This is a genomic window from Microbacterium sp. NPDC055665, assembly GCF_053618035.1.
Window position 1 is genome coordinate 113,001 of sequence record NZ_JBSHGY010000004.1, and the last position, 113,817, is coordinate 226,817.

Below are 113,817 nucleotides of genomic sequence, written 5' to 3' on the forward strand. Positions count from 1 at the left end.
AGTCCCAGCGGCTCCAGCAGGGTCTCCCGCACCACGTCCTCGACAGCGCGTCCGGTGACGGCCTCGACCGCCGCGCCGACCAGCGACTGCCCGAGATTGGAGTACTGGTACGTGGTTCCGGGCGCGGCGGCGAGCAGCATCCCCTCGGAGAACAGCGCCGCGATCTCTGCGCGGGAGTCCCCCAGGTGGCGGTCGACCCAGGCGTTGTCCTCGCCGAGCCCCGACCTGTTGGAGAGCAGCAGGTCTCCGGTGAGCACGGCATCAGAGCCCCGGTGCCTGGCGCGCACGGCGGGGAGATACTCGGTGATCGGGGCATGCAGATCGAGGGCACCGCTGTCGCGCAGCGCGAGTGCTGTCGCGGCGAGGAAGCTCTTCGACATCGAGGCGATCCGGAACACGGTGTCCCGACTCGTCGTCGCATCGTCGGCGCGCGGGTGTCCGTGGGTGCGGACGCCTCGCACCTCCCCGCGCTCGCACAGGGCGACGATCGATGCCGGGGCGGTCCGACGGGCCCGCTCGTCCAGCCCGCGCCGGAGGGCACGATCCACCGCCGGTGTGGTCATCGTCGGTGTCTCGAGCGGAGCGGCCGCCGCGTTCACCCGCGACCTCCGACCAGGATCCCGTCCGCGAACGCCTCGACGAGAGCACGGCTGACCTCGGTGTTGCGCGCGTCGACCTCCTCGGCGGCGGCGATGAGTCGCGCCAAGGACCGGCCTTCTCCCCGCAGGGCGGCGTCGTCCCACCGGGCGAGATCGGCAGCCGAGGCCTCGGGGTGGAACTGCACGCCGCGCACGTGCCGCCCCAGCCGGAAGGCCTGGATCTCGATCGCGTCGCTGGATGCGAGCAGCACCGCCCGCGGAGGCAGACGGGTGATCATGTCCTGGTGGTTCTCGATCATCGGGGCGCCGTCGCCGAGCGTCGCGATCACCGCGTCCTCCCGGCCGGACGGGGTCGGATGGATGGGCGTCGCCCCGCGCTCGACGGGACCGGTCTTCGCCTTCACCTCTCCACCAGCGACGTGCGCGAGCACCTGCGCACCCAGGCAGATGCCGAGTGTCGGGAGGTCGCGCTCGATGGCCTCGGCGGCGAGCGCGCGCTCGGCCACGAGCCAGGGTGCACGGTCGTCCTCGTCCGGCATCAGTCCCCCTCCGAGGAGCACCAGCCCGGAATAGCCGTCGAGAGTGACGGGAAGCTCCTCCTCCGCGCCCACCACGGGGGCGACCGCGATGCCGCGATCGGCGAGCCAGGTCCCGAGGCGTCGTGGTCCGGAGCTCGCCGAGTTGACGACGACGAGCACGCGCGGGCTCACAGCGCTCCCTCCCGCGTCGACACATCCACGGCGGGCACCAGCGCGGCGGTCGCGGGAGGTGCGGCCCGCCCTGCCAGGAAGGACTCGTGATCGCGATCGGAAGCCTCGAGGACCCGGAGCACGTTCTCGTGCGCGAGGCCGGCGAGGTCGGCCTCCGACCATCCCCGCGCTCGCAGCTCGGCGAACAGCGCCGGGTAGCCGGAGACGTCGGCGAGACCGTCCGGCATCACGTCGGTGCCGTCGTAGTCCGCGCCGATGCCGACGGCGTGCGGTCCCGCGACCCGCCGGATGTGGTCGAGGTGATCGGCCACGTCGCCGACGCCCACCACCGGCGCCTCGCCCTCGCCGCCGGCCTCCCACCAGTCGCGGCGGGCCTGCGAGACGAACGTGGGCACGAAAGCGACCATCACCACTCCGCCCTGGGCACCGATCGCGGCGAGCACGTCGTCGGGGACGTTGCGCGGGTGATCGCAGAGGGCGAGCGCACCGGAGTGGCTCACCATCACGGGGCGGGTGGTCTCCTCGAGGGCATGACGCATGGTGGTCGGGGCCACGTGGGAGAGATCGATGAGGACACCGATGCGGTTCATCTCACGCACCACCTCGCGGCCCCATGCACTGAGACCGCCGTGATGCGCGTCGTCGGTCGCGGAGTCGGCCCAGGCGGTCGTCCGCGACCAGGTGAGCGTCATGTACCTCGCGCCCAGACGCGCGTACTGGCGCAGCACCGCGAGCGACCCGCCGAGCTGGCCGCCGCCTTCGATGCCGATGAGCGAGGCGATCCGCCCCTCCGCCATCGCCTCACGCACATCCGCAGCGGTCCGCGCGAAGGCGAGGCGCTCGGGATGCGCGTCGACCAGGCGGTGCACGAAGTCGATCTGCTCCAGCGTTCCAACGACCTGTTCTGCGCCCTGCAGCACCGGATCGACCCACACCGACCAGAACTGTCCGGCCACCCCGCCGATCGCGAGACGGGGAAGGTCGGTCTGCGTCGACGGCACGCCGTCCGCGAGTTCCTCCACCCCGTACCCGAGCAGGGTCCTGCTCGCCCAGGCCAGGTCGTTGTGTCCGTCGATCACACTGTCGAGCATCCGCCGTGCACCTCTCTCAGTCCTCGCGCGCATCCAGCGCTGCGTTCATCCGCGCGGTCAGGTCATGGTCGATGACCCGCTCCACGCCGTCGAGCTGCGCCACCGGCACCGCACCGCGCGTGCTGGAGCACAGCCACAGCGCATCCGCCCGATCCAGATCGTCGCGCATGAGCACCCCGATCCTCGTCGGGACGCCGGTGATTCCCGAGAATGCGTCGGCCTGGGTCGTTCCGGGGAGGACGCCGAGCTCGGCGGGTGGTGTGACGAGCTCGCCGTCGATCCGGGCGATCAACGTCGAGCGGGGTCCTTCGAGCACGAAGCCGTCTCCGCTCACGAAGATCACGTCATCGGCGCCGCGACGGGCCGCCTCCCGGAGAGCGGCCTGATTCACTGCGTAGGCGAGCGACTTCGCTCCCTGCAGCAGCCAGGGGGCGGTCTGCATCACATCGTGCCGGTAGCCGCGATCCAGCACGACGGCGCGGACGCCGCGGGCACGGACGCCGGAGGGGTCGCTGCCGGCGAACCCGAGCACCCATCCGGTCGGCCCTGCCGGGTCGAATTCATCGCCCCGGGTCATGACGAACTTGATGGAGGCGATCTCCCCCTCTTCCAGCGCTCCGGGAAGGGACACCTCCGCGGCCGCCCGGAGCACCGCGGCTCGCCACAGGTCGCGTCGGGGCGCGGGCAGCTCCATCAACGCCGCCGAACGTTCGAGGCGCGTCAGATGGGCCTCGAGCGCCTGCGGCCTGCCGCCGCGGACCACGGCGGTCTCGAACACGCCGTCGCCGCGATTGACGCCGAGGTCGGTCGCCCTGACGATCGGCTCACGCGGGTCGATCGGGTGGATGCTCTCCTCGACGGCGGACGTGCCCGACAGGTCGAGGCGATACAGCAGCAGCGCACGCATGATGGTCCTCTCCGGAACGGCCGTCTCACCCGTGCGTGAGCGCGGGGTCACGCACGGCGGAGTCGGAGGAATCCCAGGTGCGGAAAGCGGCCCGCTCGATCCGCTCCACGAGGACGTCGTGGCCGATGCCCGCTCCGCGAGGAACCTGCACCCGGCCCTCGACCGCGGTGACGGGTGGGGCGATGATGTCGTCGACGTAGTACTTGTCGGAGCCGGAGACATCCGACGGGAGCAGGAACCCGGGCAGTGCCGAGATCGCGACATTCGCCGCCCGGCCGATCCCGAACTCGTGCATGCCCCCGCACCAGACGGGGATGCCGGCGTCGACGGCGAGGTCGTGCGCCGCCTTCGCGACGGTGAGTCCCCCCATCCGCGACACCTTGATGTTGAGGATGCGCGCGGCGGAGAGCCTGATCATCGTGCGCAGATCGCCGAGCCCGACGACGGACTCGTCCAGACACACCGCCGTCCCGATGCGCGCCTGGAGCGTCGCGTGCGCCACCATCTCCCGCGGGGCGAACGGCTGCTCGATCATCGTCAGCCCCAGTGCGTCGAGCTGGGTGAACACGGCAGCGGAGTCATCGTCGTCGGGATACGCGCCGTTCGCGTCGACGTGGAGGTCGAGGTCGGGGTGTGCGTCGCGCACCGCTCGCACCGGCTCCACGTCCCACCCGGGGGCGATCTTGAGCTTCACGCGCGGATATCCCGCGGCGCGCTGCAGCTCCACCTGGCCCAGGAGCTCGTCGATCGATGGTTCGATGCCGAGCGAGACTCCCGCCACGACCTCGTCGCGGGTGCCGCCCAGCGCCGCCGCGAGGGCGATCCCCCGGCGGCGGGCGAAGAGGTCCCACACCGCGCCGGAGAAGCCGGCCCTGGCGAACTCGTTGCCGCGCACCCGCGCCCACGTCGTCTCCAGGTCGGCAGGCTCCTCGCCCTCTGCGCCGACCAGGGCCGGCACGAGGTAGCGGGTGGCGATCTCCCATGCGGTCGTGGTCGTCTCCGCGCCGAAGTACGGGTCGCTGGGCGCGGCGATCTCTCCCCAGCCGCGACGGCCTTCCTCGTCGGTGGCCTCGACGAGGATGTGCTCGATGCCCGACTTGCGATGCGAGCTGGTCTCGAAGCTGTGCCGCAGTTCCTGACGCAGCGCGAACAGCCGGATGCGGGTGATCCTCACGTCTCCGCCTCCTCGTCGACTTCGGGCCGCGAGGGATCCGAGCTGTAGAGCCCCAGTCGCGCGACGAGCCGATCGCGCTCGGCCAGGCGGCGGCGGGCTCCCTTCGCGCTCGCCGTCGTCAGCGCACTCAGCAGGTGGCAGACGGCCGCGACCGGCGTCGGCGAGTCCGCATAGGACGCCGACCCCGTGCGCACGCGGATGAGCGACGTCGCGAGCGGGGCCAGCGGGGCGTCCTCGCTGTCGGTGATCACCACGAGCTGCCCGCCCGCCTCCCGGAACAGCTGCCCGAGCCGCACGGTCTCCTCCCGGTAGCGCCGGAGGGAGAAGGCGATGAGCACGTCCGAGGCCCGCACATCCGTCAGCACGGTCAGCGGCTGCAGCGCGTGCCCGTCGACGAGGAAGACGTTGGACAGCGTCGCGGACAGGTCGGCGTTGAGCAGCTGCGCGTAGGCCGCCGCCTTTCCCTCACCCGCGACATAGCGTCGTCGCGCGCCCAGCAGCAGCGCCGCGGCCTGCGGCACCTGGGCCGAGGTGCTCAGCTCCTCGAAGGTGCGCGCGAGCGTGCGCAGCTCGGTCTCGATGATGCGCGCCTGGATGCTCTCGGCGGAGAGATTCGTCCGGATGCGCTCGCCGAAGCGGTCTCGCGGCGAGACGAGCTCGCGATCCTCATGCTGCTGGTCGCTCATGCGATGGCCTCCCCTGATGTCGCGCGGTAGACCGCGGTGTGCTCATCGACGCGGGAGGCAGCGACGAGGACGTCGCCGCGTCGGAACACCTCCGTCATCGCACTCTCCAGCTGCCGCCGCAGCGCCGAGCGTTCGCCGGGAGAGAGCTCGTCCGCACGAGCGGGGATCGCGATCCAGTCGACGTCGTCAGCGTGCACCACGCGTCCCCAGTCCTCCCTGGTCAGCGTCACAGGAGCACCCGATCGCGGTGCCCGGGGCGCATCCCGGGTCAGGTTCCAGGAGACCACGAGCCGGTCGGTGTCCGGTCGGGCGTAGTAGTCGCGTTCGAACGCGATGCCGACCGCGCCGAGGGAGCTGAGGTTGAAGTGCGCGTTCCGCGCCAACAGCGGATCGAAGGTCCAGCGCATGGACTGCTGCCCCCACCGGAGCGCGACGTCGCGTTGGGCGAGCTTGAGCGCCTGACCGACCCCGCGGCCCTGCTGCGAGGCGTCGACCGCGGCCGCCTGCGAGTAGTGGAAGTGGGTCCCGCTCGCATCGCAGCCCGCGAAGCCGTACGCGAACCCGATGAGCCCGCCGTCGTCTGCGAAGGCCCCCACCGCGGATCCTCCGTTGCGGGCGAGCGCGGTGAGCAGATTGGCGTTGAGCGCGTACTCCTGCTCGGTGTACGCGAAGACACGTGCATAGAGTGCCGCCGCCTCACGGAACTCGGAGTACTGGGTCAGTTCGCGGCAGTCGTAACCGACGCCCGCGTCGGCGGCCACCGAAGAGTGAGGCACGATACGTTTCCTAAGATCGAACGAGTGATGCGGCTGGGAGCGATGTTATCGGCGGGTTGCACGTCAATCAAGAGGCAGATACGGTTCGTAACTGTGACCACTTTCCCGGCAGCTCCCGGAGCGGACCACCCTTCAGACGACATCATCGCACTCGTGCGTGAACTTGTGACGCGAGAGTCGCCCACCCGAGATGTCGAGGCGAGCCGCACCATCGCCGATCTCCTCACCGGATGGTTCGAGGGTGTCGGCGGGGAGGTCCGTCAGGAGACGACCGCCGCGGGAACGGATCTCGTCATCGACGTCGCCGGCGCCGGCGATCCGTACCTCCTGATCGGTCACACCGACACCGTGTGGCCGGCGGGCGCCCTCGACGGCGTGCTGCCCTGGTCTGAGCAGGGCGACGTCGTGCGCGGGCCCGGCCCCTACGACATGAAGGCCGGAATCGTGGTCATGCTCGAGGCCTTGCGACGACTCCAGCCGCTCCCGCGCGAACGCCGCCGGGCCGTGCGCATCGTCCTGGTTGCCGACGAAGAGGTCGGCTCGCCCGAGTCCGGCCCCCTGCTCGCCGAACGCGCACGCGGAGCCGTCGCCGCCATCGGATTCGAGTCGCCGCATCCGGACGGCGCGCTCAAGGTCGGCAGGCGCGGGAGCGCACGGGTCAGGATCGCGGTCACCGGGCGCGCCGCACACGCCGCCCTCGACCCCGAGCACGGCATCTCCGCTGTGGACGAGCTCGTCGATCAGTTGCTGCGCGTGCGGGAGATCGTCGCGGATCCCGCCCTGCCGGGACCGGTGCTCTGCAATGTCGGGACGATCTCCGGTGGTGCCCGCGCCAACGTCATCCCCGCGCAGGCGCAGGCGGAGATCGGTCTCCGCTTCACCGATCCGGTCACCGAGGAGCGCGTGATGCGGGCACTCACGTCGCTTGCGCCCGTCCGCGCCGGTGCGGAGATCGTCGTCGAGACCCTGAGCGCCCGCCCTGCCTGGGCTGCCTCCGCGCAGGACGCCGCGCTGGTGGCGACCATCGAACGGTCCGCCGCCGGCATCGGACAGCACGTCGAGGCACGTCCGGCGGCCGGCGCGGGCGACACCAATCTTCTCGGCGCCCTCGGGCTGCCCACGGTCGACGGATTCGGACCCCGCGGGGGCGGCGCGCATGCGGAGGACGAGCACTTCCTGCGCTCCTCCCTCGGCGAGCGCGTCGAACTCCTGCGTGCCGTGCTCACCCTTCCCGCGGAGTGAGGATACGATTCCCGTTTGCGCCCTGATCACGCTGATCCCAGGGATACGTTCCGGATCTCGGGACGGAAATACTGCATAGCTGAGCCCCCTTCGTGTGGGGCGCATCCTTGCATCCGCATGTTTCCGCGCTGTTACACCCGGAGAGCAACCTGCGCCGAGATGCCGACTTGCGAAAAATCTTCGACGATACGCAACGAATCCCTTGACCCCGGGGCAGACTTCCGCTTGCATGGTCTCCACCGACCCGGCTTCATCGTGGATCCGGGCGGCGCCCGAAGGGACTTCTTCTATGCGTCTTGCCCCCCGCTCCAGAACAGCACGAAGTCTGACCGCCGCTGCGATCGCCTCCGCGCTGCTCATCGCTGCTCCCGCCGGTGCCGCTCAGGCGCAGTCGGTGAGTGCCGCGACCGAATCCCCCGCCTCGGACACCACGCTGCGCATCGCGACGTCCGGCTTCGTCGACACGTTCAACCCGTTCATCTCGATCTACCTGACGCCGACGAACATCATCCGCTACGTGTACGAGTCGCTCGTGCAGAACGACGCCGAGGACGGTTCCCCCACCAAGGGCCTCGCCGATTCCTGGGAAGCCACCGACGGCGGTCAGACCTGGACCTTCACCCTGCAGGACGACCTGAAGTGGTCGGACGGCGAGCCCATCACCTCGGCCGACGTGAAGTACACCTACGACCAGATGATGACCGTGCCGGCGCTGGCGACGGCGAACGGCAACCTCGTCTCCAACTTCGACTCGGTCGAGACCCCCGACGACAAGACCGTCGTGATCTCCCTCAAGACGCCGCAGGCACCCAACCCCGGTTCCGAGATCCCGATCGTCCCGCAGCACATCTGGGAGGCGGTCGACGACCCGACCACGTTCGCGAACGACTCCGAGGTGGTCGGCTCCGGCCCCTTCGTCCTGGACAGCTACTCGGCCAACCAGTCGATCGTGCTCAAGGCCAACAAGAACTTCTGGCGTGGCGCCCCCAAGATCGACGCGATCCAGTACGTGTACTACACCAACTCGGACGCCCAGGTGCAGGCACTGAAGGCGGGTGACGTCGACCTCGTCTCGGGTCTCACCCCGACGCAGTTCGAGGCGCTCGACGGCGTCGAGGGCGTCACCACCCATTCCGGGATCGGCCGCCGCTATCACTCGATCAGCATCAACCTGGGCCAGCAGACCCGCGAGAACGTGCCCTACGGCACCGGTAACGCGGCGCTGAAGGATATCGAGGTCCGCCAGGCGATCCGCCTCGGCACCGACACGGAGACGCTGCTCGACAAGGTGCTCTCCGGCGAGGGCGTGCAGGCCACCAGCTTCATCCCCGCGTCCTTCCCGAAGTGGCACCTCGCAGACGACGACGAGGTGATCGTCGGGTTCGACCCGGAGGCGGCGAAGGCGAAGCTCGACGACGCAGGCTGGGCGCCCGCTGCCGATGGCATCAGGGAGAAGGACGGACAGCGTCTGAGCCTGCGCCTGCTGACGGACGCCGACGACTCGAACGAGCAGTCCATCGCCGAGTTCTTCGTCCCGTGGATGAAGGACATCGGGATCGAGATCGCCGTCGAGTCGACCGACTCGGACACCATCAGCGCGAAGGCCACGTCGGGCGACTACGACCTGTACTTCAGCGGATGGTCCGTCAACCCCGACCCCGACTACCAGCTCGGCATCAACACCTGCATGAACCTGCCCACGGCGACCGACGGCACCGGCGGCACCACGCAGGACGGCTACTGCAACCCCGAGTTCGACGAGCTGTACGCCCAGCAGCGCTCGGAGACCGACGAGGAGAAGCGCCAGGAGATCGTGCACGACATGCTGGCGCTGAACTACACCGACACGGCACAGGTCGCCACCTGGTACGCCAACTCGCTCGAGGCCTACCGCTCCGACCGCTTCACCGGCTTCACGCTGCAGCCCAAGGACGGCGGCATCATCGCGAACCAGGCCGGCTACTGGGGCTACCTCACGGTGGAGCCCGTCGAGGGCGCGACCGCCAGCGGCACCGGCACGAACACCGGACTCATCATCGGAGGCATCGTGGTGGGAGTGGTCCTCATCGGAGGACTCGTCTTCTTCCTGATCCGTCGTCGCAACATCGCCGACGTCGAATGAGTCCAGCGAGACGCCGCGGGCGGCGGACATCCGTCCCCGCGGCGTCTCCCGGTCCGCTGTAAGGAGACTTCATGTCGAACGCGGTTCCCCCCTCCACATCCGCCATCGCCACCAGCGCCGCCGCCGAGGAGCAGCCGAGAGGCCTCGGTGGCCTCCGCTACTTCCTGGTCAAGCTGGGCGGCGCAGCCATCAGCATGGCGATGGTCATCCTCCTCGGATTCTTCGCCTTCAAGATCCTGCCGGGCGACCCGGTCGCATCGATCGCGCGCGAGCGCGGCATGAGCGCCGAGCAGGTGGCGCAGCTGCGCGAGCAGCTCGGGCTGAACAAGCCCCTGTGGCAGCAGTTCTTCGACTACCTCGGCAACGTCTTCACCCTGAACTTCGGAACGAGCTACGTCTACCGCACCTCGGTCTCCGAACTCATCGGCATGTACTTCTGGAACACGATCCTCCTCACCGGCACCGCGGCGATCATCGCCATCGCCCTCGGCCTGTGGCTCGGCCAGAAGGCCGCGTGGAAGCACGGCTCCACCTTCGACCGCATCGTCTCCGGCACCTCGCTGGTGTTCTGGTCGGTCCCGACGTTCTGGCTCGCCCTGCTGCTGCTGATGATCTTCGGCGGCACGCTGCACTGGTTCCCCACCGGCGGGATGGTCTCCCCCAACCCGCCCACCGATCCCGTCGGCGCCGTCCTCGACGTGATCTCGCACATGGTCCTGCCGGTGATCACGATGGTCGCCGTCGTCTATGCGCAGTACCTGATGGTGATGCGCAGCTCGCTCCTGGAGGAGATGGGCGCCGACTACCTCACGACTGCGCGCGCGAAGGGGCTGCGGGAAGACCTCGTGCGTCGCCGCCATGCCGTCCCCAACGCCCTGCTCCCGACCGTCACGCTCGTCTTCATGCATATCGGCGGGCTGATCGCCGGGGCGGTGACGGTGGAGACCGTGTTCTCGTGGCCCGGTCTGGGCAAGCTCACCTTCGAGGCCATCTCCGGTCCCGACCTCCCGCTCCTGCAGGGCACCTTCGTGGTGTTCTCCACGATCATCATCGTGATGAACCTCGTCGCGGACCTCATCTACCGTCAGCTCGACCCGAGGGTGAGGCGCGCATGAGCACGGCATCCACTTCCATCCGCTCGCCCCGCGCGCTCGCCTGGCACCGTCGTGGTGCGGCATTCGCCGACTTCTGCCGCCAGTTCACGCACCACCGCGCGGGCATGGTCGGTCTGATCTTCCTGATCATCGTCGCGGCGGTGGCCATCCTGGCCCCGGTGATCGCGCCGTCGAGCATGCTCGACGTCACCAAGCTCGTCGACCCGGAGCGGTTCGCCCCACCCTCGTGGCAGCATCCGCTCGGCACTGACCAGCAGGGCCGCGAGATCTGGGTCCGCATGGTGTGGGGGGCGCGCGTCTCGCTTCTGGTCGGACTCGCGGCCACCGCCATGTCGATGGTCATCGGCACACTGGTCGGGCTCTCCGCCGGTCACTTCACCGGGTTCTTCGGCGGCCTGATGATGCGCATCATCGACTTCTTCCTCGTGCTGCCCTCGCTCATCCTCGCGATCGTGCTCTCCTCGGTGCTCAGCCGCGGTGTCTGGACGATCATCATCGCGATCGGACTCACCTCCTGGGCGGGCACGGCGCGCGTGGTCCGGGCGCAGACCCTGTCGATCGAATCGCGCGACTACATCGAGCGCTCTCGTGCCCTCGGCGCCGGTCACTGGCACATCATCATCAAGCACCTCCTCCCCGGCGTGCTGCCTCTTGTGCTCGCCAACACCACACTCACGGTGGGTTCGGCGATCATCTCCGAGTCCACGCTGGCGTTCCTCGGGCTCGGCGACACCACGCTGCAGTCCTGGGGCTCGATCCTGAAGAACGCGATGGACGTGTCCGCGGCGACCAGCGGCTACTGGTGGTACGTGCTCGTGCCCGGTATCGCGATCGTCCTGGTGGTGCTGTCGTTCACCCTGATGGGCCGCGCCGTCGAGAACATCACGAACCCGACGCTGAGGAGCCGATGACATGCCCGATCTGATCTTCGACGACGTCTCGATCACCTACCGCACCGCCGGGCGCGCCGGCCGAGACGAGGTCGCCGCTGTCCGCAACGTCTCGCTCACGCTGCCGACGGGCCAGACGCTCGGCATCGCCGGGGAGTCGGGTTCCGGCAAATCGACCCTGGCGATGAGCGTGCTGCGCCTGCTCCCCCACAACGCACGCCTGAGCGGCCGCGTGCTCCTGGGCGACCAGGACGTCGCCGAGCTCTCCTTCGGCCAGCTGCGCGCGGTGCGCTGGGCGCAGACCTCCATCGTGTTCCAGGGGGCGATGCACTCGCTCAACCCGGTGCGGACCGTGGGCTGGCAGCTGCTCGAGGCCCTGGAGCTGCACGCGTCGGATCGCTGGAAGACCGAGAAGGGCCGCAAGCAGCGCATGGCGGAGCTGCTGGAGGTCGTCGACCTCCCGCAGCAGAAGTCCGAGTCGTACCCGCACGAACTCTCCGGCGGCCAGAAGCAGCGGGTGATGATCGCGATGGCACTGGCGTGCGACCCCGAGGTCATCATCGCCGACGAGCCGACGACCGCTCTCGATGTCATCGTGCAGAAGCAGATCCTCGACATGATCTCGCGGCTCGTCTCCGAGCGCGGCATCTCGATGCTGATGATCAGCCACGACCTGTCGGTCCTCGCGACGGCGTGCCAGCGCATCGCCATCATGCGCGACGGCGAACTCGTCGAGGTCGGTGAGAGCTACGCCGTCTGCACACGTCCGACGCAGGACTACACCCGGCAGCTGGCCGATGCCTTCCCCACCATCGGCGATCCGGCCTCCCGCCTGGCGCCGGTCACCCGACACGGGCAGGGTGCCGAAGAGGTGCCGGACATCGCCCATGGCGACGAGGTGCTGCTGGAGGCCCGCGGGGTCAACGTCACCTATCGCTCGGGCAGCCGACCCGTGCACGCCGTGCGCGACGTCGACCTCACCGTGCGTCGAGGTGAGATCGTCGCCCTGGTCGGCCAATCCGGATCGGGCAAGTCGACGCTCGCCCGGGCGCTCATGGGTCTGCAGCCCGCCGACCCCGGCTCCCGGATCCTGTTCGACGGAGCCGAGATGCCGACGAAAGGCCGCGACCTCGCGCACTTCCGCTCCCAGGTGCAGCTCGTTCTCCAGGACCCATGGGCCGCGCTCAACCCGAAACACAGCGTGTACGAGTCGGTCGCCGAAGGTCTGCGGGTGCAGCGCTTCACGGGCGACGAACGCGCGCGCGTGGCCCAGAGCCTCACGGATGCGGAGATGACGCCGCCGGAGAGGTTCTTCAGCGCCATCCCGCAGGAACTCAGCGGCGGGCAGCGCCAGCGCGTGGTGATCGCCGGAGCCCTCGCCGTGCAACCGCAGATGCTCATCGCCGACGAACCCGTCGCTTCGCTCGACGCCTCGGTGCGGGGAGAGATCCTCGGACTGCTGCTCGACCTGCGCCGACGGCTCGGACTATCCGCGCTCGTCATCACGCACGACCTGGGCCTCGCCTGGAACATCGCCCACAGCGTCGCCGTGATGTACCGCGGGGAGATCGTCGAACGGGGCACGACCGAGGAGGTCCTGTTGAATCCGCAGCACGAGTACACCCGGCATCTGCTCTCCGCCGCACCGCGCATCGAGGAGCAGCCGGCGTGACGACCTCTCCCTACCTCGACTCCGCGCCGCTGCAGCCTGGAGACACGGTGGCGATCGTCTCGCCGTCGGGGCCCGGCAACGAGGAGAACACGCAGCGCGCCGTCGACTACTACGAGTCGTGGGGGCTGCGGGTGCGGGTGGGCGATCACGTGCTCACCCCGCACCCGCGCGCGTCGTACCTCGCCGGTCCCGACGATGTGCGCCGTTCGGATCTCGTCGATGCGTGGATGGACCCGGACGTGGACGCCGTCGTGGCCGCCCGGGGCGGGTACGGGGCACTGCGGCTGCTCGACGGCATCGACTGGGCGGAGATGCGCCGCGGAGCACTGCGGCGCGACGGTCGCCCGAAGCTCCTCACCGGCTCCTCCGACATCACCGCGCTGCACGAGACCGTGCGGGCGCACCTGGACCTGGCGACGCTGTTCTGCCCCATGGCGGGCAACAACGTCTTCCGCGACTCCGAACAGGTCCGCCACGACGTGCAGCGCTGGTTGTTCGAGCCCTGGCGCGGACGCGAGCTGATCGGCCCGAAGACCGAGGTGATGATGCCGGGCCGTGCGGTCGGACGCTTCACCGGCGGCAACCTGAGCCTTCTCGCCGCCGGACTCGGCGCCCCCGAGGCGGCCGTGCCCGCTCCCGGCATCCTGTTCCTCGAGGACATCACCGAGGAGCCCTACCGGCTCGACAGCTTCGTGACGCAGCTGCGGAGGGCGGGGCGGCTCGCGCAGGCGAACGCCATCGTGCTGGGCTCCTGGCACGAATGCGGCGACCTCGAGCTCGTGCACTCCCTCATGCGCGACGAGTTCCAGGATGCGGGTGTGCCCGTGCTGTGGGAGCAGGGCTTCGGACACGACCCGCACGCCCTGACGATCCCCCTCGGCGTCGACGGTGTCCTCGATGCCATGTCGGACGAACCGCGACTCACGGTGGGAGTGCCCGGATGATCGCCGTGCCGACGCTCGATCCCCGCGTCACCTGGTCGGTGCGGGTGATCGACGCCGAGAGCGGCGCCACCCTCGCCGAGCACGAACCGCACGTGCAGTGCGAGACCGCCAGCATCGGCAAGGTCTTCCTCCTGCTCGAAGTCGCGCGCCGACTCGAAGACGGCACACTCGATCCGGATCAGCCGGTCGCCATCCCGGAGGAGCACCGGGTGGAGGACTCCGGCCTGCTTTACCGGATGCGGGGCCAGCGCATCGGCGTGCACGACGCCGCCCTCCTCGTCGGCGCGGTGAGCGACAACCTCGCCACGAACGCCCTCATCCACCTGTGCGGGCTCGAGTCCGTGCGCGCCGTCGCGCCGACCCTCGGGTACACGCAGACCTCGCTGCACGACTACATCCGCAACGAGCGCACCCCCGATTTACCCTGGACACCGTCGTACGGCACCGCGGCGGAGCTGGCCGACCTGATGCGCCGACTCGGTGCCGGCGAAGCCTTCTCCCCCGCCGTGAGCGCACGCGTGCTCGACTGGCTGGCCGCCGACACCGACACGTCCATGGCCGCCGATGCCTTCCTGCTCGACCCGCTCGCCCACGTCGACGCCGAGTACCAGGGCATGGTCCTGCGGCACAAGACCGGCAGCGTCGCATTCGCCCGCGTCGACACCGGCCTGCTCCGCGGTCCCGTCGCCGCCGTCGCCTACGCGGTGGCCGCGAACTGGAAGCAGAGCCCGACCGATCTGCGAGCGCCCGTCATCGACTGCATGAGAGACATCGGAGAACGGATCCGGCTGCATGTCACCGGACTCGCGCGTGACGAGGCGCTCGCATGAGCGTCATCGACACGGAGCTGCCCGCCGACCACGGCGCGGTGTGGTCGGTGCTGGTGAAGGACATCGACTCCGGCGAGGTGCTGCTCGAGCATGCGCCCGAGACGGTGCTCGACACCGCGAGCGTCGGCAAGGTCTTCCTCCTGCATCGGCTGCTCACCGAGGTCGATGCCGGCACGCGGAGCCTGGAGGAGCGCGTGACGCGCCGCCCCGTGGAGTCCATCGACGACTCCGGGCTCTGGTACCTGCTGCAGGCGGCGGAGCTGTCGCTCTACGACGTTGCCGCACTCATCGGCGCGGTCAGCGACAACGCCGCGACGAACACCCTGGGGCGGGTGATCGGTATCCCCGTGGTCCAGGAGCACACGCGCGCCCTGGGCTACACGTCCTCCGCGCTGGACGACATCGTGCGGTGGCCGATCCCGCCCGGCGCGCCGACGACGCTGTCGCATGCGAGCGCCACCGAACTGGTGCGATTCATGACGCGTCTCGCCGACGGGACCGACCTCACCCCGGCATCGGCCGACACCCTCCGACGCTGGCTCGGCGCGGGGATGGACCTGTCGATGGTCGCGTCCGCCTTCGACCTCGACCCCCTCGCACACTGGGGCTTCGACCGCGGCATCTGGCTGCTCAACAAGACCGGCACGATCTCGCGGGTGCGCGCCGATACCGGCATCGTGATGTCGCCGGATCGCCGGATCGCCTATGCGGTGCTGGCGAACTGGGACCGCGGCGCAGACGGGCGGGGGCCGGTGCTGGCCGCGATGCGCAGGATCGGCGAGGGCATCCGCAGCGCGCTCGCCGGGTGAGTTCACAGCTCAGACGGCGCCGGCGCGGGCGAGTCTCTCCCGGACCCGGTCGATGGGCACCGCACGCGCGGTCCGCCCCTCGGGGCCGACGGTCGTCTCGGCGGCGAGCACGGAGTTGATCAGCGCCTCCTCCACGGCATCCATAGTGGCGGCGAACAGCGGGGACAGTACATCGTCGGCCACCGGCCCGCCGAGCGCCGGGTCGTGCACCGAGAACGCGATCGCGTAGTCGCCGCTGCCCTGCGCGTAGTCGGCGCCGACACCCCGCATCGCGAACACGGCGCGGCCTGCCACGCGACCGAGCTGGCGTCCGTCGACGGGCGCATCCGTGGCGACCACGATCATGCACGAGTTGCCGACGGGCTGAGCTGCCGCCTCGGCCAGCAGCTCCTCGGCGGGGAGCGGCACTCCCGCGATCCGTAGCGTCCCGCTGAAGTTGGTCTGCACCAGTGCACCGACCGTGCGCGTCTGTCCCGTGACGTCGACGAGCCGGGATGACGTGCCGATGCCGCCCTTGTAGCCGAGAGCGACCGTCCCCGCACCGGCGCCGACACACCCCTCCGCGACGGGACCGGCGGCCGCCGCCTCCAACGCCTGGACCACCTGCTCCTCGCCGACGGCCCGGCGCCGGATGTCGGAGAGGAAGCCGTCGTTCGTCTCCCCGACGACCGGGTTCAGCGTCGTCGTCCGCGCGTGCTCCGGGGTCGCCAGCAGGTGTCCGAGCAGCGCATCGGCGACGCGGAAGACCGACAGGGTCGATGTGAGGAGGATCGGGGTCTCCAGGGCGGCGAGCTCACGGAGCTGCGTGGCGCCGACGAGCTTGCCGTAGCCGTTGCCGACCGAGAGGTTCGCGGGGAGGCTGCGGCGCTCCCCGGTCAGGGCATCGGGCACGATCGCGGTGACCCCGGTGTGGAGACCGTCGCCGTGCAGCGTGGCGTGCCCGACCCGGACTCCGCCGACATCGGTGATGGCGTTCTGCGCACCGCGCGCGAACGCCCCCGACGAGACACCGAGGTCGGCGAGGCGGGGACGGGCGGAGGCGGTCGACAGCGGTGTCATGCTCCGATTCTTCCAGGGGCGGAGCAGCGGACATCCGCACCGCGCCGGACGACTCCACCGTGTCCAGCCGGCCTTCGGATCGCTCGGTAGACTGGGCGGAACACCCACACTCAGGCACGCTCACACAGTGCCGCATACATCGCTCGAGGAGACCTCCATGCCTGCTTCCGAATCAACTCCCACCGGGATTCCCGACAAGCCCGCACTCGAAGGTCTCGAAGCGAAGTGGGACGCCGCCTGGGCGGAGCAGGGTACCTACCTGTTCGACCGTCTGCGCGCGGCACAGGCCGGCCGTGAGGGCGTGTACTCGATCGACACCCCGCCGCCGACGGCATCCGGCAGCCTGCACATCGGACACGTGTTCTCGTACACGCACACCGACGTCAAGGCGCGGTACGAGCGCATGCGCGGCAAGACCGTGTTCTACCCGATGGGCTGGGACGACAACGGCCTTCCCACCGAGCGCCGGGTGCAGAACTACTACGGCGTGCGGTGCGACCCCTCGCTCCCCTACGACGCCGACTTCACGCCCCCGTTCGAGGGCGGCGACAACAAGTCCAGCCGTGCTGCCGACCAGCAGCCCATCAGCCGCCGCAACTTCATCGAGCTGTGCGAGCGCCTCACGATCGAGGACGAGAAGCAGTTCGAGGCGCTGTTCCGTCAGCTCGGACTGAGCGTGGACTGGACCCAGACCTACCGCACGATCTCGGACGACACGATCCGCCAGAGCCAGCTCGCATTCCTGCGCAACATCGAGCGCGGCGAGGCCTACCAGGCTCTCGCGCCGACCCTGTGGGACATCGACTTCCGCTCCGCCATCGCGCAGGCCGAGCTCGAGGACCGCGACCAGCAGGCCGCGTACCACACCATCGAATTTCCCTTCGCGGACGGGTCCGGATCGATCGCGATCGACACCACGCGTCCCGAGCTGCTGCCGGCGTGCATCGCCCTCGTCACGCACCCCGAGGGGCCGCACAAGCACCTCATCGGGACGAAGGTGAAGACGCCGTTCTTCGGCGCCGAGATCGAGATCCACGGACACCACCTCGCCCAGCCCGACAAGGGCACGGGAGCGGCGATGGTCTGCACCTTCGGTGACGTCACCGACATCGTGTGGTGGCGCGAGCTGCGCACCACCGAGAACGAGCCGCTGCCGAACATGACCACGATCGGCCTCGACGGACGCTTCCTCCCCGAGGCGCCCTCGTCCGTCGAGAACCCGGATGCGATCTCCTGGTACACCGACGAGCTCGCGGGCAAGACCGTCTTCAGCGCGCGCAAGGCCATCGTCGAGAAGCTGCAGGAGACCGGCGACATGACGGCGGTCGGCAAGCCGTTCAATCACGCGGTGAAGTTCTTCGAGAAGGGTGACCGCCCGCTCGAGATCGTGTCGACCCGCCAGTGGTACATCCGCAACGGCGCCCGCGACGGCGAGCTGCGCGACACGCTCATCGCACACGGACAGGAACTTGCCTGGCACCCGGAGTTCATGCGCGTGCGCTACGAGAACTGGGTCGGCGGCCTCACCGGCGACTGGCTGGTGTCGCGCCAGCGGTTCTTCGGAGTGCCGATCCCGCTCTGGTACGCCCTCGACGAGAACGGCGAGCGGGACTACGACCGCGTGCTCACCCCCGACGCGGCGACGCTCCCGATCGACCCGACCACCGATGTTCCCGCCGGATACACCGAAGACCAGCGCGGCGTGGCCGGCGGCTTCGACGCCGAGGCCGACATCCTCGACACCTGGGCGACGTCGTCGCTCACGCCGCAGCTGGCCGGCGGCTGGCAGCGCGACGAGGAGCTCTGGAACCTCACCGCGCCGTTCGACCTGCGCCCGCAGGGCCAGGACATCATCCGCACCTGGCTGTTCTCGACCATGCTGCGCTCGACGCTCGAAGACGACCGGACGCCGTGGCGCAACGCCGCGATCTCCGGCTTCATCGTCGACCCCGACCGCAAGAAGATGTCGAAGTCCAAGGGCAACGTGGTCACCCCGGCCGATGTGCTCGAGGCCCACGGCTCCGACGCGGTGCGCTACTGGGCCGCCTCGAGTCGCCTCGGTATGGATGCCGCGTTCGACCCGCAGAACCCGACGCAGGTGAAGATCGGTCGACGCCTCGCGATCAAGGTGCTCAATGCGGCCAAGTTCGTGCTGTCCTTCCCCGTGCCCGAGGGCGCACAGGTCACGCATGCCCTGGACGCATCGATGCTGACCGCGCTCGACGGAGTGGTGACCGAGGCCACCAAGGCATTCGACCGGTACGACGCGGCGCGCGCGCTGGAGCTGACCGAGGCGTTCTTCTGGACCTTCTGCGACGACTACCTCGAGCTCGTGAAGGAGCGCGCCTACAACCAGGCCGATGTCGGGCAGGCGTCCGCAGCGCTCTCGCTGCGACTGGCCCTGTCGACACTCCTCCGCCTTCTCGCCCCCGTGCTGTCGTTCGCGGCCGAAGAGTCCTGGTCCTGGTTCGAGGAAGGGTCCGTGCACACGGCGGAGTGGCCCACGCCGCTCGGCATCGACGGCGACCCGGCCGTGCTCGCCGCCGCGAGTGAGGCGCTGATCGGCATCCGCCGTGCGAAGACCGAGGCGAAGGCGTCGCAGAAGACTCCGGTCTCACGCGCCGCGATCGCCGCTCCGGCTGCGAAGCTCGAGGCGCTCCGCGCCGCCGCCGACGACCTCCGCGCCGTCGGCCGTATCGCCGAGCTCGAGTTCAGCGAGGCCGAGGAGTTCGCGGTCACCGCGATCGAGCTCGCGCCGGTCGAGGGTTCCTGATGCAGCTCGGCACACGTTGGGCCGCGGGATCCGAGGCACCCGCCTCTGTTCCCGCATCCCTGCGCCCGGCGATCGCCGAGGTGGAAGCGAAGGGTCTCACCGGCCACTGGACCCTCACCTGGCTCGAGGGTCGCGCCATCGCCGAGCTCGACGCCGGCTGGGAGGTCTTCCAGGCCGCCTCGGGCGAGATCGTCGCTCGCCCCTTCGCCGACTGAGTCGGCCCGCGCAGGTCATCTGCTCCGGTCGATGACGAGACCCCCGTGACTCCGCTTCCGCGGATACACGGGGGTCTCTGCGTCTCACCGAGTCCGGTCTCCCATTCCTTCAGAACCGCGGGATGTCGAGTTGCGCGAGCGCGCGGGTCAACGACCGCGGGTCCTGTGTCGGAGTCTGCTGCTGCCGCAACCTGTCGAGAACCTGCCCGCGCCGCTCGGCACGGCGGGCGACGCGGCGCTCCACCCACACGGTGAGCGTGTCGGCCAACCGGAGCAGGCGAACTTCGGTGTGGGTCGGAGCCATCAGCTGAAGCGTGGCGCTGGTCATGATTCCTCCTCCATGTCGGCAGCGGGTGCGGATGTCGGGGTCGACGCGTTCCCCAGGTCGAAGAGCTCGGTCCGCAGCGACACGCGGCGGACGTCGGGGCCGGTCTGACCCCGGTAGCGCTCGATCGAGCGCTCGACGATCGCCTCGAGCTCATCGCGCAGCGCTGATGCCTGCTCCGGAGTGAGGTCGAGGTGTGTGGTCATGATGATGCCGGCGTCGCGCCACGCCTCGGGCACGTCCGCCTGAGAGCGGTTGACGTACGCCATCAGAGTCTCGTGACGCAGGCGGAAGAACTCCGAGTTGACGATCTGCGCGGCGGCGCGGTTGGCGGGCGAGGTCATGTCGTCGGGGCCGGGCACATCGATCCGCCCCTTCGGGCGATCCCACCACCGCTCGCGTGCGGTGCCTCGGCCCTCGACCTCCTCGATGAGATCATGCGCGGCGAGAGCGCGAAGGTGGTAGCTGGTCGATCCGGAAGTCTCCCCCACCAGTGCCGCCAGCGAGCTGGCGGTCTGCGGGCCATGCGCGGCGAGCAGGTCGAAGATCTTCACCCGCAGCGGGTGCGCCAGCGCCTTCAGCGCCCCGGCGTCGAGCGTCCGTACCTGCGTCTCGTTCGTCATGTATGCAAAGATACCGTTGCAAAGGGTTCTTTGCAAGTGTTTGTTTGCAAAGAAATCTTTGCGGCCGCATCGGACGGTGACGCGCCTGCGGGGCGAAGGTTGCTGAGCACAGACCGTCTCGTGGATAGGCTCGGAGGATGACCGACGCCACGAATCCGCTGCTGCAGCCGTCGACCCTCCCCTTCGGACTCCCCGACTACTCCGCGATCCGACCCGAGCACTATCTCCCGGCGTTCCAGGCCGGATTCGAGGAGCAGCTCCGCGAGGTCGCCCGGATCACGATGGTGCGATCGATGCCGACCTTCGAGAACACGATCGAGGCGCTCGAACGCTCGGGCGAACTGCTCGACCGCGTCGCCCACGCCTTCTACACGGTCAGTTCCGCGGATGCGACACCCGAGATCCAGGAGATCGACGAGCAGCTCGCACCCCTCATGGCCGCCCACCAGGACGCGATCACCCTGGACGCCCAGCTGTATTGGCGAGTGCAGCAGGTGTTCGAGCAACGGGACGCTCTCGGCCTCGATGCCGAGCAGCGCTATCTCGTGGAGCGCCACCACCGCGAGATGACGCACGCGGGTGCCGGTCTCGACGACAGCGCCAAGGAACGGCTGACCGCGCTGAATCAGAAGCTGTCGACGCTGACCAACACCTTCGAGCGCAACCTGCTGAACGACACGAACGACCTCGCCGTCGTGTTCGACTCCCCCGCCGAACTCGATGGACTAAGCGCCGGCGAGCTGTCGGCCGCAGCACGTGCGGCGGCGGACCGGGGGCTCGAGGGCAAGCTCCTCATCACGCTGCCGCTGTTCACCGGGCACCCAGCCCTGGCTCAGTTGCGCGTCCGGGAGTCGCGGCGGCGCATCATGGCCGCGTCCCTCGCGCGCGGATCCCGCGACAACGCGAATGACAACCGCCCTGTGCTGCTCGAGATCGCGCGGTTGCGGGCGGAGCGGGCCGCGCTTCTGGGATATGAGTCGCATGCCGCGTACGTCACCGACGACGAGACGGCCGGGACCCCGGATGCCGTCGAGCGGATGCTGCGCCGGCTCGCCACGCCCTCCGCACGTAACGCAAGCGCGGAGCACGCCGCACTGCAGGCGATCGTCGATGAGACCGAAGCGACGCCGTTCTCGGTGGAGGCCCATGACTGGGCGTATTACACCGAACGGGTGCGCACGGCCCGGTACGACATCGACACCAGCGCGCTGCGCCCGTGGTTCGAGGCGGAGCGCGTCCTGCAGGACGGTGTCTTCTTCGCCGCGACGCGGCTGTACGGGGTGACGTTCTCCGAACGTCACGACCTCGCGGCCTACCACCCCGGCGCTCGGGTGTTCGAGGTGCGCAACGACGACGGCACCCCCGTCGGCCTGTACGTCCTCGACCTCTACACGCGCGATTCGAAGCGCGGTGGGGCCTGGATGAACGCGATCGTGAGTCAGTCCCGACTGCGCGGCACCGCGCCCGTCGTCGTCAACAATCTCAACGTGCCACTCCCCGGCGAAGGCGAGCCCACGCTGCTGACCCTCGACGAGGTCACGACCCTGTTCCACGAGTTCGGTCACGCCCTCCACGGACTCTTCGCGACGGTGACCTACCCGCACTTCGCCGGCACGAACGTGTTCCGCGACTTCGTCGAGTTCCCGAGCCAGGTGAACGAGATGTGGATCCTGTGGCCCGAGGTCCTCGACAACTACGCCAGACACCACGAGACCGGCGAACCGCTCGACCCCGCGATCGTCGAGCGTCTTCGCGCGACCGAGACCTTCGATCAGGGCCACGCGACGAGCGAGTATCTGGCCGCCGCCTGGCTGGACCAGGCCTGGCACCGGCTGGGCGTCGACGCGGAGATCGACGACGTCGCCGCGTTCGAGGCCGCCGCCCTCGCCGACATCGGCCTCGACGACCCGGCTGTCCCCACCCGCTACTCATCCACGTACTTCGCGCACGTCTTCTCCGGAGGGTACAGCGCGGGCTACTACTCCTACATCTGGAGCGAGGTGCTCGACGCCGACACCGTCGACTGGTTCCGGGAGAACGGCGGGCTCACGCGCGCCAACGGCGATCGATTCCGCACACGTCTGCTCGGGGTCGGCGGCTCGAAGGACCCCCTGGAGGCGTACCGCGACTTCCGCGGTCGGGATGCCGAGATCGAGCCGCTGCTGAAGCGTCGAGGCCTCGGCGGCTGAGGTGCACGGGTGATCGCCGAGTGGAGGCTGCTGCCCCGGATTCCGTGGACCTGGTCTCACCGTCGTGAGACCCTGAGCGCATGAACGCTTTCCCCGACGCGCCGTTCGGCCCCGCTGACCGCCTCGACCTCGACGCTGTTCCACTCGCGGTGATCCGTCACAAGGCCATCCGCATCGCCGATCTTCCGGACGCGTTCGACGCCGGCTACTCGGCGATCGCGCTCACGTTCGCCGGCGACGTACTGACCCCGACCGGGCCCGCCCTCGCGATCTACTACGGCGACCCGATGGACGTCTTCGACCTCGAGCTCGGCTTCCCCGTGCGGACGGCGCCGGAGACGCCGCTGCCGACGGCGAGCGAAAGCGTCATCGTCGCCTCGACTCTGCCCGCCGGTCCGGCCGTCGCGACCACCGTCTTCGGCTCCTACGACGGGCTCGGTGCCGGATGGGCAGGGCTCGTCGAACGCGCTGGCGCGGAGGGGGAACGCCCCGGTGGCATCTGGATCGAGGTCTACGTGTCCGACCCCGGCACGGCGCCGGCAGAGTTGCGCACCGACCTGATCATGCCGCTGGGCTGATCGAGGTCAGGCGCTCTTGCGCTTGCGCTCCATCACGATGGTGGGCGGCGCGCCCTCGTCGACGGCCGCGCGGGTGACGATGACCTTGGCGACGTCTTCTGCGGAGGGAATCTCGAACATGATCGGGCCGAGGACGTCTTCGAGGATGGCACGGAGCCCTCGGGCGCCGGTCTTGCGTTCGACAGCGAGGTCCGCGATCGAGCGCAGAGCCTCTTCTTCGAACTCGAGCTGGACGCCGTCGATCTCGAACATGCGCTGATACTGCTTCACCAGCGCATTGCGCGGGCCGGTCAGGATGTCGATGAGCGCGGCCTGGTCGAGCGGCGAGACCGAGGTGACGACAGGGAGGCGGCCGATGAACTCGGGGATCAGGCCGAACTTGTGCAGGTCTTCGGGGAGCACCTCGCTGAACAGGTCGAGATCCTTGCCCTTGTCGTGCAGCGGAGCACCGAAGCCGATCCCGTGCTTGCCGACCCGTGCGGACACGATGTCTTCGAGTCCGGCGAACGCTCCCGCGACGATGAACAGCACGTTCGACGTGTCGATCTGCAGGAACTCCTGGTGCGGGTGCTTGCGGCCGCCCTGCGGCGGAACCGACGCGACCGTGCCCTCGATGATCTTCAGCAGCGCTTGCTGCACACCCTCGCCTGACACGTCGCGAGTGATCGACGGGTTCTCGGCCTTGCGGGCGATCTTGTCGACCTCGTCGATGTAGATGATGCCCTGCTCGGCGCGCTTGACGTCGTAGTCGGCGGCCTGGATGAGCTTGAGAAGGATGTTCTCGACATCCTCACCGACGTAACCGGCCTCGGTGAGGGCGGTGGCGTCGGCCACGGCGAAGGGCACGTTGAGACGCTTGGCGAGTGTCTGCGCGAGGTAGGTCTTGCCGCAGCCGGTCGGGCCGATGAGCAGGATGTTGCTCTTCGCGATCTCGACCTCTTCAGCCCGCTGCTCGGCGGTCTGCAGCGTGCCGTGGGCACGGACGCGCTTGTAGTGGTTGTACACGGCGACGGCGAGAGCGCGCTTGGCGGGCTCCTGACCGACGACGTACTCCTCGAGGAACGAGAAGATCTCGCGCGGCTTGGGCAGCTCGAACTCCGCGACACCGTCGCCGGAGGACTCGGCCATGCGCTCTTCGATGATCTCGTTGCAGAGCTCGACGCACTCGTCGCAGATGTACACGCCGGGTCCGGCGATCAGCTGCTGGACCTGCTTCTGACTCTTTCCGCAGAAAGAGCATTTGAACAGGTCAGCGCTTTCACCGATGCGGGCCATGCGCGTCCTCCTATGGGGGATCAGAGATCGTTCTTCGAGCCTAACCGCTGCATACGACACTGGGCCGCATTGGAACGTACTCGGCGTCGGGTCGCGACACGTGAGGGGTCGGGAACCGCCACGTTCCCCGGTTCCGAGGCGACGATTCCCGACCCCTCACGAGATCGGCAGAGGGCTCAGACCATGCTCTTCGTGTGCCAGACCGTCTTCACCTCGGTGAAGGCGCCGATCCGCTCGGGTGAGGCTACGACCTCGCCGGGCGTGAGCACGCGCTTGAGAGTGTCGGCGGCCGCGATCTGCATGTCGACCCAGTCGAGGTCGCCGGCACCGGCCAAGTCCAGGGCGTTCACGTCCTGGTGCGAGGCCAGCCACGGGGCGATCTCCGCGGGCGAACCGGTGAGCACGTTGACGACGCCGCCGGGGACGTCGCTGGTGGCCAGGACCTCGGCGAGACTGATGGCAGAGAGCGGATGCCGCTCGCTGGCGACCACCACGACCGTGTTGCCCGCCACGAGGGCCGGCGCGACGACCGAGACCAAGCCCAGCAGCGCGGAATCCTGGGGCGCGACGATCGCCACGACGCCCGTCGGCTCCGGAACCGAGATGTTGAAGTACGGCCCCGAGACCGGGTTCGCGTTACCCGCCACCTGGGCGTACTTGTCGCACCACCCGGCGTACCAGACCCAGAGGTCGATGGCGTCGTCCACCTGCGTGGCCGCGGCGGAGGACGAGAGCCCCTGCTGCGCGACGATCTCGTCGATGAACTGCGCACGCCGCCCCTCGAGCACCTCGGCCACACGGTAGAGCACCTGACCGCGGTTGTAGGCGGTCGCTCCGGACCAGCCCTTGACCGCAGCGCGCGCAGCCACCACGGCGTCGCGGGCGTCCTTGCGCGAGCCCTTCGCCGCGTTGGCGAGGAACGCGCCCTTGGGCGTGAGCACCTCGTACGTGCGGCCGGACTCGCTGCGCGGGAAAGCCCCGCCGATCGCCAGCTTGTACGTCTTCGGGACGGTCAGACGCTTGCTCATGCTGCGGCTCCCTTGAGGTAGGCGGTGAGACCCTGACGTCCGCCCTCGCGGCCGTACCCGGACTCCTTGTATCCACCGAACGGGCTCGACGGATCGAATCGGTTGAACGTGTTGGCCCAGATGACCCCGGCACGGAGCCGGTCGGCCACCGCGAGGATGCGCGACCCCTTGTCGGACCAGATGCCGGCCGAGAGGCCGTAAGGCGTGTTGTTCGCCTTCGCGACGGCCTCGGCCGGCGTGCGGAAGGTGAGCACCGAGAGCACCGGGCCGAAGACCTCGTCGCGGGCGATGCGGTGAGACGCCTCGACACCGGTGAAGATCGTCGGAGCGAACCAGAAACCCTGCTCGGGGATCGCGCAGTCAGCCGTCCAGCGCTCCGCACCCTCAGCCTCGCCGATGTCGCTCAGCTCGCGGATCCGAGCCAGCTGAGCGGCGGAGTTGATCGCCCCGATGTCGGTGTTCTTGTCGAGCGGGTCGCCGAGGCGCAGCGTCGACAGGCGCGTCTTGAGCCGGTCGACGACCTCGTCGTGGATCGACTCCTGAACCAGCAGGCGGCTCCCCGCGCAGCAGACGTGGCCCTGGTTGAAGAAGATGCCGTTGACGATGCCCTCGACGGCCTGGTCGATCGGAGCGTCATCGAACACGATGTTCGCAGCCTTGCCGCCGAGCTCGAGGGTCACCTTCTTCTTCGTTCCGGCCACCGCGCGTGCGATGTCGCGACCGACACCGGTCGAGCCCGTGAAGGCGACCTTGTCCACATCGGGGTGGCGCACGAGGGTCGACCCCGTGGCACCGGCTCCGGTGACGATGTTCACGACACCGGCCGGAAGATCCGCCTGCTGCAGGATCTCCGCGAAGATCAGTGCCGTGAGCGGCGTGGTCTCGGCGGGCTTGAGGACGACGGTGTTGCCGGCGGCGAGGGCGGGAGCGATTTTCCACGCGAGCATGAGCAGCGGGAAGTTCCACGGGATGATCTGTCCGGCAACGCCGAGAGCCTGGGGGTTCGCGCCGAGTCCGGCGTGATCGAGCTTGTCCGCCCAGCCCGCGTAGTAGAAGAACCAGGAGGCGACGAGCGGCACGTCGACGTCGCGGCTCTCCTTGATCGGCTTCCCGTTGTCGAGGCTCTCCGCGACGGCGAGCTCGCGGGCCCGCTCCTGCACGAGTCGCGCGATGCGGAACAGGTACTTGCCGCGGTCGCGACCGCTCATCCGCGACCAGGTCTTCTCGTAGGCGCGACGCGCCGCCTTGACCGCACGGTCCACGTCTTCGTCGCTCGCGGAGGATATCTCGGCGATGTGCTTCTCGGTCGCCGGGGAGATCGTGTTGAACGATGCGCCAGAGCCGTCGACGAACTCGCCGTCGATGAACAGCCCGTAGCTGCTCTTGAGGTTCAGAACCGCGGTGGACTCCGGTGCCGGAGCGTATTCCAGAAATGACATGTTCGTCTTCCCGTCAGTCGATCGTGACGTAGTCGGGGCCCGAGTAATGGCCGGAGCTGAGCTTCTGACGCTGCAGGAGCACATCGTTGAGAAGGCTGGAGGCGCCGAAACGGAACAGGTGCGGCTGGAGCCACTCCTCCCCCACGGTCTCGGCGACCGTGACGAGGTACTTCACCGCGTCCTTCGACGAGCGGATGCCGCCGGCGGGCTTCACGCCGATCTTCTCGCCCGTGCCACGGTGCCAGTCGCGCACCGTCTCGAGCATCAGCAGAGTGGTCGGCAGGGTCGCGGCCGGCTGCACCTTTCCGGTCGAGGTCTTGATGAAGTCCCCTCCGGCCAGGATGCCGAGCCACGAGGCGCGCTTGATGTTGTCGTACGTGTTCAGCTCACCGGTCTCGAGGATCACCTTGAGGGAGGCGTACGAGCCGTCTTCGCGGCGGCAGGCTTCCTTCACCTGAGCGATCTGGTCGAACACGAGGCCGTAGCGACCGGAGAGGAACGCTCCCCGGTCGATGACCATGTCGATCTCGTCCGCGCCGGCGGCGACCGCCTCGGCGGTGTCGGCGAGCTTGATCGCGAGCGACGCACGGCCGCTCGGGAACGCCGTGGCCACAGCGGCGACCGAGATCAGACCGTCATCGGGGTCGCCGTGCAGGCTGCCGAGGGCGGTGACCGCGTCGTCCACCATGTCGCCGTAGACGCACACCGCTGCGACCCGAGGAGTCGACGCGTCGGCGGCATCCGGGGTCTTCGCCTTGGCGACGAGCGAGCGCACCTTGCCGGGGGTGTCCGCACCCTCGAGCGTCGTGAGGTCGATCAGCTTGATGATGGTGTCGAGCGCCCAGGCCTTCGAGGTGGTCTTGATGGAGCGGGTGCCGAGCCCGGCAGCGCGCTGCTCCAGTCCGACGGCGTCGACGCCGGGGAGCCCGTGCAGGAAGCGACGGAGGGTGGCGTCGTCCGGCTCACCGCCGAGGACATCCACCGCCGTCCTGCGGCTGATTTCTGTGGTCGTCACTGTTCCTCCAACAATGCTCGTGCTGTGGTCTCATCGGTCACCAGGACGCCGCACAGACCGCTGGTCACGACCGTGCGTGCGATGTCGTGCTTGGCGGGGCCGGCGGTGACGAAGATCGCGTGGGCGGCTCCGCGCAGCCGGTCGAGCGATACGCCGACCGTCCGGGCGTCGAGCTGCGAGTCGACGATGTTGCCCTCCGCGTCGACGTAGCGGCCGAGAACGTCGCCGACGGCTCCGCGGCGCGCGAGCTCCTCGACCTCCTCGACAGTGAGGTATCCGTTCTCGACATGGGCGGACGAGGCGTCGCAGGGTCCCGCGGTGAACAGGAACGCCTGTGCCTCGGCTGCCTCTTCGAGAACCGCCGCGACCGTGCGATCGGACTCGATGGCCTGCTTGGTCTCCACGCGTTCGAGTATCGCGGGACTCGGGAGCAGTGAGACCTGGCCGGATGCACGCTGAGCGATCGTGACGGCCAGCCCGGCCGCACCGCCTGAGCGGCGGTTCAGGCTGACGCCGCCGTTGAGCTGCACGACGGTGACGCCGTTGGCCCATCCGTCGGGGAGCGCCTCGGCGACGGCACGGAGCGTGCGGCCCCAGCTCACGCCGAGTGTCCGCGGAACCGGCCGCAGTGCGGTCAGGAAGTCGGCGGCAGCCTGTGCGACGCGTTCGAGCGTCCCGTCATCGCCTTCCGGCGCGGGCACGACGACGGCATCCGTGAGGCCGAACCGCTCCACCAGCATCCGCTCCAGACCGAGCCGGCGGGCGCGCGGGTGCACGATCTCGATGCGCACGATGCCGCGATCCTTGGCCTGCACCAGGAGTCGGCCGACCTTCCAGCGGGAGATCTTGAGGAGTCCACCGATCTCGTCCTGAGTCTTGTCCTCGTCGTAGTAGAGCTCGGCGACGCGAACCATGAGCAGATCGTCTTCCACGGCATCCTCCTTCCTCGTCCAGAGTATGCCGAAATCCGCGTTCGCGCATCCGAATGCTCATATGAGCATGGCCCGCGGAACAAGTGCACATCCGCCGGGGACGAAGAAGGGGCGTCCGTCGTGATGACGGACGCCCCTTCTGGATCGAACGGTCTCAGACGCGCTTGCGCGTGGTGAGCACCTGGTCGACGATGCCGTATTCGAGCGCCTGCGCGGCGGAGAGGATGTTGTCGCGATCGATGTCGCGGTTCACCTGCTCCGGCGTGCGCTTGGTGTGCCCGGCCAGGGTCTCTTCGAGCCAGGTCCGCATGCGGAGGATCTCCGCGGCCTGGATCTCGATGTCGGAAGCCTGGCCGTGACCGGCCTCCCCCATCGCGGGCTGGTGGATGAGCACTCGGGCGTTCGGCAGCGCGAGACGCTTGCCGGGTGCGCCGGCCGCGAGCAGCACGGCCGCGGCGGATGCCGCCTGGCCGAGCACGACGGTCTGGATCTGCGGTGCGACGTACTGCATCGTGTCGTAGATCGCCGTCATCGCGGTGAACGAGCCACCGGGCGAGTTGATGTACATCGTGATGTCGCGCTCGGCATCCTGGCTCTCCAGGACGAGGAGCTGCGCCATGACGTCGTCAGCAGACGCGTCGTCGACCTGCACGCCGAGGAAGATCACGCGGTCCTCGAACAGCTTGTTGTACGGGTCCTGGCGCTTGAAACCGTAGGCCGTGCGCTCCTCGAACTGCGGGAGCACGTAGCGGCTGGAAGGAAGGTCACCGGCTGAGCGGAAGGTGGGTGTGTACATGAGCGTCCTTTCGCTTTCCGTTACTCGGTGTCCTGGTCGGTTCCGCCGCCACCGATGACGTCGGAGGCCGATTCGCGGATGTGGTCGACGAAACCGTACTCGAGCGCTTCCTCGGCGGTGAACCAGCGGTCGCGGTCACCGTCGGCGTTGATCTGCTCGACCGACTTGCCGGTCTGCGCCGCAGTGATCTCGGCGAGGCGGTTCTTCATCGACATGATGAGCTGCGCCTGGGTCTGGATGTCGCTCGACGTACCGCCGAAGCCACCGTGCGGCTGGTGCAGCAGCACCCGGGCGTTGGGCGTGATGTAGCGCTTGCCCTTGGTGCCCGCGGTCAGCAGCAGCTGGCCCATCGATGCGGCCATGCCGATGCCGACCGTGACGATGTCGTTCGGCACGAACTGCATCGTGTCGTAGATCGCCATACCCGCGGTGATCGAGCCACCAGGCGAGTTCACGTAGAGGTAGATGTCTCGCTCGGAGTCCTCTGCGGCGAGAAGAAGGATCTTCGCGCAGATCTCGTTCGCGTTCTCGTCTCGCACCTCCGAGCCGAGCCAGATGATGCGGTCCTTCAGCAACCTGTCGAAGACGCTCGTTGCGAGGAGGGGTTCTGCAGCCATGTCAGCTCCTGATTCCGTGTTTCAGTGATTCGAATCTACCGGCGACGACGCAGCACTCAGGCCGTGTTCGCCGTCGGCATATCAGGTGTCGGTGCCGGCGATCTCGTGGGCGTATGCCGTCATCGAGCGGTGGTACCGCGGGAGGTGCGGCACGAGCGCGAGCAGTGCCACCGAGAGCCCCTGCGCCGGTCGTCCGGCGCTCGCGAGGATGAGGGCATGGACCGTCGCGACGGCGTCGCGATAGGGCCCGTCCGCCGACAGCTCCTCCTCGGCGCGGATCACGGCGAGAGCCTCGTCGTACTCCCCCAGGTTGCGCAGGGAGCTGGCCAGCTGGATCACGCACTGCGGGCGGTGCTCCTCGTCGAGCCCCAGCGCGAGCGCGCGGCGGTACAGCTCCACGGCCTCGGCCGGCTTCCCCGCCGAGTCCCGCGCGCCGGCTCGTTCGAACTCCGCGCGTGCATCGTCCGCCCCGCGCTCGGCGGCCAGGGCATCGATCCGCGCGATCGTGTCGTCGCCGACCTCTTCGCCCGACGCATCCGTCCAGACCTCGTCGATGCGCTCATCCCATGTCTTCATCACTGCTCTCCCTCGGATGGAAAAGAGGGCGGATGCCGCAGCACCCGCCCTCTTCACTGGATCGTGTCCGATCACTCGGCCTTGTCGGCCGCCTTCTTGGCCGGAGCCTTCTTGGCGGCAGGCTTCTTGGCAGCCGGCTTCTTCTCGGCGGGCTCCTCGGCAGCGTCGGCGTCGACCTTCTTGGCCGGAGCCTTCTTCGCGGGCGCCTTCTTGGCCGGAGCCTTCTTGGCCGGCTTCTCCTCGGCTTCTGCCTCACCCTCGGCAGCCTCATCGTCCGTGACGATGAAGTCGGAGAGGTCGACGGCCTTGCCGTTGCTGTCGACGACCTTGACCTTGCCGAGCGCGATGGCGAGGGCCTTGTTGCGGGCGACCTCACCGACGAGCGCGGGGAGCTGGTTCGAGGACTGCAGCGCCTCGACGAACTCCTGCGGGGCCATGCCGTACTGCGCGGCCGACTGGATCAGGTACTGGCTCAGCTCTTCCTGCGAGACCTGCACGTCGGCCTGCTCGGCGATCGTGTCGAGCAGCACCTGCGTGCGGAACTGCTTCTCGCTCGCCTCGGTGACCTCGGCGCGGTGCACGTCGTCCTCGAGGCGGCCTTCGCCCTCGAGGTGGTTGTGCACCTCGTCCTCGATGAGCTGCGGCGGAACCGGGATCTCGATCTTCTCGAGCAGCGCCTCGACGAGCTTGTCGCGCGCGGCGGAACCCTGCGTGAAGACGCCCTGCTGCGCGACGCGCTCGGCCAGGCTCTCGCGGAGCTCTGCGATGGTGTCGAACTCGCTCGCGATCTGCGCGAAGTCGTCGTCAGCCTCGGGAAGCTCGCGCTCCTTGACGGCCTTGACGGTCACGGAGACCTCGGCCTCGGAACCGGCGTGGTCGCCGCCCACGAGGGCCGAGCGGAACGTGGTGTCCTCACCGGCGGTGAGCGACTCGATCGCGTCGTCGATGCCCTCGAGCAGCTCGCCGGAGCCGATCTCGTAGGAGACGCCCTCGGCGCGGTCGATCTCGGCGCCGTCGATGGTGGCGACCAGGTCGAGCTCGACGAAGTCGCCCTTGGCGGCCGGACGGTCGACCGGGACGAGCGTGCCGAAACGGGCGCGCATGTTGTCGAGCTCGGCATCCAGTGCGGCCTCGTCGGCCTCGATGGCGTCGACCGTCACGGTGATGTCGTCGTAGGCGGGCAGGTCGATGTCGGGGCGCACGTCCACCTCGATGTCGACGAGCAGGTCGCCGGAGAAGTCCTTCTCGTTCGGCCACTGCGTGATGTCGGCGGCCGGGCGACCGACGACCCGCAGCTTGTGCTCGACCGTGGCGTCACGGAAGAACTTGTCCAGGCCCTCGTTCACCGCGTGCTCGATGACCGCACCGCGGCCGATGCGCTGATCGATGATGGGCGCCGGGACCTTGCCCTTGCGGAAGCCGGGGATCTGCACGTCCTGAGCGATGTGCTCGTAGGCGTGAGTGATGCTGGGCTTGAGGTCGTCCGGGGTGACCGTGATGCTGAGCTTGACCCGGGTCGGGGTCAGCTTCTCGACGGTGCTGTTCGCCATGCTGGTGTGTTCTCCTTGTGATTTCCGCGCGGTATCGCGGCTGTAAGGTCCGTGGGGCCGTGTCGGGGCGACAGGAGTTGAACCTGCGACCTCCCGCTCCCAAAGCGGGCGCTCTACCAAGCTGAGCTACGCCCCGGGGAATCCGCACGCAGATTCAGCCCCACCGAGTCTAACGGACGGGAGCACTCCCGACTGTCCGGTATGATCGATGAGTCCGGAGATGAAAATCCGGCCCGTCCCCGAGATTCCGCGGGGATCCGGGGCTGTAGCTTAGTGGTAAAGCCTTAGTCTTCCAAACTAATGATGCGGGTTCGATTCCCGTCAGCCCCTCCGGATCAGAAGGCCCTCATCGGAAACGATGGGGGCCTTCTCGCATGCTCAGGGGTCGGTCCCATACGCTGACAGCACCGACGCACGCAGTCTCCGACCGGAAGGCGACAACGAAATGGGCACGACGTGACCGCCCCGCTTCGGCCCGGCCCCGGGACGCACGCACTCCCCCCGACGCGCGGCGCCCACGAGCTTCCGGCGCGCTTCTCTTCGAGTCCGAGCCCCGTCGCGGGCCCCCGGGAGCGCCGACGCCCGCGCCGAGGCCTCGTCGTCGGCATCCTCGGGGGCGCAGCGGTGATCGCTGCGCTGGGCATCACGCAGCTGTCCGCGAATCTCGGTTACGACGACACCGCTGACCGACTCGACGACACCCTCCGCACCGCGACGGCGGTGAAGGCGGAAACCGATCACACCCGTGACGCGCTCACACAGGCGACGGATGCCGGCCACGTCATCCTGGACGTGACCGATGCGCGGATCGCCGTGCCGGAGGATGCCGTATCGGCGCTGTCCACCGCCGTCGCCAAGGGCGAGGAGACAGGAGCTGCCGCGGAGACGCTCGACGCCACCGCATTCCCGTCTCCGGGAGAGAAGCCGGTCTGGTTCTGGGAGCTGATCGGAGAATCCGCGGAGCTGGCCGATGACGAGAACTCCCTCGAGGATCTGGTGCGGGACCTCCAAGATGCGTCCGAGAATGCGGCCGAGGCCGAGGACGCCGTCCAGGAGAGTGGATTGGCCGTGCTGTCCGCAGCGGCTGAGGCGGCAGCGGGGTTCGAGGCGGCACACCTCTCCGCGCGCAACGACGCCGTGATCGCGCTCCGAGACGCCGCGGCGGATGCACTGGCCGTGAAGCGCATCGACGCCAAGGCGGCGACCACGTATGTCGCGCTGCAGGACGCCGGCGCTCAGATCATCGCGACGGAGTCCGAGGAACTGGCCGAGAAGTCGGGGCCGCTGCAGGGCGCGCGGCTGGAGATCGAGGCGTTCGCCCGTTCCCTCGCACCGGGCGTGCTGCTCGAGTTCGACTGGTCCCCCGTGGTCAACGGCGCGGGCTACAACGGAAGCATGGGCGGGTACACCACCTGGTGGTGGGACGACCCCGGACGCGCGAACATCGAGCTCTCCGACTCGGTGGCCGAGCAGTGGCCGGCAGAGCGGAGCAAGGCGCTCGTCGCACACGAGGTGGGTCACGCGATCAGCGTGAAGTGCCAGGACATGTACGACTCCTCGACGCAGGACAGCATCGAGAAGTGGGCCACCGCGTGGGCCATCAGCATGGGCTACACCGACGATGCCAACGGCGTCTGGGCCTATGGATACCCGCCGCAGGAGTACATCGACGCCGCCGCGGGCTGCCGCTGAGCGCACAGCGCGACCGCGTGACAGAAGAGGCCGCCGTGATCACTCACGGCGGCCTCTTCGACGTCAGGTCGAGGTCACTGCCCCCGACGCTCGCGCAGCTGCGTGAGCGCGTCGTCGAGAAGCTGGACGGCCTCCTCGTCGGTGCGACGCTCCTTCACATACGCGAGGTGCGTCTTGTACGGCTCCGCCTTCGCGAGAGCAGGAGGGTTCTCCTTGTCGCGCCCGGCCGGGAGACCCGACTGCGGGTGGTCGATCGTCTCGGGGATCTCCTCTTCCGGGAGCCCCGCGGCGAAGTAGCGCACGGTCTCGTTGCCGAGACCGTCCCAGTACGAGACCGCGATGCGATCGGCGTGGTAGCCGTGATCCTGTTCGCCCATCGGGCCGGAGCCCACGCGGGTGCCGCGGATGGCGTTTCCACCGGTAGCCATCAGATGACCTCGAATTTCGTGATGAGGCCCAGCGCGACGATGGCGACGAACCATGTCAGTGCCAGGACGACGGTGAAGCGGTTGAGGTTCCGCTCCGCGAGACCGGAGGAGCCGACCGCAGAGGTCATGCCGCCACCGAACATGTCGGACAGTCCACCGCCGCGACCTTTGTGCAGGAGGATGAGGAGGGTCAGCAGAACGCTGGTGATGCCCAGCACGACCTGCAGGACGAACTCGAGAATTGCCACGAGAAAGAGCCTTTCGCTGGGGCCGGAACGCCCCCGTAACGGTCAAGTATACGGTGCAGCGGGGCCGCAGCCCCGCTGCACTCACACGCCGACGTGCTTCTCGAAGCGGATGATCGCTGCGAACTCGTCCACCACGAGGCTCGCCCCGCCGACGAGTGCGCCGTCCACGTCGGGCTCGCGCATGAAGCTGGCGATGTTCGCCGCCTTGACCGAGCCGCCGTACAGGATGCGGGTGCGGGCCGCAGCCTCGTCCCCGAGAACCTTCGCGATGACCGCGCGCAGAGCGGCGCAGACGTCCTGCGCCTGCTGAGGCGTCGCGGCCTGGCCGGAGCCGATCGCCCACACGGGCTCGTACGCCACGACGATGTCCGCCTTCGGCGACACGCCCTGGAGCGCGGCCTCGAGCTGCGACACCGGAACGGCGCTGGCACCGAACTTCTCCAGGTCGCCCGCGGTCTCGCCGACGCAGATCACCGGCACGAGGCCGTGCTTGAGAGACGCCTGCACCTTGGCCGCCACGACATCGTCGCCCTCGGCGTGGTACTCACGACGCTCCGAGTGGCCGATGATGACGTACTTCGCGTCGAGCTTCGCCAGGAAAGCCCCGGAGACCTCGCCGGTGTATGCACCGGAGTCGTGAGCCGAGACGTCCTGCGCACCGAGTGCGAACGGGATCTTGTCCGCGTCGATGAGCGTCTGGACGCTGCGGATGTCGGTGAAGGGCGGGAAGACCGCGACCTCGACGGATCCGTCCTCGTGCTTCGCATCCTTCAACGTCCAGTGCAGCTTCTGCACGAACGCGACCGCCTGAAGGTGGTCGAGATTCATCTTCCAGTTTCCCGCGATCAGCGGGGTACGGGAGTTCACGCCCATCCGAGGACCTCCAGCCCAGGTAGTTTCTTGCCCTCGAGGAACTCGAGGCTCGCGCCGCCGCCGGTCGAGATGTGACCGAACTGGTCGTCAGTGAATCCGAGCTGACGCACGGCCGCGGCGGAGTCGCCGCCACCGACGACGCTGAGGCCGTCGACCTCGGTGAGTGCCTGCGCGACGGTCTTGGTGCCGGCAGCGAACGCCGGGAACTCGAACACGCCCATCGGACCGTTCCAGAACACAGTCTTCGACTCGCGGATGACCTCGGCGAAGCGCGCTGCCGTCTCCGGACCGATGTCGAGTCCGATGCCGGAGGCACCGAACGGCGTCGACTCGATCGCGTCTGCTGCGGCGACTTCGTGCGCGGCGTCCGCACCGAAGGATGCGGCGACGACGACATCTGTGGGGAGCACGAGCTCCACGCCGCGTTCCGCCGCCTCCGCGATGTAGCCGCGGACCGTCTCGAGCTGATCCTCTTCCAGCAGGCTGGAGGCCACGGCATGACCCTGCGCCTTCAGGAAGGTGAAGAGCATTCCACCGCCGACGAGAATCTTGTCGACGCGCGGCAGCAGGTGAGAGATGACTCCGAGCTTGTCGCTGACCTTCGAGCCGCCGAGCACGACCGCGTAGGGGCGCTCAGGCTTCTCGGTCAGACGGTCGAGCACGTCGAGCTCGGCCGCGATCAGCAGACCGGCCGCCGACGGGAGCAGCTCGGCGAGCTCGTAGACGCTCGCCTGCTTGCGGTGCACGACCCCGAAACCGTCGGAGACGAGCACGTCGCCGAGTTCCGCGAGTTCCGCCGCGAAGGCGGCGCGCGCAGCGTCGTCCTTCGAGGTCTCCCCCGCGTTGAACCGCAGGTTCTCGATAACGACGACCCCGCCGTCCTCCAGCGAGGCGACGGCTTCCTTCGCCGACTGGCCGACCGTGTCGCGGGCGAACGCGACCGGAGAACCGAGCAGCTCCGACAGCCGCTGAGCCACCGGCTCCAGGCTGTACTGCGGGTCGGGCGCGCCATCCGGCCGCCCGAGGTGGGAGCACACGACAACGCGGGCGCCCGCGTTGATGAGTGCATTGAGGGTCGGCAACGAGGCGCGGACACGGCCATCGTCCGTGATGATCCCATCCCGCAGGGGGACGTTGAGATCACAACGGACGATCACGCGCTTGCCCTCGAGCGACCCCAGTGTGTCCAGGGTGCGCAGAGTCATGTGTCTGAGCTTAGAGGCGCTCGGCCACGTACTCGGTCAGGTCGACGAGACGGTTGGAGTAGCCCCACTCGTTGTCGTACCAGCTCGAGACCTTGATCAGGTTGCCGCTCACGTTGGTGAGCGTCGAGTCGAAGATCGACGAGTGCGGGTTGTGCACGATGTCGCTCGAGACGATCGGGTCCTCGTTGTACTGCAGGAAGCCGGCGAGACGACCCTCGGCAGCAGCCTTCTTGTACGCCTCGTTGACCTCGTCGACCGTGAGGTTCTCGCGGTCGGTGATCAGCGTGAGGTCGACGATCGAGCCGGTGGGAACCGGCACGCGGTACGACGAGCCGCTCAGCTTGCCCTGGAGCTCCGGGAGCACCTCGCCGATGGCCTTGGCGGCACCGGTCGAGGCCGGAGTGATGTTGATCGCGGCAGCGCGTGCACGACGGAGGTCGCTGTGCGGGCCGTCCTGCAGGTTCTGGTCGGCGGTGTACGCGTGAGCCGTCATCATGAAGCCGCGGTCGATACCGAACGCGTCGTTGAAGACCTGCGCCAGCGGCGCAAGGCAGTTGGTGGTGCAGGACGCGTTGGAGATGATGTGATCCGTCTCCGGGTTGTACGTGTCCTCGTTCACGCCCATGACGAACGTGCCGTCGACACCGGTGCCGGGAGCCGAGATGAGGACCTTCTTCGCGCCGGCCTCGATGTGCTTCTTGGCGAGCTCGGCCTTGGTGAAGAAGCCGGTGGACTCGATGACGATGTCGACGCCCAGCTCGCCCCACGGGAGACCTGCGGGGTCGCGCTCGGCGAAGGCCTTGATCTTCTTGCCGTTGACGGTGATGCTCTCATCGTCGTAGCTGATCTCGGCGTCGAGGACGCCGCCCACCGAGTCGTACTTCAGCAGGTGCGCCAGGGTCTTGTTGTCGGTGAGGTCGTTGACGGCGACGATCTCAAGGTCCGCTCCCTGCGCGAGAGCCGCGCGGAAGTAGTTGCGTCCGATGCGGCCGAAGCCGTTGATACCGATCTTGACAGACACTCAGGTCTCCCTGTTTCTCGTGCACTGCACACAGCTTTCCAGCATGAGTGAAGCGCGGGGTTTTTTGGCTGAGAGGGCGTCCCGACGAGCCGGGGCCCGTCGGGACGCGACCCGATTACGACAGTACCAGCAGGCCGTTCGTCTGCTTGCGGGCGACCTCGAGGCGCTGGGCGACGTTCTCCCAGTTGGCGATGTTCCACGCCGCCTTGACATAGTCGGCCTTGACGTTGAGGTAGTCGAGGTAGAACGCGTGCTCCCACATGTCGAGCTGGAAGAGCGGGATCGTGCCCTGCGCCGTGTTCGACTGCTGGTCGAACAGCTGCTGGATGATCAGGCGCGAGCCGATCGAGTCCCAGCTGAGCACGGCCCAGCCGGAGCCCTGGATGCCGGTCGCCGCTGCCGTGAAGTGCGCCTGGAACTTCTCGAACGAGCCGAAGTACTCGTCGATAGCCGCCTTCAGCTCGCCCTCGGGCTGGCCTCCGCCGTTCGGCGACAGGTTCGTCCAGAAGATCGAGTGGTTGACGTGACCGCCGAGGTTGAAGGCGAGATCCTTCTCGAGCTTGTTGACGTTCGCGAGGTTGCCGCTCTCACGGGCCTCGGCGAGCTGGTCGAGCGCGGTGTTCGCACCGGCGACGTAGGTTGCGTGGTGCTTGTCATGGTGCAGTTCCATGATCTTGCCGCTGATGTGCGGCTCGAGGGCTGCGAAGTCGTAGGGAAGGTCGGGGAGCGTGTAGGTCGCCATATCGCTTTCATCCAATCCGCGCCGCGCCGCGGCGCTTGCCGATCCTCCGCGCCGCCGATGTGCGGCGTAGAGCGGACATCTTTCATCCTACTGACGACAACGCGGGTGCGCCCCGGAACCTTCCGCCATATGACGAAGACCCGCCGTCCGGTGGCCGGGCTGCGGGTCTTCGTCGAGGATGCGGGTCAGACGTCGAGCCCGACGGGAACCGCGGCTTCGGTCCCCGGGATGCCCTCCTGCTGGGCGCGCTTGTCGGCCATCGCCAGCAGGCGGCGAATGCGTCCGGCGACGGCATCCTTCGTCAGCGGCGGGTCGGCGTGGTGGCCCAGCTCGTCGAGGCTGGCGTCCCGGTGCGCAAGACGCAGCTCTCCCGCGACCTTGAGGTGATCCGGCACCTCGTCGGCCAGGATCTCGAGTGCGCGCTCCACGCGAGCGCACGCGGCGACCGCTGCCTGCGCCGATCGGCGCAGGTTCGCGTCGTCGAAGTTCACCAGACGGTTGACCCCTGCTCGGACCTCGCGGCGCTGACGGAGCTCTTCCCACGCGATGGCGGTCTTCTGCGCTCCCATCTCGTTGAGGATGGTGCGGATCGCCTCGCCCTCACGCACGACGACGCGCGGCATACCGCGCACCTCGCGCGCCTTGGCGGCCACGCCGAGCCGGTGCGCCGCACCGACGAGCGCCATCGCGGCCTCGGACGACGGGCAGACGACCTCGAGCATCGCCGAGCGGCCCGGCTCGCTCAGGGTGCCGGCAGCGAGGAACGCACCTCGCCACAGACCGGCGACCTCGGCCCGGGAGCCGGTCGTGAGACGGTTCGGCAGCCCGCGCACGGGGCGCCGCCGCTGGTCGAGGAGCCCCGTCTGACGGGCGAGCGTCTCACCCTGGGCGATCACCCGCACAGCCCACCGGGCGCCGTCGTTCGCGGTACTCGACTGCACCTGCGCGATCTCGGGGCGCACGCCGTAGATCTCGGCGAGGTCACGCGCGACTCGGCGCGCGAGCGTCTCGGCATCCACCTCGGCCTCCACGGCCACACGGCCGGCGATCGAATGCAGACCACCGGCGAACCGGAGGATCGCGGTGACTTCCGCAACTCGCACCGTCGGGGGTGCATTGCGGATGCTGACCAGCTCGGCCTTGACGTCGGTGGTTAGTGCCACGACACTCCTTCACGTTCACGCGCCGGGTCGCGGCGCAAACGTCCAGCTTACTCGGCCGAGCGGACCCCTATTCTCGGCCGAGATCGCGGTGACGGACGCTGACCGCGACGCCCGGAATCGCGGAGAGGCGGCGCGCCAACTCCTCCGACATCGCGACCGAACGGTGTTTTCCTCCTGTGCAACCGATCGCGATCGTGGAATGGCTCTTGTTCTCCCGCTGATACCCCTCGAGGACCGGGACGAGGGCGGTCGAGTAGGCATCCAGGAACTCCATCGCCCCCGGGCGCGAGAGAACGTACTCACGGACCGTTTCGTCCTGGCCGGTCAAGCCGCGGAGATCTTCGTTCCAGAACGGGTTGGGAAGAAACCGCATGTCGGCGACGATGTCCACGTCCGTCGGGAGTCCGTACTTGAAACCGAAGCTGAGGAGCGTCACCCGGTGACGTGCCGCGCCCTCCTCGGAGAAGATGTCGGAGACCTGCGTCGCCAGCTGATGGATGTTGAGCGTCGAGGTGTCGATGACCAGGTCGGCAGCCTCGCGGATGGGCGCGAGCCTGGTGCGCTCGATACGGATGCCGTCGAGCAGCGTCCCTTCCCCCTGGAGCGGATGCGGGCGACGCACGGACTCGAAGCGCCGCACGAGCACGTCGTCGGACGCATCGAGGAACAGCACGCGGACGGACCCGCGAGAGCGGAGAGCACGTGCGACGCCGGGGAAGTCGTCGAAGAGGTTGCGTCCACGGACATCTACCACGGCAGCGACCTTCGGGAGGGCATTGCCTCCCATATCGGTCAGCTCCAGCAGCGGCCGGAGGATCTGCGGCGGCAGGTTGTCGACGACGTACCAGCCGAGATCCTCGAGCGCATTCGCCACTGTCGTCCGGCCCGCGCCGGACATTCCTGTGACGATGAGGAATTCGCCCTTTTCCTCGTCAGACATTGCTCAGTGCTCCCTCTCCCCCTCGGCCTCCAGCCTAGCGAGTAGACAGGTGCGAATGAATGTTCTGCGCGAGCACCGGCCCGATTCCCTGCACCTCTTCGATCTGGCCCGGTTCGGCGGCGCGGAGCGCCGTCACCGAGCCGAAGTGCTTGAGCAGCACCTTGATGCGGGAGGCGCCGAGCCCCGGCACTTCGGCGAGTACGGAGGAGATGTCGTTGCGGCGTCGCTTGCGCTGGTGCGTGATCGCGAAGCGGTGGGCCTCGTCTCGAAGACGCTGCAGCAGATAGAGCGCCTCGCTGGTGCGCGGCAGGATCACCGGGAAGTCGTCGCCGGGGAGCCAGACCTCTTCCAACCGCTTCGCGATACCGCACACCGCGATCTCGGTGTGACCGGCGTCGCGGAGCGCGCGGGCCGCCGCTTCCACCTGCGGTTGCCCTCCGTCGACGAGCAGAAGCTGCGGCGGGTACGCGAATCGCGGCTTCCGTCGCGCTGTGACCTCGCCCACGTCTTCCGCCACGACACCGTCGGTCGTCGGATCGATGACCTCCGGTTCCTCGGGACGATCCAGGTAGGCGAGTCGACGACGCAGCACCTGGTACATCGAGTCGGTGTCATCCGTCGTCTCGGCGATGTTGAAGGAGCGGTACTGGTCCTTGCGAGGAAGGCCGTCTTCGAACACCACCATCGATGCCACGACGTTCGTTCCGCCGAGGTGCGAGATGTCGAAGCACTCGATGCGCAGCGGGGCCTCGGACATCCCCAAGGCTTCCTGCAGATCGGTGAGCGCCTGCGTGCGGGCGACATAATCGCTCGTGCGCCGGGTCTTGTACCGGATCAGCGCCTGCTGCGCATTCAACGTCGCCGTGCGCATGAGGTCGGCCCGCTGGCCACGCTGCGCGACCGCGATCTCGACCTTTTTTCCGCGACGTTCGCGCAGCCACACCTCGAGTTCGGCAGCATCGTCGGGCAGGGTCGGGACGAGGATGCGGCGAGGGACGTCCTGCGCCTCGCCGTACGCCTGCTGCAGCACCTGTTCGACGAGATCGCCACTCGAGATGTCGATCTCCTTCTCGATGGTGAGCGCACGCACACCGCGGACCCTGCCACCGCGGATCACGAAGTGCTGCACTGCGGCGGCCAGCTCGTCCTCGGCGATGCCGAAGAGGTCGGCGTCCTCGTCGGACGGAAGCACGAGTGCGCTCTTGCCCAGCACTGCTTCGATCGCCGAGAGCTTGTCACGATACTTCGCCGCCGCCTCGTAGTCCATCGCCGCCGACGCTGCCAGCATCCGTTTGGTGAGTTCCCGGGTGAAACGCTCGTCACCGCCCGCCATGAACGCCACGAAGTCATCGACCATGGCCCGGTGCTCCTCGATGGTCACCGTCATCGAGCACGGGCCACCGCACTTGCCGATCTGCCCGGGGAAACAGGGCCTTCCGGTCTGCATCGCGCGCTTGTAGCTGGAGTCGCTGCAGGTGCGGATCGGGAACGCCTTGATCATCAGATCGATCGTCTCGTGCACCGCCCACACCTTCGGGAACGGGCCGAAGTACCGCGCACCGGGGATCTTGCGATTGCGCGTGACGATCACCCTGGGCGCTTCATCGGCGAGCGTCACCGCCATGAAGGGATATGACTTGTCGTCCTTGTAGCGCACGTTGAACGGCGGATCGAACTCCTTGATCCACATGTACTCCAGCTGCAGCGAGTCGACGTCCGTCGGGACGACCGTCCACTCGACGGACGCCGCCGTCGTGACCATGCGCCGGGTGCGCTCGTGGAGCGTGCGTAGCGGGGCGAAATAGTTCGACAACCGCTGACGCAGGTTCTTCGCCTTGCCGACATAGAGCACCCGGCCGGACGCATCACGGAAGCGGTACACGCCGGGATCGGTCGGGATCTCTCCCGTCCGCGGCTTGTACGGCAGTACGTCGGCCATCAGCTGGCCTTCCGCGCGGAGCGCCCCTCACCCAGGATCTCGCCGAGGAACAGCCCGGTGTGGCTCGCCTCGACGCGTGCGATCTGCTCCGGGGTGCCCGTGGCGACGATCTGGCCACCGCCGGAACCGCCCTCGGGGCCGAGATCGATCACCCAGTCGGCCGACTTGATCACATCGAGGTTGTGCTCGATGACGATCACGGTGTTGCCCTTGTCGACCAGACCGTTCAGAACCTCGAGGAGCTTCCGCACGTCTTCGAAGTGCAGACCCGTCGTCGGCTCGTCGAGCACGTAGATGCTGCGTCCGTTGCTGCGGCGCTGGAGCTCGGTGGCGAGCTTGACGCGCTGCGCCTCTCCGCCCGAGAGCGTCGTGGCCGACTGTCCGAGTCGGACGTAGCCCAGCCCGACGTCGACGAGCGTCTTCATGTAGCGGTGGATCGCCTGGATCGGCTCGAAGAACTCCGCGGCCTCCTCGATCGGCATCTCGAGCACCTCGGCGATGTTCTTGCCCTTGTAGTGCACGGCGAGGGTGTCGCGGTTGTAGCGCTTGCCGTGGCAGACCTCGCAGTCGACGTACACATCGGGCAGGAAGTTCATCTCGATCTTGATCGTGCCGTCGCCGGAGCACGCCTCGCAGCGGCCACCCTTGACGTTGAAGCTGAAGCGACCGGGCTGATAGCCGCGGACCTTCGCCTCCGGTGTCTCGCTGAAGAGTGTGCGGATGCGATCGAACACTCCCGTGTACGTGGCGGGGTTCGACCGCGGGGTGCGGCCGATCGGCGCCTGGTCGACGTGCACGACCTTGTCGAGGTTGTCGAGTCCGGTGACGCGCGTGTGCTTGCCGGGGACCGTGCGAGCGCCGTTCAGCCGCGACGCGAGCACCTGGTACAGGATGTCGTTCACGAGCGAGGACTTGCCGGAGCCGCTGACCCCGGTGACGGCGGTGAGCACGCCCAGGGGGAAGTCGGCCGTGACATTGCGGAGGTTGTTGGCCCGAGCCCCGACCACGCTCAGCATCCGCTTCTTGTCGATCTTGCGGCGCTTGGTCGGCATGGGGATCTCGCGGCGACCGGAGAGGTACTCCCCCGTCATCGAGTCGCTGTCGTCGAGCAGAGCCGAATACGGCCCCGAATGCACGACCTCGCCGCCGTTGACGCCGGCGCCCGGGCCGATGTCGACCACCCAGTCGGCCGCTTCGATGGTCTCTTCGTCGTGCTCGACGACGATCAGCGTGTTGCCGAGGTCGCGCAGCGTGAGCAGCGTCTCGATGAGGCGTCGGTTGTCGCGCTGGTGGAGTCCGATCGACGGCTCGTCGAGCACGTAGAGGACGCCGGTCAGACCGGAGCCGATCTGCGTGGCCAGGCGGATGCGCTGAGCCTCTCCACCGGAAAGGGAACCCGCGGAGCGGCTGAGGTTGAGGTAGGAGAGCCCGACCTGCAGCAGGAAGTCGAGCCGCAGACGGATCTCGCGCAGCACCTGGGCGGCGATCTTGGCTTCACGATCGGTGAGGGTGAGCGTCTCCATGAACGCGCGGGCGTCGGCGAGGCTGAGGTGCGAGACCTCGGCGATGGAGTGGCCGTGCACCTGCACGGCCAGCACCTCGGGCTTGAGGCGATTGCCGTCGCAGACCGGGCACGGCACCTCGCGGAGGTACTCGCCCCACCGGCTGCGCTGGTTGTCGGACTCGGCCTGCAGGTACTGCCGCTCGATGTAGGGGACCACGCCCTCGAACCCCGACGCGTAGCGCATCTCGCGCCCGTAGCGGTTCTTCCACTTGACGGTCACCTTGTAGTTCTCGCCGCGCAGGATCGCGTTCTGCACCTCGGAGTGCAGCTTGCGCCACGGGGTGTCCAGCGAGAAGTCCAGATCGCGGGAGAGTCCCTCGAGCAGACGCTCGTAGTACTGGAAGAGCCCCTTGCCCTGGGTGGTCCAGGGGATGATGACGCCCTCGCGGATCGAGAGGTCTTCGTCGCCCAGCATCAGGTCGACGTCGACCGACATGCGGGTGCCGAGCCCGGAGCACGCCGGGCATGCACCGAACGGCGCGTTGAACGAGAACGTGCGCGGTTCGATCTCGGTGAGCGTGAGCGCATGCCCGTTCGGGCAGGCCAGCTTCTCGGAGAACGTCTGCCATGCGTCGTCGCCCTCGCCGTCGACGTAGTTGATCTGCACCACTCCGCCGGCGAGCCCGAGCGCCGTCTCGACCGAATCGGTCACGCGGCCCAGGATGTCATCAGACGCCACGAGCCGGTCGACGACCACCGCGATGTCGTGCTTGTAGCTCTTCTTGAGCGTCGGCGGCTCGGCGAGTTGAATGAGCTCGCCGTCGACGATGGCACGCGAATAGCCCTTCGCGCCGAGTTCGCGGAACAGGTCGACGAACTCGCCCTTCTTCTGGGAGACGATGGGCGCGACCACCTGGTAGCGCGTGCGCTCCGGAAGCTCCATGAGCTGATCGGCGATCTGCTGCACGGTCTGACGCTGGATGCGCTCACCGCACTCGGGACAGTGCGGGATGCCGATGCGCGCCCAGAGCAGACGCATGTAGTCGTAGATCTCGGTGATGGTGCCGACGGTCGACCGCGGGTTGCGGTTGGTCGACTTCTGGTCGATGGAGACGGCCGGGCTGAGCCCCTCGATGAAGTCGACGTCGGGCCGGTCGACCTGACCGAGGAACTGGCGCGCGTACGCGCTCAGCGATTCGACGTAGCGACGCTGCCCTTCGGCGAAGATCGTGTCGAACGCGAGACTCGACTTGCCCGACCCGGACAGGCCGGTGAACACGACCAGTGAGTCGCGCGGGATGTCGATGTCGACATTCTTGAGATTGTGGACGCGGGCACCGCGGACACTGAGTTTTCCTGGGGAAGCAACGGGGACGATGGGCACCGAACAAGTCTACGAGGGACCACGGACATCGGCTCCGACTCCCGGTTCTGCTCCCTCCGGGTCCGTTCGCGTCGGTTCGGCATCCGCCCGTCTCGCAGCCCACAGTGCGAGCAGCACTCCTGCGACGAGCACGGCAGCGGCGATCGGAGCGAACCACGCTGTACCGTCGTCGACACCGCGCGGAGCGAGCAGCCACATCGCGAACACCAATGGCTGCGACAGGAGCTGCACGACGACGAAGCGCTGAAGGGTCGGTCGGAGCACCCGCAGCGCGAGGCGCGATCTCATCGGCACGACCAGGCTGAGCGAGGCGAGGACGTGCACGGCGTGCACGAGCAGGAGCGCGAGAGCCGTCCGGCCGGGAGACGGCTCCGTGAGGATCACCCCGAACGGGAGGCAGGCCGCAGCGGCCCACGCCGCGAGCGTGCGAGGGATCACGGCGGAGACCACGGCCGCGACCACCGCGATCCCCTGCCAGAGAGGGAACGGGATCAGCGTCACCGCACCGACCCACACGACGCCGACGACGAGCAGCCGGATCGTCATCCCCGGTACGGCACCCGGTACCCGGATTCGGCGGACCGCGGCACTCATCGGCGCACGGCCCTCATCCGCTGCTGGCGAAGCGCCGCCAGTCGCATCTCGGCGTCGACGTCGGGCGCCGCCCACGGCACCACCTCGATGCCCGTATGGCGCAGCTCGGTCAGGATGTCGGTCCGTTCCGCGAGGACTGTGCGCAACGCGATGCGCTGCTCCCGCCTGAGCCGCGACTCGTCCGGCGTCGGAAGCACGTCCACCGCGACGACCGCGTGGCCTGCAGAGCGCCATCGCGTGGCCAGCTGAGCGGCCACCCCGTCGAAGAAGGTCGAGAGCACGAACACGATGGACCCCGAGGGGACGACGGGCGAACGGCGATATGCCGAGCCGTCGGTACTCGGCCCGGTCGCGGCGATGACATCGCGCAGCCGGGCGAGGTGTCGTGCTCCTCCCCCGGAAGGAATGCTCCGGCCCCCGCTCGACAGCGCGTGGTAGGCGACCCTGTCCCCCTCACCGAGGGCCGAGGCGGCGATCGACAGCGCCGCTTCGCGGGCGAGATCCAACGAGGTCGCACCGGACCGGTCGGGGTCGTCGGCACCCCAGCCCGCCACGACCGAGCCGAGATCCTCTGCGGTGTCGATGGCGATGACGACCGACGAGTCGCTCAGAGTGTTGTTGCGGCGCACGAGGAGCTCACCGGGCCGCCGGGCGGCCCGGGCGGTGGCACGCCAGTCGACGCGGCGCAGTTCGTCGCCAGGCGCGAACGGATGGATGTCGCGGAAGTCGCCGCCCTGTCCCGGGCGCGCCCCCTCGTGTGCGCCGTGAAGACCTGAGAGCCGCGGTGCGACCGGCAACCGACCGAGACGACGAACCCGGGGCGGCGTCTTCCACCGGATCCCCACGCGCGGAGCCTCATCGGTGATCCATGCGCCGTCCTGCGCCACGCACCGAGCGGTCATGCTCAGCAGGTCCAGCGGACCAGAGTGCTGCAGGCGCGTCCTCGCGGTGAGCACCGAGGGACCCGCCACGACGTCGGCGAGTCGCTGCGGTCCACTGTCCTGTTCGACCGCGAGCTGTACCCAGTCAGCGTCGACCTGGACCTCGACCTCGGCGCGAGCCTCCGATCGCTCCCCGTCCTCACCGCGCTGCGCACGCACTTCCACCCGCAGCTCGGCCGTGGCGGGCCGGCGTATCAGCATCCACGCCGTCGTCAGCGCGAGTGGAAGTCCGATGCCGACCACATCCGGCCGCGAGAACGCGAGACCGACGGCGACGAGCAGCGCGGCTCCGGCCAGGCCGATCGCGACGACGGGTGTCCGCCGCCACGGGAGCGTCGCGTGCTCGGTGACGCGGATCGGATCGGTCATCGCACCGCGGAGACTGTCGGCGGCACCGAGGTCTTGGCGACGACCGACGCGACCACCGAACGGGGATCCACGCCCTGTGCCCAGGCCTGCGGAGTGAGAGTCAGGCGATGCGCCAGCACGGGCTCCGCGATGCGTTTGATGTCGTCCGGTCGCACATACGCCCGCCCCTCCAGCGCCGCGAGAGCGCGTCCGAGCAGCACCAGCGACTGCGAACCGCGGGGAGAGGCGCCGACCGACACATTCGTCGCCTCGCGCGTGCCGCGGACCAGCTCGACGCAGTAGCCGGCGACGTCCTCGTCGACGTGGATCCGCTCCACCGCTCGTTGGATCGCCAGCAGGCCTTCGGCATCGACGACAGGCTCGACGGATACGTCCGGCGACTGCCGTCGCACGCGGTCCAGGATGATGCGGGTTTCGTCGGCACCCGCGGGGTAGCCGATCGAGAGCCGCACCATGAAGCGGTCGAGCTGAGCCTCGGGAAGCGCGTAGGTTCCCTCGTACTCGATCGGATTCGACGTGGCGATGACGTGGAACGGCCGGGGCAGCGGGAATCTGTTCCCCTCGACGGTGACCTGATGCTCGGCCATCGCCTCGAGCATCGCCGACTGCGTCTTGGGGGTGGTGCGGTTGATCTCGTCCGCCAGCAGCAGCCCGGTGAAGATGGGCCCGGGGCGGAACTGGAACTCGCCCGTCGCCGGAGCATAGACGTACGACCCGGTGACATCTCCGGGAAGCATGTCCGGCGTGCACTGCAATCGGCGGAAGTCCAGGCCCAGCGCGGAGGCCAGGCTCCGTGCGGCGAGTGTCTTGCCGAGCCCCGGGACATCTTCGAACAGCACGTGGCCTCCGGCGAAGATCGCGGCCAGGGCGATCGTCAGGGGCTCGTCCATTCCGACGACGGCGGTGCCGACGCTCTCCCGCACGCGGCGGCCGAGAGCGGCGATCCGTGTGATCTCATCCGTGTTCATCGGTTCTCCTCTGTTCCGGCCTCACGGCGGTCTTCGGCTCTGTGTTCGCGGCGGAGTCGTCCGCGATGCGCTCGACCGCATCGAGGACCTGTTCGAGATCGGCGGCGTGAACCTCGCGCTTGTGCAGCGCGTCACGCACGCCCCGCCCGAGAAGCGCGTCGATCATCGCGTAGTGGGAGGGATCGTCGAGGTCGAGACCCCGGAGCGCCAGTCGGCGCCGCAGCACGTTCTGCACTCGACGAACGACCACATGCCCGGCGAGGCCCGTGCGCGAGTTGATCGACCAGGCGAGACGCGACACCTCGGAGCCGCGCTCGGCGCGTCGTCGTCGCTCCGGAGGCCAGCCGGAACCCTCGTCGAAGAAGACCTGGCGACCGACGAGCGCGATCGTCAGCACGAGCAGCAGCCAGGAGACGGCGAACATCACCGGCGCGCCGAGCACGACGAGCAGCACGAGGACCACGCCCGCGACCACTGCCCCGCCCCCGACGAGGATGAGCCGCCCCGTCATCGCCACCCTGCCTGGATGCCGCGCAGACAGGACGCTGCCGTGGCACGGTCGTGTTCGCCCGCGACGAGACCGCCGAAACGGACCCGCTCATACAGTCCGAGCAGCATGATGACGTCGGCGGAGATGCCCTCTCGCCTTCCGATGATCCGGACGGTGAACTCGGACGGCGTCTCGTTGGGCGCGCGACCGGCACCGGCATCAGCCGCCGATTCTTCCAGGCCGACCCAGGCCGCGACGATGCTGTCTCCCGGTTCCGGGTCGAGGTCGATCACCCGCAGCGCTTGATCGATCCCTCGTCGGATGGTCGCCGTGTCGGGCTCGGCCTCCACCTCGGTGGCGCCCATGGCCGATGCGTCGATATCGGCGCCCTCGCGCTGTGCGAACGGTCGATCCCGCCAGAGACCGCGCAGGTGGCGGATCAGGATCCTCGCGCCGAAGAACAGCAGCGTCAGGACCGCGATCGCGACGAGGGTCGCCATGATCGCGCCGATGACGTCACGCAGCGGAGAATCCTCGGGCTCCTGCGTGGGCACGGGCGGCGTCGCAACGGGTGCGGGTTCGCTGGTCACCCCGTCCACCGGCTCCGCCTCGCTGCCCGGCAGCGGGCGGAACTGCGGAAGGCCCTGTTGCGCAGCGATGAACATCAGGACGACGAAGAGACCCGCGACCGTCACCAGAGGCAGTAGAACCCGGGCCACGCGAGAGTCGCCGACGCGCCGGTCCCCGGAAACCGGGGCTTCGTGGCGCGACATGACTCCACCATAGGACGCAGATCCCGGGGAGTCGTTCCCTGGCGCGCTCAGCGGCCGGGATCTTCGGGCTCAGCCGAGGTCCGGGCGCCGCCCGGCGAACGGACCGAGGCCGTCGCGGAGCGCAGCGATCTCGTCGATGCCCATGCCGACCGCCGCCATGACCTGATGGGGAACGTCGACGGCACGCTCGCGCAGTGCCGCGCCTGCCGCTGTCAGCGTGATCTCCAGTCGCCGCTCGTCCTCACTGCTCCGCTGCCGGGCGACGAGTCCTTCTGCTTCGAGCCGCTTCACCAGGGGCGACGCGGTCGCAGGTTCCATGGCGAGATCCAGGGCGAGATCGTTCAGCGTCCGCGGCGCCTTCTCCCACAGTGCGAGCATCACGAGGTACTGCGGGTGCGTGAGGCCCAGGGGCTCGAGGATGGGGCGGTAGAGGGCGACGACGTTTCGTGCCGCGGTCACCAGGGCGAAGCACAGCTGGTTCTCCAGCTTGAGCAGGTCGTCTGTAGCCGTCACACGGAAAACTATACATCTGCACTAATCGTTAGTACACTAAGCAACATGGCACAGGACCCCGACCGCCCGCCCCTTCGCACCCGCATCCGCGAGGCCGGTGGCCTCTACTCCTGGGTGAACACGAACCTCATCCGGTTCGCCGGCCCCGCCTCCGTCGGCCCGTACGAGAAGACTCCTCCGCCGAGCCCGGCAGAGCGCGCCGAACGCGCGTGTCCGCTGTGCGGTGCTCCGATGACCCAGCACGAGATCGACCGATCGGGACCGAAGCCTCTGATGCACTGCCCCTAGGCCAGTCTGAGCCGAGAGCGCCGGGCGTCGAACCGGCGGCCACCCGCGCGACGCCCCGCGGCCCCGCCTACGCGTGCCCCGCGCGTTCCATCGCCCGGAGCTCCTTCTTCAAGTCCTGCACCTCGTCGCGCAGACGTCCGGCCAGCTCGAACTTGAGCTCCGCCGCCGCCGCGAGCATCTGGTCGGACAGATCCTGGATCGTTGCTTCGAGTTGCTGCGCGCCCTCGGCCGCGATGCCGGTGCGGCGCAGGTTGGGCGTCGGGGACTTGCCCTTCCCCGACGCGCGGCCGCGCCCCGACATCATCTCCGCCGTGTCTGCACCTTCGCGGGCGAGCACCTCGGTGATGTCGGCGATGCGCTTGCGGAGAGGCTGCGGGTCGATGCCGTGCTCCTTGTTGTACGCGACCTGCTTCTCGCGACGACGGTCCGTCTCCTCGATCGCCTTCGCCATCGAGTCCGTCATCTTGTCGGCGTACATGTGCACCTCGCCCGAGACGTTTCGAGCGGCACGACCGATGGTCTGGATGAGCGACGTCCCCGATCGCAGGAAGCCCTCTTTGTCGGCGTCCAGGATCGCCACAAGGGAGACCTCGGGAAGATCGAGGCCTTCACGCAGCAGGTTGATGCCGACCAGCACGTCGTACACGCCGGCACGCAGCTCGCTGAGGAGTTCGACACGACGGAGCGTGTCGACGTCGGAATGCAGGTACCGCACTCGCACGCCGTGCTCGCCGAGGAAGTCGGTCAGCTCCTCTGCCATCTTCTTCGTGAGGGTCGTGACGAGAACGCGCTCGTCACGCTCGACGCGCACGCGGATCTCCTCGAGCAGGTCGTCGATCTGACCCTTCGACGGTTTGACCACGATGTGCGGGTCGACGAGGCCGGTCGGGCGGATGATCTGCTCGACGATTCCGTCGGCGATGCCCATCTCGTACTTACCGGGCGTGGCCGACAGGTAGACGGTCTGCCCGATCCTGTTCTTGAACTCGTCCCATCGGAGCGGACGGTTGTCCATCGCGCTCGGAAGCCGGAAGCCGTGGTCGACGAGGGTGCGCTTGCGGGATGCGTCTCCCTCGTACATCGCACCGATCTGCGGCACCGTGACGTGCGACTCGTCGATCACCAGGAGGAAGTCGTCGGGGAAGAAGTCGAGGAGCGTGTGCGGCGGCTCCCCCGGCATGCGCCCGTCCATGTGACGCGAGTAGTTCTCGATTCCCGAGCAGAAGCCCAGCTGCTGCAGCATCTCGAGGTCGAAGGTGGTGCGCATGCGCAGACGCTGCGCCTCGAGGAGCTTGCCCTGCCGCTCGAACTCGGCCAGACGCTCCTCCAGCTCGTGCTCGATCGTGCCGATGGATCGCTGGATCACGTCGGTGCCGGCCACGTAGTGGGACGCCGGGAAGATGGGGACGGCGTCGAGCTTCTCGATGACCTCGCCCGTGAGCGGGTGGAGTGAGTAGAGGGCCTCGATCTCGTCGCCGAACAGCTCGATGCGGATGGCGTGCTCTTCGTAGACGGGGATGATCTCGATCGTGTCGCCGCGCACCCGGAAGTTGCCGCGCGAGAAGTCGACGTCGTTGCGGTTGTACTGCATCGCGATGAACTGGCGGATCAGCGCGTCGCGGTCGTACCGCTCGCCCACCTGCAGAGCCACCATGGCGCGCAGGTACTCTTCGGGGGCACCGAGTCCGTAGATGCACGACACCGTAGAGACCACGATCACGTCGCGACGACTGAGCAGCGAGTTGGTCGTCGAATGCCGCAGCCGCTCGACCTCGGAGTTGATCGACGAGTCCTTCTCGATGAAGGTGTCGGTCTGCGGGACGTAGGCCTCGGGCTGGTAGTAGTCGTAATACGAGACGAAGTACTCGACGGCGTTGTTCGGCATGAGCTCGCGGAACTCGTTGGCCAGTTGGGCTGCGAGCGTCTTGTTGTGCGCCAGCACGAGGGTCGGCCGCTGTACCTGTTCGACGAGCCAGGCCGTCGTCGCCGACTTACCGGTACCCGTCGCGCCGAGCAGCACGACGTCGGTCTCGCCCGCGTTGATGCGCGCCGCCAGGTCGGCGATCGCCTGCGGCTGGTCGCCGGCAGGCTCGTACTCGCTGATGACCTCGAAGGGGCGGACACTGCGCGTGGGTTGCATACCTCCAGCGTATGCCGCCCCTCCGACATCGAGGCCGTCAGGCGACGATGGTGGCCGTCTTCGCCGACGGCTCCGACGACCAGGTGGTCGTGCCGCCACCCAAGAGTCCCATCGTGGCCGTCGAGGTGAGCGTCCCGGCGGCGGAGCCGATCACGTTGAACGTCAGCGAATCGCCGAAGCTCGCCGGCGTCTTCGTGAAGGTGAACGTCCGTGCGGAGGAACCGCCCGCAGGGACCGGAGTCCATGACCCGACGGACGGACCGGAGTCGAGCGTCACGGGTGAGCTGAACTCGACGACGACCACGAGCGACGCGCCGGCCGGAGGATTCACCCAGTCGGGCTGGGACCGATAGCTGATCTGCGTGCTGAAGGTCGCCCTGAGCTCGCCGGCCGCCGGCACGAGCGACGTGTAGCCGCCCTGGGCTTCGGCGTCCCAGTAGTAGTTCGCCAGATAGTTGCTGGTGTTGCTCCCGCTCGCTGCCGCCAGCGGTAATGCCACCGCTGCGGCGATGACCGGCACCGACCAGGCTGCGCCCGCCACGAGGGTCCGACGCGAGATTCCGCGGTTGTCGTGAGTCACTTCTCCACTCCCCAGAGCGCGCGGAAAAGCTATCCCCCAGCAGACCATCCCCTGGTGCGTCCCCACGCCCACAACCAGAATACCAGCGACGCCCGGCCCCCTGAGCGGGAAGCCGGCCACCGCTCCACCCGCATCGCGAAGCGCGCCCGGAGACGGTCAGCCGCGCCGGATCCGCTCCCAGAGCGCGTCGACCTGCTCGTGCGTGTGCGCCAGGGTGCCTGCCGTGTCGATCACGACGTCCGCGATGGCGAGTCGCGTCTCGTCGGAGACCTGCGCATCGATCCGCTCCCGCGCAGCTTGCTCTTCCATGCCGCGCAGCTCGATCAGTCGTCGGAGCCGTTCCGACGCGGGAGCGTGCGCGACGACGACCAGGTCCCACGGATCATCGACCCGCGCCTCGACGAGCAGGGGGACGTCGTACACGACCACGGCATCCTCATCCGCCGCGAACGCCGCGTCGAATCCGCGCTGCGACTCCTCTCGCACGGCCGGGTGCACGATCGCGTTCAACTGCCGGAGGAGTTCGGGGGCTCCGAAGACCTTCGCGCCCAGGGCCGCTCGATCGAGCGCCCCCTCACCGTCGATCACCGACGCCCCGAACGTCTCCGCTATCCGCTCCAGCACCGGCGAGCCCGGTGCCTGCACGTCGCGGACGATCTGATCGGCGTCGACGATCACCGCTCCGTGCTCCGCCAGTCGCCGGGCGATGGTCGATTTCCCCGACGCGATGCCGCCGGTGAGCGCGATGAGTGGCATCTCGCCAGTCTATGTTTCGATGCGGCCAGCGGTCAGCGGGCGAGCAGCTGGCGCCGCGAACTGATCACGCCGGTGTCGAACCCCGCGAGGTGCAGACCGCCGTGGAACCGCGCGTGCTCGATCTTGATGCAGCGATCCATCACGACCGACAGTCCGGCCGCCTCGGCGATCGCCGCCGCCTCCTCGTTCCACGAGCCCAGCTGCAGCCACAGTGTCTGCGCGCCCGCGTCGATCGCCTCCTGCGCGACGCCGGGCAGGTCGTCGTGCCGGCGGAACACGTCCACGATGTCGGGGACCACAGGGAGGTCGCTCAGCGACGCATAGACCGGTTGCCCGAGGATCTCGGTCTCGCGCGGGTTGACGAGGTAGACGTCGTACGACGTGCTGGAAAGCAGATAGGTCGCCACGAAGTACGACGCCCGTGCCGGATTGTTCGACGCTCCCACGATCGCGATCGACGTGGCCTTCCGGAGCAGCCCGAAGCGCTCCTGCTGGCTCGGCCCCGCCCAGTTCCGCTCGGGGTGAGCCGCGGGCACGCCAGGCAGTGCGCACGCGACGGCATCCGCCACCGCCGGAACGGCGCAGGAATCCGCGGAGGTCGTCTGCGTCTCGCTCATCGGTTCGCTCCCGTCGCTGTTGTGAGTGCCTGGTCGAGATCCCAGATGATGTCCTCGGCGTCTTCGAGACCCACCGAGATGCGGATCAGGTCCGGGCGCACACCGGCGGCGACGAGCTGCGCCTCGGTGAGTTGGCGGTGCGTCGTCGAGGCCGGGTGGATCACGAGCGTGCGCGCATCGCCGATGTTCGCGAGGTGCGAGGCGAGCTGCAGGTTCTCGATGAGCGCCTCCCCCGCGGCCCGACCGTCGTCCGCCGCGACGCCGAACGCGAAGACCGAGCCGGGGCCGAGCGGGAGGTACTTGGCCGCGCGCTCATGATGCGGATGCCCTTCGAGACCCGCCCACGTCACATAGGCGACCCGCGGGTCGGAGGCGAGCCAGTCGGCGACGATGCGCGCGTTCGCGAGGTGCGCGTCGATGCGCTGCGGCAACGTCTCTATCCCCTGGAGAAGGTTGAAGGCCGACTGCGGACTCAGGGCCGGACCGATGTCGCGCAGCTGCTCCGAGCGCAGCTTGGTGAGGAACCCGTACTCGCCGAAGTTGTCCCACCATTTGATGCCGCCGTAGGAGTCGACGGGTTCGGTCATCTGCGGGAACTTGCCGTTGCCCCAGTCGAACGTGCCCTTCTCGATGACGACGCCGCCGAGGGTCGTCCCGTGTCCGCCCAGGAACTTCGTCACGGAGTGGATCACGATGTCGGCACCGTGCTCGAGCGGCCGCGCCAGGTACGGCGTGGCGAGCGTCGCATCGACGACGAGGGGAACCCCGGCCTCGTGGGCGACGGCGGCCAGCCCCTCGATGTCGGCGATCTCCCCCGAAGGGTTGCCGATCATCTCGACGTAGACGACCTTGGTCTCCGGTCGGATGGCCGCCGCGTAGTCCGCCGGGTCGGTCGAGGCGACGAAGGTCGTCTCGACGCCGAAACGCCGCAGCGTCACATCAAGTTGCGTCACCGTCCCGCCGTAGAGCTGTGCCGCCGCGACGACGTGGTCACCCGCACCGACGAGAGCCGCGAACGTGATGAACTCCGCACTCATCCCCGAGGCGGTCGCAACAGCGCCGATGCCGCCTTCGAGCGAAGCCAGACGCTCCTCCAGCGCGGCGACCGTGGGGTTGCCGATCCGTGAATAGATGTTGCCGTACTTCTGCAGGGCGAACAGGTTGCCGGCATCCGCCGCGTCCTCGAACACGAACGATGTCGTCTGGTAGATCGGCACCGCCCGTGCACCGGTCGCCGCGTCGGGCGTGCCTCCGGCGTGCAGGGCTCTGGTGCGGAATCCGAAGCGGTGTTCTTCCGTCATGCTGTCCTCAGTTCGGCGGCGGTGAGCACGTCGGCGATGTCGGCGACGGCCCAGGGGTTCTGCAGCGACGTGGTGTCGCCGAGGGGCTCGGCGTCGCGGCCGGCTCTGCGATCCTGCTCGGCCTCCCACAACTGTGCCAGGAGTCTGCGCATGATCTTGCCCGAGCGGGTCTTCGGCAGATCGGGCACGATGACGATGTGCTTCGGCTTGGCGACGGGACCGATGGCCTGGGCGACCTGCGCGCGCAGGTCGGCGGGCGTGATCTCGGCTCGGCCGGACGGGGTCACGAAGGCGACGACGGCCTGTCCGGTGACCGGATCGGACACGCCGGCAGACCCCGCCTCCCCCACGGTGTCGTGTGCGACCAGCGCAGATTCGATCTCGATGGTGGAGAGTCGGTGTCCCGAGACGTTCACGACGTCGTCGAGTCGGCCGAGGATCCAGATGTACCCGTCGGCATCCCTGGTCGCTCCGTCGCCGGCCACGTAGAAGCCGCCGTGCGCACCCCGACCCGCGAACGTCGACCAGTAGGCGTCGCGATAGCGTGCGGGGTCACCCCAGACGGTCCTGGCCATTCCGGGCCAGGGTCTGCGCACAACGAGAGTCCCCGACCGGCCGGGCGCGACCTCGTCGCCCCGCTCGTCCACCACGGCCACATCGATACCGGGGAGCGGGACAGAGGCCGATCCGGGCTTGAGAGCGGTGACGCCCGGAAGCGGGGCGATCATCGCCGCGCCGGTCTCCGACTGCCACCAGGTGTCGATGACGGGCAGCTCGTCGCGGCCGAAGTTGCGCCGGAACCACACCCAGGCTTCGGGGTTGATCGCCTCGCCGACAGTGCCGAGCAGCCGCAGCGTGGAGAGGTCGTGTCCCGCGGGCAGGTCCGCCCCGAACCAGGTCATGAACGTGCGGATCAGCGTGGGCGCCGTGTAGTAGACGGTCACCCCGTAGCGTTCGATGATCTCGAGGTGGCGCTCCCGATGCGGGGCGTCGGGCGTGCCTTCGTAGATGACCTGCGTGAGCCCGTTCGAGAGCGGACCGTAGATCTCGTAGGTGTGCGCCGTGACCCACGCGAGGTCTGCGGTGCACCAGTGCACGTCGTCGGGCTTCGCGTCGAAGTGGGCCCAGTGCGCCCAGCTCGCCTGCGTCAGATACCCGCCGGACGTGTGCACCAGCCCCTTCGGCTTTCCGGTGGTGCCGGACGTGTAGATGATGAAGAGCGGATGCTCGGCGTCGAAGGACTCCGCCTCGTGCACGGGCGACGCCGTGTCGACGACGTCATGCCACCAGACGTCGCGACCGTCCGTCCACGGGACGTCCTGTCCGGTGCGGCGCAGCACGAGTACGTGCTCGAGGTCGGGGAGATCCGCCGCGGCCGCATCGGCCGTCGACTTCACCTCGGTGGCGGTTCCGCGGCGATACTGACCGTCGCTGGTGACGAGCAACTTCGCGCCGGTGTCGGCGAGACGGAACCGCACGGCCTCGGCGGAGAAGCCGCCGAACACGAGCGAGTGCACCGCGCCGACGCGCGCACAGGCGAGAGTGATCACGATCGTCTCGACCAGCACAGGGAGGTAGATGACGACGCGGTCGCCGGGACGGATGCCGAGGGCGACGAGCGCGTTGGCGGCCTGCGACACGCGGTGCTGCAGCTCGGCGTAGGTGACCGAGCGGCGGTCGCCCGGCTCACCCTCGAAGTGCAGCGCGACCTTGTCGCCGCGTCCGGCGAGCACATGGCGGTCCACGCAGTTGACGGCCACGTTGAGCCTGCCGCCGAGGAACCAGCGGGCGGCCGGAACGGCATCGCCGACCGGCGGATCCCACTCGTGGGCGGTGTGCCACGGCTCGGACCAGTCCAGTCGGCGCGCGGCCTCTTCCCAGAACGCGACGGGGTCGGCAGCGGCCCGCGCGTACGCCTCGGCGGTCACGTTCGCGTCCGTGAATCCGGCAGCCGGGTAGACGCGCGATTCCTGCAGTCGTGCCTCGGTCACGCTCACACCCACCGGCGCAGCAGGTACTTCTCGACCAGCACGAGGACCGCGTTGGTGAGCGTTCCCAGCACGGCGAGCAGCACGATGGAGAGCAGGATGCGGTCGACGCGGCCACTGCTCTGAGACTCGGTCAGCAGGAAGCCCAGTCCCATGGACGCCGCGATGAGCTCGGCCGCGACGAGGAACAGCCAGGCCTGTGCGAGCGCCAGCCGGAGTCCGGACACGACGGAGGGCACCACCGCCGGCAGCTGCACGATGCGGAACAGCGACCAGCCGCGCAGGCTGAACGACCTTCCTGCCTCGACGAGCTGCGGGTCCACATGCCGGAGCGCCGACGAGACCGTCGTGTAGACGGGGAAGAACGCGCCGATCGCGATCAGCGTGACCTTCGACTCCTCGCCGATCTGCATCCAGAGGATGAGGAGCGGCACCCAGGCGAGCGACGGCACTGCGCGCAACGCGGTGAGCGTCGGGCTGAGGAGCACATCCCCCAGGCGAGAGAGTCCGACGACGCCGGCGACCGCGAGCCCGATGACGGATCCGATCGCGAAGCCGAGCAGCACGCGCTGCACGGAGATCGCGATATGCGTCCAGAGCTGTCCGGTCTCGGCCAGCTCCACGCCCGCCTGGAACACCGACGCCGGTGTGGGCAGGCGGTACGGCGGCACCATCCCGCTGGTCGTCACGATCTGCCAGGCCACCAGGATGATCACGGGCAGCAGGAGCCCGGCGATGATCCGCACGCCCGGCCGGTCCCACGAGCGCCGAGCGCCGACATCGGGACGCCGGTAGCGGCCCTTCGCGAAGTCGAGCGCGTCCCGGGATTCCTCGGGAACGATCAGTCGGTCGGGAATCGTCACTCGCCGTCGACCGCCTTCTTCGCGAACGTGTCGTTCACGATCGACGACAGCGCCTTGTCGACGGAGTCCTTGCCGCCCTGCACGTCACCGGATTCGACGAGCACGGGTGCGATCTTCTCGAGCACCGCGATCTGGTCGTCACCGGGGATCCCGCTCACGTCGAGGTTCGAGCGCTCCTCGATCACGGTGGTGGCGACGCCGGCGTCGATGCCGGCGACCTCGGCGAGCAGCGCGGCGGTCTCCTCGGGGTTCTCGAGCGCCCACTCGCGGGCCTGCTCGTACGCGTCGACGACGGCCTGCGCCAGGTCGGGGTGGTTGGTGATGAAGTCCTCGGTCGCGTTCAGGAAGCCGTAGGTGTTGAAGTCGACGTTGCGGTAGATGAGCTGGTCGCCCGACTCCACCTCGGCCGCGGCCATGATGGGGTCGAGCCCCGACCATGCGTCCACCGAGCCACCGTCGAGCGCAGCCCGGCCGTCGGCGTGCTGCAGGTTCTGCACCTCCACGTCGGAGAGCGACAGGCCCCCCTCTTCCAGCGCCTGCAGCAGGAAGAAGTACGGGTCGGTGCCCTTGGTGGCTGCGATCGACGCGCCCTTGAGCTCCTCGACCGACGTGATGTCGCTGTCCGGGCCGACGACGATGGCTGCCCACTCGGGCTGCGAGAAGATGTCGATCACCTGGATCGGCGAGCCGTTCGCGCGGGCGAGCAGCGCTGCCGATCCTGCCGTCGAGCCGACGTCGACCGAGCCGGAGCGCAGCAGTTCGTTGGCCTTGTTCGAGCCGGCGGACTGCACCCACTCGACCTCGACGCCATCACCGAGGATCTCCTCGAGGATGCCCTGGTCCTTGATCACCAGGCTCAGCGGGTTGTAGGTGGCGAAGTCGATCGACAGGGTGTCGGATGACCAATCGGTCGTACCGGAGGTGGGCTTCGTGTCGGCCGCCCCGGCGTTCTCCCCCGCCACACAGCCTGTCGCGACGAGCATCATCGTCCCGGCGATCGCGATCGCGGGGATGATTCGGCGGGTGGTGATGCTCATCGGGACTCCTCGGTGATGCGGTGGTGGGTGTCGACGCCGAGGCCTTCGAGAAGGTCGGCGCGCAGGTCAGCGAGACCGCGATCTGCGCGGTCGCGGGGGCGGACGCCCGGCACGGAGATGGTGCGGGCGACGGACGGTTCGCCGTCGGTTCCCGTGTCATCCAGGGTCTGCAGGAGCAGCACGCGGTCGGCGAGGTAGAGCGCCTCTTCGACATCGTGGGTGACCAGCAGGATCGTGGTGGGCTCCGCAGAATGGATCTTCAGCAGCAGGTCGTGCATGCGCAGGCGCGTCAGCGCATCGAGCGCGCCGAACGGTTCGTCGAGCAGCAGCACGCCGGGGTTTCGCGCGAGAGCCCTGGCAAGGGAGGCGCGCTGGGCCATACCGCCGGAGACCTCGCGCGGGCGCTGGTCGGCCGCATGCTCGAGTCCCACGAGATGCAGCAGTTCGTGCACTCGCTCGCGGCCGACACGGCGGGCAGTGCCTCGCGGCAGCCCCAGCTCGACGTTCTGGGCGATGGTGCGCCATGGGAGCAGTCGCGGCTCCTGGAAGGCGATGGCTGTCCGCTCGTCCACGTCGGCGACGCCGATGTCGTCGAGGAGGATGCGTCCGCGCGTCGGAGCATCGAGTCCGCCGACGAGCCGGAGGAGGGTGGACTTCCCGCACCCGGAAGGGCCGACGACCGCGAGGATCTCCCCTGCGGCGATCTCGAGGTCGATGCCGCGGAGCACATCCCGACGCCCGCGCGGCAACGCGAAGGAACGCTCGATCCCGTCGAGTCGGACGGCCTGCGCTGTGCCTGCCGGCGACGAAGCGCCGGCGGTGCGCGACGCAGGCAGAAGAGCAGTCATATCCCCATGGTGGCGGGGCGGGTCGTTTGTTACGAATGCCGTCGTAATGTTCCGTCACGCAGCGGAAGCAGCACCCAGGAAACGCGAAACGGGCCGCCACTCCCGCCCGAAGGCGAGGTGGCGACCCGTTTCAGAGTGCTGCTTAAGCGTTGCCGCCCGAGAGCTTCTCGCGCAGAGCCGCGAGAGCCTCGTCGTCCGCGAGGGTGCCGGCGCCGGCAACCTCGCTGGTGAAGGACTGGCCGCCGCCGAAGTCTTCGCCGGCTGCTGCCTCGGCCTCGGCCGCCTTGACGACCTGAGCCTTGTGCGCCTCCCAGCGAGCCTGGGCCGCAGCGTACTCCTGCTCCCATGCCTCGCGCTGGGCGTCGAAGCCTTCCTTCCACGCACCGGTCTCGGCGTCGAAGCCCTCCGGGTACTTGTACTCGCCGTTCTCGTCGTACTCGGCGAGCATGCCGTACAGGGCCGGGTCGAACTCGGTGCCGTTGGGGTCGACCGACTCGTTGGCCTGCTTCAGCGACAGCGAGATGCGACGACGCTCGAGGTCGATGTCGATGACCTTGACGAAGACCTCTTCGCCGACCGACACGACCTGCTCGGCCAGCTCGACGTGCTTGCTGGAGAGCTCGGAGATGTGGACGAGGCCCTCGATGCCGTCTGCGACGCGGACGAACGCACCGAACGGAACGAGCTTGGTGACCTTACCCGGCGTGACCTGACCGATCGCGTGGGTGCGGGCGAAGACCTGCCACGGGTCCTCCTGCGTCGCCTTCAGCGACAGGGAGACACGCTCGCGGTCGAGGTCGACCTCGAGGATCTCGACGGTGACCTCCTGGCCGACCTCGACGACCTCGGAGGCGTGCTCGATGTGCTTCCAGGACAGCTCGGAGACGTGCACGAGGCCGTCCACGCCGCCCAGGTCGACGAACGCACCGAAGTTGACGATCGACGACACGACACCCTTGCGGACCTGACCCTTGTGCAGGTTGTTCAGGAACGTGGTGCGCGACTCCGACTGCGTCTGCTCGAGCAGCGCACGGCGGCTGAGGACGACGTTGTTGCGGTTCTTGTCGAGCTCGAGGATCTTGGCCTCGATCTCCTGGCCGAGGTACGGCGTGAGGTCGCGGACGCGACGCAGCTCGATGAGCGACGCCGGCAGGAAGCCACGGAGGCCGATGTCGACGATGAGTCCACCCTTGACGACCTCGATGACCGTACCGGTGACGACGCCGTCGTTCTCCTTGATCTTCTCGACGTCTCCCCAGGCACGCTCGTACTGTGCGCGCTTCTTGGAGAGGATCAGACGGCCTTCCTTGTCCTCCTTCTGGAGAACGAGGGCCTCGACCAGGTCGCCGACAGCGACGACCTCGTTGGGGTCGACGTCGTGCTTGATCGAGAGCTCACGCGAGGGGATGACACCCTCGGTCTTGTAGCCGACATCGAGGAGGACCTCATCGCGGTCGATCTTGACGATCGTGCCTTCGATGATGTCGCCGTCGTTGAAGAACTTCAGGGTCTTCTCGACCGCGGCCAGGAAGTCCTCAGCAGATCCGATGTCGTTGATGGCGACCTGCTTGGTGGCCGGGGCGGTCGTTGCGGTAGTCATGTAGTGGGTTGTCCTTGTTGAATGGAGACTCGGGCTGAGACTCAACGGCCGCGCACGGCCGACTGCATGCTTCTCAGCGGTTGGATTTTGGTTTTCTCGCCACGAGGGCATGCGCGTGCACGCCACGAGTGACGGTTAAGGCTATCAGAACTTCGGATGCGGCAGGAAGTCGGATTCGGGCCTGCCGGAGCTGTGGATAACTCGAACGGGCATCCCGTCCCCCGAGTTAGCGTGACCGGGTGATCTCCCCGATGCCTTCCTTCCGCTCCTTCGCGCGCGCTGCTGCCGTCACGAGCGCTCTCCTCCTGCTCGTCGGCTGCACGCCGGACCCCTCTCCGTCTCCCACGCCGACGCCCGCCTTCGCCTCGGAAGAAGACGCCTTCGCCGCCGCCGAGGCGACCTATCGGGCGTACACCGATGCCCTGAACCAGGTCGACTTCGCTGACACGGACACATTCGAAGACGTCTACGCGCAACTATCCGGTTCCGCGGCGGAATCGACACGGAAAGCTTTTAGCCAGTTTCACGCGGATCATTTTCGGTCGAGTGGGACCACTCGTTTTGACTCCTTCAGACCCGTATCCGCAGACCTAAACAGCGGAAAGGTGCATGCGAACGTGTGCAGCGATGTCAGCGACATCGAAGTCCTCGACGCTTCGGGCGCATCAGTCGTTTCCGAGGATCGCCCTTCTCGTCAGCCGCTGGATGTGACGTTCGCGACGCGCCACGACACGACGTCGATCACGATCTCGAAGCTTGAGGCAGCCGAGGCCTTCACGTGCGCACGCTGACGCTCATCGCTGTGCTTCTCATTCCGTCAGCGCTCACGCATGTTCCGGCGAGCGGCGGGTGCAATGCCGCGATTTCGATGACGACCGGATGCGCGACGAATCAAGGAGACCGGCTGACCATTACCGAGACACGAGCCGGCCAGGTACCGGAGGAGGACCTTGCGCCTGCCCAACCTCGGGTTGGCCCGACTGACGAGCCGACGCCCTGCACGACCGATCCCGTACGCCAGGCTTCCTGCAACATCACCGCTGAGCGGGTGACGAACGACGAAGGTCGCCCCCTCACCATCACCGACGTGGCGCAGTTCGCCCCTGCTCCCGCCACCACCGTCGGGGAGCCGGGCAATGTCGGCATCGCGGGCATGCCCGCGAACTTCGTGGCGGCGGCATCCGTGCACACCCGCGCAGGGACGCTGTTCGACAGACCGACCAGCGTGCGGTTCACCCCGGTCCGATTCAGCTTCACGTACGGCGACGGCGGGACGACGACGACGAACACCGGCGGGCGGTCCTGGGCTGCGCTCGGTCAGGCGCAGTTCACGCCGACCCCGACGAGCCATTCGTATCGCGAGCGCGGCACCTACTCGGCGCACGTCACCGTCCACTACACCGCCGAGGTCGACATCGGCGGTGGATGGTTCCCGATCGACGGCGAACTGTCCATCGACGGCCCCGCGCGGCAGATCCGTGTCTACGAGGCGGAGACCGCTCTCGTCGCTCGCACCTGCGCCGAGCAACCCGGCGCGCCCGGTTGCTGACCGCGGACCGACCGCGCTCTACGCTGAGTCCATGACCCGCCCCGACCGCCTCATGCTGCTCGACACCGCCAGCCTCTATTTCCGTGCCTTCTACGGTGTCCCCGACAAGGTGACGGCGCCGGACGGATCGCCGATCAACGCCGCCCGCGGTCTGCTCGACATCATCGCCAAACTCGTCACCCTGTATGAGCCGACGCACGTGATCGCCTGCTGGGACGACGATTGGCGCCCGCAGTGGCGTGTCGACCTCATCCCCAGCTACAAGACTCATCGCGTCGTCGAAGTCGTGGCCAGTGGGCCCGACGTCGAGGAGGTACCCGACCCGCTCGAGGCGCAGATCCCGCTGATCCGCGAGACGCTCGCCGCCATCGGCATCCCCATCATCGGCGTCGCCGAGCACGAGGCCGACGACGTGATCGGCACACTCGCGACCGATGCGACGATGCCGGTCGACATCGTCACGGGCGACCGGGACCTGTTCCAGCTGGTCGACGACGCCCGCGACGTCCGCGTCATCTACACCGCTCGCGGCATGAGCAACCTCGAGGTCGTCACCGATGCGACCGTGGTCGCCAAGTACGGGGTACTTCCTTCGCAGTACGCGGACTTCGCCACGATGCGCGGCGACGCCTCCGACGGCCTGCCCGGCGTCGCGGGCGTGGGAGAGAAGACGGCGGCGACGCTCCTTCAGACCCACAGCGACCTCACCGGCATCCGCGCCGCGGCGGAGGCCGGCGAGGGGATGAGCGCGGGCGTCCGGGCGAAGATCCTGGCGGCTTCGGACTACCTCGAGGTCGCACCGACCGTGGTCGCCGTGGCGACCTCGCTGCCGATCAGCGCACCCGACGTCCCGCTGCGGGTTCTCGACCCCGCCGAAGTAGACGCCGCAACCGCCCTCGCCGAGAAATGGAACCTCGGCGGTTCGATGACGCGCGCGGTCGCGGCCGTATCGAAAGCCGCCCTGCGAGCCGACTGATCGAAGTAGCGGCGCCGACTCACCCCGCCCAGGCGAGCAACCGCGAGAGGCCCCAGGTCGTCACGATCCGCGACGGGGGTATCCCCGCCCGTTCGGCGCGCTCTGCGCCGTGATCGAGCAACGACAGCTGTCCCGGCGCGTGCGCATCCGAATCGATCGAGAACAGGCACCCCGCGTCGAGCGCGATGGCGATCAGCTCGTCCGGAGGGTCCTGCCGCTCCGGACGCGAGTTGATCTCCACCGCCACACCGTTCTCTGCGCACGCGGCGAACACGGCGGCGGCGTCGAACGCCGACGGCGGACGCGTTCCCCGGTCGCCCTGCACGAGCCGCCCCGTGCAGTGCCCGAGCACGTTCACCCGCGGATGCGAGACGGCCGCGATCATGCGCGCCGTCATCGGCCGTGCGTCCATGCGCAGCTTGGAATGCACGGAAGCCACGACGATGTCGAGTTCCGCGAGCAGGTCGTCTTCCTGATCGAGCGTGCCGTCCTCCAGGATGTCCACCTCGATGCCTGCGAGCAGGGTGAAACCCTCGCCCGATTCAGCTCGCACCAGGGGCATCTGCTCCCGAAGACGTTCGGCAGACAGACCGCGTGCCACCCGCAGTCGCGGAGAGTGGTCCGTGATCGCCTGGTATTCGTGCCCGAGCGCCCGCGCGGCCGCGGCCATGACCGGGATCGGAGTGGTGCCGTCGGACCAATCGGTGTGCGCGTGCAGGTCGCCTCGCAGCTTGGCACGCAACGCCGAGACGCGCTCCGGCTCGACGTCGCCGCGCAACTCGACCAGATAGTCGGGCACCTGCCCCGACTGCGCCTGGCGGATGACGGCGAACGTGGATTCGCCGATCCCCTTGGCTGCACGAAGCCGCGTGGGATCGGTCTGCACATCGTCCGGCAGGTCCTGCAATGTCGCGGCGGCCTGGCGGAAAGCCTTCGCGCGATACCGCGACGCGCGCTCGCGCTCCAGAAGGGAGGCGATCTCGAGCAGCGCGTCGACGGGGTCCACGGTCACTCCTGGGCTGCCGCCAGTTCGCGACTGACGCCGATCCACTGATCGAGCTTCGCCAGGGCACGACCGTCGTCGACGGCCGCAGCAGCCTTGTCGTACCCCGCGCGCAACCGCTCGAGGATGGGCCGCTGCACCTGTGTCGCGTCCTGCGAGAGCTCGAAGGCCACGATGCCGGCAGCGGCGTTGAGGAGCACGATGTCGCGCACCGCGCCGGTCTCCCCCGCGAGCGTGCGCCGCAGCACCTCGGCATTGTGCTGCGGCGAGCCGCCGATCAGGTCGGCGAGGTCGGCGATCGGGATGTCGAGGTCGCGCGGGTCGAGGTCGTGTTCGTGGATATCTCCCCGCGTGACCTCCCAGATACGGCTGTGTCCGGTCGTCGTCAGCTCGTCGAGGCCGTCGTCGCCGCGGAAGACGAGCGCTGTCGCGCCACGGGTGCGGAACACACCCGTGATCAAGGGGACGCGTTCGATCTGCGCCACCCCGACGGCATTGGCTTCGGCGCGAGCCGGGTTGCACAGCGGACCGAGCATGTTGAAGACGGTCGGCACCCCGAGCTCGGCCCGGACGGCGCCGGCGTGCTTGAATCCGGGATGGAACGCCCCGGCCCACGCGAAGGTGATACCGGTGCGGTCGAGGATGGATGCCACGTCCGCGGGGTCGAGCGATAGCTCCAGACCGAGCGCTCCGAGCACGTCGGAAGACCCGGAGGCGGAGCTGGCCGCACGGTTGCCGTGCTTCACGACCGGCATTCCCGTGGCGCCGATGATGATCGCCGCGGTCGTCGACACGTTGACGGTGCCGACGCGATCCCCACCCGTTCCGACGATGTCGAGCACGTTCGGTGACACCGGCAGCGGCACCGCGGCTTCGAGGATCGCATCGCGGAAACCGACGATCTCGTCGATCGTCTCGCCCTTCGCGCGGAGAGCGACGAGGAAACCGGCGAGCTGGGCCTCGCTGACCCCGCCCTGCATAATCTGACGCATCGCCCACGTGGACTCCCAGACACTGAGATCGCGGCGCTCCAGCAGGGAGGTGAGCACGTCGGACCAGGTCAGCGAATCAGGCATGTGTGCGATCCTATCGGCGCGGAGAAAACGCGGAGAAAACATGCAGATGCTTCCGCACGCATGCGCAATTCGCCCCCACCCCCTGTTTCCCGCGGATTCACCGGGTATTCGCAGTGTTTTCTTAGGGTCCCCTAAGTCATCGGAGGGCGATTCGAAGGCCGCGGGTGCAAGAATCACGCCCGAGGATCGGCCATAATGGAGGGGTGACGACCTCAGCGACGTATGCCCCGGCGGCGAGAACGATTAAGCGGCCCAACCCGGTAGCTGTCGGCACCATTGTGTGGCTCGGCAGTGAGGTGATGTTCTTCGCGGGACTCTTCGCGATCTACTTCACCCTCCGCAGCACCTCCCCGGAGCTGTGGGCAGACCGGACCGAGCTGCTGAACGTCCCGTTCGCCGCAGTGAACACTGCGATCCTGGTCCTCTCCTCGTTCACGTGCCAGATGGGTGTGTTCGCGGCAGAAGACCTGCAGCCCTACAAGATCGGCAAGGGGCAGAAGAACGGCGCCGGACGCCGTCGCCTCTTCGGCTGGGGAATGGTCGAGTGGTTCTTCCTCACCTTCGCCCTCGGCGCGATCTTCGTCTCCGGCCAGGTGTGGGAGTACGCACAGCTGGTCGCTGAAGGCATGCCGATCAACGCCGACTCGTATGCCTCCGCCTTCTACCTGACGACCGGCTTCCACGCCCTCCACGTCACGGGCGGCCTCGTCGCGTTCCTGCTCGTCATCGGACGCGCATACGCCGTCAAGAACTTCCGGCACAAGGAGGCGACCTCCTCGATCGTGGTGTCCTACTACTGGCACTTCGTCGACGTCGTCTGGATCGTGCTGTTCCTCGTTATCTACTTCCTGAAATAAGAGCGGAGCTGATCCCCGAGATGGCACGAGAGAAGAAGCGCCGTTCCAGCGGTCGTCGCAGCCCTTTGGCGGCGGCCGCGCTCATCGGCGCAGGCCTCATGATCACCGGCGCCGTGTACGCCGGTGCATCGGCTGCGTTCGCCGCATCCGACACGCAGACCGCGTCGACGCAGCTGACCGTCGAAGACGGCGAGAAGCTGTTCCAGGCGAACTGCGCCACCTGCCACGGCCTCGACCTGCAGGGCACCGCCAACGGCCCCAGCCTGTACGGCGTGGGTGAGCTGGCCACCGAGTTCCAGCTGTCCACCGGTCGCATGCCCCTGCAGATGCAGGGACCGCAGGCTCCGCAGAAGACGCCGCAGTTCACCGAGGACCAGATCCTCGCGATCTCGTCCTTCGTGCAGTCCGAGGCTCCTGGCCCGACGTTCCCTGCCGACCACATCCTGGACGGAGAGGGCGACGTCGCGAACGGCGCTGAGCTGTTCCGCGTCAACTGCGCGATGTGCCACAACGTGGCCGCCGCCGGTGGAGCACTCACCGAGGGCAAGTACGCTCCTGGACTCCAGGAGACCAGCGCGCTGCACATGTACGCGGCCATGGTCACCGGCCCGCAGAACATGCCGGTCTTCGGCGACATGAACCTGTCCGACGAGGACAAGCGCGACATCATCTCGGCGCTGCTCTTCCAGCAGCAGTCCGTGCAGATCGGCGGATTCTCGCTCGGTTCGCTCGGACCGGTCTCCGAGGGCCTGTTCGTGTGGATCTTCGGAATCGGCGCGCTCGTCGCCATCACCGTGTGGATCACGGCGAAGTCCAACTGACGCTTATTCATCGAAGAGGAACGTACGAGGAGCACCATGGCACACGACGACGACTCGCAGGCTCTTGACAGGGCCTACCAGCCCTCTCCGGGGCTGGGTGTCGCAGTCAGCGATCCCGTGCAGAACCCCGGGCTTCCGCCGCACCGCGAGCGGATGACCGACAAGGACCCGCGCGCTGAGAAGGCCGCTGTCCGCACTGTCTACACGCTGTTCTACCTCTCGCTCGCCGGCAGCATCTGGGCGGTCGCCGCCTACATGCTGTTCCCGATCGAGAGCGGCGCGCTCATCGACATCCGGCAGAACAACCTCTTCATCGGCCTCGGCATCGCTCTCGCGCTGCTGGCCCTCGGCATCGGTGCGATCCACTGGTCCAAGGCGCTCATGTCCGACAAGGAGTTCGTCGAGCACCGCCACCCCACCCGGGGCAAGGATGCGACCCGAGAGGCGGCCGTCCAGGCCTTCGCCGACGCGAACGAGGAGTCCGGCTTCGGACGCCGCACCGTGATCCGCAACTCGCTGTTCGCCGCCCTGGTCGCCTCGATCATCCCCGGTGTCACGCTCTTCCGTGGCTTGGCACCGCACTCGACCCCGGATGACCCCACTGCGGGCGACCCGGTCGTGCTGCTCAAGCACACGATGTGGGAGAAGGGCGCACGCCTCGTCCGCGACCCGGACGGCACCCCGATCCGCGCAGCGGACGTGACCCTCGGATCCGCGTTCCACGTGATCCCGGAGGAGCTCGCCACGCTGAGCCACCACGACGGCTACCTCGAGGAGAAGGCCAAGGCCATCGTGCTGATGATGCGTCTGCGCCCCGACCAGCTGATCGAGGCCGAGGACCGCAAGGACTGGTCCTACGACGGAATCGTCGCCTACTCCAAGGTCTGCACGCACGTCGGATGCCCTGTGGCTCTGTACGAGCAGCAGACCCACCACCTCCTGTGCCCGTGCCACCAGTCGCAGTTCGACGTCACGGACCACGCAAAGGTCATCTTCGGCCCGGCGGCTCGTCCGCTGCCGCAGCTGCCCATCACCGTCGATGACGAGGGCTACCTGGTCGCACGCAGCGACTTCAAGGAACCCGTCGGCCCGAGCTTCTGGGAGCGCCATTGAGCACCGCAACGCTGTCCAAAGACGACAAGGACACCAAAGCACCCCTCGGCGGTCGCTTCGTCGGTGCCGCGTCGAACTACATCGATGAGCGCACCAGCCTCTCGGGCTTCGTCAAGGAGCTCGGACGCAAGATCTTCCCCGACCACTGGTCGTTCATGCTCGGCGAGATCGCGCTGTGGAGCTTCGTCGTCGTGTTCCTCTCCGGAACCTTCCTGACGTTCTTCTTCCAGGCATCGATGGTCGAGACCCACTACACCGGCGCCTACGCCCCGATGCGAGGCATCGAGATGTCCGCGGCGCTCGAGTCGTCGCTGCACATCTCGTTCGACCTGCGCGGTGGCCTCCTGGTCCGCCAGATCCACCACTGGGCAGCGCTCGTGTTCATCGCCGGCATCGGCGTGCACATGCTTCGCGTGTTCTTCACCGGTGCGTTCCGCAAGCCGCGTGAGCTCAACTGGGTGATCGGCTTCATCCTGTTCATCCTCGCGATGGCAGAGGGCTTCACCGGCTACTCGCTCCCCGACGACCTGCTCTCGGGTAACGGCCTCCGCATCATCGACGGAATGATCAAGGGTCTCCCCCTCATCGGCACGTGGACCTCGTTCCTCCTCTTCGGCGGCGAGTTCCCCGGCACCGACATCGTGGGGCGTCTCTACACACTGCACATCCTGCTGCTGCCGATGATCGTGATCGCCCTCATCGTCGTGCACCTGATGCTCATGGTCATCAACAAGCACACGCAGTTCGCCGGCCCCGGCCGCTCGAACGACAACGTCGTGGGCTACCCGATGATGCCGGTCTACATGTCGAAGATGGGCGGCTACCTGTTCATCGTGTTCGGCGTGATCGTGATGATCGCGACCTTCTTCCAGATCAACCCGATCTGGAACTACGGTCCGTACGACCCGTCCCCGGTCTCCGCCGGCACCCAGCCGGACTGGTACATCGGCTTCGCCGACGGCGCACTCCGTCTGGCACCGTCGAACTGGGACATCGTGTTCCTCGACCGCACGTGGTCCTTCGGAATCATCGCGCCCGTGCTGGTGCTCGGCCTGTTCATCGTGGTCGTCGCGATCTACCCGTTCATCGAAGCGTGGGTCACCGGCGACAAGCGCGAGCACCACATCGCACAGCGTCCCCGCAACGCGGCGACGCGCACGGCCATCGGCGTCGCCGGCGTCGTTTTCTACGCCGTCCTCTGGGCTGCGGCATCGTCCGACCTCATCGCGACGCACTTCATGCTCACGATGGAAGGCGTGATCCACACGCTGCAGGCGCTGCTCTTCCTGGGCCCGATCCTCGGATACTTCGTCACGAAGCGCATCTGCATCGCGCTTCAGAAGAAGGACCGCGAGATCGTGCTGCACGGCTTCGAGTCCGGCCGCATCGTGCGCCTTCCCGGTGGCGAGTTCATCGAGGTCCACCAGCCGGTCGACAAGTACGACCGCTGGAAGCTCATCGATGTCGACTCCTACGAGCCCCTCGTGGTTCGCCCCAACGCCAAGGGTCGCATCCCGTGGACGGAGAACCTCCGTTCCTCGATCTCGCGCTGGTTCTTCGAAGACCGTCTCGCCCCGCTCACGCAGGCCGAGGTCGAGGCAGCCGACGCACACCAGCACCACGTGACGGCTCAGAACGACGAGACCGAGGCTGCGGAGATCCAGGGCGCTCATGAGCGCGCCGGCTTCCCTGACGCCCCCCTCACGGTCGGTGAGACCCACGTCGACGAGACGGCGAACACACCCAGCACCGTGATCTCCACGGAGCCGGTGAAGAAGCCTCGCAAGAAGGACTCGGAGGACGGCGAGTAGCCGCCACTCCCCCACTGATGAAGGCCTCGTCCACCAGGACGAGGCCTTCATCGTTGATCCGTGAATGAGAGGATCGAATCATGTCTTCCGTCGTCCAGCTGATCCGTTCCACCACCCTCGCCGACGCGCCATACGCCTATGCAGCGACCGCTCCCGTCGGGGCGCGACTCATCTTCCTCGCCGGTGCTTGTCCGCTCAACGATGACGGCACCACCGCAGCGCCCGGCGACTACGCCGCGCAGGCAGCCCGGTGCATCGAAACTCTGAAGAGCGCACTCCACGTCGCCGGTGCCTCGCTCACCGATGTGATCAGCACGCGGGTGCTGGTGGCCTCCTCCGCGCAGGCCGACCTCGTCACGGCTTGGGATGTGATCCACGCCGCTTTCGGCGCCCACGACGTCCCCAGCACCCTCTTGGGTGTCACCGTCCTCGGTTACGACGACCAGCTCGTCGAGATCGAAGCCATCGCCGCCGTCGCTGGAGAGTGAACGTGGAGATCCGCGTACGTCCTGCACAGCGGACGGATGACCCGACCATCGAACAGATCGAAATCGCCGCAGACGCCTTGCTGGTCGATCTTTTCGCCGCTGCCGACTGGCCTCCGCCGACCAGCGCACAGGACCGGGCGTCGATGCCCGGATTCGTCCTCGTCGCCGAGCCCGACGATGTCGGCGCTCCATCTCCCGAGCCCGTCGGTTTCGTTCACGTCCTGGAGATCGACGGACACGCTCATCTCGAGCAGCTCTCGGTTCTCCCCTCCTTCGGGCGTCGCGGAATCGGCCGTCGACTCGTGCAGGCCGCCCTCTCGGAGGCTCGTCGCCGGGGGCACCGGAAGATCACACTGCGCACCTACCGCGACGTCCCGTGGAACGCGCCCTTCTACGCCTCCGCCGGATTCTCCGTCACCGAGCCGGACTCTCCCCTGCTCCGCTCCCTCATCGACACGGAGACCGCTCTCGGGCTCTTCAGATACGGCCCTCGCGTGCAGATGTCGGCGACTCTCTGAGGGGACGACGCTGACGGTATTCGCTCTCTGCGCGACAGGAATCTGCTCGGATCAGCGGATGGCCTCGTCCTAGGCTGAGATCATGATCGATCGCACCGACTTCTATGCCGCCAAGCTCGCCTACGAGACGGATCCCAGCGATGTCCACGCCGCGCTCAAGGCCGGCGAGGACGTCATCGTCGTGGATGTCCGCTCCGAAGAGGCGTGGACGCAGGGCCGGGTGGCCGGCGCCGTGCACATGCACTACAGCGAGATCGCGTCTCGCGCCCGGTCCGAGGTGCCGGAAGGAGCGGACGTCGTCGTTTACTGCTGGAGCCCGGGCTGCAATGCCGGAGCGAAGGGCGCCCTCGAGTTCGCCCGACTCGGCTATCGGGTCCGCGAGATGATCGGAGGCTTCGAGTACTGGGTGCGCGAGGGCTACCCGGTGCAGGACGCCGATGGCGTCCATCACCGCCCCGTGGATCCGCTGACCGGTATCGCACGCGTCCGTACTCGCGCCTGAACGCGGCCCCCTCATGACACGAAGAAGGCCCCCGGACGAATCCGGGGGCCTTCTTCAATGCGGCTGTCTCAGCGTGCGAAGTTGCCGCGGTAGTACTCGTACACCCAGCCGACGATCGCGACGACGAAGATCGCGAGTCCGATCGGGAGCAGGAAGTGACCGACGGCCAGGCCGACGACGAAGACACCCGCCGAAGCCGCGAGAACGATGGGCCACCAGGACCACGGGCTGAACTCGCCGAGCTCGGGGTCGCCGTCATCGATGTCGGCCGTGAGGATGTCTTCCGGCAGCTCACCGTTCTGCGCCTTGTGCGTGCGGTCGAGGTAGAACGCGACCATCGCCGCCATGAAGGCTGCGAAGAACAGGGCGACAGTTCCGACCCACTCGATACGCATCGCGAAGTTGTCGGACGGAGTGACCAGGATGTGCCAGCCGGTGTAGACGACACCGACAAGGGCGAAGAACGCCGTCAGCACCCACCAGAGAATGACGTTGTCGCGCATGACTTAGTGGGCCTCTCGCTCGCCGGGTGCCGTGGTCGCGAACTCGGCAGCCTCCGGGTGATTCAGATCGAACGCAGGACGCTCGCTGCGGATGCGCGGGATCGACGTGAAGTTGTGACGCGGCGGCGGGCACGACGTCGCCCACTCGAGCGATGCGCCGTAGCCCCACGGGTCGTTGACCGTGACCTTCGGAGCCTTGCGGGCCGTGATCCAGACGTTCAGGAAGAACGGCAGCATCGAGGCGCCGAGGATGATCGCTCCGATCGTGGAGACCTGGTTCTGCCAGGTCCAGCCGTCGGCCGCCGAGTAGTCCGCGTAACGACGGACCATGCCGTCGACACCCAGCCAGTGCTGGATGAGGAACGTCATGTGGAATCCGATGAACAGCATCCAGAAGTGCACGTAGCCGAGACGCTCGTTCAGCATGCGACCGGTCCACTTCGGCCACCAGAAGTAGAAGCCGGCGAACATGGCGAACACGACGGTACCGAACACCACGTAGTGGAAGTGAGCGACGACGAAGTACGAGTCGGAGAGCGCGAAGTCCAGCGGCGGGGCCGCGAGGATGACACCGGTCAGACCACCGAAGACGAAGGACACCAGGAAGCCGAGGGCGAACACCATCGGAGTCTCGAAGGTCACGGACCCTCGCCAGAGCGTGCCGATCCAGTTGAAGATCTTCACACCCGTCGGCACGGCGATCAGCATCGTCATCAGCGCGAAGAACGGCAGCAGCACCGAGCCGGTCACGTACATGTGGTGTGCCCACACGGCGACGGAGAGGGCCGCGATGGCGATCGTGGCATAGACCAGGGTCTTGTATCCGAAGATCGGCTTACGGCTGAAGACCGGGAAGATCTCGGAGACGATGCCGAAGAACGGCAGCGCGATGATGTAGACCTCGGGGTGCCCGAAGAACCAGAAGAGGTGCTGCCACAGCAGGACTCCGCCGTTGGCCGGGTCATAGATGTGCGCGCCGAGGATGCGGTCGGCGGCAGCGGCGAAGATGGCTGCTGCCAGCACGGGGAACGCCATCAGGATGAGCAGGCTCGTGATGAGCGTGTTCCACGAGAAGATCGGCATGCGCCACATGGTCATACCAGGAGCACGCATCGTGATGATCGTGGTGATGAAGTTGACGGCACCGAGGATGGTTCCGAAACCGGAGATGCCCAGTCCGACCATCCAGAGGTTTCCACCTGCACCCGGCGAGAACGACGCGCCCGCCAGTGGCTGATACGCGAACCAACCGAAGGAGGCCGCTCCCTGCGGGGTGAGGAACCCGGCGACCGCGATGGTCGAGCCGAAGAGGAAAAGCCAGAACGCGAAGGCGTTCAGACGCGGGAAGGCCACGTCGGGAGCACCGATCTGCAGCGGCAGGATCGCGTTGGCGAAACCCGCGAACAACGGCGTCGCGAACATGAGCAGCATGATCGTGCCGTGCATCGTGAACAGCTGGTTGTACTGCTCCTTCGTCGGGACGATCTGCATGCCCGGCGCGAAGAGCTCGGCGCGGATGACGAGGGCCATCACACCACCGAGGAGGAAGAACAGCACGGATGCGATCAGGTACATGTACCCGATGGTCTTGTGGTCGGTGGAGGTGATCCACTTGACGACGATGTTGCCCTTCTGCTCCACGCGCGAGGAGCTCATCAGAGCGGCCTGGCGGGCGGGCAGAGTGGTGGGACGCGACCTGGGGGTCTCGTCGGTACGGGGAGCTTCTGTGGTCGACATGACTTACTCCCCTCCTTCCTCGGTGTCGGTCTTCGCGGTCGTTCCCGGGAAGTTCGCGAGACGGTCGTACGCGTCGGTGATGTCGCCCGTGTTGCCCTTCTCCTCGAGCGACTCGAGGTACGCGTCGTAGTCGTCCTGAGAGACGACCTTCACGTTGAAGAGCATCATCGAGTGATACTCACCGCACAGCTCGGCGCATTTGCCGGCGTACTCGCCCTCACGGGTGGGGATGAACGACCAGGAGTTGTCCTTCCCGATGAACATGTCCTTCTTGTAGAGGAAGTCGATGATCCAGAAGGAGTGGATGACGTCGCGCGACTGCAGGTCGATCGTGACCTTCTTGTCGACCGGCAGCACCAGGGTCGGCAGCTGCGACTGGTCGATGTTGCCTTCCGCATCGGGCTGGGCCTGGATGCCCATGGTCCACACGGCGTCGGAGTTGTCTTCCTCTTCGCCGTCGTACTGGAAGTCCCACGCCCACTGCTTGGCGATCGCGGTGATCTCGACGTCGGGGTCGTCCCACTTGGCCTCGATCTCGGTCTGATCCCGAGCAGTGAAGAAGAACATGCCCAGCACGAGGATGAGCGGCACGATCGTGTAGAAGATCTCGATCGGCATGTTGTAGCGCATCTGCACCGGGAGGCCGGTCTGGCCCTTGCGGCGGCGGTACGCGATCGCTGCCCACGCCATCAGGCCCCAGGTGATGATGCCGACGGCGAGAAGCACGATCCAGGAGTTCACCCAGAGCGACGAGACACGCTCGGTCTGATTGGTGGCTGCGGGGCCACCCTCCACGAAGCCCGGAAGAAAGCCGTTCAGCTCGGTGGGAGAGCATCCCGCCAGGGCCACGGCTGCCACGACTCCCACAGGGAGTGCGGCCCAACGAAGGCTGCGTTTCGAGGGCACGATGCACCTTTCAGATCGCGAACAGAGCACACCCAAGTCTAGGGCAAGCTCACACCTGATTCATGCCAACCACGCAGGTTCCGAAAGCGGAACGGCCGCCGTCACCAGTGGTGACGGCGGCCGATCCGGCAGACGGAAGATCAGTGGAAGCTGTCGCCGCACGCGCAGCTGCCCGCTGCGTTGGGGTTGTCGATGGTGAACCCCTGCTCGGAGATCGTGTCCTTGAAGTCGATCGCCGCACCGTCGAGGTACGGGACGCTCATGTTGTCGATGATCACCTCGACACCGTCGAAGTCGACGGTCTCGTCGCCCTCGAGGTACCGCTCGTCGAAGTACAGCTGGTAGATCAGGCCCGAGCATCCGCCGGGCTGCACGGCGACGCGCAGACGGAGATCGTCGCGGCCTTCCTGCTCGAGGAGGTTCTTCACCTTCGTGGCGGCAGCGTCGGTCAGGGTGACGCCGTGTGCGCGGGTGGTCTCTGGGGAGAGTGTGGTGTCGCTCATGTCGCTCCTTGTGACGGGCCGCAGGTGCACGGCTTCTCGGATGATTCTACGCCGCAGATCCTGTGAGGCTCAGAGTTCCGCCGCATTCATACGGGTGAGCAGCAGCGCCTCTGTCGCAACCGCGTGGCGGAAGGTGTCGAGGTGCAGCGACTCGTTCGGGCTGTGCGCGCGAGAATGCGGGTCTTCGACGCCGGTGACGAGGATCTGCGCGGACGGGAACTCCCGCACCAGGTCGGCGATGAACGGGATCGAACCACCGACACCCAGATCGACGGGCGGGACACCGTAGCCGTCGCGCATCGCATCGCGCGTCAGCTGCACCGCCCATCCGCTGGTGTCCACGAGGAAGCCATCGCCCAGGTCGACATCCGAGAACGCCAGCTCCGCGCCGAACGGGGCGTGTGCCCGCAGGTGGCTCTCGAGGGCGTCGTACGCGTCCTGTCCCGTCTGCCCTGGCGCGACGCGCGCACTGATCACCACCGTGACCTCGGGAAGCAGCGTGTTGGATGCCGCACCCACGCTCGTCGCATCGATCCCGATCACGGTCACCGCGGGCTTGTTCCAGATCCGGCTGAGGATCGTGCCGTCGCCGATCGGAGTCGTGCCGGGCAGGAGCCCCGCCTCGTCGCGGAGCGTCGCCTCGGTGTAGTCGGGGGTGGGGGCGTCGCGCTCGGTCATTCCGGCGACGGCCACGGAACCGTCGGCGTCCCACAGCGTCGACAGCAGCTTCACCGTCGTCATCATCGCGTCGGGCACCGCACCCCCGAACATGCCCGAGTGCGACGCGTGGTCCAAGGTGCGCACGCGCAGCGTGAAGCGGGCGTTGCCGCGGAGAGAAACGGTGAGCCCAGGGGTGACGGAATCCCAGTTGCCGGAGTCGGCGACCACGATGGCGTCGGCACGAAGTGCATCCTTGTTGTCGGAGAGGAACTGGGCGAACGAACGGGACCCGTACTCCTCCTCCCCCTCGATGAACATCGCGATGCCGAGGTCGAGGTCATCGCCGAGCACCTCGTGCACCGCTCGGATCGAGGCGATGTGCGCCATGATCCCCGCCTTGTCATCTGCGGCACCGCGCCCGTAGAGGCGCCCGTCCCGCACCGTCGGCTCGAACGGCGGGGTCTCCCAGAGTGCGTCATCGCCCGGAGGCTGCACATCGTGGTGTGCGTAGAGCAGGATCGTCGGCTTGCCGTTGCGGGCCGCGCGCGTGGCGAGGACAGCCGGCTGTCCCTGCTCATCGGTGCCGGGGATCGCAGCGCGCAGCACTCGAACGTCGTCGAAGACTCCGGTGTCCGAGGCCAGCGCTGCCACGGCTTCCGCGCTGCGCTCCAGCTGGGTCTGGTCGAACGCGGGCCAGGCCATCCCGGGAATGCGCACGAGGTGGCCGAGGTCCGACAACGCGGAGGGGATGCCGGTCGCCACGGCCTCGAGGACAGCGGCATCGGGCTCACGGGGAGGAACAGGAGAGGTCATGCGAGTAATCTTAAGGTGATCCCCCGCAGCGAACCGAGGAACTCCGTGGCCACTACCCCTGTCTCCCCTTCGACGAACGACGACGCCTCCGAGACGCCAGCCGTCGGAAAGGGACGCGCGACGCCGACCCGTGCGGAGCAGGAGGCCGCTCGTCGCCGCCCCCTGGTCGCCAACACCAAGGAAGCCAAGGCAGCTGCCAAGGCCGAGCTCAACGAGCGCCGAGCCAAAGCGCAGGCCGGTATGGCCGCCGGCGAGGAGAAGTACCTCCCCGTCCGCGACAAGGGCCCCCAGCGTCGTTGGGTGCGCGACTACGTCGACGCGGGCTGGCACCCGGCCGAGTTCGTGATGGGCGTGATGGTGCTGGTCATCCTCGCCTCGCTGCTGCCCACGAACATGATGATCTCGTTCTATGCGTACGCGGTGATGATGGGCTACCTGGTGATCGCGATCGGCGGCATGATCCTGCTGAGCATGCGGGTCAAGCGCAAGGCCGCGGCGAAATTCGGCAAGGAGCGCCTCGAGCGCGGCCTCGGCTGGTACGCAGCGATGCGGGCCCTGCAGATGCGATTCATGCGCCTGCCGAAGCCGCAGGTCAAGCGCGGGCAGTACCCCGACTGACCAGTCCCCTGTTGATCTCGCGGCCCCAGAACGGACCGCGGTACAGGAACGCCGTGTAACCCTGCACGAGAGTGGCGCCCGCTTCCAGACGCTCCTGCACATCGGCAGGCGTCTCGACACCGCCGACCGCGATCACGCAGAAGTCGGCGGGCACCGCAGCGCGCACGACGCGCAGCACTGCGAGCGAGCGCTGCTTCAGCGGCGCACCCGACAGACCGCCGGCACCGGCAGCCTCCACTTTCGCCGCGTCCGCGAGCAGGCCGTCTCGACTGATCGTCGTGTTGTTCGCGATGATGCCCGCGAGACCTTCGGCGACCGCCAGCTGCGCGATCGCCGCGATCTCCTCATCCGGCAGGTCGGGGGCGATCTTGACGAGCAGCGGGGTGGCGCCGGCGGCCTGCTTGACCGCGCGCAGGAGTGGGGCGAGAGTCTCCACCGCCTGCAGCCCGCGCAGCCCCGGCGTGTTGGGAGACGACACATTCACCGCGAGGTAGTCGGCGAGCGGGGCGAGGCGGGTTGCGGAGGCCACGTAGTCGGCGGTCGCGTGCTCCACGTCCACCACCCGGCTCTTGCCGATGTTGACACCGACGACCGTGTCCGGGGCACCACGACGCAGGCGGGCGAGACGGCGTGCTGCCGCATCCGCGCCGGCGTTGTTGAAGCCCATCCGATTGATGACCGCGCGATCGGCGATGAGCCGGAACAGCCGCGGCTTCGGGTTGCCGTCCTGCGGAACCGCCGTGATCGTCCCGACCTCCACGTGCCCGAAGCCGAGCGCAGCCAAACCACGCACCCCGACCGCGTTCTTGTCGAACCCGGCCGCGATGCCGAACGGCGAGGGGAAGGTCAGACCCAGCGCCTCGACGCGCAGCGAGGGGTCCGGGCGCGTCATCGCGCGCGTCGCCCAGGAGAAGGGGGGCACGCCCAGAACGCGGATCACCGCCATTCCGGCGTGATGGGCGAACTCAGGGTCGAAGCGCGAGAGGACAGCGCGAAAGAGCAGCGGATACATCCCTGCCAGATTACCGGTCCGCGGGCTCCTGCTTCGTGTGGTCGGCGCGCAGGTCGGTGATCGCTGCCTCGAAGTCCTCGAGGGAGTCGAATGCCTGGTAGACACTGGCGAAGCGCAGGAACGCGACCTCGTCGAGCTCACGCAGCGGACCCAGGATAGCGAGACCGATCTCGTTCGCGTCGAGCTGCGAGACACCGGTCTGGCGGACGGCCTCCTCCACCCGTTGCGCGAGGATGGCGAGGTCGGCCTCGGTCACGGGCCGCCCCTGACACGCTTTGCGCACGCCGGAGATGACCTTCTCGCGGCTGAACGGCTCCATGACGCCGGAGCGCTTGATGACGTTGAGGCTCGCCGTCTCGGTGGTCGTGAACCTGCCCCCGCACTCGGGGCACTGACGGCGCCGTCTGATCGAGAGCCCGTCGTCGCTGGTGCGCGAGTCGATGACGCGGGAGTCGGGGTGACGACAGAAGGGGCAGTGCATCTGACCGATCCTACGCGCTGAAACGCGCCTCGATCGCCTCACCGTGCGCGGGGAGCACCTCGGTCTCGGCGAGGGCGACGACACCGGCGCGAACCTCGGCCAGCGCGGCACGGTCGTAGGAGATCACCTGCTGCGGGCGCAGGAACGTGTACGACCCGAGACCCGGCGCGTAGCGCGCCTGACCGCCGGTCGGGAGCACATGGTTGCTCCCCGCCATGTAGTCGCCGAGGCTGACGGGAGTCTGGTCGCCCACGAACACCGCACCGGCGCTGGTGAACGCCGCAGCCGCATCCTCGGCGTCGACGAGATGCAATTCGAGGTGCTCGGGAGCATAGGCGTTACTGAAAGCCGTCGCCATGGCACGGTCGTCGACGAGGACGATCGCGGATTGCGGACCGCCCAGAGACGCGGCGACACGCTCGCTGTGGCGTGTGACCGACGCCATACGCGCGACCTCGACGGCGACCTGATCAGCGAGCTCGACCGCATCCGTCACCAGGACGGCGGAAGCCTGCTCATCGTGCTCCGCCTGGCTGACGAGGTCCGCAGCGATGAGTCGCGGGTCGGCCTCGGCATCGGCGACGACGAGGATCTCTGTCGCGCCAGCCTCGGAATCCGTGCCGACGACGCCGGCTACGGCGCGCTTCGCAGACGCGACATAGTTGTTGCCGGGACCCGACACCACATCGACCGGGTCGAGGCGCAGCGAGGGAACACCATGCGCGAACGCGCCGATTGCGCCGGCTCCCCCCATGGCATAGACCTCGGTGACTCCCAGCAGGGCGGCGGCCGCCAGAATCGTCGGGTGGATTCGCCCTCCCTGATCGGCCTGCGGTGGCGAAGCCAGCGCGATCTGCTCGACACCTGCCACCTGTGCGGGAACCACGTTCATGATCACGCTCGACGGGTAGACCGCCTTGCCGCCGGGGATGTAAACGCCCACGCGGTGCACGGGCTGCCACCGCTGCAGAATGCGGGCCCCGGGGCCGATCTCGGTGGTCCGAGCCGTCGGCACCTGGGCTTCGGATCCGCGGCGCACGCGGACGATCGCCTCTTCGAGCGCGGCACGGACGGCTGGTTCGAGGGATGCGAGGGCCTCGGCGATGTGCTCCGCAGGAACGCGCACCTCGTGACCGGTCACCCGGTCGAACTGCTCGGCCTGCTCCCGGAGCGCCGCTTCACCACGGACGCGCACGTCCTCGACGATGCGTGCGGCGGTGTCGAGCGCCTCCGCACGCGCCTGTGCGGCGCGGGGTACGGCCGCGAGCATGTCAGCGGGCGAGAGCTCGCGCCCCCGCAGGTCGATCGTGCGCATTTCAGCCCTTCGAGATGTCGGAGATGTCGTGGAGGTAGCCGATCCGTCCGTCGTCATGTCGGACGACATAGGCACCTCCACGGTCCTCGATCACGAGTGCCCAGGCGCTCGGTCCGATGCGGAACAGCGGCTCTCCCCGCTCGTCATGCACATCCCGTTCGGAGGCGGCGAGAATCCAGAACGGCTGCGCGGCGGGCGTCGTCTCGCGCGGGTTCGTCGCATCGAGATCCGGGTCGCCATCGGCCAGGCCCTCCACGATGCGGGGCTCGTTCTCGGCTGTGACATCGCCGGTCTCATAGGTCGCCGCCGTCTCGAGCAGCGACTCGATGCTCCCGGTGTCCGAGACGATCTCGGGCTCCTGTCCGCGGGAACGACGTGAGTACGCGGGCGTGTACTCCTCGTCGGAGGCGTCGTGATCCGTCCCGACTCCGCCCCCGGACGCATGCGCCGTGAGGGGAACCTGCTCCGCGAGGTCGAATCGCGCGATCTCGTCCGTCGCCTGTCGGCCGGTCGTCTCGTCGTCGAGGTCGGTCACGGGAGGCAGTGCCGATCCGTCCACCGTGACATCGGCCGGAGTGTCACTGGTGGCCGCGGCCGATTCGGCGACGGGCGCGGGCTCAGGGCGTGGGCGTGCGATCACCGGTCGCACCGGATTGGCATTGCGATGGGCGAGCGTGACGAGACGTCCGTGGAAGTCCTCTTTCAGGCCCGGAATGATCGGGGCGAAGACGGTGAGCACGACCAGCGCAAGAGAGGTGATGACCATCCCCACGCCGCTCCACGGGAGCCCCCAGTAGCCGGTGGCGATGAGCCCCGAGATCGAGAGCCACAAATTCCCGACCCAGACGACAGCCGCGACGGAGAACGTCACCGAGGCGAACTGATCGATGCCCAACGAACCCACCCGGCGGATGCCGTCCGGCGAGAAGCGACGCAGCACCAGGAGGAACACGGCCACCGTCGGAAGCGCGATCGGAAGGATCCACTGGATGCCGACGCCCCACAGCGACAGGCCGCCGGTCAGCGGGAAGAAGGACAGGATGAAGGAGACCGCCCACACTCCGACGATCAGCAGCTCGCGCAGCGTGAACCCGAAGATGCCGAATTCCGGCGTGACCTCATCGTCGTACAGAACGCCGTCGTCGTCACTGAAGATCGAGTCCTCGGGGTCGGACTCGGGAAGGTCGGGTTCGGAGGTGTCCGTACTCATGATGGTCCTTTCGTCACAGTGCTCGACGGGAAGTTTCGCCGTGCTGTCGACGGCTCACGATCCTACCCGCTCACCCCAGACAGGTGGGTCCGAGCAGCGACTTGAGGTCGCCGAACAGGTCTGCCGAGACCTTGACGGGCATCGGCACTTCGAACACCTTCGCGGTACCCCCGCGGTGCACTCGGAGCAGCACCTCGGTGTCGCCGTTGTGCCGGCGAAGAACCTCGGCGAGCTCCGTCATCACGCGTTCCGTCGCACGCTGCTCGGGGAGGACGAGCGCCAGCGGACCCGCGGCATCGAACGATCCGATGTCGGGCGCGAACGCCGATTGGGCATGGAGGTTGAGCCCGTCATCCCGTCGCGAGACGCGCCCGCGGACAGCGAGGATCGCATCCTGCTGCAGCGTGTGCTGGAACTCGGTGTAGGTCTTCCCCATGAACATCACGGTCACCTCACCGTTGAAGTCCTCGACGGTGATCATGCCGTAGGGGTTTCCGCTGGCCTTGGCGACGCGGTGCTGCACGCTGGTGACGAGCCCCGCGACCGTCACCTGGTCGCCGTCCTGGAGGTCCTCGGAGTTGTTGAGGTCGTGAATCGAGATCGACGCGTGCTTCGCCAGTGGTACTTCGAGCCCCGCGAGCGGATGATCGGAGACGTAGAGCCCGAGCATCTCCCGCTCGAAGGCGAGCTTGTCTTTCTTGATCCACTCCGGACGCGTGGGCACCTTGGCGGGCGCCGCCTCTTCCATGCCGTCGTAGAGGCTGTCGAAGTCGAAGCCGATCGCGCCTTGGGCCTCGTTGCGCTTGCGGTCGACGGCCGCCTCGACCGCGTCTTCATGCACCTCCATGAGGGCCCGCCGCGTGTCTCCCATCGAGTCGAAGGCGCCGGCCTTGATCAGCGACTCGACGGTGCGCTTGTTCGAGACGTGCAGCGGCACCTTGTCGAGGAAGTGGTGGAACGAGGTGAACCGCTCGTCCTTTCGAGCCCGCACGATGCCGTCGACGACGTTGCTGCCGACGTTGCGCACAGCGCCGAGACCGAAGCGGATGTCGTCGCCGACGGCCGCGAAGTAGTTGATCGAGTCCGACACATCGGGCGGGAGCACCTTGATACCCATGCGGCGGCACTCGTTCAGGTACAGCGCCATCTTGTCCTTGGAGTCGCCGACGCTGGTCAGCAGCGCCGCCATGTACTCGGCGGGATAGTGCGCCTTGAGGTAGGCGGTCCAGTACGACACCAGACCGTACGCGGCAGAGTGGGCTTTGTTGAAGGCGTAGTCCGAGAAGGGCAGCAGGATGTCCCAGAGCGCCTTGATCGCCGCCTCGCCGAACCCGCGCTGCTTCATGCCGCCCGCGAAGCCCTCGTACTGCTTGTCGAGCTCGGACTTCTTCTTCTTTCCCATGGCGCGGCGCAGGATGTCTGCCTGTCCGAGGCTGAACCCGGCCACCGCCTGGGCGATCGCCATCACCTGCTCCTGGTAGATGATGAGGCCGTAGGACTCCTGAAGGATGTCTGCCAGCGGCTCCTCGAGCTCGGGATGGATCGGGGTGATCTCCTGAAGACCGTTCTTGCGCAGCGCGTAGTTGGTGTGCGAGTTCGCTCCCATGGGCCCGGGACGGTACAGGGCGATGAGGGCCGAGATGTCACCGAAGTTGTCGGGCTTCATCAGGCGCATCAGCGAGCGCAGCGGCGGGCTGTCGAGCTGGAAGACACCCAGAGTGTCACCGCGCGCGAGCAGCTCGTACACGCCCGGGTCGTCGAGGCCGAGGTGCTCGAGGTCGAGCTCCTCGCCACGGTTCGTCCGGATGTTGTCCAGCGCGTCCGAGATGATCGTGAGGTTGCGGAGCCCCAGGAAGTCCATCTTGATCAGACCGAGCGACTCGCACGACGGGTAGTCGAACTGCGTGACGATCTGGCCGTCCTGCTCGCGCTTCATGATCGGGATGATGTCGAGCAGCGGGTCGGACGACATGATGACGCCGGCGGCGTGCACACCCCACTGCCGCTTCAGTCCCTCGAGCCCGAGCGCGCGGTCGAAGACCGTCTTCGCCTCGGGGTCGGTCTCGATCAGCGCACGGAACTCGCTCGCCTCTTTGTAACGGGGGTGCGCAGAGTCGAACATCCCGTCGAGCGGCATGTCCTTACCCATGACGGGCGGCGGCATCGCCTTGGTCAGGCGCTCCCCCATGCTGAACGGGAATCCGAGCACACGACCCGCGTCCTTCAGAGCCTGCTTGGACTTGATGGTGCCGTACGTGACGATCTGGGCGACGCGCTCCGAGCCGTACTTCTCGGTGACGTAGTCGATGACCTCGCCACGACGCCGGTCATCGAAGTCGACGTCGAAGTCAGGCATCGAGACGCGGTCGGGGTTCAGGAACCGCTCGAAGATCAGACCGTGCTCGAGGGGGTCGAGGTCGGTGATCTTCATCGCATACGCGACCATGGAACCGGCACCGGAGCCACGGCCGGGACCGACGCGGATGCCGTTGTCCTTGGCCCAGTTGATAAAGTCGGCGACGACGAGGAAGTAGCCGGGGAAGCCCATCTGCAGGATGATGCCGGTCTCGTACTCCGCCTGCTTGCGCACCTTGTCGGGGATGCCACCCGGGTACCGGTAGTGCAGACCCGTCTCGACCTCTTTGATGAGCCAGCTGTCCTCGGTCTCGCCGTCCGGCACCGGGAACCGCGGCATGTAGTTCGCCGAGGTGTCGAACTCGACCTCGCAGCGTTCGGCGATCAGCAGGGTGTTGTCGCACGCTTCGGGGTGATCGCGGAACAGCTGCCGCATCTCGGCGGCCGTCTTGATGTAGTAGCCGTCGCCGTCGAACTTGAACCGGTTCGGGTCGTCCATGGTGGAGCCCGACTGGACGCACAGGAGCGCCTCGTGCGCGTCGGCCTCGTGCTGGTGCGTGTAGTGCGAGTCGTTGGTGGCGACGAGCGGGATGTTGAGGTCTTTCGCGAGCCGGAGCAGATCGGTCATGACCCGTCGCTCAATGGAGAGACCGTGGTCCATGATCTCGGCGAAGTAGTTCTCCTTGCCGAAGATGTCCTGGAACTCTGCGGCCGCCGCCCGTGCCGCGTCGTACTGGCCGAGCCGGAGTCGTGTCTGCACCTCGCCCGACGGGCACCCCGTCGTCGCGATGATCCCCTTGCCATAGGTCTGGAGCAGCTCGCGGTCCATGCGCGGCTTGAAATAGTAGCCCTCCATGCTCGACCGGGAGCTGATCCGGAAGAGGTTGTGCATGCCTTCGGTGCTCTGGCTCCACATCGTCATGTGGGTGTAGGCGCCTGAACCGGAGACGTCGTCGCTCTTCTGGTCGGGCGAGCCCCACTGCACGCGTGTCTTGTCGCTGCGGTGGGTGCCCGGGGTCATGTACGCCTCGAGCCCGATGATGGGCTTGATGCCCGCGTTGCGCGCCGCGTTGTAGAACTCGAACGCCGCGAAGGTGTTGCCGTGATCGGTCACCGCGATGGCCGGCATGCCGTATTCGGCGGCCGCCTGGGTCATCGCATTGATCTTCGCCGCACCGTCCAACATCGAGTACTCGCTGTGCACATGAAGGTGGACGAAGGAGTCGGATGCCATGCCTTCGAGTCTACGGCGGAGCCCCGACACCGAAGGTCGGTGCCAGTCTCGTCCGCACGCGGTTGATGCGCGATCGGACGGCCCCACCGCGACGCCGAGGGCGATCGCGATCTCTTCGTAGGTGAGATCTCCCCAGGCAGACAGCAGCTGAGAGCGACGCGATCATCGGCGCCAGCTCCCTGGTGGACGTCATCGACTGCACCCGGCGCTCGGCGTCGACCCTCGTCATCGCTTCGTCGAACCCACCGTCCGACAAATGCTCCTCGCCCGCGACGGATCCTGCGAACGACCGCCAGTGCTTTGCCTCCACCGCCCGATGCCTGCGAATCACGCGCGAGGCGATGCCGAGCAGCCAGGGCACTGCTGATTCGACGTTGGCGTCGTAGTCTGCGCGGCGGCGGAAGGCGACGAGGAACGTCTCGCTCAACACGTCTTCCGCGGCGTGCCGTCCGATGCGATAGGTCGCGAACGCGTTCACGGAGCGCGCATGTCTATCGAAGAGCTCGGCGAACGCCGCCGGCTGCTGAAGAGATCGCTGGATGATCTCGCTGTCTGTGCTCACGCTGTGTATTGCCCGTGTGGCATCGAACGGTTCACGCTTTCTTCGAAGAATTTCGTGACGCGCCCAGATCGAGCCTCATCAACACCCGAGGGAACCCGTCGAGCGCGGAACCCGTGTCCGCCGCCTTCGCGAACCCCGCGCTCTCGAAGAGCGCTCGAGTGCCGACGTACGCCATGGTGAGATTCACCTTCTCCCCGGCGTTGTCGACGGGGTACCCCTCGATGGCCGGGGCTCCGCGTTCTTTCGCGTATGCCACCGCTCCCTCGATAAGCGCGTGGGAGATGCCCTGTTTGCGGTGCCCCGGCCGCACGCGGAAGCACCACAGCGACCACACGTCGAGGTCGTCGACCTGTGGGATCAGCCGATTGCGGGCGAAGCTCGTCTCACGCCGCGGGTGCAGCGCCGCCCAGCCCACCGGCTCATCATCGAGGTACGCGATCACGCCGGGTGGCGGATCCTGATGACACAGCTCCCGCACACGATCAGCGCGCTGCTCCCCGCGCAGCGCGACGTTCTCCTTGCTGCCGATGCGATAGCTCAGGCAGAAGCAGACGTTCGACGTCGGTTTCTTCGGGCCGACGAGCGCCGCGACATCGTCGAACTCCGTTGCTGGTCGAACCTCGATGTCCATGCGATCAGTGTGCCGGAGACGGCCGACATCGCAACGCCGACGCACGGGCTATTCGCCGCGCAGCACATCCAGTGCGTGCCGGAAGTCCTCCGGATACGGGGATTCGAACTGCACCCAGTCCCCCGTCGTCGGATGGGCGAACGCCAGCTGGTGCGCGTGCAACCACTGCCGAGTGAGCCCGAGCCGAGCGGACAGCGTCGGGTCGGCTCCGTAGAGCGGGTCCCCGACACAGGGATGCCGATGCGCCGCCATGTGAACACGGATCTGGTGAGTGCGGCCCGTCTCGAGATGGATCTCCAGGAGCGAAGCACCGGGGAAGGCCTCGAGCGTCTCGTAGTGAGTGACCGAGGGCTTGCCGTCCGGAACCACCGCGAACTTCCAGGAGTGGTTCGGGTGCCGCCCGATCGGCGCGTCGATCGTGCCCGCCAGCGGATCCGGATGCCCCTGCACCACGGCGTGATAGATCTTCTCGACCGTGCGGTCCTTGAACGCCTGCTTCAGAACCGTGTAGGCGTGCTCGGACTTGGCGACGACCATCAGACCGCTGGTGCCGACATCGAGCCGATGCACGACGCCCTGACGCTCGGGAGCGCCACTCGTGGCGACACGGAATCCTGCGGCCGCGAGAGCGCCGACGACCGTGGGGCCCTCCCAACCGACCGAGGGATGCGCCGCGACGCCGGTGGGCTTGTCGACCACGACGATGTCGTCGTCGTCGTACACGATGCCGAGTTCGGGTACCGCGATCGGGACGATCTTCGGTGCTTCCTTCGGCTGCCACTCCACATCGAGCCACCCGCCGCCGCGGAGGCGGTCGGACTTGTCGAGAGTCACGCCATCCAACCGCACACCGCCTGCTGCGGCGACGTCGGCGGCGAAGGTGCGGGAGAAGCCCATGAGCTTCGCCAGGGCTGCGTCGACGCGAGTGCCGTCCAAGCCGTCGGGCACCGGCAGAGACCGCGATTCCACGGTCAGCGACCTTCGGATGCGGGAGCTGCACCCTCCGAGGGTGCATCGTCCTCGTCTGTGCGACCGGCGGGTGCGTCCGCCGGCATGACGTCGGCGTCGGTCTCGGTGGCGGCGACAGCCGCCGCCGCTGCGGCCTCTGCTTCCTCCTCCGTCTCGACCACGGCATGGTCATGCTCGCGCGTGCCGTCGAAGCGAAGCCCGAACACGACGAGGAGTGCGACCGAGATCATGCCGGTCACGATGAAGATGTCTGCCACGTTGAAGATCGCGGGCATCATCCACGGCATGGAGATCATGTCGACGACGTGTCCGACAGGGAAACCGGGCTCACGGAGCAGACGGTCCGTGAGGTTGCCCAGCACACCGCCGAGCAGGCAGCCGAGAACGACGGCCCACAGTCGGGATCTGATCCCGAACGCCTTCCAGATGATGATCGACGCCACCACCGCGAGGGCGATCGTGAAGATCCACGTCACCTCGGAGCCGAGCGAGAATGCCGCGCCGGGGTTGCGGACGTAGTACAGCTGAAGGAACTCGCCGAGAACCGGAACCGGCTCATGCAGAGGCAGGTTCTCGATGGTGAGGTACTTCACAAACTGATCGGCGGCCAGCACGAGCGCTGCGAGAATCGCAACGATCGCACCGGCCGCCGACCGACGAAGGGGCGGGCGTCCTGACAAGAGGCGCCTTACAGACCGATCGCGGAGACGGGCGTGGAGTCCGTGGACGCCGACTTCTCGTCGAGCTCTCGAAGCTGGCCCTCGATGTAGCCGCGCAGCTGCGAGCGGTAGTCGCGCTCGAAGTTGCGGAGTTCGGTGATGCGGGCTTCGAGCGTGTTGCGCTCGCGCTCCAGGCGTGCCGACTCTTCGCGCTGCTTCGCCTCGGCCTCGGTGCGGATGCGCGCGACCTCGGTCTCCGCCTCGGCGATGAGCGCGTTGCGCTTCGCCTCACCCTCGGCCACGTGCTCGTCATGCAGACGCTGCGCGAGCTCGATGATGCCGGCCGTCGCGGTCGCGGAACCCGTCGGAGCAGGCTCTGCAGGCACCTCGGCGACGGGCGCGGGGGCTTCGGTCGCGGCCGGAGCTGCCGGTGCGGCAGCCTCGGGAGCGGCGCCGGATTCGTACGCTGCCAGCTTGGCCTTCAGCTCGACGTTCTCCTCGAGAGCCTTGCGCCACTCGATGACGATCTCGTCGAGGAAATCGTCCACCTCGTCCGGGTCGAAGCCGTCCTTGAAACGGACGTGCTGGAACTGCTTGGTGACGACGTCATCCGGGGTAAGTGCCATGAGTGGCTCCTCTTTCGATGAGTTCGAATGCCAGTATCGATGTATGGCGTGGTCGTGATGTGGCGCGAACCCGGGGCGCGCACCTGGGTGCCAGCATAGCCCCCGCGCCACAGCGCCGCGATGTCGCGACACCCAGACTGCGGGAACTCGGGGCGTGCCCGACGGGAGAATCAGGCGGTGTTCGTCAAATGAAAAGCCGCACGATGTTCATCAGGATCAGTACCACCAGCAGGGTGAGCGTGAACCCGAAGTCGAGGGACAGCGACCCGATCCGCAGGGGCGGGATGAGCCGCCGGAAGAACCGGATGGGTGGATCGGTGACCGTGTAGACGGCCTCAGCGGCGACCAGACCGAAACCCTTCGGACGCCATTCCCGATTGAACATCGGGATGTAGTCCAGGATGAGGCGCGCGAAGAGCACGAAGATGTACAGCAGCAGCACCAGATGGACGATGCTCGCCGCGACGGAGACCAGCTCCACGAGTTACGACTGGTCGAAGCCCGCAGACTCAGCGTCTGCGTGTGCGATGCCCCCGTGGCCCGAAACCGCGATGTTCTCCGGCGAGAGCAGGAACACCTTCGAGGTGACGCGCTCGATACGGCCGTACAGACCGAGGGAGAGCCCGCTCGCGAAGTCGATGAGGCGACGCGCATCGGCATCGCTCATCTGGGAGAGGTTGATGATGACGGGGACGCCCTCGCGGAAGCTCTCGGCGATCAGCTGCGCATCGCGGTACTGCTTCGGGTGGACGGTGAGGATCTCGTTCACGGCTCCTGCAGACGGCTGGCGGACGGCGACGGGGCGACGCAGCGGCGTGACGGGAGCCGGTGCGGGCTCCTCGCGGTCACGGTCGCGTTCGCGGTGAGCGCGGGCAGGTGCCTGCGCCTCCTCCTCGTAGACCTCTTCCTCGTCGGCGAGGCCGAGATACACCATGGTCTTCTTCAGCGGGTTACCCATCGTGTCCTCCGGTTCGAACGTTTGGGGCTGGTCTTTTCACAGGTTAACCCCGGTCGGGCCGGGGGCCGGTGATTGCGGAGCCGATCCGCAGGTGTGTCGCACCGGCGGCGATCGCCTCGGCGAAGTCTCCGGTCATCCCGGCTGAGATCCAGGACGCGGCGGGCTCGGCGACGCGGACGGCATCGGCGATGTCGCGCAGCCGAGCGAACGCGGCAGCCGGTTCCTCATCGAGGGGCGCCACCGCCATCACGCCGCGCAGGCGCAGCGACGGGAGGGAGAGCACGTGCTCGGCAAGAGCCACCGCATCCGTGGGAGCGACGCCGCCTCGGCCTGGATCGTCCGTCAGGTTGATCTGGACGAGCACGTCGAGCACGTCGTCGCTCTCGGCCGCCCTGTGCAGGGCATCGGCGAAGCGGTCGCGGTCGACCGAGTGCACGACGTCGGCGCTGCGACGGATGGCGGCGGCCTTGTTGGTCTGGCCCTGACCGATGAAGTGCCAAGTCAGATCGAGAGCCGCCAACTCGGTCTGTTTCGCCGACAGCTCCTGCTGACGGTTCTCCCCGACCTCGCGCACACCGAGCGCACGCAGGTCGCGCACGAGGGAGGCAGGGTGGAACTTCGTCACCACGATACGGGTGATCTCCTCCCGCCCCCGCCCTGCGGCGCGCGCGGCGACGGCGATGCGTTCATCGATCGCCGTCAACCGCTCGGCCAGGCCCAGATGGTCCTGGCCGTCGACCGCCGAGGTCACTTCAGGAATTCGGGGATGTCGATGTCGTCGTCAGCGAAGGCCGGCTCGATGCTCGTGGTCGGCACGCGCTGCTGCACGGGCTCGGGCTTCGCCGTCTCGCTCTTGGTCTCGGACTCGTCCGGGAGGGCGACCTCGGGGAGCGTCGCGGCCGACGGACGCGAGACGACCATCGGGTCCAGACGGAGGGAGGGCTCCCCGCCGTCGAAACCGGCGGCGATCACGGTCACGCGGACCTCGTCGCCGAGGGTGTCGTCGATGACCGTACCGAAGATGATGTTCGCCTCGGGGTGCGCGGCCTCCTTGACGAGATCGGCGGCGTCGTGGATCTCGAAGATGCCGAGGTTCGATCCACCCTGGATCGAGAGCAGTACGCCGTGCGCACCCTCGATGGATGCTTCGAGCAGCGGCGACTCCACGGCCAGCTCCGCGGCCTTGATCGCACGATCGGCGCCGCGGGCGGAACCGATTCCCATGAGGGCCGATCCTGCACCCTGCATGACCGACTTGACGTCGGCGAAGTCGAGGTTGATCAGACCCGGGGTCGTGATGAGGTCGGTGATGCCCTGGACACCGGCGAGCAGAACCTGATCGGCGGTGGCGAAGGCCTCGATCATCGAGATGCCGCGGTCGCTGATCTCGAGGAGACGGTCGTTCGGCACCACGATGAGGGTGTCGACCTCTTCCTTGAGCTTGGCGACGCCGGCCTCGGCCTGGCTCTGGCGGCGGCGACCCTCGAAGGAGAACGGCTTCGTGACGACACCGATGGTGAGGGCGCCGATCGACTTCGCGATGCGTGCCACGACCGGGGCGCCACCGGTTCCGGTTCCGCCGCCTTCGCCGGCGGTCACGAAGACCATGTCGGCACCGGTCAGGGCCTGCTCGATCTCTTCGGCGTGGTCCTCGGCGGCGCGTCGACCCACCTCGGGGTCCGCACCGGCACCGAGGCCTCGGGTGAGCTCGCGGCCCACATCGAGCTTGACGTCGGCGTCACTCATCAGCAGCGCCTGCGCGTCGGTGTTGACGGCGATGAACTCGACTCCGCGGAGACCGAGATCGATCATGCGATTGACGGCATTGACGCCGCCACCGCCGACGCCGACGACCTTGATCACGGCGAGGTAGTTCTGGTTCTGGCTCATGGCCGGCCTCCGATTATTCGAGCCTGGAAAAGGGTGAACCTTAAACCTCAACTAGAGGTGTAAAGTATTTCCCGGTATTGCGTTCTCTTTGATCGAAGGTAAGCGCCGCCCGCCCTCGTGCGCGCGATCACGTGGGCGTGTCGCCCCATTCCCTCGCGAAAGCCGTCGGCGTTGCCGCGAAAGCCGTCAGCCGACGACGGCCACCTCGGGAGACGTGACGTCGATGGACGCCGCATCCGGGTTCTTAGCCATGGTCACCGAGAGTGTGAGCGCCTTGAGCGCCGACTCCTCCGCGCTCCCCCAGACCACGACCAATCCGGAATCGAGCGTCAGCGTCACATCGTCCGCGGTCGTCGCACGCACACCCGTGAGAGCGGCACGGACATCGGCCGGCAGCGCGCGCACGACGAGCCCGGCGCTCTGGAAAGCTCGCGACTCGACCCCGCCGTCGACGTCGATCACCGGCTGGCCCGCCGGCTGATCGGACGTGGTCGAGAGCGCGACGCCGGCGGCGTCGACGAGGGTGTATCCGGCGGTCGATCGGATGACGCCGACAGGCGTGCGCTCCACGATCCGCACCGTCAGGTCGTGCGGAGGGCGCGCTTCCAGCGCATACGTCTCGATGAGGGGAAACGCCAGCAGCGCGGCCTTCACCTCGCTGGTGTCCACGAGCGCGAGCGGCGTGCCGACCTGGTCGCCCAGAGCAGCCTCGATCGCAGCAGGATCGAGACTCGCAGCCCCGACCACGGTGATCTTCTCCACGGCGAACAGCGGACTGTACGCGGCCGCGACGCTGCCCCCGATCAGCAGGACCACCGCGCCGATGCTGCTCAGCCAGATGATCCGTCGACGCCGGGAACGCTGCGTGAAGCGCCGGATCTCGGAGCGGAGCGCCTTGCGTCTGGCCCGTGCCGCTCGCCACACGTCTCTCGTGGAGGTCGGCTCCGGCTCGTCGGCGACAGCCCCGGCGGCGCCGTCAGCACGAGGCTCCGGCACCGATTCATCCGATTCGGCCCGCGCTCCGACGAGGTCGTCGCTCCGACGACCGGGGCGCACCCGCCGTTCTGACGCGACGCCCTTCTCCGCCGGGTTCTCCGGGGCGGACGGAAGCGGTGCGGGACGGCGCATCGCTATGCCTCGTCGGTCTGGCGCAACGACTCGAGTACCTGCGGGATGATCTGGTAGACGTTGCCGCAGCCGAGGGTCACGACGAAGTCGCCGTCACGGGCGACCGTGGCGGTGTAGTCGGCCGCCTGCTGCCAGTCGGCGACGTAGTGCACATGGGACGGGTCGCGGAACGCGGTGCTCACCAGCTCCCCCGTGACGCCGGGCACCGGGTCTTCCCGAGCGCCGTAGACATCGAGCATCACCGTATGGTCCGCGAATTCCTCCAGGACGTCGGCGAACTCCTGATACATGTGCTGCGTGCGGGAGTACGTGTGCGGCTGCTGGATCGCGATGATCCGCCCTGACCCCGCGATGCTGCGCATGGCCTCGAGTGCCGCCCGCACCTCGGTGGGATGGTGCGAGTAGTCGTCGTACACCGTGACGCCCCGCTCGATACCGTGCTGCTCCAGCCGGCGCACGGTGCCGGCGAAGCCCTCGACGGCGCGCACGGCGTCGACGAGCGCGTACCCGAGTGCCCTGAGCACCGCGACGACCCCCGCCGCGTTGATCGCGTTGTGCACGCCGGGGACCGCGAGCTGCATGCGCACCTGCTCGTCCCCTTGGCTGATGGTCGCGGCGACCGGTCCGGCCGCGACGATGTCGCTGACACGCACGTCGGCGGTTTCCGCCTGACCGAATGTCAGCACGTTCGGATGGCTGATCCCGGCGCCGACGCGGAGCGCTCCGGCATCGTCGCTCGAGATGACGACGGCTTCGCTGGCGGCGTCGGCGAAGCGCACGAACGCGTCGTGGAACGCCTCCTCCGAGCCGTAGTGGTCGAGGTGGTCGGGGTCGACATTGGTGATGAGCGCCACCGCGGTGTCGTAGAGCAGGAACGTGCCGTCGGACTCGTCGGCCTCGACCACGAACAGGTCGCCCGTGCCCGTGGCGCTCGAGGTGCCGAGCTGCTCGATGACGCCACCGTTGACGAAGTGCGGGTCGGCACCGAGCTCGCGCAGCGCCGTGACGATCATCCCCGTCGAGGTGGTCTTCCCGTGCGCCCCCGCGACCGAGACCAGCCGTCGGGAGCCGATCAGCCAGTGCAGCGCCTGCGACCGGTGGATCACGTGGAGACCGCGAGCCTTGGCCGTCACGAACTCGGGGTTCTCGGGCCAGATCGCCCCGGTGTGCACGACGGTGTCGGCATCGCCGAGGTGTGCGGCGTCGTGGCCGACGTGCACGGTCGCCCCGGCGGCTGCCAGAGCACGCAGGTTGTCGCTGTCCGCACGGTCGCTGCCGGAGACGCGGATGCCCGCATCGAGGAACATCTTCGCGAGGCCGCTCATGCCGGAACCGCCGATGCCGATGAAGTGGGCGGCGGTGATCGTCTCGGGAATGGGGAGGGAGAGGTCGGGTCTGATCATGTCCGCTTCAGTCTACTTTTCTTCGCTGTTCTCGGCCGTGTCAGACCGCGTCCAGTGCGCGGTCGATCAGCCTGATCACGTTCTCGGTGCCGTTGCGTGTTCCCGCCGTCTCGGCGGCTGCGGCCATCCGGTCGAGCCTGTCCCTGTCTCCCAGCAGCGGCACGACGATCCGACGTACCGCATCGCCGTCGAAGGTCGCGTCGTCGAGGAGCTCGGCGGCACCTGCGGCCACCGCCGACCCCGCGTTCAGGCGCTGCTCGCCGTTGCCGACCGAATAGGGCACGTAGAGCGCGGGGATGCCCAAGGCGCTGATCTCGCTGACCGTCGCCGATCCGGACCGCGACACGATCAGGTCCGCCAGCGCGAAGGCCAGGTCCATGCGGTCGACATAGCGACGCAGTGCGTACCCCTCCACGCCAGGATCGGCGAGATCGCTGCGCTCGCCCGTCACGTGCAGCAGCTGCCACCCGGCCGCGAGGATATCGCGCCAGGAATCCGCGAGAGCCTCGTTGAGGCGCTGGGCACCGAGCGATCCGCCGAACGCGAGCAGGACCGGACGATCGGCGTCGAGGCCGAAGTACTCCGCTGCCTCCGCACGCGTCGCCTCACGATCGAGCGCGATGACCTCCTGCCGCAGCGGCATCCCGACCGTCTCGCTGCCCCGGAGCGGCGTGCCCTCGAAGGCGACGCCCACGGCGGCGGCGCGACGAGCCCCGAGCACGTTCGCGAGACCGGGCTTGGCGTTGGCCTCGTGCACCACGAACGGCACACCCTCGCGCCGCGCAGCCACGTAGGCGGGTGCGGACGCGTAACCGCCGAACCCGACGACGACCTCGACGCGGTGGCGTCGGATATGCGCGCGCACCTGAGCGATCGCGCGGCGGAAGCGCACCGGGAAAGCCGCGGCCTGGCGGTTCGGACGACGCGGGAACGGGACCTTGTCGACGACGAGCAGTTCGTAGCCTCGCGCGGGCACCAACCGGGACTCCAGCCCCTCGGCGGTCCCGAGCACGAGCACGGTGGCATCGGCGTCGCGTTCACGGAGCGCGTCGGCGACGGCGAGCAGGGGATTCACATGGCCGGCGGTGCCACCGCCGGCAAGGAGGTACGAGGTCACCTGGTGACCCTACCCCGCCCGGCTGATGGCTTCTCGACCGGCTTCTCGACGACGGGAATGGTGCGCGCGAAGGCGAGCAGCACCCCGCACGCGATCAGCACGGCGAGCAGCGCCGTACCCCCCTGGGACATGAACGGGAGCGGGACGCCCATCACCGGGAACACACCGATCACGACGCCGATGTTGAGCACGGCCTGACCGACGATCCACACGGTGATGCCACCGGCGGCGACGCGGATGAACGGATCCGGCGTCTTGCGGATCACGTGGAAGGCGCCGACGGTGAAGAACGTGAACAGGGCCAGGACCACGATGCAGCCGATCAGCCCGAGCTCCTCCCCGACGATCGCGAAGATGAAGTCGTTGCCGGCAGCGGGCAGCCAGCCGTACTTCTCCTGGGAGTTGCCGAGCCCGAGGCCGAAGATCCCACCCGATGCCATGCCCCAGATGCCGTGGATGGACTGGTAGCAGTCGCTCTCGTACAGCGCCATGTTGTCGCACGTCGCCGTGATGCGCCGCATCCGGTCCTGGCTCGACAGCGCATAGGCGAGGACGGCGACGATGCCGATCACCACCGGGATGATGAAGAGCCGGAGCTTGACGCCCGAGAAGAAGAGGCAGCCGAGCAGGATGAGCACCAGCACCATCGCGGTGCCGAGGTCCTTCCCGGCGAGCACGGTGCCGATCGCGAGCGCGCCGACCGGGATCACGGGGATGAAGACGTGGTGCCACGTGCCGAGCATCGCCTGCTTGCGCAGCAGCACCGCGGCGATCCAGAGCGCCAGCGCGAGCTTGAGGAACTCGGAGGGCTGCAGCGTGAAGCCGGCGATGTCGATCCAGTTCCGGTTGCCGCCGTCTTCGATCCCGAGCGGCGTGAACACCAGGAGCTGAAGGGCGACGGCGCCGAAGAGGGCGGGCCACGCCATCTTCTTGAGGAATGCGACGGGCAGACGGCTGATCAGGAACATCAGCGGGACGCCGAGGAGCGCGAACACCCCTTGGCGGAGAACCCCGCCCATCGGATCGGCGCCGCTGGCGACCGCGGTCGCACTCGTCGCGGAGAGCACCATCACCAGGCCGAAGAGGGTCAGCAGCAGAGCGGTCGACGCGATCAGGAGGAACTCGGTCGACACCGGAGTGAACCGGCGGCCGAGCGACACCCGGGCGGCGAGTCCGCCGGACTCAGAGCGCGGAGGGCGGGACACCTGCGTCATCGGCGCTCCCCCGGTCTATCCAGTCACGCACCGCCTCGGCGAAACGGTGCCCTCGATCCGCATAGCTCGAGAACTGATCGAACGATGCCGCCGCCGGGGCCAGCAGGACTGTGCCCTCGCCGTCGACGATCCCCGACGCGATCTCCACGACACGGTTCATGACCTGTCCAGTCTCGCCAGCATCGACCTCGAACACCGGTACCGACGGCGCGTGTCGCCGGAATGCCGCGACGACGGAGGTCCTCTCGACCCCGATCACGACCGCAGCGCGTGCAGTCGCACCGACATCGGCGACGAGGTCGGCGATGTCGACGCCCTTCAAGTCTCCCCCGACGACCCACACCGCACCGGGGTAGGCACGCAGCGATGACGCGGCGGCATGCGGATTGGTGGCCTTCGAGTCGTCGACCCAGGTGATGCCCGCATGCCGCGCGATGACCTGGATGCGGTGCGCGTCCAGGCGGAACGACTGCAGGGCGGAGTGGATGGCCTCGGGTTCGACTCCCAGCGAACGCGCCAGGGCGCTGGCGGCAAGGATGTTCTGCACGATGTGCGGAGCCGCGAGTCCGACCTCGTCCAGTGCCGCGATGGTCGTGAGCTCGAGCGCGCTGCGCGCGCGGTCGTCGAGGAACGCCCGGTCGACGACGAGTCCCTCCACGATGCCGAGGTCGCTCGGACCTGGGATGCCCAGATCGAACCCGATCGCGCGGGCACCTTCGACGACCTCGGCTTCTTCGACCATGAGCCGGGTCGCATCATCGGCCTTGTTGTAGACGCAGGCGACGCGGGTGTTGCGGTAGACCACGGCCTTCGCATCCCGATACGCCTGAGCGCTGCCGTGCCACACGAGATGGTCGTCGGCGAGGTTGAGGCACACGGCCGCGTGCGGGAACAGCTCACCCTCTGGCCGCGACTGGCCGAGGTACCAGAGCTGGTGGCTGGAGAGCTCGACGACGAGCACGTCGAAGCCGGCAGGATCCCGCACCGCATCGAGGACGGGCACGCCGATGTTGCCGCAGGGCGCTGCCCGGAGACCGCCTTCGACCAGCAGCGACGCCGTGAGCTGGGTAGTGGTCGTCTTGCCGTTGGTCCCGGTGATGAGTACCCAATCGGCCGGCGTTCCGTCGGCGCGGACCACCTTGTCGCGGACACGCCAGGCCAGCTCGACATCGCCCCAGATCGCGATTCCCGACTCCTGCGCCCAGCGGATCACCGGGTGCGACGGCGAGAACCCGGGCGAGGCGATGACCACCTCGGGGGCGAAGTCCACCAGCGCGGCCGGCACCTCGGCGAGGGAGCCGAGTTCGAGGCCGGCACCGATCACCGGGAGCAGACGCGCATACTCCTCCTCCGCGGACTCGCTGAGCACGAGCACCTGCGCACCGAGCTCCGCGAGGGTGTCGGCAACCGAGAAGCCCGTCATCGACAGCCCGAGGACGGCGACGCGGAGATCGCGCCAATCGGCGTTCCAGCTGGTGAGGCTGCTGAGGCGATCAGTCGACACGGGTGAGCCATTCGACGTAGAAGAGGCCGACGGCGGAGACCGCGAGGAGCCCGGCGATGATCCACATGCGCACCACGATCGTGACCTCGGACCAGCCGCGCATCTCGAGGTGGTGATGGAAGGGGCTCATCAGGAACAGGCGCTTTCCTCGCGTGATCTTGAAGTATGCGCGCTGCAGGATGACAGAGCCGGAGGACAGGACGAAGACGCCGGCGATCACCAGCAGGAGGAGCTCGGTGCGGGTCAGGATCGCCATCGCGGTGATGACGCCGCCGATCGCCATCGAGCCGACATCGCCCATGAAGACCTTCGCCTTGGGCGCGTTCCACCACAGGAATCCGATGAGGCTGGCGGCGACCGATGCGGCGATGATGGCCAGATTGAACGGGTCGCGCACCTCATAGCATCCGCCGAGGGCATCGGGATCGCCGCCGATGCAGGGCTGCTTGAACTGCCAGAATGCGATCACGCTGTAAGCGCCGACGACGATGACGCCGGCTCCGGCCGCGAGTCCGTCGAGACCGTCGGTGAGGTTCACGCTGTTCGAGGTCGCGACGCCGATGATCGAGATCCACACGAGGTAGAGGATCCAGCCGAGCACGACGCCGAAGGCGAAGAGGTTGAGCCAGGTGATGTCACGGAACAGCGAGATCGCAGGGCTCGCCGGCATCTGCCCCCATCTGTTCGGGAAGTTCAGAGCGACGATGCCGAACGGGATGATGACCAGCAGCTGGCCGATCACCTTGCGCCACCCCGACAGCCCGAGACTGCGCTGGCTGCGCACCTTCATGTAGTCGTCGATGAATCCGACGGCGCCGAAACCGACCATCAGCCAGATCACCAGCAGCGCAGAGAGCGCCGGGACCTCTCCGCTGACCAAGACGCCGGTGAAATATCCGACGATGGATCCGACGATGAAGATGACGCCACCCATGGTGGGGGTGCCGCGCTTCGCCTCGTGACTCGGGTTGTGGACCGACTCGGGGGTGCGGATGACCTGCCCCCAGCCCCACTTCCGGAAGAGCCGGAGGAAGACGGGAGTCAGGAACAGGGTGAAGGCGAGCGAGATCGCCGCCGACATGATGAGTGACCTCACGAGAACAATTCTCCCAGACGATCGCCGAGATGCCGGAGGCCCACGGAATTGGATGACTTCACGAGGACTCGATCACCGTCGCGGAGCTCGGTGCGGAGATACTCGAAGGCGGCGTCCTGATCAGGCAGGTGGATGGCCTCACTGTCCCAGGAACCCTCGCCGACGGCGGCGAGGTAGAGCCGCCGCGCCTCGGGCCCGACCACGACGATGCGTTGGATGTTGAGCCGCACCGCGAGCAGACCGATCCGGTCGTGCTCCTCTCCCGCGCTCTCGCCGAGCTCGGTCATCGCGCCGAGAACGGCGACGGTGCGCTCATCGGGGCCGGTGATCTGCGCGAGAGTCCGCAAGGCCGCGGCCATCGAGTCGGGGCTGGCGTTGTACGCGTCGTTGATGATCCGCACCCGGTCGCTGCCCAGCGGCTGCATGCGCCACCGCTCGGCGATCTCCACCGTCTCGAGTCGCGCGACCGCATCTGCGGGCGTGACGCCGACGACGACGGCTGCGGCGATGGCCGCCAGTGCATTGGACACGTGATGCGCTCCGAGGACGCGCAGGCGCAGCGCCAGGCGGTCTCCGCCGACCTCGACGGTGCAGGACGTGCCGAAGGCGGAGACGGCGATGTCGTGCGCACGGACATCGGCACTGGGCCCCTGCCCGAAGCCGACGACCTGCAGACCACGCGTTTCGGCGAGCTCCCGCATCGCGGCGACCCTGTTGTCGTCGATGTTGAGGACGGCGGTACCGGGAACCCGAGCCGCTTCGACGAGCTCTGCCTTGGCCTTCGCCGTGGCTTCGATCCCGCCGAATCCTCCCGCATGAGCCATGCCGACCATGAGCACGACGACGACATCCGGCTCGACGAGACCGGCGAGGTGCGCGATGCTGCCGGGTGCCGCTGCCCCGAACTCGCTCACCAGGAACCTCGTGTTCTCCGTGACGCGGAGCATCGTGACCGGGGCCCCGACCTCGTTGTTGAACGACTTGACCGGCGCGACCGTCTCGCCCTCGTCCTCGAGGATGCGCGCCAGGAAGTTCTTCGTCGTGGTCTTTCCGTTGGATCCGGTGATGCCGATGATGCGGAGGGAGCCTCCGGCACGCACGCGCGCCACGACCTCTCTTGCCAGCTCCCCCAGCGCAGCGACGGCGTCGGCGACGACGATCTGGCTGACCGGCACATCGACCGGGTGCTCCACGATGGCCAGCACGGCGCCGGCAGCGACCGCGGACCCCACGAATTGGTGTCCGTCGGTCTCCGCGCCGGGCTTGGCCACGAAGATCGAGCCGGGGACCATCGTCCGCGAGTCCGTATCGACGAGGCCGTCGACGACGGTCTCGGCGGTATCTTCTCCGGCCACGCGCAGATCACCGCCGATTGCGGCGGTGATCTCAGCGAGCGTCAGGGCGATCATTTCATCTCCATGCGCGGCTCTCGCCGACTATCCGAACTTGGGAAGGAGCTCGTCCATCGGGACAGAGGACGGCATCACGCGATACGTTTTCATCACCTGCGTCATCGCCTTCTGGAAGGCGGATGCGGTGGCCGCGGACGATACAACCTTAGTCGGCTCGTCGAGGGTGACCACGACGACGTACTGGGGATCGTCCACCGGCGCGAAGCCGACCATGCTGGTGTAGTACACGCCGTTCTTGTAGCCGCCGTTGACGGGGTCTGCGACCTGAGCGGTACCGGTCTTGCTCGTCACACGGTAGCCGGGGACCTGGATCCGCTCGGCGTTACCACCCTGAACGGCGACGTTCTCGAGCATGCGCGTGATCTCGGACGCGGTCTGCTTCTCGATGATCTGCTCGTGCTTCGGCTTGTCGGGCGAGGCGACGCTGCCGTCCGCCTTCGTGCACGACTCGACCAGCGAGAGGTCGATCTTCTCACCGCCGTTGGCGATCGCCTGGTACGCGCCGGCGAGCTGCGCGGCTGTGACCGTGTAGTACTGGCCGAACGTCGTCGTGTAGAGCGACTGGCTGTCCCATTCACTGACCGGGTGCAGCGTGCCGCCGACCTCGGAGGGGAAGTCGATCGTCTTGTGCCCGACCCCGAACCGCTCCAGGTAGTCGTAGCGCACCTCGGGACTCACCATGGTGCCGAACTTCGACAGCGCGACGTTCGACGAGTCGATGAGCCCGCCGGCGAGGGTGTAGTTGTACGCCGGGTGGTTGAACGCGTCGTTGATGACCGCGCCGTTGGGGAATGTCTCCCGCGACGACGCCGTGACGGTGCTCAGGGGCGTGAGTCCGGCACCCTCGATGGCGGCGGCGGCGGTGATCGCCTTGAAGGTCGACCCCGGCTCGAAGTCCCTGTGGAAGATCTGGCTGTACCGCGTCTCCGGCGTCGAGGAGTCGAGGTCGTTGGGGTCCAGGGACGGCCACTCGGCCGCCGCACGGATCTTCCCGGTCTTCACCTCGACGACGGTCACGGTGCCACCCTTGGCACCCTGCTTCCGTGCCTCTTCGCCGACCATCTGCTGCAGATACCACTGCAGATCGCTGTTGATGGTGAGCTGCACTGAACCGCCGTCGACGGCCTCCACCGTGCGCTCGCTGCCCGGGATCACCACGCCGTTCGCGCCTCGGCGGTACGACTCCTCGCCATCGATCGGCGCAAGGCACTCCTCGCCCAGCTTCTCGACACCGGCCTGGGCGGTCCCCGAGCCGTCGAGGAAGCCGAGGACGTTACCGGCGACCGCGCCGTTCGGGTAGACGCGGGTCTCTCTCGCCTCCATGTGGAGGTAGGCGAGCTTCAGGTCGCGCAGCTCGATGTACTGCTCGGTGGTGAGGGATTTCTTCAGCGGCGCGTACTGACTCTGCGAATCCTTCGCGAGTGCATCGGCGACGAGCGCGCGCACCTCGTCGCCCGTCTGCCCGGTGATGGCCGCGATCTTCTCGGACGCCTCCGCCCAGGGCACCTTCGGATCCTTCTCCTCGAACTGTGTGATGACGAGCGGGCTGAGTTGCGCGTCGTACACCATGACGCTCGATGCGAGGACGGTGCCACCGGCATCGACGACCGAGCCGCGCTGACCGGAGATCGTGTCCCCCACGCCGATCTTTGTGAGCGACTGCGCGACGTGCTCGTCGGCACTCACGACCTGGATGTCGACGAGGCGCACCACGAAGGCCGCCAGCACGGACAGGATGACGGCGAGGGCGACGACGGTGCGTCGCCGCGGTCCGCGGGTGGCTCGTGTCGTCATGGCTTTCTCCGTCGATCGTGTGTGTTCAGCGTGTCGTGGGGCTCGGGAGTCCGTCGGTGATCGCCGGCGGCAGGTCCTGAGTGGTCTGGCCCGTCGCTCCTGCATCGGTCGCCGTCTTCGTCGGCGTGGGCTTGACGATGAGCGAGTTGCTCACCGCACCCGCGCCTCCGGGGTTGACGGTGGAAGTCCAGTCCGCGCCTGCGCCGGTGCCGAACACCGTTCCATCGCTGAGGCGCAGGTACGACGGCGATCCCGCCACCACCATCCCGAGCCCCGCCGCGCTGTTGGCGAGCACCTGGGGTGAGCTCAGCCCGGTGAGCTCCTCCTGGAGCGCGTGGGTCTGCAGATTCAGTTCACGCTGCTGGGATGTGAGGCCGGCGAGCGTGAAGGAGTCCTGCGTGATCGCTAGCGACAGCGCGACCTGGACCGCGCCGATGGCCAGGGCACCGCCCAGGGCGACCAGTGCGTACGCGAGCTTGGGTTTGCGTCGGACGGCAGGCTGGGTGACCGGTTGAAGCCTCCGCTGCGGCTCACGTGCCGGGGCGACCGGCTGGACCGGTTTGCGGACGACGGCGTTCAGGCTCATGCGCTCTCCCGCAGCTTCTCGGCGGCGCGAAGACGCACCGGGATCGCACGCGGATTGCGCGCGCGTTCTTCGTCGGAGGCGAGTTCCGCCCCCTTGGTGAGGATGCGGAACTTCGGAGCATGCTCGGGAAGCTCGACAGGGAGCCCTGCCGGAGCCGTCGAAGCTGCGGCAGCGGCGAACGCCTGCTTGACCAGGCGGTCCTCGAGCGACTGGTACGACATCACCACGATGCGTCCGCCGACACCGAGCGCGTCCATCGCGGACGGGATCGCGTCGGCGAGCACGTTGAGCTCCGTGTTCACCTCGATGCGCAGGGCCTGGAACACGCGCTTGGCCGGATGCCCGGCGCGCTGAGCAGCAGCCGGCGTCGCGGCGATCAGGATCTCGACCAGCTGGCCGGAGCGGGTGATCGGCTGCTTCTGCCGGGCGTCGATGATGAAGCGCGCGTAACGACCGGCGAGCTTCTCCTCGCCGTACCGCTCGAAGATGCGCCGCAGATTGCCCTCGCTGTACGTGGCGATCACGTCGGCCGCCGTGACGCCCTTGGTCTGATCCATCCGCATGTCGAGCGGCGCATCCTTCGAATACGCGAACCCGCGCTCGGCTTCATCCAGCTGCAGCGAGGAGACCCCGAGATCGAAGAGGATGCCCGCCGCGCCCTGGGCGTGCAGGCCGATCTCGTCGTACACCGTGTGCACGAGCGTGACGCGGTCCTTGAAGCGGGCGAGCCGCTCCCCCGCGATGCGCAGGGCGTCGGTGTCGCGGTCGAGCCCGACGAGACGAATGTTCGGGAAGCGCTCGAGCAGCGCCTCCGAGTGGCCGCCCATGCCGAGCGTGGCATCGACGAGCACCGCTCCGTCCGCCTGGAGGGCAGGAGCGAGCAGCTCGACGCAGCGGTCGAGCAGTACGGGGGTGTGAATGTCTCGGAGGTTCATGATCTTTCTCGGGGTGACCTTCGGCTCTGATCCCCCTCCGCTTCTCGACCCGGCACCGGGGAAGTGTGTCGGGGCGGGAGCGGCGGGGCATCACAGCCGTGGTCAGAAGAGTCCCGGAATCACCTCCTGCTCGAGGTCGGAGTAGGTCTCCTCGCCGGCGGCGAGGTAGGCGTTCCAGCTCTCGGCATCCCAGATCTCGGCGTGGGCGCCGACTCCGGTGACGATGAGCTCCTTCTGCAGTCCTGCGTACTGACGCAGATGCGCGGGGATGGTGATGCGGTTCTGACTGTCGGGCATCTCCGCGCTCGCACCGGAGAGGAACAGTCGCATGAAGTCACGCGCCTGCTTGTTGGCGAGCGGGGCCTGGCGGATCCGCTCGTGCATCGTCTCGAATTCGGCCGTGCTGAACACGTAGAGGCAACGCTCCTGGCCACGCGTGACGACGATGCCGCCGCCGAGGTCCTCGCGGAATTTCGCAGGAAGGATGACCCGTCCTTTGTCGTCCAGCTTCGGTGAGTGCGTACCCAGCAACATCGGCCATCACCCCCTCTCCGTCCGGCCAACTCGAGGTGCGCCCCACTTTACTCCACTTTCCTCCACTTACCTACGACCAATCCGCAGAATCAGGGGCGAGGACATTCCGGGCGCGCCAAAGAACCGCGGAATTCCGCGGTGGAGGAAGGTGGAGCGCCAGTGGAGGATCAGCGAGGGCTCGCGTTAACGACAGAAGCCCGGATGCTCAGCATCCGGGCTTCTGTCATGAAAGATCTGGGGGGTCAGTGACCGTCCTGGCGCCGATCCCAGCGGTCGTTCATCCGATCCATGAACGAGGCGGAATCCTGACGCTTCGAGGCGGTGCGTTCACGAGGCTCTGAGGGAGTCGATCGGCGCACGGGCATGACGGCGATCATGACGCCGGCGAGCATCGCCGCGAATCCGATCACACCGACCACGATGCCCCACACTCCGCCGAGGATGACACCGGCCACGAGGCCGCCGACTCCGGCGAGCAGAAGGAGAGCACCGTAGACCAGATTTCGGTAGCTCAGTGCACGGTCGCCGGACGGCGCGCTGACGACGTCGGCATCGTTGTGAAGGAGATGGCGTTCCATCTCGTCGAGCAGACGCTGCTCCTGTTCGGAGAGTGGCATTTCGTCCCCCTCGGGTATCGTGCGTTCCATTCTACGCGCGCCCGGGCTCCCGGGGCTAGCAGTTCGATGTCCCCATGCTTTACGTATGCTGGGAGTCGTGCCGTCTTCCTCCCCCGTCCCCGGTGCGGTCGCCGCGCGCCTCGACCGATTCCTCACCCGGATGCGCGAGGAATCCTCGGAGTACGGACCGGATGCCGCCTCTTTCCTTGATGCCGCTGCCGGCACGCTCGAAGGAGGGAAGCGCCTGCGCGCCCGGTTCTGCCATGCCGGATGGCGTTCCGTCGCCCGCTTCGACGACCGCGATGCGAACGAGACCGACGCCCTGTGGGACGTCTGCACTGCGCTCGAGATCTTCCAGTCGGCCGCCCTCGTGCACGACGACCTGATCGACAACTCGGATACACGCCGCGGGCGGCCTGCCGCCCATCGCGCGCTCGAGGCGGCGCATCGGTCCGCCGGCTGGTCGGGAGACGGCGAGGCCTTCGGGCGCGCCTCGGCGATCCTCCTCGGAGACCTCCTCGTCGCGTGGAGCGATGACCTGCTCGAGTCCGCGCTGGACGCGCAGCCCCACGCTCGGGCGGTGCGCTCCGAGTACGCGCGGATGCGACGGGATGTGACCACCGGCCAGTTCCTCGATATCGCCGAGGAGTCGGCCTGGAGCGTCAATGACGGTCGGCTCCACGCCGAGAGGGCGTTGCGCGTCGCGTCGCTCAAATCCGCCCGCTACAGCATCGAGCAGCCGCTGGTCCTGGGCGCCGCCCTCGCCGGCGCCCACACGGATCAGACCGCGGCGCTGCGTCGCTTCGGCCACCCGGTCGGCATGGCGTTCCAACTCCGCGACGACGTGCTCGGCGTCTTCGGCGACGCCGCCGTCACAGGGAAACCCGCCGGGGATGATCTCCGTGAAGGCAAGCGCACCGTTCTCGTCGCACTCACCCGGCAGACTCTGGACGCATCGGCGAGGAACCTCCTGGACGAGATGCTCGGCGACCCGGACCTGACGACGCAGCAGGTGTCGTTCCTGCAGGCCACCATCGCCGACTCCGGTGCACTGGACGAGGTGGAGGCGATGATCACCGAATACGCTCGCGAAGCAGACCGGGCTCTATCCGGCGCACGGCTCGACAACGCCGCGGTCGGCGATCTGCGCGAGCTCGCGCGAGCCGCCACCGTGCGCTCGGCCTGACGTCGGCTCGCCTCAGGCGAGGGTGCGCGCGAGTCGCCGGACCGCGCTCTTGTGGCCGGCCAGCAGCGCATCGATCGGCGATCGGCCGAGGGTCTCCTCCTCCGCGAGGAGCCAGTCGATGAGCTCGTCGTCGGTGAAGCCGGCATCTTGGAGCACGATGATCGTTCCCCGCAGCGAGCTGAGCGGATGCCCATCGACGATGAACACCGCAGGAACCGCGAAGACGCCGCTGCGACGCGATCCGACCAGATAGTGGTCGTCGATCAGGCGGCGGACACGACCGAGGGGCTCGTCGAGCACCTCGACGAGCTCGGGCATCGTCAGCCACGCGACGTCAGCGGCGGCAGGGGTTCCAGCAACGTTCTCAGACACGTTGCCAACTATCTCATCTCTGCACGGGCGTCGCATGTCACCCCTCCAGTCACATCTGTCACTTGCGTCACTTCTGTTGACTTCCGTTTACATCCGTGTCAGCGTGAAGTGCTCGAAAAGGGGGCCCGCCTTGAGAACCAAGACCGCCACGCGTCGAACGCGAAACCTGCAACTCGGAGTGCCTGCCGCCGTTCTCGGCGCTCTCGCCGCCACTCTCTCCGCGGCGCCGGCAGATGCCGCAGCGGCCACCGATCTCACCCCGGTCGAACGTCAGCGCAGCACACCCGTACGGGTGGTGCCCGCCCAGGCGGTGCCGGCGAGCTATGTCGTGCGCCCGGGCGACACGGTCTCATCCATCGCGTCGAGATTCGGGCTCCGCACCGTCGATGTGCTGACCTGGAACCATCTCTCCTGGCGCTCGGTGATCTACCCGGGTCAGACCCTCACGCTGCGGACGGCCGCTGCGGCGCCCGCGGCCACCCCTGCCGCTGCTCCCGCGCCGACCGCCGCCGCACACAAGGTGGTCGCGGGTGACACCGTGTACGCCATCGCACAGAAGTACGGAACCACCGTCGACGCGGTTCTGGCCGCGAACGGGCTCACACGCGCATCGGTGATCTACCCCGGCCAGAGCCTGGTGGTCGCCGGATCCGCTGCGCCCGCCGCCGCGCCGGCCGCCGCGCCCGCTCCCGCTCCTGCGACTGCAGCCGCCGCGGCCCACACCGTCGTCGCTGGCGACACCGTCTTCAGCATCGCCCAGAAGTACGGCACCACGACGCAGGCGGTCTTCGCCCTGAACGGACTGGGGCCGACCTCGATCATCTACCCCGGTCAGAAGCTCGCCGTCCGTGCGGCTCCGACTCCCGCACCGGCGACAGCCGCAGCAACCACGGGCGGACAGCGGTCGGCGACCCTCGACGGCGAGCAGGCAGCGAACGCGGCCCTCATCATCCGCGTCGGCCGCGAACTCGGGGTCTCCGATCGGGCGATCGCCATCGCGCTCGCGACCGGCATGGTGGAATCAGGACTCCGCAATCTCGACTGGGGCGACCGCGATTCCCTCGGCATCTTCCAGCAGCGTCCGAGCACCGGGTGGGGAACGCCGGCGCAGATCATGGACGCCGACCGCAGCACCCGCGTCTTCTACGGCGGTCGGACCGACCCCAACGGACATGTCACGCGCGGCCTGCTCGACGTCGCCGGATGGGAGAGCATGCCTTTCACCTCCGCCGCGCAGGCCGTGCAGATCTCGGCCTATCCGGACAAGTACGGCCAGTGGGAGACGCAGGCCTACAGCTGGCTCGCCCTCCACGGCTGACCACTTCCATAAAATCCGCAGGGTCGAGAGGTGAGCCGCTCCCCTGTCTTTCAGGCAGTTCTCAATAGAATTCTGACGTGACGACCAATCAGCAGGCCGACCCCCTCATCGGGCGGCTTGTCGACGGTCGGTACCGCGTGCGCGCCCGGATCGCGCGCGGAGGGATGGCCACGGTCTACGTCGCCACTGACCTCCGCCTCGAACGGCGGATCGCGCTCAAGGTCATGCACGCGCATCTCAGCGACGACTCGGCTTTCCAGAGCCGCTTCATCCAGGAGGCCCGAGCCGCCGCCCGCCTGGCGGATCCGCACGTCGTCAACGTGTTCGATCAGGGGCAGGACGGCGAACTCGCCTACCTCGTGATGGAGTATCTGCCCGGCATCACACTGCGCGAGCTCCTGCGCGAGCAGAAGCGCCTCACCATCCCGCAGACGATCACGATCATGGACGCGATCCTCGCCGGTCTCTCGGCAGCACACCGCGCCGGCATCGTGCATCGCGACGTCAAGCCGGAGAACGTGCTCCTCGCGGAGGACGGCCGCATCAAGATCGGCGACTTCGGTCTCGCCAGAGCGACCACGGCGAACACGGCGACCGGGCAGCAGTTGCTCGGGACCATCGCCTACCTCGCCCCGGAGCTCGTGACCCGCGGGACCGCCGACGCCCGCAGCGACATCTACGCCCTCGGGATCATGCTCTACGAGATGCTCGTCGGCGAGCAGCCGTACAAGGGCGAGCAGCCCATGCAGATCGCGTTCCAGCACGCCACCGAGTCGGTGCCGCGTCCGAGCGTGCGAAACCCCGCCGTGCCGGAACAGCTCGACGAACTCGTGCTCTGGGCCACCGAGAAGTCTCCCGACGAGCGCCCGGACGACGCCCAGCAGATGCTCGAACGTCTGCGCGAGATCGAGCGCGAACTCGGCGTCACCCCGACAGCGGCGAGAGCGACCGCTCCGCAGCACAGCCATGGCGACTCCGGCGACCTCACCAAGGTGATGCCGGGGACGATGGTCATCGCAGACCCGACCGCTCCTGTCCCCGCCGAGATCGACAACGCGACGCTCCTTCGACGACGAGCATCGAAACGGCGAGCCCGCGGGGCGTTCCTGCTGACACTGGTGCTGCTGCTGGCGGTGCTCGCCGGCGGCGTGGGCTGGTGGTTCGGGTCCGGGCCCGGCTCGCTCATCGCCGTGCCGGGTGTCGCGGGAAAGACCTACGACGAGGCCGCAGCGCTCCTGGTCGACGCGGGGTTCGTTCCGACGCAGAAGGACGCGTCGTCCGTCGAGGTCGAGGCCGGAGCGGTGATAGAGACCGATCCCGAAGAAGGCGCACGCCTCGACAAGGGCACCACCGTCACGGTCGTCGTGTCATCCGGTCCCGCGTCTCACGACATCGATGCGGTCGCCGGGGTGGCAGTGGACGACGTCCGCTCGGCGCTGCAAGCCGCCAACCTCGAACTCACGGAGGACGAAGAGTACTTCGGCGACCTCGACGACGGCAAGGTCATCAACGTCCGCATCACGCCGCGCGACGGCGGAGACGCGTTCGGCTGCGCCGAGGGCTGCACGGTCCACGAGACCGACACCGCGACGATCCAGGTGTCCCGAGGCCCTGTTCCCGATGTCAGCGACCTGAGCGTCGCCCAGGCGACCGACGCTCTCACGGGCAAGGGGCTGAAGGTCAATCCGGAGAGCCTCTACCAGACCAGCGACAACATCGGGAAGGACCGGGTCATCGGGATCGCCGACCGGCCGTCGGAAGGCGCCTGGCGCCCGGGCGAGACCGTGCAGCTCATCATCTCCCAGGGTCCCCCGCTGTTCGACGTGCCGGATGTGTCCGGAATGACCCGCGACGAGGCGACGGGTGCGCTGAACGAGGCAGGCTTCAAGTGGTCCTACACGAGCGGCACGGGGCTCCCGGACTCGGTGTGGGATCTCTTCGCCAACGAGAACACGAAGGTCGAGTCGTACAGTCCGACCGATGCCCAGCGCAAAGGGACGACCATCACGCTCACGATGAGCTTCTCCGGCTGAGGCCGGATAGACGAAAAGGGGACCGGAAGACGATTCCGGCCCCCTCTTCGTATCGAGCGTCAGCGCTTCTCGAGCTCCTCGGCCACGAGGAACGCCAGCTCCAGCGACTGCATGTGGTTCAGGCGGGGGTCGCACAGGCTCTCGTAGCGCGTCGCGAGGGCTGCCTCGTCGATCTGCTCGGATCCGCCGAGGCACTCCGTGACGTCGTCACCGGTGAGCTCGACGTGGATGCCGCCGGGGAAGGTTCCCACAGCGCGGTGCGCCTCGAAGAACCCGCGCACCTCGTCGACCACGTCGTCGAAGCGACGCGTCTTGTAGCCGGTCGGCGTGGTGATGCCGTTGCCGTGCATCGGGTCGGTGACCCACAGCGGCTGCGCACCGGAGTCGCGGACGGCCTCGAGCAGCGGCGGCAGAGCGTCGCGGATCTTGCCCGCGCCCATCCGCGTGATGAAGGTGAGTCGACCCGGCTCGCGCTCGGGGTCGAGCTTGTCGATCAGCGCCAGAGCGGTCTCGGGCGACGTGGTCGGACCGAGCTTCACGCCGATCGGGTTGCGGATCTTGGAGAAGTAGTCGACGTGCGCGCCATCGAGCTCACGCGTGCGCTCGCCGATCCAGAGGAAGTGCGCGGAGGTGTTGTACGGGGTGTCCGTGCGGGAGTCGATGCGCGTCATCGGGCGCTCGTAGTCCATCAGAAGGCCCTCGTGCCCGGTGAAGAACTCCACCCGCTTGAGCTCGTCGAAGTCGGCGCCTGCCGCCTCCATGAACTTGATCGCGCGGTCGATCTCGGCGGCCATGCGCTCGTAGCGCTGGTTGGCCGGGTTCTGCGCGAAGCCCTTGTTCCACGAGTGCACCTCACGAAGGTCGGCGAAACCGCCCTGAGTGAACGCGCGGATCAGGTTCAGCGTGGACGCGGCCGTGTGGTATCCCTGCAGCAGGCGACCAGGGTCCGCCGTGCGAGAGCCCTCGGTGAAGTCGTAGCCGTTCACGATGTCACCGCGGTAGGCCGGCAACGTTACGTCTCCTCGGGTCTCCGAGTCGCTCGAGCGCGGCTTCGCGAACTGGCCGGCCATGCGACCCATCTTCACGATCGGCATCGAGGCGCCGTACGTCAGCACCACGGCCATCTGCAGCACCGTCTTGATGCGGTTGCGGATCTGCTCGGCGGTCGCCCCGGCGAAGGTCTCGGCGCAGTCTCCGCCTTGCAGCAGGAAGGCCTGGCCGGAGGCCGCACGAGCGAGACGGTCGCGGAGGTTGTCGACCTCACCCGCGAACACCAGCGGCGGGAGACCCGCGATCTGACGGGAGACGTCGGCGACGCGGTCCGCGTCAGGCCACTGCGGCTGCTGCTTGATGGGAAGCGAGCGCCATGCATCAAGGGCTTCGATGTGGTGCGGGAGCATGCGTTCCAGCCTAGTGGTCGCGCGTACCGCCCAGACGCGCGCGGGGGGGCTATGTGACGCGGGTCGGGAGGCGGTCCTTGACCGTCGACGCGTAGACGTCTTCGTAGGTCTGTTCGCCGAGCCGCTGCAGGGCCACCATGATCTCGTCGGTGACGGATCGGAGGATGTAGCGGTCGTTCTCCATACCGGCGTACCGGGAGAAGTCGAGGGGCTCCCCGATCACGATGCCGACGCGGACGATGCGCGGCAGGCGCCTGCCGATCGGCATCGCCGTATCGGTGTCGACCATGATCACCGGTACGACCGGAACCTTCGCCTCCAGCGCCATCCGTGCGATCCCCGTGCGGCCGCGGTACAGCTTGCCGTCGGGACTGCGCGTGCCCTCGGGGTAGATGCCGAGCAGGTCGCCGCCGCCGAGGACCTGCAGCCCCGTGTTGAGGGACGCCTCGGAGGCCTTGCCACCGGAACGGTCGATCGGGATCTGACCGGTGGCCTTCATGAAGAACTTCGTCGCCCACCCTTTGAGGCCGCGCCCGGTGAAGTAGTCGCTCTTCGCCAGGAAGGACATCGGACGGTCGATCACCAGCGGCAGGAAGATGGAATCGGCAAAGGAGAGGTGGTTGCTCGCGAGGATCGCCGCACCGTTCGCGGGCACGTTGTTCCGCCCCACGATCCAGGGGCGGAAGACACCCTTGACCACGGGGCCGATAACGACGTACTTCATCAGCCAGTAGAACATCGAGGTGAAGTCTAGCGCCGCCGCGAGCCGCACCCCGGAGTTCTCGCGTTCTCGACCTTGGAAGCGACTGAGTCTCACCTCGGGCGCGACCGGATTCCATGCCCTACACTCGAAGGACACCCGTGCCCGACCGGTACCGAAGGAGCTGCCGTGGTCCAGTTTGAAGTCCCCGCGATCGTCCCCGCCGATCCCGACGCGAACGTCGCCGACCTGCTGGTGAAGCGTGTCGAAGCCACTCCGGATCGTGCGCTCTTCTCCGTGCCAGACGGTGACGGGTGGCGCGACATCTCGGCCGCCGACTTCCAGACCGCCGTGGTCGCACTGGCGAAGGGTTTCGCCGCGGCCGGCATCCAGCCCGGCGAGAAGATCGGCTTCCTCGCGCGCACGACGTACGAGTGGACGCTCGTGGACTTCGCGCTCTTCTATGCCGGCGCGGTGATGGTGCCGATCTACGAGACCAGCTCGCCGTCGCAGATCCAGTGGATCCTCGAGGACTCCGGGGCGATCGCTCTGATCGTGGAATCCCCGGAGCACTTCGCCCGCGTCGATGAGGTCCGCGGAGACCTGCCGCTGATCCGCGAGGTCTGGCAGCTGCACCTCGGGGCCATCGACACCCTGACCGCTCAGGGCGCGTCGGTGAGCGACGCAGAGATCGAACGACGCCGCACCCTCGCCGTCGGTTCCGACATCGCGACACTCATCTACACCTCC

110 protein-coding genes and 2 tRNA genes (2 of these 112 running past the window's edge) are annotated in these 113,817 nt (G+C 67.9%); 30 read left to right on the plus strand and 82 right to left on the minus strand.

Annotated features, from left to right (window positions below; translation table 11 throughout):
- The 7 genes in view from ACWGO6_RS12210 to ACWGO6_RS12240 are tightly spaced (at most 32 nt apart) and all read right to left on the minus strand, a layout consistent with a single transcriptional unit that may run on beyond the window.
- Positions 1-563, minus strand: the start of a protein-coding gene (locus ACWGO6_RS12210; protein ID WP_452326835.1) for a serine hydrolase domain-containing protein. It extends 937 nt beyond the left edge of the window; only the first 563 of its 1,500 coding nucleotides appear in the window; its start codon is at positions 561-563; the stop codon falls past the left edge of the window.
- A 32-nt stretch (positions 564-595) separates the two neighbouring features.
- A complete protein-coding gene (locus ACWGO6_RS12215; RefSeq protein ID WP_452326836.1) occupies positions 596-1,309 on the minus strand; it encodes a type 1 glutamine amidotransferase in 714 nt (237 codons plus the stop codon).
- Complete coding sequence (locus ACWGO6_RS12220) at positions 1,306-2,400, minus strand: dipeptidase (protein ID WP_376106612.1); 1,095 nt, start codon at positions 2,398-2,400, stop codon at positions 1,306-1,308. Before ACWGO6_RS12220 ends, ACWGO6_RS12215 begins: the two co-directional genes overlap by 4 nt.
- A 16-nt stretch (positions 2,401-2,416) precedes the next feature.
- Positions 2,417-3,307 (minus strand): aminotransferase class IV, encoded by an 891-nt coding sequence (locus tag ACWGO6_RS12225; RefSeq protein WP_136042104.1) that lies wholly within the window; start codon positions 3,305-3,307, stop codon positions 2,417-2,419.
- 25 nt (positions 3,308-3,332) lie between these two features.
- Positions 3,333-4,481 (minus strand): o-succinylbenzoate synthase, encoded by a 1,149-nt coding sequence (menC, locus tag ACWGO6_RS12230; protein WP_452326837.1) that lies wholly within the window; start codon positions 4,479-4,481, stop codon positions 3,333-3,335.
- Complete coding sequence (locus tag ACWGO6_RS12235; RefSeq protein WP_452326838.1) at positions 4,478-5,167, minus strand: MurR/RpiR family transcriptional regulator; 690 nt, start codon at positions 5,165-5,167, stop codon at positions 4,478-4,480. Before ACWGO6_RS12235 ends, menC begins: the two co-directional genes overlap by 4 nt.
- Positions 5,164-5,943: a hypothetical protein gene (locus ACWGO6_RS12240; protein ID WP_452326839.1), complete on the minus strand. Its 780-nt coding sequence runs from the start codon at positions 5,941-5,943 to the stop codon at positions 5,164-5,166. The genes ACWGO6_RS12235 and ACWGO6_RS12240 overlap by 4 nt, the downstream gene beginning before the upstream one ends.
- Before the next feature lie 153 nt (positions 5,944-6,096).
- On the opposite strand from ACWGO6_RS12240, the gene ACWGO6_RS12245 reads away from it, so the two are divergent.
- The 8 genes from ACWGO6_RS12245 (at position 6,097) to ACWGO6_RS12280 (ending at position 15,567) form a co-directional block, all read left to right on the plus strand.
- Positions 6,097-7,185, plus strand: a complete 1,089-nt coding sequence (locus tag ACWGO6_RS12245; RefSeq protein ID WP_452326840.1) for a M20/M25/M40 family metallo-hydrolase — start codon at positions 6,097-6,099, stop codon at positions 7,183-7,185.
- Between the two features lie 289 nt (positions 7,186-7,474).
- Positions 7,475-9,307 (plus strand): ABC transporter substrate-binding protein, encoded by a 1,833-nt coding sequence (locus tag ACWGO6_RS12250; protein WP_136042109.1) that lies wholly within the window; start codon positions 7,475-7,477, stop codon positions 9,305-9,307.
- A 71-nt stretch (positions 9,308-9,378) separates the two neighbouring features.
- The gene (locus ACWGO6_RS12255) at positions 9,379-10,422 is read left to right on the plus strand and encodes an ABC transporter permease (protein ID WP_136042110.1); all 1,044 of its coding nucleotides are present in this window, start codon (positions 9,379-9,381) and stop codon (positions 10,420-10,422) included.
- Positions 10,419-11,333, plus strand: a complete 915-nt coding sequence (locus tag ACWGO6_RS12260; RefSeq protein ID WP_136042111.1) for an ABC transporter permease — start codon at positions 10,419-10,421, stop codon at positions 11,331-11,333. Before ACWGO6_RS12255 ends, ACWGO6_RS12260 begins: the two co-directional genes overlap by 4 nt.
- 1 nt (position 11,334) lies before the next feature.
- A complete protein-coding gene (locus ACWGO6_RS12265) occupies positions 11,335-12,984 on the plus strand; it encodes an ATP-binding cassette domain-containing protein (RefSeq protein ID WP_452326841.1) in 1,650 nt (549 codons plus the stop codon).
- On the plus strand, positions 12,981-13,928 hold the full coding sequence (locus tag ACWGO6_RS12270; protein ID WP_452326842.1) for a S66 peptidase family protein: 948 nt from the start codon (positions 12,981-12,983) through the stop codon (positions 13,926-13,928). Before ACWGO6_RS12265 ends, ACWGO6_RS12270 begins: the two co-directional genes overlap by 4 nt.
- Positions 13,925-14,758: a serine hydrolase gene (locus tag ACWGO6_RS12275; RefSeq protein WP_452326843.1), complete on the plus strand. Its 834-nt coding sequence runs from the start codon at positions 13,925-13,927 to the stop codon at positions 14,756-14,758. The genes ACWGO6_RS12270 and ACWGO6_RS12275 overlap by 4 nt, the downstream gene beginning before the upstream one ends.
- Positions 14,755-15,567, plus strand: a complete 813-nt coding sequence (locus ACWGO6_RS12280) for a serine hydrolase (RefSeq protein ID WP_452326844.1) — start codon at positions 14,755-14,757, stop codon at positions 15,565-15,567. Before ACWGO6_RS12275 ends, ACWGO6_RS12280 begins: the two co-directional genes overlap by 4 nt.
- A gap of 9 nt (positions 15,568-15,576) precedes the next feature.
- On the opposite strand, the gene ACWGO6_RS12285 is transcribed toward ACWGO6_RS12280, so the two are convergent.
- Entirely contained in the window at positions 15,577-16,626 is a 1,050-nt protein-coding gene (locus ACWGO6_RS12285; protein ID WP_452326845.1) for a P1 family peptidase, read from the minus strand.
- A 157-nt stretch (positions 16,627-16,783) separates the two neighbouring features.
- Between ACWGO6_RS12285 and valS the strand changes: the two genes are divergently transcribed.
- Together valS and ACWGO6_RS12295 are read left to right on the plus strand one after the other, a co-directional pair.
- The gene (gene valS, locus ACWGO6_RS12290; RefSeq protein ID WP_136042117.1) at positions 16,784-19,399 is read left to right on the plus strand and encodes a valine--tRNA ligase; all 2,616 of its coding nucleotides are present in this window, start codon (positions 16,784-16,786) and stop codon (positions 19,397-19,399) included.
- A complete protein-coding gene (locus tag ACWGO6_RS12295; RefSeq protein WP_136042118.1) occupies positions 19,399-19,614 on the plus strand; it encodes a hypothetical protein in 216 nt (71 codons plus the stop codon). The genes valS and ACWGO6_RS12295 overlap by 1 nt, the downstream gene beginning before the upstream one ends.
- 109 nt (positions 19,615-19,723) lie before the next feature.
- On the opposite strand, the gene ACWGO6_RS12300 is transcribed toward ACWGO6_RS12295, so the two are convergent.
- Positions 19,724-19,942, minus strand: coding sequence for a hypothetical protein (locus ACWGO6_RS12300; RefSeq protein ID WP_136042119.1), 219 nt, complete (start codon positions 19,940-19,942; stop codon positions 19,724-19,726).
- Positions 19,939-20,562 carry an ArsR/SmtB family transcription factor gene (locus ACWGO6_RS12305; RefSeq protein ID WP_452326846.1) on the minus strand — a complete coding sequence of 208 codons (624 nt, stop codon included), beginning with the start codon at positions 20,560-20,562 and terminating at the stop codon, positions 19,939-19,941. Before ACWGO6_RS12305 ends, ACWGO6_RS12300 begins: the two co-directional genes overlap by 4 nt.
- Positions 20,563-20,699: 137 nt before the next feature.
- Here ACWGO6_RS12305 and ACWGO6_RS12310 point away from each other — a divergent pair, with 137 nt between their 5' ends.
- Complete coding sequence (locus ACWGO6_RS12310; protein WP_452326847.1) at positions 20,700-22,751, plus strand: M3 family metallopeptidase; 2,052 nt, start codon at positions 20,700-20,702, stop codon at positions 22,749-22,751.
- Positions 22,752-22,831: 80 nt separating this feature from the next.
- A complete protein-coding gene (locus ACWGO6_RS12315; RefSeq protein ID WP_136042122.1) occupies positions 22,832-23,329 on the plus strand; it encodes a GyrI-like domain-containing protein in 498 nt (165 codons plus the stop codon).
- A gap of 6 nt (positions 23,330-23,335) precedes the next feature.
- On the opposite strand, the gene clpX is transcribed toward ACWGO6_RS12315, so the two are convergent.
- The 10 genes from clpX to ACWGO6_RS12365 form a co-directional block, all read right to left on the minus strand.
- Positions 23,336-24,604, minus strand: a complete 1,269-nt coding sequence (gene clpX, locus ACWGO6_RS12320) for an ATP-dependent Clp protease ATP-binding subunit ClpX (protein WP_136042123.1) — start codon at positions 24,602-24,604, stop codon at positions 23,336-23,338.
- Between the two features lie 176 nt (positions 24,605-24,780).
- On the minus strand, positions 24,781-25,632 hold the full coding sequence (locus ACWGO6_RS12325) for an aldehyde dehydrogenase family protein (RefSeq protein ID WP_136042124.1): 852 nt from the start codon (positions 25,630-25,632) through the stop codon (positions 24,781-24,783).
- Positions 25,629-27,071, minus strand: coding sequence for an aldehyde dehydrogenase family protein (locus ACWGO6_RS12330; RefSeq protein WP_136042125.1), 1,443 nt, complete (start codon positions 27,069-27,071; stop codon positions 25,629-25,631). Before ACWGO6_RS12330 ends, ACWGO6_RS12325 begins: the two co-directional genes overlap by 4 nt.
- Before the next feature lie 13 nt (positions 27,072-27,084).
- Positions 27,085-28,053 (minus strand): deoxyribose-phosphate aldolase, encoded by a 969-nt coding sequence (gene deoC, locus ACWGO6_RS12335; RefSeq protein ID WP_446724545.1) that lies wholly within the window; start codon positions 28,051-28,053, stop codon positions 27,085-27,087.
- A 29-nt stretch (positions 28,054-28,082) separates the two neighbouring features.
- Positions 28,083-29,018 carry a sugar-binding transcriptional regulator gene (locus tag ACWGO6_RS12340; RefSeq protein ID WP_240745082.1) on the minus strand — a complete coding sequence of 312 codons (936 nt, stop codon included), beginning with the start codon at positions 29,016-29,018 and terminating at the stop codon, positions 28,083-28,085.
- Positions 29,019-29,172: 154 nt separating this feature from the next.
- The gene (locus ACWGO6_RS12345; RefSeq protein WP_021201511.1) at positions 29,173-29,814 is read right to left on the minus strand and encodes an ATP-dependent Clp protease proteolytic subunit; all 642 of its coding nucleotides are present in this window, start codon (positions 29,812-29,814) and stop codon (positions 29,173-29,175) included.
- 20 nt (positions 29,815-29,834) lie between these two features.
- A complete protein-coding gene (locus ACWGO6_RS12350) occupies positions 29,835-30,431 on the minus strand; it encodes an ATP-dependent Clp protease proteolytic subunit (RefSeq protein WP_017830295.1) in 597 nt (198 codons plus the stop codon).
- A gap of 81 nt (positions 30,432-30,512) precedes the next feature.
- Positions 30,513-31,007 (minus strand): tetratricopeptide repeat protein, encoded by a 495-nt coding sequence (locus tag ACWGO6_RS12355; protein WP_136042127.1) that lies wholly within the window; start codon positions 31,005-31,007, stop codon positions 30,513-30,515.
- Between the two features lie 71 nt (positions 31,008-31,078).
- Positions 31,079-32,557 carry a trigger factor gene (gene tig, locus ACWGO6_RS12360; RefSeq protein WP_136042128.1) on the minus strand — a complete coding sequence of 493 codons (1,479 nt, stop codon included), beginning with the start codon at positions 32,555-32,557 and terminating at the stop codon, positions 31,079-31,081.
- A gap of 62 nt (positions 32,558-32,619) precedes the next feature.
- Positions 32,620-32,693, minus strand: a tRNA-Pro gene (locus ACWGO6_RS12365).
- Between the two features lie 123 nt (positions 32,694-32,816).
- On the opposite strand from ACWGO6_RS12365, the gene ACWGO6_RS12370 reads away from it, so the two are divergent.
- Positions 32,817-32,887 (plus strand) — tRNA-Gly (locus ACWGO6_RS12370).
- Between the two features lie 126 nt (positions 32,888-33,013).
- Positions 33,014-34,249 (plus strand): zinc metalloprotease, encoded by a 1,236-nt coding sequence (locus ACWGO6_RS12375; RefSeq protein ID WP_136042129.1) that lies wholly within the window; start codon positions 33,014-33,016, stop codon positions 34,247-34,249.
- A 74-nt stretch (positions 34,250-34,323) separates the two neighbouring features.
- Here the strand turns inward: ACWGO6_RS12375 and ACWGO6_RS12380 are convergent, their stop codons facing one another.
- From ACWGO6_RS12380 to ACWGO6_RS12455, 16 genes are all read right to left on the minus strand, one after another.
- Positions 34,324-34,677 (minus strand): RNA polymerase-binding protein RbpA, encoded by a 354-nt coding sequence (locus ACWGO6_RS12380; protein ID WP_017830291.1) that lies wholly within the window; start codon positions 34,675-34,677, stop codon positions 34,324-34,326.
- Complete coding sequence (gene secG / locus ACWGO6_RS12385; RefSeq protein ID WP_029261623.1) at positions 34,677-34,925, minus strand: preprotein translocase subunit SecG; 249 nt, start codon at positions 34,923-34,925, stop codon at positions 34,677-34,679. Before secG ends, ACWGO6_RS12380 begins: the two co-directional genes overlap by 1 nt.
- 81 nt (positions 34,926-35,006) lie before the next feature.
- A complete protein-coding gene (gene tpiA, locus ACWGO6_RS12390) occupies positions 35,007-35,798 on the minus strand; it encodes a triose-phosphate isomerase (RefSeq protein WP_136042130.1) in 792 nt (263 codons plus the stop codon).
- Positions 35,789-37,003 carry a phosphoglycerate kinase gene (locus tag ACWGO6_RS12395; RefSeq protein ID WP_452326848.1) on the minus strand — a complete coding sequence of 405 codons (1,215 nt, stop codon included), beginning with the start codon at positions 37,001-37,003 and terminating at the stop codon, positions 35,789-35,791. The genes tpiA and ACWGO6_RS12395 overlap by 10 nt, the downstream gene beginning before the upstream one ends.
- Before the next feature lie 10 nt (positions 37,004-37,013).
- Complete coding sequence (gap, locus tag ACWGO6_RS12400) at positions 37,014-38,024, minus strand: type I glyceraldehyde-3-phosphate dehydrogenase (RefSeq protein WP_136042132.1); 1,011 nt, start codon at positions 38,022-38,024, stop codon at positions 37,014-37,016.
- Between the two features lie 115 nt (positions 38,025-38,139).
- Entirely contained in the window at positions 38,140-38,766 is a 627-nt protein-coding gene (locus tag ACWGO6_RS12405) for a superoxide dismutase (RefSeq protein ID WP_029261619.1), read from the minus strand.
- A 185-nt stretch (positions 38,767-38,951) separates the two neighbouring features.
- A complete protein-coding gene (gene whiA / locus ACWGO6_RS12410) occupies positions 38,952-39,929 on the minus strand; it encodes a DNA-binding protein WhiA (protein WP_017202788.1) in 978 nt (325 codons plus the stop codon).
- Between the two features lie 67 nt (positions 39,930-39,996).
- Complete coding sequence (gene rapZ, locus ACWGO6_RS12415; RefSeq protein ID WP_136042133.1) at positions 39,997-40,869, minus strand: RNase adapter RapZ; 873 nt, start codon at positions 40,867-40,869, stop codon at positions 39,997-39,999.
- Positions 40,870-40,903: 34 nt separating this feature from the next.
- A complete protein-coding gene (gene uvrC / locus ACWGO6_RS12420; RefSeq protein WP_136042134.1) occupies positions 40,904-42,808 on the minus strand; it encodes an excinuclease ABC subunit UvrC in 1,905 nt (634 codons plus the stop codon).
- Positions 42,808-45,696, minus strand: a complete 2,889-nt coding sequence (gene uvrA, locus ACWGO6_RS12425; RefSeq protein ID WP_136042135.1) for an excinuclease ABC subunit UvrA — start codon at positions 45,694-45,696, stop codon at positions 42,808-42,810. Before uvrA ends, uvrC begins: the two co-directional genes overlap by 1 nt.
- A 9-nt stretch (positions 45,697-45,705) precedes the next feature.
- Entirely contained in the window at positions 45,706-46,242 is a 537-nt protein-coding gene (locus tag ACWGO6_RS12430) for a hypothetical protein (RefSeq protein ID WP_136042136.1), read from the minus strand.
- Between the two features lie 44 nt (positions 46,243-46,286).
- The gene (locus tag ACWGO6_RS12435; protein WP_452326849.1) at positions 46,287-47,600 is read right to left on the minus strand and encodes a DUF58 domain-containing protein; all 1,314 of its coding nucleotides are present in this window, start codon (positions 47,598-47,600) and stop codon (positions 46,287-46,289) included.
- Positions 47,597-48,568, minus strand: coding sequence for an AAA family ATPase (locus tag ACWGO6_RS12440; RefSeq protein WP_136042138.1), 972 nt, complete (start codon positions 48,566-48,568; stop codon positions 47,597-47,599). Before ACWGO6_RS12440 ends, ACWGO6_RS12435 begins: the two co-directional genes overlap by 4 nt.
- Positions 48,555-49,079: a hypothetical protein gene (locus tag ACWGO6_RS12445; protein WP_205820319.1), complete on the minus strand. Its 525-nt coding sequence runs from the start codon at positions 49,077-49,079 to the stop codon at positions 48,555-48,557. The genes ACWGO6_RS12440 and ACWGO6_RS12445 overlap by 14 nt, the downstream gene beginning before the upstream one ends.
- Positions 49,076-49,831 (minus strand): DUF4129 domain-containing protein, encoded by a 756-nt coding sequence (locus ACWGO6_RS12450; protein ID WP_136042139.1) that lies wholly within the window; start codon positions 49,829-49,831, stop codon positions 49,076-49,078. The genes ACWGO6_RS12445 and ACWGO6_RS12450 overlap by 4 nt, the downstream gene beginning before the upstream one ends.
- A gap of 69 nt (positions 49,832-49,900) precedes the next feature.
- Positions 49,901-50,344, minus strand: coding sequence for a MarR family winged helix-turn-helix transcriptional regulator (locus ACWGO6_RS12455; RefSeq protein ID WP_136042140.1), 444 nt, complete (start codon positions 50,342-50,344; stop codon positions 49,901-49,903).
- A gap of 45 nt (positions 50,345-50,389) precedes the next feature.
- Here ACWGO6_RS12455 and ACWGO6_RS12460 point away from each other — a divergent pair, with 45 nt between their 5' ends.
- Positions 50,390-50,632, plus strand: a complete 243-nt coding sequence (locus ACWGO6_RS12460) for a hypothetical protein (RefSeq protein ID WP_136042141.1) — start codon at positions 50,390-50,392, stop codon at positions 50,630-50,632.
- Positions 50,633-50,699: 67 nt separating this feature from the next.
- On the opposite strand, the gene uvrB is transcribed toward ACWGO6_RS12460, so the two are convergent.
- From uvrB to rpsA, 10 genes are all read right to left on the minus strand, one after another.
- Positions 50,700-52,772, minus strand: a complete 2,073-nt coding sequence (gene uvrB, locus ACWGO6_RS12465; protein WP_136042142.1) for an excinuclease ABC subunit UvrB — start codon at positions 52,770-52,772, stop codon at positions 50,700-50,702.
- Between the two features lie 37 nt (positions 52,773-52,809).
- Positions 52,810-53,352 carry a hypothetical protein gene (locus ACWGO6_RS12470; protein ID WP_452326850.1) on the minus strand — a complete coding sequence of 181 codons (543 nt, stop codon included), beginning with the start codon at positions 53,350-53,352 and terminating at the stop codon, positions 52,810-52,812.
- Positions 53,353-53,508: 156 nt separating this feature from the next.
- On the minus strand, positions 53,509-54,108 hold the full coding sequence (gene coaE / locus ACWGO6_RS12475) for a dephospho-CoA kinase (protein WP_452326851.1): 600 nt from the start codon (positions 54,106-54,108) through the stop codon (positions 53,509-53,511).
- Between the two features lie 32 nt (positions 54,109-54,140).
- A complete protein-coding gene (locus ACWGO6_RS12480) occupies positions 54,141-54,725 on the minus strand; it encodes a CoA-binding protein (RefSeq protein ID WP_452326852.1) in 585 nt (194 codons plus the stop codon).
- Entirely contained in the window at positions 54,722-56,026 is a 1,305-nt protein-coding gene (locus tag ACWGO6_RS12485; RefSeq protein WP_136042145.1) for an O-acetylhomoserine aminocarboxypropyltransferase/cysteine synthase family protein, read from the minus strand. Before ACWGO6_RS12485 ends, ACWGO6_RS12480 begins: the two co-directional genes overlap by 4 nt.
- Positions 56,023-58,029, minus strand: a complete 2,007-nt coding sequence (gene acs, locus ACWGO6_RS12490; protein WP_452326853.1) for an acetate--CoA ligase — start codon at positions 58,027-58,029, stop codon at positions 56,023-56,025. The genes ACWGO6_RS12485 and acs overlap by 4 nt, the downstream gene beginning before the upstream one ends.
- Positions 58,020-58,877, minus strand: a complete 858-nt coding sequence (locus ACWGO6_RS12495) for an ABC transporter permease (protein ID WP_240745084.1) — start codon at positions 58,875-58,877, stop codon at positions 58,020-58,022. Before ACWGO6_RS12495 ends, acs begins: the two co-directional genes overlap by 10 nt.
- On the minus strand, positions 58,874-59,914 hold the full coding sequence (locus tag ACWGO6_RS12500; protein WP_452326854.1) for an aliphatic sulfonate ABC transporter substrate-binding protein: 1,041 nt from the start codon (positions 59,912-59,914) through the stop codon (positions 58,874-58,876). Before ACWGO6_RS12500 ends, ACWGO6_RS12495 begins: the two co-directional genes overlap by 4 nt.
- Positions 59,911-60,762, minus strand: a complete 852-nt coding sequence (locus tag ACWGO6_RS12505) for an ABC transporter ATP-binding protein (RefSeq protein WP_136042148.1) — start codon at positions 60,760-60,762, stop codon at positions 59,911-59,913. Before ACWGO6_RS12505 ends, ACWGO6_RS12500 begins: the two co-directional genes overlap by 4 nt.
- A 142-nt stretch (positions 60,763-60,904) precedes the next feature.
- Positions 60,905-62,362, minus strand: coding sequence for a 30S ribosomal protein S1 (gene rpsA, locus ACWGO6_RS12510; RefSeq protein ID WP_105710170.1), 1,458 nt, complete (start codon positions 62,360-62,362; stop codon positions 60,905-60,907).
- A 239-nt stretch (positions 62,363-62,601) separates the two neighbouring features.
- On the opposite strand from rpsA, the gene ACWGO6_RS12515 reads away from it, so the two are divergent.
- The 3 genes from ACWGO6_RS12515 (at position 62,602) to ACWGO6_RS12525 (ending at position 64,887) form a co-directional block, all read left to right on the plus strand.
- Positions 62,602-63,153: a hypothetical protein gene (locus ACWGO6_RS12515; RefSeq protein WP_452326855.1), complete on the plus strand. Its 552-nt coding sequence runs from the start codon at positions 62,602-62,604 to the stop codon at positions 63,151-63,153.
- 257 nt (positions 63,154-63,410) lie between these two features.
- A complete protein-coding gene (locus tag ACWGO6_RS12520) occupies positions 63,411-63,911 on the plus strand; it encodes a PKD domain-containing protein (RefSeq protein ID WP_452326856.1) in 501 nt (166 codons plus the stop codon).
- Between the two features lie 31 nt (positions 63,912-63,942).
- On the plus strand, positions 63,943-64,887 hold the full coding sequence (locus ACWGO6_RS12525; RefSeq protein ID WP_452326857.1) for a 5'-3' exonuclease: 945 nt from the start codon (positions 63,943-63,945) through the stop codon (positions 64,885-64,887).
- 19 nt (positions 64,888-64,906) lie between these two features.
- On the opposite strand, the gene ACWGO6_RS12530 is transcribed toward ACWGO6_RS12525, so the two are convergent.
- Entirely contained in the window at positions 64,907-65,893 is a 987-nt protein-coding gene (locus ACWGO6_RS12530) for a PHP domain-containing protein (protein WP_452326858.1), read from the minus strand.
- Between the two features lie 2 nt (positions 65,894-65,895).
- On the minus strand, positions 65,896-66,966 hold the full coding sequence (trpD, locus tag ACWGO6_RS12535) for an anthranilate phosphoribosyltransferase (protein ID WP_452326859.1): 1,071 nt from the start codon (positions 66,964-66,966) through the stop codon (positions 65,896-65,898).
- Positions 66,967-67,169: 203 nt separating this feature from the next.
- On the opposite strand from trpD, the gene ctaE reads away from it, so the two are divergent.
- From ctaE to ACWGO6_RS12570, 7 genes are all read left to right on the plus strand, one after another.
- Entirely contained in the window at positions 67,170-67,823 is a 654-nt protein-coding gene (ctaE, locus tag ACWGO6_RS12540) for an aa3-type cytochrome oxidase subunit III (RefSeq protein WP_029261593.1), read from the plus strand.
- Positions 67,824-67,843: 20 nt separating this feature from the next.
- A complete protein-coding gene (gene qcrC / locus ACWGO6_RS12545; RefSeq protein ID WP_136042154.1) occupies positions 67,844-68,644 on the plus strand; it encodes a cytochrome bc1 complex diheme cytochrome c subunit in 801 nt (266 codons plus the stop codon).
- A 36-nt stretch (positions 68,645-68,680) separates the two neighbouring features.
- Complete coding sequence (gene qcrA / locus ACWGO6_RS12550) at positions 68,681-69,757, plus strand: cytochrome bc1 complex Rieske iron-sulfur subunit (RefSeq protein WP_452326860.1); 1,077 nt, start codon at positions 68,681-68,683, stop codon at positions 69,755-69,757.
- The gene (qcrB, locus tag ACWGO6_RS12555; RefSeq protein ID WP_452326861.1) at positions 69,754-71,568 is read left to right on the plus strand and encodes a cytochrome bc1 complex cytochrome b subunit; all 1,815 of its coding nucleotides are present in this window, start codon (positions 69,754-69,756) and stop codon (positions 71,566-71,568) included. Before qcrA ends, qcrB begins: the two co-directional genes overlap by 4 nt.
- Positions 71,569-71,648: 80 nt before the next feature.
- Positions 71,649-72,056, plus strand: a complete 408-nt coding sequence (locus ACWGO6_RS12560; RefSeq protein ID WP_452326862.1) for a RidA family protein — start codon at positions 71,649-71,651, stop codon at positions 72,054-72,056.
- 2 nt (positions 72,057-72,058) lie between these two features.
- Positions 72,059-72,574 carry a GNAT family N-acetyltransferase gene (locus ACWGO6_RS12565; protein WP_452326863.1) on the plus strand — a complete coding sequence of 172 codons (516 nt, stop codon included), beginning with the start codon at positions 72,059-72,061 and terminating at the stop codon, positions 72,572-72,574.
- 82 nt (positions 72,575-72,656) lie between these two features.
- On the plus strand, positions 72,657-73,076 hold the full coding sequence (locus ACWGO6_RS12570; protein WP_136042159.1) for a rhodanese-like domain-containing protein: 420 nt from the start codon (positions 72,657-72,659) through the stop codon (positions 73,074-73,076).
- A gap of 68 nt (positions 73,077-73,144) precedes the next feature.
- Here ACWGO6_RS12570 and ctaF read toward each other — a convergent pair whose 3' ends face one another.
- The 5 genes from ctaF to ACWGO6_RS12595 form a co-directional block, all read right to left on the minus strand.
- Positions 73,145-73,579 (minus strand): aa3-type cytochrome oxidase subunit IV, encoded by a 435-nt coding sequence (gene ctaF, locus ACWGO6_RS12575; RefSeq protein ID WP_029261586.1) that lies wholly within the window; start codon positions 73,577-73,579, stop codon positions 73,145-73,147.
- Positions 73,580-73,582: 3 nt separating this feature from the next.
- On the minus strand, positions 73,583-75,316 hold the full coding sequence (gene ctaD, locus ACWGO6_RS12580; protein ID WP_205820323.1) for an aa3-type cytochrome oxidase subunit I: 1,734 nt from the start codon (positions 75,314-75,316) through the stop codon (positions 73,583-73,585).
- 3 nt (positions 75,317-75,319) lie between these two features.
- A complete protein-coding gene (gene ctaC, locus ACWGO6_RS12585; RefSeq protein WP_136042160.1) occupies positions 75,320-76,222 on the minus strand; it encodes an aa3-type cytochrome oxidase subunit II in 903 nt (300 codons plus the stop codon).
- A gap of 140 nt (positions 76,223-76,362) precedes the next feature.
- A complete protein-coding gene (gene erpA / locus ACWGO6_RS12590; RefSeq protein ID WP_017830247.1) occupies positions 76,363-76,725 on the minus strand; it encodes an iron-sulfur cluster insertion protein ErpA in 363 nt (120 codons plus the stop codon).
- 69 nt (positions 76,726-76,794) lie between these two features.
- Positions 76,795-78,198, minus strand: a complete 1,404-nt coding sequence (locus ACWGO6_RS12595) for a M20/M25/M40 family metallo-hydrolase (protein WP_452326864.1) — start codon at positions 78,196-78,198, stop codon at positions 76,795-76,797.
- A 45-nt stretch (positions 78,199-78,243) separates the two neighbouring features.
- Here ACWGO6_RS12595 and ACWGO6_RS12600 point away from each other — a divergent pair, with 45 nt between their 5' ends.
- Positions 78,244-78,816, plus strand: coding sequence for a DUF3043 domain-containing protein (locus ACWGO6_RS12600; protein ID WP_136042162.1), 573 nt, complete (start codon positions 78,244-78,246; stop codon positions 78,814-78,816).
- Here the strand turns inward: ACWGO6_RS12600 and ACWGO6_RS12605 are convergent.
- From ACWGO6_RS12605 to ACWGO6_RS12730, 26 genes are all read right to left on the minus strand, one after another.
- A complete protein-coding gene (locus ACWGO6_RS12605; protein ID WP_452326865.1) occupies positions 78,791-79,828 on the minus strand; it encodes a quinone-dependent dihydroorotate dehydrogenase in 1,038 nt (345 codons plus the stop codon). The genes ACWGO6_RS12600 and ACWGO6_RS12605 overlap by 26 nt on opposite strands.
- 10 nt (positions 79,829-79,838) lie before the next feature.
- Positions 79,839-80,309 (minus strand): transcriptional regulator NrdR, encoded by a 471-nt coding sequence (gene nrdR, locus ACWGO6_RS12610; protein WP_136042164.1) that lies wholly within the window; start codon positions 80,307-80,309, stop codon positions 79,839-79,841.
- Between the two features lie 10 nt (positions 80,310-80,319).
- The gene (gene hisD, locus ACWGO6_RS12615) at positions 80,320-81,624 is read right to left on the minus strand and encodes a histidinol dehydrogenase (protein ID WP_452326866.1); all 1,305 of its coding nucleotides are present in this window, start codon (positions 81,622-81,624) and stop codon (positions 80,320-80,322) included.
- A 1-nt stretch (position 81,625) separates the two neighbouring features.
- Positions 81,626-82,834 (minus strand): hypothetical protein, encoded by a 1,209-nt coding sequence (locus tag ACWGO6_RS12620; protein ID WP_452326867.1) that lies wholly within the window; start codon positions 82,832-82,834, stop codon positions 81,626-81,628.
- Positions 82,835-82,904: 70 nt separating this feature from the next.
- Positions 82,905-86,423 (minus strand): DNA polymerase III subunit alpha, encoded by a 3,519-nt coding sequence (gene dnaE, locus ACWGO6_RS12625; protein WP_452326868.1) that lies wholly within the window; start codon positions 86,421-86,423, stop codon positions 82,905-82,907.
- A gap of 10 nt (positions 86,424-86,433) precedes the next feature.
- Positions 86,434-86,985, minus strand: coding sequence for an RNA polymerase sigma factor (locus tag ACWGO6_RS12630; protein WP_452326869.1), 552 nt, complete (start codon positions 86,983-86,985; stop codon positions 86,434-86,436).
- A gap of 31 nt (positions 86,986-87,016) precedes the next feature.
- Complete coding sequence (locus ACWGO6_RS12635) at positions 87,017-87,616, minus strand: GNAT family N-acetyltransferase (protein WP_452326870.1); 600 nt, start codon at positions 87,614-87,616, stop codon at positions 87,017-87,019.
- A gap of 48 nt (positions 87,617-87,664) precedes the next feature.
- On the minus strand, positions 87,665-88,585 hold the full coding sequence (locus ACWGO6_RS12640) for an RluA family pseudouridine synthase (protein WP_452326871.1): 921 nt from the start codon (positions 88,583-88,585) through the stop codon (positions 87,665-87,667).
- A 2-nt stretch (positions 88,586-88,587) separates the two neighbouring features.
- Positions 88,588-89,265 (minus strand): signal peptidase II, encoded by a 678-nt coding sequence (gene lspA / locus ACWGO6_RS12645; protein WP_452326872.1) that lies wholly within the window; start codon positions 89,263-89,265, stop codon positions 88,588-88,590.
- An 8-nt stretch (positions 89,266-89,273) separates the two neighbouring features.
- The gene (locus tag ACWGO6_RS12650; protein WP_136042171.1) at positions 89,274-89,870 is read right to left on the minus strand and encodes a DivIVA domain-containing protein; all 597 of its coding nucleotides are present in this window, start codon (positions 89,868-89,870) and stop codon (positions 89,274-89,276) included.
- Positions 89,871-90,054: 184 nt separating this feature from the next.
- Entirely contained in the window at positions 90,055-90,351 is a 297-nt protein-coding gene (locus tag ACWGO6_RS12655; protein ID WP_376106817.1) for a YggT family protein, read from the minus strand.
- Positions 90,352-90,354: 3 nt separating this feature from the next.
- Positions 90,355-90,828 carry a cell division protein SepF gene (locus tag ACWGO6_RS12660; protein WP_029261566.1) on the minus strand — a complete coding sequence of 158 codons (474 nt, stop codon included), beginning with the start codon at positions 90,826-90,828 and terminating at the stop codon, positions 90,355-90,357.
- Positions 90,829-90,871: 43 nt separating this feature from the next.
- Positions 90,872-91,549, minus strand: coding sequence for a YggS family pyridoxal phosphate-dependent enzyme (locus ACWGO6_RS12665; protein WP_452326923.1), 678 nt, complete (start codon positions 91,547-91,549; stop codon positions 90,872-90,874).
- A 26-nt stretch (positions 91,550-91,575) separates the two neighbouring features.
- A complete protein-coding gene (gene ftsZ, locus ACWGO6_RS12670; protein ID WP_136042173.1) occupies positions 91,576-92,718 on the minus strand; it encodes a cell division protein FtsZ in 1,143 nt (380 codons plus the stop codon).
- Between the two features lie 186 nt (positions 92,719-92,904).
- The gene (locus ACWGO6_RS12675) at positions 92,905-93,846 is read right to left on the minus strand and encodes an FtsQ-type POTRA domain-containing protein (protein WP_136042174.1); all 942 of its coding nucleotides are present in this window, start codon (positions 93,844-93,846) and stop codon (positions 92,905-92,907) included.
- Positions 93,847-93,848: 2 nt separating this feature from the next.
- Positions 93,849-95,249 (minus strand): UDP-N-acetylmuramate--L-alanine ligase, encoded by a 1,401-nt coding sequence (gene murC, locus ACWGO6_RS12680; RefSeq protein ID WP_452326873.1) that lies wholly within the window; start codon positions 95,247-95,249, stop codon positions 93,849-93,851.
- A 40-nt stretch (positions 95,250-95,289) separates the two neighbouring features.
- Positions 95,290-96,366 (minus strand): UDP-N-acetylglucosamine--N-acetylmuramyl-(pentapeptide) pyrophosphoryl-undecaprenol N-acetylglucosamine transferase, encoded by a 1,077-nt coding sequence (locus ACWGO6_RS12685; protein ID WP_452326874.1) that lies wholly within the window; start codon positions 96,364-96,366, stop codon positions 95,290-95,292.
- A complete protein-coding gene (ftsW, locus tag ACWGO6_RS12690; protein ID WP_136042177.1) occupies positions 96,363-97,580 on the minus strand; it encodes a putative lipid II flippase FtsW in 1,218 nt (405 codons plus the stop codon). The genes ACWGO6_RS12685 and ftsW overlap by 4 nt, the downstream gene beginning before the upstream one ends.
- Positions 97,549-99,084: a UDP-N-acetylmuramoyl-L-alanine--D-glutamate ligase gene (gene murD / locus ACWGO6_RS12695; RefSeq protein ID WP_452326875.1), complete on the minus strand. Its 1,536-nt coding sequence runs from the start codon at positions 99,082-99,084 to the stop codon at positions 97,549-97,551. The genes ftsW and murD overlap by 32 nt, the downstream gene beginning before the upstream one ends.
- Positions 99,074-100,180: a phospho-N-acetylmuramoyl-pentapeptide-transferase gene (gene mraY / locus ACWGO6_RS12700; RefSeq protein ID WP_376106834.1), complete on the minus strand. Its 1,107-nt coding sequence runs from the start codon at positions 100,178-100,180 to the stop codon at positions 99,074-99,076. The genes murD and mraY overlap by 11 nt, the downstream gene beginning before the upstream one ends.
- Complete coding sequence (locus tag ACWGO6_RS12705; protein ID WP_452326876.1) at positions 100,177-101,589, minus strand: UDP-N-acetylmuramoyl-tripeptide--D-alanyl-D-alanine ligase; 1,413 nt, start codon at positions 101,587-101,589, stop codon at positions 100,177-100,179. The genes mraY and ACWGO6_RS12705 overlap by 4 nt, the downstream gene beginning before the upstream one ends.
- A 27-nt stretch (positions 101,590-101,616) precedes the next feature.
- Positions 101,617-103,386, minus strand: coding sequence for a peptidoglycan D,D-transpeptidase FtsI family protein (locus ACWGO6_RS12710; protein WP_452326877.1), 1,770 nt, complete (start codon positions 103,384-103,386; stop codon positions 101,617-101,619).
- Between the two features lie 25 nt (positions 103,387-103,411).
- The gene (locus ACWGO6_RS12715) at positions 103,412-103,972 is read right to left on the minus strand and encodes a hypothetical protein (protein ID WP_452326878.1); all 561 of its coding nucleotides are present in this window, start codon (positions 103,970-103,972) and stop codon (positions 103,412-103,414) included.
- A complete protein-coding gene (gene rsmH / locus ACWGO6_RS12720) occupies positions 103,969-104,907 on the minus strand; it encodes a 16S rRNA (cytosine(1402)-N(4))-methyltransferase RsmH (protein WP_136042183.1) in 939 nt (312 codons plus the stop codon). Before rsmH ends, ACWGO6_RS12715 begins: the two co-directional genes overlap by 4 nt.
- Positions 104,908-105,009: 102 nt before the next feature.
- Positions 105,010-105,441: a division/cell wall cluster transcriptional repressor MraZ gene (gene mraZ, locus ACWGO6_RS12725; protein ID WP_056418591.1), complete on the minus strand. Its 432-nt coding sequence runs from the start codon at positions 105,439-105,441 to the stop codon at positions 105,010-105,012.
- A gap of 242 nt (positions 105,442-105,683) precedes the next feature.
- The gene (locus ACWGO6_RS12730) at positions 105,684-106,058 is read right to left on the minus strand and encodes a DUF3040 domain-containing protein (RefSeq protein ID WP_452326879.1); all 375 of its coding nucleotides are present in this window, start codon (positions 106,056-106,058) and stop codon (positions 105,684-105,686) included.
- Between the two features lie 97 nt (positions 106,059-106,155).
- Here ACWGO6_RS12730 and ACWGO6_RS12735 point away from each other — a divergent pair, with 97 nt between their 5' ends.
- Positions 106,156-107,244 (plus strand): polyprenyl synthetase family protein, encoded by a 1,089-nt coding sequence (locus tag ACWGO6_RS12735; RefSeq protein ID WP_452326880.1) that lies wholly within the window; start codon positions 106,156-106,158, stop codon positions 107,242-107,244.
- A 12-nt stretch (positions 107,245-107,256) separates the two neighbouring features.
- Here ACWGO6_RS12735 and ACWGO6_RS12740 read toward each other — a convergent pair whose 3' ends face one another.
- Positions 107,257-107,616, minus strand: coding sequence for an Rv2175c family DNA-binding protein (locus ACWGO6_RS12740; RefSeq protein WP_342589085.1), 360 nt, complete (start codon positions 107,614-107,616; stop codon positions 107,257-107,259).
- Positions 107,617-107,746: 130 nt separating this feature from the next.
- Here ACWGO6_RS12740 and ACWGO6_RS12745 point away from each other — a divergent pair, with 130 nt between their 5' ends.
- Together ACWGO6_RS12745 and pknB are read left to right on the plus strand one after the other, a co-directional pair.
- Complete coding sequence (locus ACWGO6_RS12745; protein ID WP_240745087.1) at positions 107,747-108,934, plus strand: LysM peptidoglycan-binding domain-containing protein; 1,188 nt, start codon at positions 107,747-107,749, stop codon at positions 108,932-108,934.
- A 77-nt stretch (positions 108,935-109,011) separates the two neighbouring features.
- Positions 109,012-110,967, plus strand: a complete 1,956-nt coding sequence (gene pknB, locus ACWGO6_RS12750; RefSeq protein ID WP_376106856.1) for a Stk1 family PASTA domain-containing Ser/Thr kinase — start codon at positions 109,012-109,014, stop codon at positions 110,965-110,967.
- A gap of 59 nt (positions 110,968-111,026) precedes the next feature.
- Here pknB and ACWGO6_RS12755 read toward each other — a convergent pair whose 3' ends face one another.
- Both ACWGO6_RS12755 and ACWGO6_RS12760 read right to left on the minus strand, forming a co-directional pair.
- Entirely contained in the window at positions 111,027-112,367 is a 1,341-nt protein-coding gene (locus ACWGO6_RS12755) for a class II 3-deoxy-7-phosphoheptulonate synthase (protein ID WP_136042188.1), read from the minus strand.
- 49 nt (positions 112,368-112,416) lie between these two features.
- The gene (locus ACWGO6_RS12760; RefSeq protein ID WP_136042189.1) at positions 112,417-113,106 is read right to left on the minus strand and encodes a lysophospholipid acyltransferase family protein; all 690 of its coding nucleotides are present in this window, start codon (positions 113,104-113,106) and stop codon (positions 112,417-112,419) included.
- A 150-nt stretch (positions 113,107-113,256) separates the two neighbouring features.
- Here ACWGO6_RS12760 and ACWGO6_RS12765 point away from each other — a divergent pair, with 150 nt between their 5' ends.
- A protein-coding gene (locus ACWGO6_RS12765; protein WP_452326881.1) for an AMP-dependent synthetase/ligase crosses the window boundary here: on the plus strand, positions 113,257-113,817 show its 5' end (the start). Its footprint extends 1,272 nt past the window's final position; only the first 561 of its 1,833 coding nucleotides appear in the window; the start codon lies at positions 113,257-113,259; the stop codon falls past the right edge of the window.

Excerpts from the sequence above, each read along its gene's own strand:
- ACWGO6_RS12220 (WP_376106612.1), bottom strand. The coding sequence starts at position 2,400 with ATGCTCGACAGTGTGATCGACGGACACAACGACCTGGCCTGGGCGAGC.
- ACWGO6_RS12225 (WP_136042104.1), bottom strand. The coding sequence starts at position 3,307 with ATGCGTGCGCTGCTGCTGTATCGCCTCGACCTGTCGGGCACGTCCGCC.
- ACWGO6_RS12235 (WP_452326838.1), bottom strand. The coding sequence starts at position 5,167 with ATGAGCGACCAGCAGCATGAGGATCGCGAGCTCGTCTCGCCGCGAGAC.
- ACWGO6_RS12250 (WP_136042109.1), top strand. The coding sequence starts at position 7,475 with ATGCGTCTTGCCCCCCGCTCCAGAACAGCACGAAGTCTGACCGCCGCT.
- ACWGO6_RS12255 (WP_136042110.1), top strand. The coding sequence starts at position 9,379 with ATGTCGAACGCGGTTCCCCCCTCCACATCCGCCATCGCCACCAGCGCC.
- ACWGO6_RS12260 (WP_136042111.1), top strand. The coding sequence starts at position 10,419 with ATGAGCACGGCATCCACTTCCATCCGCTCGCCCCGCGCGCTCGCCTGG.
- ACWGO6_RS12265 (WP_452326841.1), top strand. The coding sequence starts at position 11,335 with ATGCCCGATCTGATCTTCGACGACGTCTCGATCACCTACCGCACCGCC.
- ACWGO6_RS12275 (WP_452326843.1), top strand. The coding sequence starts at position 13,925 with ATGATCGCCGTGCCGACGCTCGATCCCCGCGTCACCTGGTCGGTGCGG.
- ACWGO6_RS12280 (WP_452326844.1), top strand. The coding sequence starts at position 14,755 with ATGAGCGTCATCGACACGGAGCTGCCCGCCGACCACGGCGCGGTGTGG.
- ACWGO6_RS12285 (WP_452326845.1), bottom strand. The coding sequence starts at position 16,626 with ATGACACCGCTGTCGACCGCCTCCGCCCGTCCCCGCCTCGCCGACCTC.
- valS (WP_136042117.1), top strand. The coding sequence starts at position 16,784 with ATGCCTGCTTCCGAATCAACTCCCACCGGGATTCCCGACAAGCCCGCA.
- ACWGO6_RS12295 (WP_136042118.1), top strand. The coding sequence starts at position 19,399 with ATGCAGCTCGGCACACGTTGGGCCGCGGGATCCGAGGCACCCGCCTCT.
- ACWGO6_RS12300 (WP_136042119.1), bottom strand. The coding sequence starts at position 19,942 with ATGACCAGCGCCACGCTTCAGCTGATGGCTCCGACCCACACCGAAGTT.
- ACWGO6_RS12305 (WP_452326846.1), bottom strand. The coding sequence starts at position 20,562 with ATGACGAACGAGACGCAGGTACGGACGCTCGACGCCGGGGCGCTGAAG.
- ACWGO6_RS12310 (WP_452326847.1), top strand. The coding sequence starts at position 20,700 with ATGACCGACGCCACGAATCCGCTGCTGCAGCCGTCGACCCTCCCCTTC.
- ACWGO6_RS12315 (WP_136042122.1), top strand. The coding sequence starts at position 22,832 with ATGAACGCTTTCCCCGACGCGCCGTTCGGCCCCGCTGACCGCCTCGAC.
- clpX (WP_136042123.1), bottom strand. The coding sequence starts at position 24,604 with ATGGCCCGCATCGGTGAAAGCGCTGACCTGTTCAAATGCTCTTTCTGC.
- ACWGO6_RS12325 (WP_136042124.1), bottom strand. The coding sequence starts at position 25,632 with ATGAGCAAGCGTCTGACCGTCCCGAAGACGTACAAGCTGGCGATCGGC.
- ACWGO6_RS12330 (WP_136042125.1), bottom strand. The coding sequence starts at position 27,071 with ATGTCATTTCTGGAATACGCTCCGGCACCGGAGTCCACCGCGGTTCTG.
- ACWGO6_RS12345 (WP_021201511.1), bottom strand. The coding sequence starts at position 29,814 with ATGTACACACCCACCTTCCGCTCAGCCGGTGACCTTCCTTCCAGCCGC.
- ACWGO6_RS12350 (WP_017830295.1), bottom strand. The coding sequence starts at position 30,431 with ATGGCTGCAGAACCCCTCCTCGCAACGAGCGTCTTCGACAGGTTGCTG.
- ACWGO6_RS12355 (WP_136042127.1), bottom strand. The coding sequence starts at position 31,007 with ATGAAGACATGGGATGAGCGCATCGACGAGGTCTGGACGGATGCGTCG.
- tig (WP_136042128.1), bottom strand. The coding sequence starts at position 32,557 with ATGGCGAACAGCACCGTCGAGAAGCTGACCCCGACCCGGGTCAAGCTC.
- ACWGO6_RS12380 (WP_017830291.1), bottom strand. The coding sequence starts at position 34,677 with ATGGCTACCGGTGGAAACGCCATCCGCGGCACCCGCGTGGGCTCCGGC.
- tpiA (WP_136042130.1), bottom strand. The coding sequence starts at position 35,798 with ATGGGCGTGAACTCCCGTACCCCGCTGATCGCGGGAAACTGGAAGATG.
- ACWGO6_RS12395 (WP_452326848.1), bottom strand. The coding sequence starts at position 37,003 with ATGACTCTGCGCACCCTGGACACACTGGGGTCGCTCGAGGGCAAGCGC.
- ACWGO6_RS12405 (WP_029261619.1), bottom strand. The coding sequence starts at position 38,766 with ATGGCGACCTACACGCTCCCCGACCTTCCCTACGACTTCGCAGCCCTC.
- rapZ (WP_136042133.1), bottom strand. The coding sequence starts at position 40,869 with ATGTCTGACGAGGAAAAGGGCGAATTCCTCATCGTCACAGGAATGTCC.
- uvrC (WP_136042134.1), bottom strand. The coding sequence starts at position 42,808 with ATGGCCGACGTACTGCCGTACAAGCCGCGGACGGGAGAGATCCCGACC.
- ACWGO6_RS12430 (WP_136042136.1), bottom strand. The coding sequence starts at position 46,242 with ATGACGATCCGGCTGCTCGTCGTCGGCGTCGTGTGGGTCGGTGCGGTG.
- ACWGO6_RS12435 (WP_452326849.1), bottom strand. The coding sequence starts at position 47,600 with ATGACCGATCCGATCCGCGTCACCGAGCACGCGACGCTCCCGTGGCGG.
- ACWGO6_RS12440 (WP_136042138.1), bottom strand. The coding sequence starts at position 48,568 with ATGAACACGGATGAGATCACACGGATCGCCGCTCTCGGCCGCCGCGTG.
- ACWGO6_RS12445 (WP_205820319.1), bottom strand. The coding sequence starts at position 49,079 with ATGACGGGGCGGCTCATCCTCGTCGGGGGCGGGGCAGTGGTCGCGGGC.
- ACWGO6_RS12450 (WP_136042139.1), bottom strand. The coding sequence starts at position 49,831 with ATGTCGCGCCACGAAGCCCCGGTTTCCGGGGACCGGCGCGTCGGCGAC.
- ACWGO6_RS12460 (WP_136042141.1), top strand. The coding sequence starts at position 50,390 with ATGGCACAGGACCCCGACCGCCCGCCCCTTCGCACCCGCATCCGCGAG.
- uvrB (WP_136042142.1), bottom strand. The coding sequence starts at position 52,772 with ATGCAACCCACGCGCAGTGTCCGCCCCTTCGAGGTCATCAGCGAGTAC.
- coaE (WP_452326851.1), bottom strand. The coding sequence starts at position 54,108 with ATGCCACTCATCGCGCTCACCGGCGGCATCGCGTCGGGGAAATCGACC.
- ACWGO6_RS12480 (WP_452326852.1), bottom strand. The coding sequence starts at position 54,725 with ATGAGCGAGACGCAGACGACCTCCGCGGATTCCTGCGCCGTTCCGGCG.
- ACWGO6_RS12485 (WP_136042145.1), bottom strand. The coding sequence starts at position 56,026 with ATGACGGAAGAACACCGCTTCGGATTCCGCACCAGAGCCCTGCACGCC.
- ACWGO6_RS12500 (WP_452326854.1), bottom strand. The coding sequence starts at position 59,914 with ATGAGCATCACCACCCGCCGAATCATCCCCGCGATCGCGATCGCCGGG.
- ACWGO6_RS12505 (WP_136042148.1), bottom strand. The coding sequence starts at position 60,762 with ATGACTGCTCTTCTGCCTGCGTCGCGCACCGCCGGCGCTTCGTCGCCG.
- rpsA (WP_105710170.1), bottom strand. The coding sequence starts at position 62,362 with ATGACTACCGCAACGACCGCCCCGGCCACCAAGCAGGTCGCCATCAAC.
- ACWGO6_RS12525 (WP_452326857.1), top strand. The coding sequence starts at position 63,943 with ATGACCCGCCCCGACCGCCTCATGCTGCTCGACACCGCCAGCCTCTAT.
- trpD (WP_452326859.1), bottom strand. The coding sequence starts at position 66,966 with ATGCCTGATTCGCTGACCTGGTCCGACGTGCTCACCTCCCTGCTGGAG.
- qcrC (WP_136042154.1), top strand. The coding sequence starts at position 67,844 with ATGGCACGAGAGAAGAAGCGCCGTTCCAGCGGTCGTCGCAGCCCTTTG.
- qcrA (WP_452326860.1), top strand. The coding sequence starts at position 68,681 with ATGGCACACGACGACGACTCGCAGGCTCTTGACAGGGCCTACCAGCCC.
- ACWGO6_RS12560 (WP_452326862.1), top strand. The coding sequence starts at position 71,649 with ATGTCTTCCGTCGTCCAGCTGATCCGTTCCACCACCCTCGCCGACGCG.
- ACWGO6_RS12570 (WP_136042159.1), top strand. The coding sequence starts at position 72,657 with ATGATCGATCGCACCGACTTCTATGCCGCCAAGCTCGCCTACGAGACG.
- ctaF (WP_029261586.1), bottom strand. The coding sequence starts at position 73,579 with ATGCGCGACAACGTCATTCTCTGGTGGGTGCTGACGGCGTTCTTCGCC.
- ctaD (WP_205820323.1), bottom strand. The coding sequence starts at position 75,316 with ATGTCGACCACAGAAGCTCCCCGTACCGACGAGACCCCCAGGTCGCGT.
- erpA (WP_017830247.1), bottom strand. The coding sequence starts at position 76,725 with ATGAGCGACACCACACTCTCCCCAGAGACCACCCGCGCACACGGCGTC.
- ACWGO6_RS12595 (WP_452326864.1), bottom strand. The coding sequence starts at position 78,198 with ATGACCTCTCCTGTTCCTCCCCGTGAGCCCGATGCCGCTGTCCTCGAG.
- ACWGO6_RS12605 (WP_452326865.1), bottom strand. The coding sequence starts at position 79,828 with ATGTATCCGCTGCTCTTTCGCGCTGTCCTCTCGCGCTTCGACCCTGAG.
- nrdR (WP_136042164.1), bottom strand. The coding sequence starts at position 80,309 with ATGCACTGCCCCTTCTGTCGTCACCCCGACTCCCGCGTCATCGACTCG.
- hisD (WP_452326866.1), bottom strand. The coding sequence starts at position 81,624 with ATGCGCACGATCGACCTGCGGGGGCGCGAGCTCTCGCCCGCTGACATG.
- ACWGO6_RS12620 (WP_452326867.1), bottom strand. The coding sequence starts at position 82,834 with ATGAGTACGGACACCTCCGAACCCGACCTTCCCGAGTCCGACCCCGAG.
- dnaE (WP_452326868.1), bottom strand. The coding sequence starts at position 86,423 with ATGGCATCCGACTCCTTCGTCCACCTTCATGTGCACAGCGAGTACTCG.
- ACWGO6_RS12635 (WP_452326870.1), bottom strand. The coding sequence starts at position 87,616 with ATGGACATCGAGGTTCGACCAGCAACGGAGTTCGACGATGTCGCGGCG.
- ACWGO6_RS12650 (WP_136042171.1), bottom strand. The coding sequence starts at position 89,870 with ATGGCACTTACCCCGGATGACGTCGTCACCAAGCAGTTCCAGCACGTC.
- ACWGO6_RS12660 (WP_029261566.1), bottom strand. The coding sequence starts at position 90,828 with ATGGGTAACCCGCTGAAGAAGACCATGGTGTATCTCGGCCTCGCCGAC.
- ftsZ (WP_136042173.1), bottom strand. The coding sequence starts at position 92,718 with ATGAGCCAGAACCAGAACTACCTCGCCGTGATCAAGGTCGTCGGCGTC.
- ACWGO6_RS12675 (WP_136042174.1), bottom strand. The coding sequence starts at position 93,846 with ATGCGCCGTCCCGCACCGCTTCCGTCCGCCCCGGAGAACCCGGCGGAG.
- murC (WP_452326873.1), bottom strand. The coding sequence starts at position 95,249 with ATGATCAGACCCGACCTCTCCCTCCCCATTCCCGAGACGATCACCGCC.
- ftsW (WP_136042177.1), bottom strand. The coding sequence starts at position 97,580 with ATGACGCAGGTGTCCCGCCCTCCGCGCTCTGAGTCCGGCGGACTCGCC.
- ACWGO6_RS12705 (WP_452326876.1), bottom strand. The coding sequence starts at position 101,589 with ATGATCGCCCTGACGCTCGCTGAGATCACCGCCGCAATCGGCGGTGAT.
- ACWGO6_RS12710 (WP_452326877.1), bottom strand. The coding sequence starts at position 103,386 with ATGACGACACGAGCCACCCGCGGACCGCGGCGACGCACCGTCGTCGCC.
- ACWGO6_RS12715 (WP_452326878.1), bottom strand. The coding sequence starts at position 103,972 with ATGAGCCTGAACGCCGTCGTCCGCAAACCGGTCCAGCCGGTCGCCCCG.
- rsmH (WP_136042183.1), bottom strand. The coding sequence starts at position 104,907 with ATGAACCTCCGAGACATTCACACCCCCGTACTGCTCGACCGCTGCGTC.
- mraZ (WP_056418591.1), bottom strand. The coding sequence starts at position 105,441 with ATGTTGCTGGGTACGCACTCACCGAAGCTGGACGACAAAGGACGGGTC.
- ACWGO6_RS12730 (WP_452326879.1), bottom strand. The coding sequence starts at position 106,058 with ATGCCACTCTCCGAACAGGAGCAGCGTCTGCTCGACGAGATGGAACGC.
- ACWGO6_RS12755 (WP_136042188.1), bottom strand. The coding sequence starts at position 112,367 with ATGCTCCCGCACCACATCGAAGCCCTTGATGCATGGCGCTCGCTTCCC.
- ACWGO6_RS12760 (WP_136042189.1), bottom strand. The coding sequence starts at position 113,106 with ATGTTCTACTGGCTGATGAAGTACGTCGTTATCGGCCCCGTGGTCAAG.